The 113,514-nt window shown below is 71.0% G+C and carries 103 protein-coding genes and 5 tRNA genes (1 of these 108 running past the window's edge); 34 read left to right on the plus strand and 74 right to left on the minus strand.

Annotated features, from left to right (window positions below; translation table 11 throughout):
- The first annotated feature begins 47 nt into the window (after positions 1-47).
- Positions 48-806: a MerR family transcriptional regulator gene (locus OG230_RS11225; RefSeq protein WP_328910030.1), complete on the plus strand. Its 759-nt coding sequence runs from the start codon at positions 48-50 to the stop codon at positions 804-806.
- 123 nt (positions 807-929) lie between these two features.
- On the opposite strand, the gene OG230_RS11230 is transcribed toward OG230_RS11225, so the two are convergent.
- A complete protein-coding gene (locus OG230_RS11230) occupies positions 930-1,859 on the minus strand; it encodes a LysR substrate-binding domain-containing protein (RefSeq protein ID WP_328910031.1) in 930 nt (309 codons plus the stop codon).
- A 102-nt stretch (positions 1,860-1,961) separates the two neighbouring features.
- Between OG230_RS11230 and OG230_RS11235 the strand changes: the two genes are divergently transcribed.
- The 3 genes from OG230_RS11235 (at position 1,962) to OG230_RS11245 (ending at position 5,048) form a co-directional block, all read left to right on the plus strand.
- Positions 1,962-2,327 (plus strand): YybH family protein, encoded by a 366-nt coding sequence (locus tag OG230_RS11235; protein WP_328910032.1) that lies wholly within the window; start codon positions 1,962-1,964, stop codon positions 2,325-2,327.
- Positions 2,328-2,568: 241 nt separating this feature from the next.
- Positions 2,569-4,512, plus strand: coding sequence for an FAD/NAD(P)-binding protein (locus OG230_RS11240; RefSeq protein WP_328910033.1), 1,944 nt, complete (start codon positions 2,569-2,571; stop codon positions 4,510-4,512).
- Between the two features lie 170 nt (positions 4,513-4,682).
- Positions 4,683-5,048, plus strand: coding sequence for a cupin domain-containing protein (locus tag OG230_RS11245; protein ID WP_328910034.1), 366 nt, complete (start codon positions 4,683-4,685; stop codon positions 5,046-5,048).
- 16 nt (positions 5,049-5,064) lie between these two features.
- On the opposite strand, the gene OG230_RS11250 is transcribed toward OG230_RS11245, so the two are convergent.
- A complete protein-coding gene (locus OG230_RS11250) occupies positions 5,065-6,288 on the minus strand; it encodes a saccharopine dehydrogenase family protein (protein ID WP_328910035.1) in 1,224 nt (407 codons plus the stop codon).
- A 127-nt stretch (positions 6,289-6,415) separates the two neighbouring features.
- Between OG230_RS11250 and OG230_RS11255 the strand changes: the two genes are divergently transcribed.
- On the plus strand, positions 6,416-7,201 hold the full coding sequence (locus OG230_RS11255) for a TetR/AcrR family transcriptional regulator (RefSeq protein WP_328910036.1): 786 nt from the start codon (positions 6,416-6,418) through the stop codon (positions 7,199-7,201).
- A 53-nt stretch (positions 7,202-7,254) separates the two neighbouring features.
- Here the strand turns inward: OG230_RS11255 and OG230_RS11260 are convergent.
- From OG230_RS11260 to OG230_RS11270, 3 genes are all read right to left on the minus strand, one after another.
- Positions 7,255-7,328, minus strand: a tRNA-Ile gene (locus OG230_RS11260).
- 235 nt (positions 7,329-7,563) lie between these two features.
- Positions 7,564-7,636 (minus strand) — tRNA-Asn (locus OG230_RS11265).
- A 5-nt stretch (positions 7,637-7,641) separates the two neighbouring features.
- Positions 7,642-7,714 (minus strand) — tRNA-Asn (locus OG230_RS11270).
- 182 nt (positions 7,715-7,896) lie between these two features.
- Between OG230_RS11270 and OG230_RS11275 the strand changes: the two genes are divergently transcribed.
- The 4 genes from OG230_RS11275 to OG230_RS11290 all read left to right on the plus strand — a co-directional run bounded on the left by OG230_RS11275 (position 7,897) and on the right by OG230_RS11290 (position 13,596).
- Positions 7,897-8,211, plus strand: coding sequence for a YtxH domain-containing protein (locus OG230_RS11275; RefSeq protein ID WP_328911369.1), 315 nt, complete (start codon positions 7,897-7,899; stop codon positions 8,209-8,211).
- Positions 8,212-8,357: 146 nt separating this feature from the next.
- The gene (locus OG230_RS11280; RefSeq protein ID WP_328910037.1) at positions 8,358-9,803 is read left to right on the plus strand and encodes an FGGY family carbohydrate kinase; all 1,446 of its coding nucleotides are present in this window, start codon (positions 8,358-8,360) and stop codon (positions 9,801-9,803) included.
- A 125-nt stretch (positions 9,804-9,928) separates the two neighbouring features.
- Positions 9,929-11,662, plus strand: a complete 1,734-nt coding sequence (locus OG230_RS11285; RefSeq protein WP_328910038.1) for an ABC transporter ATP-binding protein — start codon at positions 9,929-9,931, stop codon at positions 11,660-11,662.
- Positions 11,662-13,596, plus strand: coding sequence for an ABC transporter ATP-binding protein (locus OG230_RS11290; protein WP_328910039.1), 1,935 nt, complete (start codon positions 11,662-11,664; stop codon positions 13,594-13,596). Before OG230_RS11285 ends, OG230_RS11290 begins: the two co-directional genes overlap by 1 nt.
- 59 nt (positions 13,597-13,655) lie before the next feature.
- On the opposite strand, the gene OG230_RS11295 is transcribed toward OG230_RS11290, so the two are convergent.
- From OG230_RS11295 to OG230_RS11305, 3 genes are all read right to left on the minus strand, one after another.
- Positions 13,656-14,747, minus strand: coding sequence for an RNA polymerase sigma factor (locus OG230_RS11295; protein WP_443051532.1), 1,092 nt, complete (start codon positions 14,745-14,747; stop codon positions 13,656-13,658).
- A gap of 220 nt (positions 14,748-14,967) precedes the next feature.
- A complete protein-coding gene (gene dnaG / locus OG230_RS11300) occupies positions 14,968-16,881 on the minus strand; it encodes a DNA primase (RefSeq protein ID WP_328910040.1) in 1,914 nt (637 codons plus the stop codon).
- A gap of 113 nt (positions 16,882-16,994) precedes the next feature.
- Positions 16,995-18,254 carry an NAD(P)/FAD-dependent oxidoreductase gene (locus OG230_RS11305; protein WP_328910041.1) on the minus strand — a complete coding sequence of 420 codons (1,260 nt, stop codon included), beginning with the start codon at positions 18,252-18,254 and terminating at the stop codon, positions 16,995-16,997.
- A 383-nt stretch (positions 18,255-18,637) separates the two neighbouring features.
- Here OG230_RS11305 and OG230_RS11310 point away from each other — a divergent pair, with 383 nt between their 5' ends.
- Positions 18,638-19,711 carry a winged helix-turn-helix domain-containing protein gene (locus tag OG230_RS11310; protein ID WP_328910042.1) on the plus strand — a complete coding sequence of 358 codons (1,074 nt, stop codon included), beginning with the start codon at positions 18,638-18,640 and terminating at the stop codon, positions 19,709-19,711.
- Here the strand turns inward: OG230_RS11310 and OG230_RS11315 are convergent.
- Both OG230_RS11315 and OG230_RS11320 read right to left on the minus strand, forming a co-directional pair.
- A complete protein-coding gene (locus tag OG230_RS11315; protein WP_328910043.1) occupies positions 19,692-21,002 on the minus strand; it encodes a deoxyguanosinetriphosphate triphosphohydrolase in 1,311 nt (436 codons plus the stop codon). The two genes, OG230_RS11310 and OG230_RS11315, sit on opposite strands and share 20 nt — an antisense overlap.
- Positions 21,003-21,039: 37 nt before the next feature.
- Positions 21,040-21,960, minus strand: a complete 921-nt coding sequence (locus OG230_RS11320; RefSeq protein WP_328910044.1) for a sirohydrochlorin chelatase — start codon at positions 21,958-21,960, stop codon at positions 21,040-21,042.
- A 198-nt stretch (positions 21,961-22,158) separates the two neighbouring features.
- On the opposite strand from OG230_RS11320, the gene OG230_RS11325 reads away from it, so the two are divergent.
- Both OG230_RS11325 and OG230_RS11330 read left to right on the plus strand, forming a co-directional pair.
- Entirely contained in the window at positions 22,159-22,899 is a 741-nt protein-coding gene (locus OG230_RS11325) for a SanA/YdcF family protein (RefSeq protein ID WP_443051533.1), read from the plus strand.
- A gap of 114 nt (positions 22,900-23,013) precedes the next feature.
- Positions 23,014-25,092 (plus strand): molybdopterin oxidoreductase family protein, encoded by a 2,079-nt coding sequence (locus OG230_RS11330; protein ID WP_328910045.1) that lies wholly within the window; start codon positions 23,014-23,016, stop codon positions 25,090-25,092.
- A gap of 28 nt (positions 25,093-25,120) precedes the next feature.
- Here OG230_RS11330 and OG230_RS11335 read toward each other — a convergent pair whose 3' ends face one another.
- The 3 genes from OG230_RS11335 to OG230_RS11345 all read right to left on the minus strand — a co-directional run bounded on the left by OG230_RS11335 (position 25,121) and on the right by OG230_RS11345 (position 26,567).
- The gene (locus OG230_RS11335) at positions 25,121-25,546 is read right to left on the minus strand and encodes a gamma-glutamylcyclotransferase family protein (RefSeq protein WP_328910046.1); all 426 of its coding nucleotides are present in this window, start codon (positions 25,544-25,546) and stop codon (positions 25,121-25,123) included.
- Positions 25,543-25,881, minus strand: coding sequence for a divalent-cation tolerance protein CutA (gene cutA, locus OG230_RS11340; RefSeq protein ID WP_328910047.1), 339 nt, complete (start codon positions 25,879-25,881; stop codon positions 25,543-25,545). Before cutA ends, OG230_RS11335 begins: the two co-directional genes overlap by 4 nt.
- Positions 25,882-25,943: 62 nt before the next feature.
- Positions 25,944-26,567: an NADPH-dependent FMN reductase gene (locus tag OG230_RS11345; RefSeq protein WP_328910048.1), complete on the minus strand. Its 624-nt coding sequence runs from the start codon at positions 26,565-26,567 to the stop codon at positions 25,944-25,946.
- Positions 26,568-26,805: 238 nt separating this feature from the next.
- Between OG230_RS11345 and OG230_RS11350 the strand changes: the two genes are divergently transcribed.
- The 4 genes from OG230_RS11350 to OG230_RS11365 all read left to right on the plus strand — a co-directional run bounded on the left by OG230_RS11350 (position 26,806) and on the right by OG230_RS11365 (position 29,818).
- Entirely contained in the window at positions 26,806-27,603 is a 798-nt protein-coding gene (locus OG230_RS11350; protein ID WP_328910049.1) for an aminotransferase class IV family protein, read from the plus strand.
- 14 nt (positions 27,604-27,617) lie between these two features.
- A complete protein-coding gene (locus OG230_RS11355) occupies positions 27,618-28,097 on the plus strand; it encodes a DUF5990 family protein (protein WP_328910050.1) in 480 nt (159 codons plus the stop codon).
- 416 nt (positions 28,098-28,513) lie between these two features.
- Positions 28,514-29,071 (plus strand): hypothetical protein, encoded by a 558-nt coding sequence (locus tag OG230_RS11360; RefSeq protein WP_328910051.1) that lies wholly within the window; start codon positions 28,514-28,516, stop codon positions 29,069-29,071.
- Positions 29,072-29,185: 114 nt separating this feature from the next.
- Positions 29,186-29,818: a class F sortase gene (locus OG230_RS11365; protein ID WP_328910052.1), complete on the plus strand. Its 633-nt coding sequence runs from the start codon at positions 29,186-29,188 to the stop codon at positions 29,816-29,818.
- 12 nt (positions 29,819-29,830) lie between these two features.
- On the opposite strand, the gene OG230_RS11370 is transcribed toward OG230_RS11365, so the two are convergent.
- Entirely contained in the window at positions 29,831-30,622 is a 792-nt protein-coding gene (locus OG230_RS11370; protein ID WP_328910053.1) for a sulfite exporter TauE/SafE family protein, read from the minus strand.
- Between the two features lie 139 nt (positions 30,623-30,761).
- Between OG230_RS11370 and OG230_RS11375 the strand changes: the two genes are divergently transcribed.
- From OG230_RS11375 to OG230_RS11390, 4 genes are all read left to right on the plus strand, one after another.
- Positions 30,762-32,009, plus strand: a complete 1,248-nt coding sequence (locus OG230_RS11375; RefSeq protein WP_328910054.1) for an NAD(P)/FAD-dependent oxidoreductase — start codon at positions 30,762-30,764, stop codon at positions 32,007-32,009.
- A gap of 1 nt (position 32,010) precedes the next feature.
- Positions 32,011-34,596 (plus strand): nitrite reductase large subunit NirB, encoded by a 2,586-nt coding sequence (nirB, locus tag OG230_RS11380; RefSeq protein WP_328910055.1) that lies wholly within the window; start codon positions 32,011-32,013, stop codon positions 34,594-34,596.
- Positions 34,596-34,964: a nitrite reductase small subunit NirD gene (gene nirD, locus OG230_RS11385; RefSeq protein WP_328910056.1), complete on the plus strand. Its 369-nt coding sequence runs from the start codon at positions 34,596-34,598 to the stop codon at positions 34,962-34,964. Before nirB ends, nirD begins: the two co-directional genes overlap by 1 nt.
- A gap of 120 nt (positions 34,965-35,084) precedes the next feature.
- Positions 35,085-36,251 carry an alkaline phosphatase PhoX gene (locus tag OG230_RS11390; RefSeq protein ID WP_328910057.1) on the plus strand — a complete coding sequence of 389 codons (1,167 nt, stop codon included), beginning with the start codon at positions 35,085-35,087 and terminating at the stop codon, positions 36,249-36,251.
- 25 nt (positions 36,252-36,276) lie between these two features.
- Here the strand turns inward: OG230_RS11390 and OG230_RS11395 are convergent, their stop codons facing one another.
- The 7 genes from OG230_RS11395 to OG230_RS11425 form a co-directional block, all read right to left on the minus strand.
- Positions 36,277-36,687: a VOC family protein gene (locus OG230_RS11395; RefSeq protein WP_328910058.1), complete on the minus strand. Its 411-nt coding sequence runs from the start codon at positions 36,685-36,687 to the stop codon at positions 36,277-36,279.
- Positions 36,688-36,848: 161 nt separating this feature from the next.
- Positions 36,849-37,853, minus strand: a complete 1,005-nt coding sequence (locus OG230_RS11400) for an ArsR/SmtB family transcription factor (RefSeq protein WP_328910059.1) — start codon at positions 37,851-37,853, stop codon at positions 36,849-36,851.
- 567 nt (positions 37,854-38,420) lie between these two features.
- Positions 38,421-41,141 (minus strand): pyruvate, phosphate dikinase, encoded by a 2,721-nt coding sequence (ppdK, locus tag OG230_RS11405; protein WP_328910060.1) that lies wholly within the window; start codon positions 41,139-41,141, stop codon positions 38,421-38,423.
- Positions 41,142-41,731: 590 nt separating this feature from the next.
- Positions 41,732-42,880 carry a tRNA dihydrouridine synthase DusB gene (gene dusB, locus OG230_RS11410; protein ID WP_328910061.1) on the minus strand — a complete coding sequence of 383 codons (1,149 nt, stop codon included), beginning with the start codon at positions 42,878-42,880 and terminating at the stop codon, positions 41,732-41,734.
- A gap of 126 nt (positions 42,881-43,006) precedes the next feature.
- On the minus strand, positions 43,007-43,222 hold the full coding sequence (locus OG230_RS11415) for a DUF6243 family protein (RefSeq protein ID WP_328910062.1): 216 nt from the start codon (positions 43,220-43,222) through the stop codon (positions 43,007-43,009).
- Positions 43,223-43,384: 162 nt separating this feature from the next.
- Positions 43,385-43,588: a hypothetical protein gene (locus OG230_RS11420; protein ID WP_328910063.1), complete on the minus strand. Its 204-nt coding sequence runs from the start codon at positions 43,586-43,588 to the stop codon at positions 43,385-43,387.
- Positions 43,589-43,683: 95 nt separating this feature from the next.
- Positions 43,684-45,066 carry a glycine--tRNA ligase gene (locus tag OG230_RS11425; protein WP_328910064.1) on the minus strand — a complete coding sequence of 461 codons (1,383 nt, stop codon included), beginning with the start codon at positions 45,064-45,066 and terminating at the stop codon, positions 43,684-43,686.
- A gap of 222 nt (positions 45,067-45,288) precedes the next feature.
- Between OG230_RS11425 and OG230_RS11430 the strand changes: the two genes are divergently transcribed.
- The 4 genes from OG230_RS11430 to OG230_RS11445 all read left to right on the plus strand — a co-directional run bounded on the left by OG230_RS11430 (position 45,289) and on the right by OG230_RS11445 (position 48,492).
- Positions 45,289-46,251, plus strand: coding sequence for a metal ABC transporter substrate-binding protein (locus OG230_RS11430; protein WP_328910065.1), 963 nt, complete (start codon positions 45,289-45,291; stop codon positions 46,249-46,251).
- A 44-nt stretch (positions 46,252-46,295) separates the two neighbouring features.
- Entirely contained in the window at positions 46,296-47,078 is a 783-nt protein-coding gene (locus OG230_RS11435; RefSeq protein ID WP_328910066.1) for a metal ABC transporter ATP-binding protein, read from the plus strand.
- The gene (locus tag OG230_RS11440) at positions 47,078-47,989 is read left to right on the plus strand and encodes a metal ABC transporter permease (RefSeq protein WP_328911372.1); all 912 of its coding nucleotides are present in this window, start codon (positions 47,078-47,080) and stop codon (positions 47,987-47,989) included. The genes OG230_RS11435 and OG230_RS11440 overlap by 1 nt, the downstream gene beginning before the upstream one ends.
- Positions 47,990-48,054: 65 nt before the next feature.
- Positions 48,055-48,492: a Fur family transcriptional regulator gene (locus OG230_RS11445; RefSeq protein WP_328910067.1), complete on the plus strand. Its 438-nt coding sequence runs from the start codon at positions 48,055-48,057 to the stop codon at positions 48,490-48,492.
- A gap of 19 nt (positions 48,493-48,511) precedes the next feature.
- Here the strand turns inward: OG230_RS11445 and OG230_RS11450 are convergent, their stop codons facing one another.
- The 8 genes from OG230_RS11450 to leuA form a co-directional block, all read right to left on the minus strand.
- Positions 48,512-48,907 (minus strand): hypothetical protein, encoded by a 396-nt coding sequence (locus tag OG230_RS11450; RefSeq protein ID WP_328910068.1) that lies wholly within the window; start codon positions 48,905-48,907, stop codon positions 48,512-48,514.
- Between the two features lie 23 nt (positions 48,908-48,930).
- The gene (locus tag OG230_RS11455; RefSeq protein WP_328910069.1) at positions 48,931-49,758 is read right to left on the minus strand and encodes an isoprenyl transferase; all 828 of its coding nucleotides are present in this window, start codon (positions 49,756-49,758) and stop codon (positions 48,931-48,933) included.
- A 21-nt stretch (positions 49,759-49,779) separates the two neighbouring features.
- On the minus strand, positions 49,780-50,526 hold the full coding sequence (recO, locus tag OG230_RS11460; RefSeq protein ID WP_328910070.1) for a DNA repair protein RecO: 747 nt from the start codon (positions 50,524-50,526) through the stop codon (positions 49,780-49,782).
- A 40-nt stretch (positions 50,527-50,566) separates the two neighbouring features.
- On the minus strand, positions 50,567-51,256 hold the full coding sequence (locus OG230_RS11465; protein ID WP_328910071.1) for a response regulator transcription factor: 690 nt from the start codon (positions 51,254-51,256) through the stop codon (positions 50,567-50,569).
- Positions 51,253-52,530: a sensor histidine kinase gene (locus OG230_RS11470; protein ID WP_328910072.1), complete on the minus strand. Its 1,278-nt coding sequence runs from the start codon at positions 52,528-52,530 to the stop codon at positions 51,253-51,255. The genes OG230_RS11465 and OG230_RS11470 overlap by 4 nt, the downstream gene beginning before the upstream one ends.
- A gap of 14 nt (positions 52,531-52,544) precedes the next feature.
- Entirely contained in the window at positions 52,545-54,650 is a 2,106-nt protein-coding gene (locus OG230_RS11475) for an MMPL family transporter (protein WP_328910073.1), read from the minus strand.
- Positions 54,651-54,789: 139 nt separating this feature from the next.
- Positions 54,790-55,494: a tellurite resistance TerB family protein gene (locus tag OG230_RS11480; protein WP_328910074.1), complete on the minus strand. Its 705-nt coding sequence runs from the start codon at positions 55,492-55,494 to the stop codon at positions 54,790-54,792.
- Positions 55,495-55,704: 210 nt separating this feature from the next.
- Complete coding sequence (gene leuA / locus OG230_RS11485; protein WP_328910075.1) at positions 55,705-57,480, minus strand: 2-isopropylmalate synthase; 1,776 nt, start codon at positions 57,478-57,480, stop codon at positions 55,705-55,707.
- A gap of 295 nt (positions 57,481-57,775) precedes the next feature.
- On the opposite strand from leuA, the gene OG230_RS11490 reads away from it, so the two are divergent.
- Complete coding sequence (locus OG230_RS11490; RefSeq protein WP_328910076.1) at positions 57,776-58,870, plus strand: M4 family metallopeptidase; 1,095 nt, start codon at positions 57,776-57,778, stop codon at positions 58,868-58,870.
- 98 nt (positions 58,871-58,968) lie between these two features.
- Positions 58,969-59,232, plus strand: coding sequence for a protealysin inhibitor emfourin (locus OG230_RS11495; protein ID WP_328910077.1), 264 nt, complete (start codon positions 58,969-58,971; stop codon positions 59,230-59,232).
- Positions 59,233-59,251: 19 nt separating this feature from the next.
- On the opposite strand, the gene era is transcribed toward OG230_RS11495, so the two are convergent.
- The 11 genes from era to OG230_RS11550 all read right to left on the minus strand — a co-directional run bounded on the left by era (position 59,252) and on the right by OG230_RS11550 (position 68,873).
- Positions 59,252-60,202, minus strand: a complete 951-nt coding sequence (gene era, locus OG230_RS11500) for a GTPase Era (RefSeq protein ID WP_443051534.1) — start codon at positions 60,200-60,202, stop codon at positions 59,252-59,254.
- Positions 60,203-60,263: 61 nt separating this feature from the next.
- A complete protein-coding gene (locus tag OG230_RS11505) occupies positions 60,264-61,208 on the minus strand; it encodes a WxL protein peptidoglycan domain-containing protein (protein WP_328910079.1) in 945 nt (314 codons plus the stop codon).
- 61 nt (positions 61,209-61,269) lie between these two features.
- Positions 61,270-62,622, minus strand: a complete 1,353-nt coding sequence (locus OG230_RS11510; protein WP_328910080.1) for a beta-xylosidase — start codon at positions 62,620-62,622, stop codon at positions 61,270-61,272.
- A 246-nt stretch (positions 62,623-62,868) separates the two neighbouring features.
- The gene (locus OG230_RS11515; protein WP_328910081.1) at positions 62,869-63,357 is read right to left on the minus strand and encodes a hypothetical protein; all 489 of its coding nucleotides are present in this window, start codon (positions 63,355-63,357) and stop codon (positions 62,869-62,871) included.
- 337 nt (positions 63,358-63,694) lie between these two features.
- Positions 63,695-64,087 carry a hypothetical protein gene (locus OG230_RS11520; RefSeq protein WP_328910082.1) on the minus strand — a complete coding sequence of 131 codons (393 nt, stop codon included), beginning with the start codon at positions 64,085-64,087 and terminating at the stop codon, positions 63,695-63,697.
- Positions 64,084-64,455: a cytidine deaminase gene (locus OG230_RS11525; protein ID WP_328910083.1), complete on the minus strand. Its 372-nt coding sequence runs from the start codon at positions 64,453-64,455 to the stop codon at positions 64,084-64,086. The genes OG230_RS11520 and OG230_RS11525 overlap by 4 nt, the downstream gene beginning before the upstream one ends.
- A gap of 41 nt (positions 64,456-64,496) precedes the next feature.
- On the minus strand, positions 64,497-64,850 hold the full coding sequence (locus OG230_RS11530; RefSeq protein WP_328910084.1) for an MmcQ/YjbR family DNA-binding protein: 354 nt from the start codon (positions 64,848-64,850) through the stop codon (positions 64,497-64,499).
- Positions 64,847-66,130: a hemolysin family protein gene (locus OG230_RS11535; RefSeq protein ID WP_328910085.1), complete on the minus strand. Its 1,284-nt coding sequence runs from the start codon at positions 66,128-66,130 to the stop codon at positions 64,847-64,849. Before OG230_RS11535 ends, OG230_RS11530 begins: the two co-directional genes overlap by 4 nt.
- Positions 66,127-66,624: an rRNA maturation RNase YbeY gene (ybeY, locus tag OG230_RS11540; protein ID WP_328910086.1), complete on the minus strand. Its 498-nt coding sequence runs from the start codon at positions 66,622-66,624 to the stop codon at positions 66,127-66,129. The genes OG230_RS11535 and ybeY overlap by 4 nt, the downstream gene beginning before the upstream one ends.
- Positions 66,625-66,636: 12 nt before the next feature.
- A complete protein-coding gene (locus OG230_RS11545; RefSeq protein WP_328910087.1) occupies positions 66,637-67,650 on the minus strand; it encodes a PhoH family protein in 1,014 nt (337 codons plus the stop codon).
- A 119-nt stretch (positions 67,651-67,769) separates the two neighbouring features.
- Entirely contained in the window at positions 67,770-68,873 is a 1,104-nt protein-coding gene (locus tag OG230_RS11550; RefSeq protein ID WP_328910088.1) for a carbohydrate kinase family protein, read from the minus strand.
- Between the two features lie 329 nt (positions 68,874-69,202).
- On the opposite strand from OG230_RS11550, the gene OG230_RS11555 reads away from it, so the two are divergent.
- Positions 69,203-70,561, plus strand: coding sequence for an MFS transporter (locus tag OG230_RS11555; RefSeq protein ID WP_328910089.1), 1,359 nt, complete (start codon positions 69,203-69,205; stop codon positions 70,559-70,561).
- Here the strand turns inward: OG230_RS11555 and OG230_RS11560 are convergent.
- The 7 genes from OG230_RS11560 to hrcA form a co-directional block, all read right to left on the minus strand.
- A complete protein-coding gene (locus OG230_RS11560) occupies positions 70,525-71,517 on the minus strand; it encodes an adenosine deaminase (protein WP_328910090.1) in 993 nt (330 codons plus the stop codon). The two genes, OG230_RS11555 and OG230_RS11560, sit on opposite strands and share 37 nt — an antisense overlap.
- A 35-nt stretch (positions 71,518-71,552) precedes the next feature.
- A complete protein-coding gene (locus OG230_RS11565; RefSeq protein ID WP_328910091.1) occupies positions 71,553-72,461 on the minus strand; it encodes a ribonuclease Z in 909 nt (302 codons plus the stop codon).
- A gap of 15 nt (positions 72,462-72,476) precedes the next feature.
- Complete coding sequence (locus OG230_RS11570; protein ID WP_328910092.1) at positions 72,477-72,836, minus strand: histidine triad nucleotide-binding protein; 360 nt, start codon at positions 72,834-72,836, stop codon at positions 72,477-72,479.
- 73 nt (positions 72,837-72,909) lie between these two features.
- Positions 72,910-73,656, minus strand: coding sequence for a 16S rRNA (uracil(1498)-N(3))-methyltransferase (locus OG230_RS11575; protein WP_328910093.1), 747 nt, complete (start codon positions 73,654-73,656; stop codon positions 72,910-72,912).
- A complete protein-coding gene (locus OG230_RS11580) occupies positions 73,653-74,726 on the minus strand; it encodes a nitronate monooxygenase (RefSeq protein ID WP_328910094.1) in 1,074 nt (357 codons plus the stop codon). Before OG230_RS11580 ends, OG230_RS11575 begins: the two co-directional genes overlap by 4 nt.
- Positions 74,727-74,868: 142 nt before the next feature.
- Positions 74,869-76,005, minus strand: a complete 1,137-nt coding sequence (dnaJ, locus tag OG230_RS11585; RefSeq protein WP_328910095.1) for a molecular chaperone DnaJ — start codon at positions 76,003-76,005, stop codon at positions 74,869-74,871.
- On the minus strand, positions 76,006-77,022 hold the full coding sequence (gene hrcA, locus OG230_RS11590) for a heat-inducible transcriptional repressor HrcA (RefSeq protein WP_328910096.1): 1,017 nt from the start codon (positions 77,020-77,022) through the stop codon (positions 76,006-76,008).
- 164 nt (positions 77,023-77,186) lie between these two features.
- Between hrcA and OG230_RS11595 the strand changes: the two genes are divergently transcribed.
- Both OG230_RS11595 and OG230_RS11600 read left to right on the plus strand, forming a co-directional pair.
- Positions 77,187-77,909 (plus strand): MBL fold metallo-hydrolase, encoded by a 723-nt coding sequence (locus tag OG230_RS11595; RefSeq protein WP_328910097.1) that lies wholly within the window; start codon positions 77,187-77,189, stop codon positions 77,907-77,909.
- Between the two features lie 25 nt (positions 77,910-77,934).
- Positions 77,935-78,741 carry a DUF3097 domain-containing protein gene (locus OG230_RS11600; RefSeq protein WP_328910098.1) on the plus strand — a complete coding sequence of 269 codons (807 nt, stop codon included), beginning with the start codon at positions 77,935-77,937 and terminating at the stop codon, positions 78,739-78,741.
- A 24-nt stretch (positions 78,742-78,765) separates the two neighbouring features.
- On the opposite strand, the gene hemW is transcribed toward OG230_RS11600, so the two are convergent.
- The 4 genes from hemW to lepA form a co-directional block, all read right to left on the minus strand.
- Positions 78,766-79,998, minus strand: coding sequence for a radical SAM family heme chaperone HemW (gene hemW, locus OG230_RS11605; RefSeq protein ID WP_328910099.1), 1,233 nt, complete (start codon positions 79,996-79,998; stop codon positions 78,766-78,768).
- A 47-nt stretch (positions 79,999-80,045) separates the two neighbouring features.
- Positions 80,046-82,016, minus strand: coding sequence for an ATP-binding SpoIIE family protein phosphatase (locus OG230_RS11610; protein WP_328910100.1), 1,971 nt, complete (start codon positions 82,014-82,016; stop codon positions 80,046-80,048).
- Between the two features lie 221 nt (positions 82,017-82,237).
- Positions 82,238-84,127: an AMP-dependent synthetase/ligase gene (locus OG230_RS11615; RefSeq protein ID WP_328910101.1), complete on the minus strand. Its 1,890-nt coding sequence runs from the start codon at positions 84,125-84,127 to the stop codon at positions 82,238-82,240.
- A gap of 265 nt (positions 84,128-84,392) precedes the next feature.
- Positions 84,393-86,267, minus strand: a complete 1,875-nt coding sequence (lepA, locus tag OG230_RS11620) for a translation elongation factor 4 (protein ID WP_328910102.1) — start codon at positions 86,265-86,267, stop codon at positions 84,393-84,395.
- Positions 86,268-86,482: 215 nt separating this feature from the next.
- Between lepA and rpsT the strand changes: the two genes are divergently transcribed.
- Positions 86,483-86,749 (plus strand): 30S ribosomal protein S20, encoded by a 267-nt coding sequence (gene rpsT / locus OG230_RS11625; protein ID WP_328910103.1) that lies wholly within the window; start codon positions 86,483-86,485, stop codon positions 86,747-86,749.
- A 317-nt stretch (positions 86,750-87,066) separates the two neighbouring features.
- Here rpsT and holA read toward each other — a convergent pair whose 3' ends face one another.
- Positions 87,067-88,053 (minus strand): DNA polymerase III subunit delta, encoded by a 987-nt coding sequence (gene holA / locus OG230_RS11630; RefSeq protein WP_328910104.1) that lies wholly within the window; start codon positions 88,051-88,053, stop codon positions 87,067-87,069.
- Positions 88,054-88,132: 79 nt separating this feature from the next.
- On the opposite strand from holA, the gene OG230_RS11635 reads away from it, so the two are divergent.
- The gene (locus OG230_RS11635; RefSeq protein ID WP_328910105.1) at positions 88,133-88,378 is read left to right on the plus strand and encodes a hypothetical protein; all 246 of its coding nucleotides are present in this window, start codon (positions 88,133-88,135) and stop codon (positions 88,376-88,378) included.
- Positions 88,379-88,402: 24 nt separating this feature from the next.
- Here the strand turns inward: OG230_RS11635 and OG230_RS11640 are convergent, their stop codons facing one another.
- The 7 genes from OG230_RS11640 to leuS form a co-directional block, all read right to left on the minus strand.
- Positions 88,403-89,296: a YceI family protein gene (locus OG230_RS11640; protein ID WP_328910106.1), complete on the minus strand. Its 894-nt coding sequence runs from the start codon at positions 89,294-89,296 to the stop codon at positions 88,403-88,405.
- Positions 89,297-89,485: 189 nt separating this feature from the next.
- On the minus strand, positions 89,486-90,337 hold the full coding sequence (locus OG230_RS11645; protein ID WP_443051535.1) for an arylamine N-acetyltransferase family protein: 852 nt from the start codon (positions 90,335-90,337) through the stop codon (positions 89,486-89,488).
- 72 nt (positions 90,338-90,409) lie between these two features.
- The gene (locus tag OG230_RS11650) at positions 90,410-92,989 is read right to left on the minus strand and encodes a ComEC/Rec2 family competence protein (protein WP_328910107.1); all 2,580 of its coding nucleotides are present in this window, start codon (positions 92,987-92,989) and stop codon (positions 90,410-90,412) included.
- Complete coding sequence (locus OG230_RS36390) at positions 92,986-93,684, minus strand: helix-hairpin-helix domain-containing protein (RefSeq protein ID WP_443051584.1); 699 nt, start codon at positions 93,682-93,684, stop codon at positions 92,986-92,988. The genes OG230_RS11650 and OG230_RS36390 overlap by 4 nt, the downstream gene beginning before the upstream one ends.
- A gap of 672 nt (positions 93,685-94,356) precedes the next feature.
- Positions 94,357-95,202 (minus strand): DegV family protein, encoded by an 846-nt coding sequence (locus tag OG230_RS11660; protein WP_328910108.1) that lies wholly within the window; start codon positions 95,200-95,202, stop codon positions 94,357-94,359.
- A gap of 156 nt (positions 95,203-95,358) precedes the next feature.
- Positions 95,359-96,126: a hypothetical protein gene (locus tag OG230_RS11665; RefSeq protein ID WP_328910109.1), complete on the minus strand. Its 768-nt coding sequence runs from the start codon at positions 96,124-96,126 to the stop codon at positions 95,359-95,361.
- A 124-nt stretch (positions 96,127-96,250) separates the two neighbouring features.
- Positions 96,251-99,124, minus strand: a complete 2,874-nt coding sequence (gene leuS / locus OG230_RS11670; protein WP_328910110.1) for a leucine--tRNA ligase — start codon at positions 99,122-99,124, stop codon at positions 96,251-96,253.
- Between the two features lie 430 nt (positions 99,125-99,554).
- On the opposite strand from leuS, the gene OG230_RS11675 reads away from it, so the two are divergent.
- Both OG230_RS11675 and OG230_RS11680 read left to right on the plus strand, forming a co-directional pair.
- Positions 99,555-100,922, plus strand: a complete 1,368-nt coding sequence (locus OG230_RS11675; RefSeq protein ID WP_328910111.1) for a hypothetical protein — start codon at positions 99,555-99,557, stop codon at positions 100,920-100,922.
- Positions 100,919-102,493 carry an NADH-ubiquinone oxidoreductase-F iron-sulfur binding region domain-containing protein gene (locus OG230_RS11680; protein ID WP_328910112.1) on the plus strand — a complete coding sequence of 525 codons (1,575 nt, stop codon included), beginning with the start codon at positions 100,919-100,921 and terminating at the stop codon, positions 102,491-102,493. The genes OG230_RS11675 and OG230_RS11680 overlap by 4 nt, the downstream gene beginning before the upstream one ends.
- A 53-nt stretch (positions 102,494-102,546) precedes the next feature.
- Here the strand turns inward: OG230_RS11680 and OG230_RS11685 are convergent.
- From OG230_RS11685 to OG230_RS11730, 10 genes are all read right to left on the minus strand, one after another.
- Positions 102,547-102,619: transfer RNA gene (locus tag OG230_RS11685), tRNA-Ala, on the minus strand.
- 109 nt (positions 102,620-102,728) lie between these two features.
- The gene (locus OG230_RS11690) at positions 102,729-102,962 is read right to left on the minus strand and encodes a hypothetical protein (protein ID WP_073216832.1); all 234 of its coding nucleotides are present in this window, start codon (positions 102,960-102,962) and stop codon (positions 102,729-102,731) included.
- A gap of 3 nt (positions 102,963-102,965) precedes the next feature.
- Positions 102,966-103,163 carry a hypothetical protein gene (locus OG230_RS11695; protein ID WP_328910113.1) on the minus strand — a complete coding sequence of 66 codons (198 nt, stop codon included), beginning with the start codon at positions 103,161-103,163 and terminating at the stop codon, positions 102,966-102,968.
- 141 nt (positions 103,164-103,304) lie between these two features.
- A tRNA-Ala gene (locus OG230_RS11700) sits at positions 103,305-103,377 on the minus strand.
- 115 nt (positions 103,378-103,492) lie between these two features.
- Positions 103,493-104,146: a histidine phosphatase family protein gene (locus OG230_RS11705; protein ID WP_328911375.1), complete on the minus strand. Its 654-nt coding sequence runs from the start codon at positions 104,144-104,146 to the stop codon at positions 103,493-103,495.
- Positions 104,143-104,574, minus strand: coding sequence for a ribosome silencing factor (gene rsfS, locus OG230_RS11710; protein WP_328910114.1), 432 nt, complete (start codon positions 104,572-104,574; stop codon positions 104,143-104,145). Before rsfS ends, OG230_RS11705 begins: the two co-directional genes overlap by 4 nt.
- A gap of 90 nt (positions 104,575-104,664) precedes the next feature.
- Positions 104,665-106,410 (minus strand): LCP family protein, encoded by a 1,746-nt coding sequence (locus OG230_RS11715; protein WP_328910115.1) that lies wholly within the window; start codon positions 106,408-106,410, stop codon positions 104,665-104,667.
- A gap of 19 nt (positions 106,411-106,429) precedes the next feature.
- Positions 106,430-107,047: a nicotinate-nucleotide adenylyltransferase gene (gene nadD, locus OG230_RS11720; protein WP_328910116.1), complete on the minus strand. Its 618-nt coding sequence runs from the start codon at positions 107,045-107,047 to the stop codon at positions 106,430-106,432.
- Between the two features lie 38 nt (positions 107,048-107,085).
- Positions 107,086-107,250, minus strand: coding sequence for a hypothetical protein (locus tag OG230_RS11725; protein ID WP_328910117.1), 165 nt, complete (start codon positions 107,248-107,250; stop codon positions 107,086-107,088).
- 84 nt (positions 107,251-107,334) lie between these two features.
- Complete coding sequence (locus OG230_RS11730; protein ID WP_328910118.1) at positions 107,335-107,487, minus strand: hypothetical protein; 153 nt, start codon at positions 107,485-107,487, stop codon at positions 107,335-107,337.
- Positions 107,488-107,598: 111 nt separating this feature from the next.
- Between OG230_RS11730 and OG230_RS11735 the strand changes: the two genes are divergently transcribed.
- Positions 107,599-108,711: a M48 family metallopeptidase gene (locus OG230_RS11735; RefSeq protein WP_328910119.1), complete on the plus strand. Its 1,113-nt coding sequence runs from the start codon at positions 107,599-107,601 to the stop codon at positions 108,709-108,711.
- Here the strand turns inward: OG230_RS11735 and OG230_RS11740 are convergent.
- The 5 genes from OG230_RS11740 to proB all read right to left on the minus strand — a co-directional run.
- Positions 108,647-109,762: an SCO2583 family membrane protein gene (locus OG230_RS11740; RefSeq protein ID WP_328910120.1), complete on the minus strand. Its 1,116-nt coding sequence runs from the start codon at positions 109,760-109,762 to the stop codon at positions 108,647-108,649. The two genes, OG230_RS11735 and OG230_RS11740, sit on opposite strands and share 65 nt — an antisense overlap.
- 231 nt (positions 109,763-109,993) lie before the next feature.
- The gene (locus tag OG230_RS11745) at positions 109,994-110,584 is read right to left on the minus strand and encodes an SCO2584 family spore wall biosynthesis protein (protein WP_328910121.1); all 591 of its coding nucleotides are present in this window, start codon (positions 110,582-110,584) and stop codon (positions 109,994-109,996) included.
- A gap of 64 nt (positions 110,585-110,648) precedes the next feature.
- A complete protein-coding gene (locus OG230_RS11750; protein WP_328910122.1) occupies positions 110,649-111,932 on the minus strand; it encodes a glutamate-5-semialdehyde dehydrogenase in 1,284 nt (427 codons plus the stop codon).
- 85 nt (positions 111,933-112,017) lie between these two features.
- Entirely contained in the window at positions 112,018-112,518 is a 501-nt protein-coding gene (locus OG230_RS11755) for a hypothetical protein (protein ID WP_328910123.1), read from the minus strand.
- Positions 112,519-112,639: 121 nt separating this feature from the next.
- Positions 112,640-113,514 carry the 3' portion of a glutamate 5-kinase gene (proB, locus tag OG230_RS11760; RefSeq protein ID WP_328911376.1) on the minus strand. It continues 253 nt past the right edge of the window, so the window shows 875 of its 1,128 coding nt (coding positions 254-1,128); the start codon falls outside the window, past its right edge; it ends in the stop codon at positions 112,640-112,642.

The following is a 113,514-nucleotide window of genomic DNA, read 5'->3' on the forward strand; positions in this document are numbered from 1 at the left end:
AACAGGGCCGGAACGACCGGCCCGGCGACACACGTGCGGGAGCAACGATGGACTGGCCGATCTCCGAAGTGGCCCGAATGTCGGGTGTCACCGCCCGGACACTGCGCCACTACGACGAGACCGGCCTGCTGCCACCGGCCCGTATCGGCGCCAACGGTCACCGCTACTACGAGGAGCAGCAGCTCCTGCTGCTGCAGCAGATCCTCGTGCTGCGGGCCCTGGGCGTCGGGCTGCCGGAGATCGGCCGCATCCTCTCCGATCAGGTCGACGAGGTGGATGCCCTGCGGGGCCACCACCGGCGGCTGCTCGCGGAGAGGGACCGCCTCGACGCCCTGGCCGGCACCGTCTCCCGCACGATCGCCGAACTGGAGCGATCCAGGAAGGATGGCCACCCCATGACCATCAACCGACCCGAGAACCTCTTCGAAGGCGTCCAGCCCACCCATTACGCGGACAACATGCGGGACTTCCCCGAACTCGCCGAGGAGGTCGGACGGCGGGCTGCCACGATGAGCCAGGCCGACGCGGACGCCGGGCACCGTGAGCGCACGGCGCAGATGATCCGGCTGGCCGAACTCATGGCCTCGGGCCACGCGGCCGACGCCGAGCCGGTGCAGGCCGAGATCGACGCCCAGTACCGGGCGCTGACCCAGCTGCGCAGCGTCTCCGCCGAGGAGTACCGGGCCATCGGACACTCCTGTGTGGAGAACGACGTCTGGCGCACCGCGTACGAGTCGATCGCCCCTGGTCTGGCCGCGTACCAGCGCGACGCCATCGACGCCTACGCCGCCACCCGGCTGAGCTGAACCGCTGCCGTCCTGGTGCTGATCCGGGCGGCCGGCTTCCGGGCCGCGGAGGGCTGACCGCGACCGCTCGGGACGCGTGCCGTCGGCTCCGGCCGGTGCCGACGGCATGCGCGCGCCCGGAGATCAGCCTCGGCCCGCGACGTCGTCCGCGGTCGGGACCGGCGCCGTGCGGGCGGCAGGAAGCCCGAAGGAATCCCGGCAGTGCACGAGCAGTTCGCGAAGGGCCGGGCTCTTGGCCGGCGCGGAGACGAGGGCCAGCACCGCAGCGATGTCGGCGTCGGTAATGGGCACGGTCCGCAACCGCGGGTGCTGGGCGAGCATGGATGCGGACAGAACCGCCACGCCCAGTCCCCGCTCGGCCAGATGCAGCACCGCGCCCGGCGCGCCGGCCTGGAGAGCCACGGTGGGTGTGAGGCCGCGTGCGGCCGAGGCCTGGTCCAGTACGGCCCGGATGCCGGTACCCCGGGGCAGGCAGATCACGGGATGGGCGCTCAACTCGGCGAGAGTGACGCCGTCCTCCTCGGCCAGCGGGTGTCCGTGCGGCACCGCCGCGACGATCGGCTCACTGAGCACCTGCTGTCCGTCCAGATCCTCCGGAGCCCGGTCGGCCGCCCCGATCAGCGCGAGGTCGACGGCTCCCTCACGGACGTACTCCACCAGTTGGGCGGACTCGCCCTCGACGAGACTGATCTCCACGCCCGGGTGGGCCCGATGGAAGCTCGCCAGGGCATCGAACAGCGGAGTGACCGTACACGCCGTCACCATGCCGACGACCAGACGGCCGCGTACCAGGCTGTTCATCTCGTCCACCGCGCGCCGCAGCGCCTCCACGGCGGCGAGAACAGCGCGCGCGTGGTCGGCGGCCACCTCCCCCACCGCGGTCAGTCCGGCGCTGCGGCCGGACCGGTCGATGAGGGTCGCGCCGAGGTCGTTCTCCAGTTGGCGGATCTGTGCACTGATCCCTGGCTGGCTGATGTGCACGCGCTCGGCGGCCCGGGTGAAGTTGGCTTCCTCCGCCACGGCCAGGAAGTACGTCAGCTGCCTGAGTTCCATAACTTTTGATTATAGAAGCGATCGAAAGGATTGCTTGGACTTATTTCGGACCGACGTTGGATCATGGCGATGCCCGAATTCGCCCTCCATGGAAGGAACGTCGTGCCCGAGAACGAGAAGGCATGGAAGCCCGAGGACCTCACCCGCCTCTTCGTGGAGCGCGCCAATGCCGGTGACGCCGCCGGCCTTGCCGCGCTGTACGAGGAGGGGGCGGTGATGGCCTACCCGCCCGGCAGCACCACGGTGGGCCGCGAAGCCATCCGCGAACTCTGGGAGACGGTGCTCGCCCGAGCTCCGCGCTTCGAGGCGGAGGAGCCGCTCCCGACTCTTGTCTGCGGCGACATCGCCCTGACCGCCACGCCACCGAAGGACGGCTCGGGCGCCCGCGCCCAGGTGGCCCGCCGTCAGGCCGACGGCAGCTGGCTGCGCATGATCGACCAGCCGGAGTTCCGTCCGCCGGCCGACTGATCCGCCTGAAGCGCCACCGGCCGGCCCGGGTCGACCGAGCGGGCCCGTCAGGCCCGCAGGCCGGGGCCGGCCTCCTGGGACGCCGCACGACCGATCTGACCACGTTCCATCGGATTGCGAATTCCGCATCAAAAATGCTTACACACAACGAAATTCGCACTGCATATATGACTCAACGACTGTATAGCATTCCGGCAGCACGCAACTGCTCCGAAAACCGAAGATCGATATGGGGTCTCGCATGCCCAGATTCAATGATCACGAGCTCGGAATGCACCGGAAGATCACGCGCCGCGACTTCCTCGACGGAGTGGCCGTCACCGCAGTCGGCGCGACCGCGGCGATCGCACTCCCCGGCCTGGCACATGCCGCCCCCGACGCGTCGGGTGGCCACGGACACACCCACGGGCACGGCAGGCCGACCGCGCCGTACCCGCCCACCGCGACCGGCTTGCGGGGCCAGCAGCCGGGCGCGTACGACGTGGCGCACGCGGTGCGTGACGGCGACTTCGCGCCGGGTCGCATATCGGATACCCGTGAGACCTACGACCTGGTCGTGGTCGGCGGCGGGCTGAGCGGACTGGCCGCGGCCTACCTCTACCGCAAGCACGCCGGCCCGAGGGCCCGTGTGCTCGTTCTCGACGCCCTCGACGACTTCGGCGGGCATGCCCGGCGCAACGAGTTCCAGGTCGGCCGCACACAGTTGCTGTCCAACGGCGGCACCGTCAACATCGATACCCCGAGCACCTGGTCGCGCGGGGCCCGCGACCTGCTCACCAAGGATCTCGGCGTCGACCTGAAGGCGCTGGAAGCCACGGTCAAGGGCGACGCGTACGCGCCGTACTCCCTCCGCAGCGGCACCCTCTTCAACTCCGAGCGCTGGGGCAAGGACCAGCTGGTCATCCGCGAATCCGGCGAGTCCTGGGCGTCGTACGCGACCAAGCTGCCGATGAGCGAGGCGAGCCGGGCCGCGCTGGTTCGCCTGTACACGACGACCGAGGACTTCTACCCCGGACTGACGGACACCCAGAAGAAGGAAATCCTCGCCCGCACCCCGTACGAGACCTATCTGCGCCAGAACCTCGGCCTGGACGACGACGCGCTGGAGGTCGTCAAGCGGGGAACCAACGGCCTCTGGGGCGTGAACGTCGACCACGTCGCCGCGGCCGACGCGTGGGCGACCGGACAGCCGGGCTTCGGCGGCCTGGGACTCGAACACACTCCGTGGCCGGGGGCCGGGCTGACCCCGCTGATGCACCTCGCCGAGACCGAGGAGGACGGCAACTTCTACTTCCCCGAGGGCAACGCGTCGCTGGCCCGCCTGCTGGTCAGCAAGCTCGTCCCACACGCCTTCGACGAGCGCAGGCCGGACTGGCGGGAGATCGTCACCGCGAAGGCGGACTACTCCCGCCTCGACGACCGGGACAGTCCCGTCCGCATCCGGCTGGCGAGCACGGCCTTCCAGGTCCGCAACGAAGGCCGGCACGGCGCGGTGGTCGACTACTCGAAGGGCGGCCTCAGCCATCGGGTCCGGGCCAAGGGCGTGGTCATGGCCTGCTGGAACTCCGTCTCCTCGTACGTCGTGCCCGAGTTGCCGCCGGAGCAGGTCACCGCGATGCGCTACGGCACGAAGGTGCCGTTGGTGTACGCGCGGGTGGCACTGCGCGACTGGCGGGCCTTCGCCGACGCCCGTGTCTCCCGGGTCAGCACGCCCTCGATGTTCTTCTCCAGCTTCGGCCTGCCGACGGTCACCGAGATCGGTGACTTCACGATGCCGCACCGCCCCGAACTGCCCACCGTGGTATCCCTTTCGGCGACCCCGAGCTCCCCCGGTCTGGTCTGTCGCGAGCAGCACAAGGCAGGCCGCCGCACACTGATCAGGATGTCGTTCGAGGACTTCGAGCGCGAGATCCGCGACTCGATGACCCGCTCCCTGGGCGACTACGGCTTCGACCCGGCCCGCGACATCTCGGCCATCACGGTCAACCGCTGGGCCCACGGGTACGCCTACGAGTACAACTCCCTCGACGATCCGTCCCTGTTCCAGCCCGAGTCGCAGCGCCCGTACGCCCAGGCCCGCCGCCCGGTCGGGCGGATCGCCATCGCGAACTCCGACGCGGAAGCGTTCGGTTACACGCACGCCGCCTTCGACGCGGCGATCCGCGCCGTGGCACACCTCCTGTGAGCCTGCGGTGACGTGAGGTCCCGTGCCGCCCACGGCACGGGACCTCTTGTTCACCCAGCCGGCCGGAGCGCGGTGCGGACCAGGAGCGCGACGAAGTGTCCGGACACCCCACCGAAAACGCCACACCATGTCACCCCCGGAGCACCGTGCGCACCGGTTAGCGTCGCCGCATGACTCACAGCCTTGTCGTCCACGTGCCCGACACCGACCTCGAACCCGAGCCGCTCGACCCCGCGCAGATCGTCTCCGGCTCGCCGGAGGTGACCGGCAAGGTCGTCTGGGAGTCGGAGGACGGCCGTCGGCTGCGCGGCGTCTGGCAGATCACTCCGGGAGTCGTCACCGACACCGAGGTGGACGAGATGTTCGTCGTACTCAGCGGCTCGGCCACCATCGAGGTGGAGGGCGGGCCGACGCTGACGGTCGGGCCGGGAGACCTCGCCGTGCTGCACGAGGGCGACCGCACCACCTGGACGGTGCACGAGACGCTGCGCAAGGCGTACGCGATCGACCTCGGGGAGGGCGGGACGTCGTCCTAGCCGTACGACCCTGCCGTCAGCTCCCCTCGCGCAGGCCCCACGGCGAGCCGTACTCGGTCAGCAGGTCGAGGAAGGGGCGGGGCGGCAGGGCTTCGGGGCCGAGGACGCCGCTCCCGGACCAGGCTCCGCTCGCGACGAGTTCGAGGGCGATGACCGGGTTGACGGCCGTCTGCCACACCACCGCCTGGGATCCGTACTCGCCCATCGACCACTGGTTGTCGACGACGTGGTAGAGGTAGACCTCGCGTGCCGACCCGTCCTTGGTGCCCTTGACCCACGTGCCCGCGCAGGTCTTGCCCGTCATACGGTCGCCCAGGGTGGCCGGGTCGGGCAGGCAGGCCGCGACCACGTCACGCGGGGACACCTCCACGGGCCCGTTCTCCGAGGGGACGGTGACCTTCTCGATGGCGTCCAGACCGAGCTCGTGCAGGGTCTTCAGTCTGGCGATGAAGTCGTCGCCGAGACCGTACTTGAACGTCACCCGGCGGGCGTCGATCCAGCGCGGGATGAGCAGGACCTCTTCGTGCTCGACGTTGACGCACTCCACCGGGCCGATGCCCTCGGGGAAGTCGAACACCTCCGGTTCACTGAAGGGAGCGGTGGTGAACCAGCCGCGGTCCTTCTCGTACACCACCGGGGGGTTGAGGCACTCCTCGATCGTCGTCCAGATGCTGAAGGACGGGGCGAAGTCGTAGCCCTCGACCGCCAGGTTGGCTCCGTCGCGGACGCCGATCTCCTCGATCTCGTCGAAGAGTTCGTCCGCCGCGTAGCGGGCGAAGACGTCCGAGAGTCCCGGTTCCACGCCCATACCGACCAGGGCCAGCCGTCCGGAACGCTCCCAGGTGCCGGCCTGTTCGAACTGCGCGTCGCCGAGCTTCACGCCGCACCGCTCGTGCGGGTGGGTGGCGTGCGGCGCGGACAGGGACATCGCCATGTCGAGATAGTGCGTGCCCGCCGCGCGCGCCGCGTTGAACAGCGGCATCACGAACCGTGGATCGGTCGCGTTGAGCAGGGCGTCACAGCTCTCCTCGGCGAGCACCTGACGCACCGCCTCCTCGTCGGAGGCGTCCAGGCGCCTCGCGCTGAACCGGTCGCCGTGCCCCTCGAGCGCGGCGACCGCCGCCTCCGCGCGTGCGAGGTCGTAGTCCGCGACGACCATGTGGGTCAGGAAGTCGCGGCGGGCCGCGATCCGGGTGACGGCCGTACCCACGCCGCCCGCTCCCACGAGAAGTACGCGCATCTCACACACCTTTCAGTTGCCGGAAACGGTTGTCTCCGGGCTGGGCACGATGCAACGGGACTCCGGGGGTTAAGGTCAACGCCGTTGGCATAAGGGTCTCGATGTGCGGTGAGCAGGGAGCGTCGACGTGGCGAAACACGTGGTGCCGGAGTCGGAACGACGCAGGCGCAGGCCGACGAGGCAGGGCACGGTGCTGTCCGAGAAGGTCATCGTGCAGACCGCGCTACGGATGCTGCGTGAACACGGAAGCACCGGACTGACGGCCCGCAGGCTGGGCGCGGCCCTGGGCGCCGACCCCAGCACCCTCTACCGGTACTTCGCCGGCCTGGACGATCTGACCCGGGCCATCGGTGAGGAGCTCATGGGGCGGGCCCTGGACACCTGGACGGCCACCGGAGAGTGGCGGTCCGACCTGCGTTCCCTCGGTCAGGCCATCCACGCGTCCTATCTCGCCCACCCCCAGGCCGCCGTGCTGACCGCCAGCCGGGTCACCGGGCGTCCGCGGGAGATCGCGGTGGACGAGACGATCCTCGGGATCCTGCGCGTCGCGGGCTTCCCGGACGCGGACGCGGTCGCCGTCTACCACGCGTTCATCGACCTCAGCCTGGCCTTCGCCGCTCTGGACGCCGGGTCCCTGGCACTGACCGACGAGGCCCTCGCAGCGGACGAGGAGATGTGGAATTCCACGTACGCCGAACTGTCCGCCGACACCCATCCGCACATTGCCGCCACCGCGCGGCTCCTGGCCGGGCGGATGACGCACAGCGCCTACCCCGTCGTCCTCGAAACGCTGCTGAACAGCGCGGCGGGGGAACTCACCCGGATACGCGCCCAGCGGCACTCCCGCCCCGCGGACGAACCGCGGCACGGACGACCTGAGGCAGCTCCGCGCCCCGGCGCGGGAGCAAAATGAACCCACAAAACGCGTTTCCCAAGCTCAGAACGATTCTGCTTGGGCTTCCTCGGTGGGGCGGGTGGGACTCGAACCCACGGCCGACGGATTATGAGTCCGCTGCTCTAACCGGCTGAGCTACCGCCCCGTTTCGGCGTGGCGCGTACACGTGTGCGCGCCGTCTGCCGCAGCATAGCCGGTCATACGATCTCTCGCTCCGGCATGCCCGTCTTCACGTGACCATGAGGACTGCGCTGGTGGCTGCCCGGTTCCGGTCGTCGCGAACTCCCCACGAAAGAGTCACGGCGGGAGTCCGCCCACGAGGCATGGACGGACGGAACGGGCACACGAAAAAGGACCCCGAGGGGTCCTCTTCCGTTCTGCTCCTCCGACTGGACTCGAACCAGTAACCTGCCGGTTAACAGCCGGCTGCTCTGCCAATTGAGCTACAGAGGATCGCGCTCCCCCGACTGGACTCGAACCAGTAACCTGCCGGTTAACAGCCGGCTGCTCTGCCAATTGAGCTACAGGGGATTGCTGCGTTGCCTCGAATCGTACCTACCTGGCGGCTGCCGGGCGGCGCGCGTTCGCTGCGACACATACATTAGCGCAAGCAGGGGGGTGCTCCGCCAATCGGTTCCACCCGGGGTGATCTCGGGTGCCCACGGGTAGGCGGGCAGGCAGATGTCGCACGGAGCGAAGGAAGGGTGGCAGCCATGCGGTACCGGCTCACGTTCATCGCCGGAGTGGCCCTCGGTTACGTGCTCGGCACGCGAGCCGGGCGCGAGCGTTACGAGCAACTGAAGAAGTCCGCGCAGCAGCTGGCCCAGAACCCGGCCGTCCGGAACGCCGCGGAGTCGGCGGCCCAGGGCAGCCGGGAGTTCGCCGGCAAGGCGTACCACTCGGTGAGCGAGAAGGTGGGCGACACGGTCGGTGACCACGTGCCCGCGTCCGTCGCCGACCGGGTGCGCTCGCTGCGCGAGCGCAGCGCGCAGAACGGCGGCGACGACTGGGGCACCACCAATACCTAGGCCGTGTCCGCAAAGTCTCGTCTGGCCGGCGGTGCTTTGCGGACACTCCCTAGGCGCTCTCCTTCGGCCGGCCCGAAGGGGCCCGCGCCGGACGTCCGACGGCGTCCGGTGCGGGAAAGCTCCGCCGGTGCGGCAGAATCTTGGGTATGGGCATAGTCGCCGGCTTGGACAGTTCTTCCGCCTTCACTCACATCGTCGTCTGTGACACGGACACGGGCGCCGTGCTGCGGCAGGGGTATGCCGCACACCCCATCGAGGCGAAGGCCACCGAGGCCGATCCGCAGGTATGGCTGCTCTCGCTCGGCGAGGCGGCCTCCGGCGGGCTGCTCGAAGGCGTGCAGGCCATCGGTGTCTCCGCCCAGCAGCACGGCCTCGTCCCCCTGGACCGCCAGGGCAATCTCGTACGTCCCGCGCTGCTCGGCAACGACCGCCGGGCGCAGGTGGCGGCGGCCGACCTGATCGACGGGCTCGGTGGCCGCAGGCCCTGGGCCGAGGCGGTCGGTGCCGTGCCGCAGGCCGCGCAGCCGGTGGCGAAGCTGCGCTGGCTGGCGCGCAACGAGCCGGAGAACGCCCAGCGCGTCGCCGCCGTCATGCAGCCGCACGACTGGCTGGTGTGGCAGCTGCTGGGCCGCCCCGCCCGGCGCACGACCGACCGCGGTGCCGCCTCCGGTACGGGGTACTGGTCGGCCGGCTCCGCCTCCTACCGTCCCGATCTGGTCGAGCTCGCGCTCGGTCACCAGGCGACGCTGCCCGAGGTGCTCGGCCCCTCGGAATCCGCCGGGACCACGCCCGAGGGTCTGCTGATCTCCGCGGGCACGGGCGAGACGATGGCCGCCGCCTTCGGGCTCGGGGTCGCGGTCGGCGACGCCGTGGTGTCGCTGGGGGCCTCCGGTTCCGTGATGGCCGTGCACCACGAGGCGCTGGCCGACCCGACCGGGATGATCACGTCGTTCGCCGACGCCACCGGGATGCATCTGCCGGTGGTCCACACGTCCAACGCCGTGCGGGTCCTGCGCGGCACCGCCGAGATGCTGGGGGTCGAGGGACTCGACGAACTCTCCGCGCTGGCGCTGAAGTCGACGCCGGGCGCCTCCGGGCTCGTCCTGCTGCCGTATCTGGAGGGTGAGCGCACTCCCCGGCTCCCGCACACCGCGGGGACGCTGAGCGGGATGCGGCGCGAGTCGATGAAGCCGGAGCACCTGGCGCGCGCGGCCTTCGAGGGGATGCTGTGCTCGCTGGCCGACGCGCTGGACGTGCTGCGCGGTCGCGGGGTCGAGGTGCGCCGGGTGTTCCTGCTGGGCGCGGCGGCCGAGCTGCCCGCGGTGCAGGCGCTGGCGCCCGCGGTGTTCGGTACGCAGGTCGTCGTGCCGCAGCCCGCCGAGTACGCGGCGCTGGGTGCGGCCCGGCAGGCGGCGTGGGCGCTCGGGGTCTCGGAGGGGACGCTCGACCCGCGTACTCCCCCGGCCTGGCAGGGCGCCGCGGCGCAGGTGCTGGAGCCCGGCGAGGAGCTCGCGGTCGGACGGGCCGTGCGCCAGCAGTACGGGGCAACGCGGGACCAGATCCACCCCGGGGCCTTCGACGATTCCGTCTGAGGCCGCGCCCCGGCCGGATGCCTGGCGGGTTTTGACCTGGGTTTGAGCAAAAGCGTTCGCGGTCGCGGTGTGCGGTACCGGAAAATGGGTCGGCCTCTGCCCAACGCCGACTCCGAGAGACACGCGTGCTCATAAAAATCCTGCGGACCCATCTCGGCCCGTACCGAAAACCCATTGCCCTGCTGGTCCTTCTCCAGCTGCTGCAGACCTGCGCCAGCCTCTACCTGCCCAGCCTCAACGCAGACATCATTGACAACGGTGTCGTGACGGGCGACACGGGCTACATCCTGGAGTTCGGCGGCATCATGATCGCCGTCAGCATCGTCCAGGTCGTGTGCAACGTCGGGGCGGTCTACTACGGCGCGCGCACCGCGTCCGCGCTCGGACGCGATGTCCGTGCCGCGGTCTTCGACCGGGTGCAGTCCTTCTCCGCGCGGGAACTCGGCCGCTTCGGCGCACCCTCGCTGATCACCCGGACGACCAATGACGTGCAGCAGGTCCAGATGCTGGTCCTGATGGCGTTCACCTTGATGGTCTCGGCGCCGATCATGTGCGTCGGCGGCATCGTCATGGCGCTCGGGCAGGACGTGCCGCTCTCCGCCGTGCTCCTCGCCGTGGTGCCGGTCCTCGGGATCTCGGTGAGCCTCATCGTGAAGAGGATGCGCCCGCTGTTCCGCACGATGCAGGAGCGGCTCGACACGGTGAACCGGGTGCTGCGCGAGCAGATCACCGGCAACCGCGTCATCCGCGCCTTCGTCCGGGACGCGTACGAGGAGAAGCGCTTCCGCGGGGCCAACACCGATCTGACGGACGTGTCCCTGTCCACCGGCCGGCTCATGGCGCTCATGTTCCCGACCGTGATGACCGTGGTGAACGTGTCGTCCATCGCGGTGGTCTGGTTCGGTGCGCACCGCATCGACAGCGGCGGCATGCAGATCGGCGCGCTGACCGCGTTCCTCGCCTATCTGATGCAGATCGTGATGGCGGTGATGATGGCCACCTTCATGTTCATGATGGTGCCGCGCGCCGAGGTCTGTGCCGAGCGCATCCAGGAGGTCCTGGAGACCGATTCGAGCGTGGTGCCGCCTCTGGCCCCCGTCACGGAGCTGCGCAGTCACGGCCATCTGGAGGTACGGGGAGCGGAGTTCCGCTACCCGGGCGCCGAGGAGCCCGTGCTGCGCGAGGTGGACCTGGTGGCGCGGCCCGGCGAGACGACCGCGATCATCGGGTCGACGGGCAGCGGGAAGTCGACGCTGCTCGGGCTCGTACCGCGGCTGTTCGACGCGACGGACGGCGCGGTGCTCGTCGACGGCGTCGACGTGCGCACGCTCGACCCGGTGCTGCTCGCGAAGACCGTGAGCCTGGTGCCGCAGAAGCCGTATCTGTTCTCCGGGACGGTCGCGACGAATCTGCGGTACGGGAATCCGGACGCGACCGACGAGGAGCTCTGGCACGCACTGGAGGTCGCTCAGGCCAAGGAGTTCGTGGAGGGGCTGGAGAACGGCCTGAACGCGCCGATCGCGCAGGGCGGCACCAATGTCTCCGGTGGTCAGCGGCAGCGTCTGGCGATCGCCAGGACGCTGGTGCAGCAGCCGGAGATCTACCTCTTCGACGACTCGTTCTCGGCGCTCGACTACGCCACGGACGCCGCGCTGCGCGGGGCGCTCGCGCGGGAGACGGCCGGGGCGACGGTGCTGATCGTGGCCCAGCGAGTGTCCACCATCCGTGACGCCGACCGGATTCTGGTGCTGGACGAGGGCCGGGTCGTCGGGACCGGCACCCATCACGAGCTGATGGACGGCAACGAAACCTACCGGGAGATCGTGCTCTCCCAGCTGACGGAAGCGGAGGCCGCGTAATGGCCGGGCCTGGCGGACGCATGATGGCGGGCGGCGCTCCGACCGAGCGGTCCATGGACTTCAAGGGGTCCGGGAAGCGGCTGCTGAAGAGGTTCAGCCAGGAGAAGTCCTCGCTGTACGCGATGCTCGTCGCCGTGGCGCTGAGCGTGGGGCTCTCGGTGGTCGGCCCGAAGATCCTCGGCAAGGCGACCGACCTGATCTTCGCGGGCGTGGTCGGCCGCGGGATGCCGGAGGGGAGCTCGAAGGCTGAGGCCATCGAGGGACTGCGGGAGAAGGGCAGCGACGGTCTGGCCGACATGCTCTCCGCCGTGGACTTCACCCCGGGCGAGGGCATCGACTTCGGTGCGGTGGGCAACGTCCTGCTGGTGGCGCTCGTGGTCTACCTGGGTGCCGGGCTGCTGATGCTGGTGTCGACCCGGCTGTCGATCCGGGTGATCAACCGGGTCGTGTTCCAGCTGCGCGAGGACCTCCAGACGAAGCTGGCGCGGCTGCCGCTGTCGTACTTCGACCGGCAGAAGCGCGGCGAGGTGCTGAGCCGCGCGACGAACGACATCGACAACATCTCGCAGACGATGCAGCAGACGATGGGGCAGCTCATCAACTCCCTGCTGACCATCGTCGGCGTACTGATCATGATGTTCTGGATCTCGCCGCTGCTGGCGCTGGTCGCCCTGGTGACGATCCCGCTCTCGGTGGTCGTCGCGGCCCGGGTGGGCAAGCGTTCGCAGCCGCAGTTCGTGCAGCAGTGGAAGGTGACGGGCCGGCTCAACGCCCACATCGAGGAGATGTACACCGGCCACACCCTGGTGAAGGTCTTCGGGCGGCAGGAGGAGTCCGCGAGGGACTTCGCCGAGCAGAACGACGCGCTGTACGAGGCGGGCTTCAAGGCCCAGTTCAACAGCGGGATCATGCAGCCGCTGATGATGTTCGTGTCGAACCTGAACTACGTGCTGGTCGCGGTCGTCGGCGGGCTCAGGGTCGCTTCCGGCGCCCTGTCCATCGGCGATGTGCAGGCGTTCATCCAGTACTCGCGGCAGTTCTCGATGCCGCTGACCCAGGTCGCCTCGATGGCGAACCTGGTGCAGTCGGGCGTCGCGTCGGCCGAGCGGATCTTCGAGCTGCTGGACGCCGACGAGCAGGAGCCCGACCCGGCCCCGGAGTCACGCACCCGCCCCGGCACGCCGCTGGGCAGCGTCTCGCTGGAGAAGGTGTCCTTCCGCTACGACCCGGAGAAGCCGCTCATCGAGAACCTGTCGCTGAGCGTGGAACCGGGCCACACCGTCGCGATCGTCGGCCCGACCGGGGCCGGCAAGACGACGCTCGTGAATCTGCTGATGCGCTTCTACGAGGTGACGGGCGGCCGGATCCTCCTCGACGGCACCGATGTGTCGACGATGTCGCGCGACGAACTCCGGTCCGGGATAGGCATGGTCCTCCAGGACACCTGGCTGTTCGGTGGGTCGATCGCGGACAACATCGCGTACGGCGCTTCGCGCGAGGTCACCCGGGAGGAGATCGAGGAGGCGGCCAGGGCGGCCCACGCCGACCGCTTCATCCGCACCCTGCCGGACGGTTACGACACGGTGATCGACGACGAGGGCTCCGGGGTCAGCGCGGGCGAGAAGCAACTGATCACCATCGCGCGGGCGTTCCTGTCCGACCCGGTGATCCTGGTGCTCGACGAGGCGACGAGCTCGGTGGACACCCGTACCGAGGTGCTGATCCAGAAGGCGATGGCACGGCTCGCGCACGGCCGGACCAGCTTCGTGATCGCACACCGGCTCTCCACGATCCGGGACGCGGACGTGATCCTGGTGATGGAGAACGGTTCCATCGTCGAACAGGGCACGCACGACGAGCTGTTGGCGGCCGGGGGCGCGTACGCCCGGTTGTACGCGGCACAGTTCGCCCAGGCGCTGGCCGAGGTGGACTAGGGTCTTTCGTTTGGATCAGGCCGGATCAGGGAGCGGGGTCCGGTGCGTACGGACCCCGTTCAGTCCAGATAGCCGCGGAGCTGGTCGGCGAAGGCGTGGTCCCGCAGCTTGTTGAGGGTCTTGGATTCGATCTGGCGGATGCGTTCGCGCGTCACGCCGAAGATCCGGCCGATCTCTTCGAGCGTGCGGGGCCGCCCGTCGGCCAGCCCGTAGCGCAGCTGGACCACCTTGCGCTCCCGCTCCCCGAGCGTGGAGAGCACCGCCTCCAGGTGTTCGCGCAGCAGCAGGAAGGCGGCCGACTCGACGGGGGACGCGGCGTCGCCGTCCTCGATGAGGTCGCCGAAGGCGACGTCGTCCTCCTCGCCGACCGGGGCGTGCAGGGAGACGGGCTCCTGGGCGAGGCGCAGCACCTCTCCGACCCGTTCGGGTGTCAGGTCGAGCTGGGCCGCGACCTCTTCGGCCGTCGGTTCGTAGCCCCGTTCCTGGAGCATGCGGCGCTGGACCCGTACGACGCGGTTGATCAGCTCGACGACGTGGACGGGGACCCGGATGGTCCGTGCCTGGTCGGCGAGCGCGCGGGACATGGCCTGGCGGATCCACCAGGTCGCGTACGTGGAGAACTTGTAGCCCCGGGCGTAGTCGAACTTCTCGACGGCCCTGATCAGTCCGAGGTTTCCCTCCTGGACGAGGTCGAGCATCGTCAGGCCGCGGCCCACGTACCGCTTGGCGACGGAGACGACGAGGCGGAGGTTGGCCTCGATGAGCCGGCGCTTGGCCATCCGTCCCATGACCACGAGACGGTCCAGGTCGACGGCGAGCCTGGTGTCGGGATCGGGGGTGCCGGCGAGCCGTTCCTCGGCGAAGAGGCCCGCTTCGACGCGTCGGGCGAGGTCCACCTCCTCGGCCGCGGTGAGCAGCGGAATCCTGCCGATCTCCCGCAGGTACTGGCGGAACAGGTCGGACGAGGTGCCGCCGGTGTCCGGGCGGCTCGGCCGCTCCGGGCGTTCGGGCACCTCCGGTGGCTCCTCCATCACGGTGTCCGCCGCCTCCCCGGGTGGAGCCGCTGTGGCCTCCGGATGGCGCACGGCCCGGTTCTGCACGGGGATCGCCGGGACATGCTCGGTCGGGCTCGTCACGGTCCGGGTCTGCACGGGGGCGACCTCCAGGTGATCGCGCTGCCGGACCGCGGCGGGTGTGGGGTCCGCCCTCGGTGGACCGACCGCGCTCCGATGACTCAGGCACCGCCACCCAGTGTGGGGTACGACACATCGCTGCCACGAGGGGCGTGCGGTGACTTTTTGAGTCCTGTGCGTGACCGGCCGGTTACCGGCCCCGGGGCGCCGCCGGTCCGCTCGGGGCGGCGCGGGCGCGTCAGAGCGCGTCGGCGCCGTTGCTGCGGAGGGACTGGGCGTACTGCTGGAGGACCCAGACCTCGTTCTGCGCGGCGGCCAGGTGCTCGGGGGCGACGTTGCTGCCGAGGCGGGCGAGACTGCCCTGCACATCGTTGATGCGGCGGTCGACGGCGCGCAGCCGGACCTGGACGAGTTGCATGCCCGCATACGTCTCGTCGATGGACTTGCCGTGGAAGACCTCGACGGCCAGCTCGGTGACGAGGTTGCGCACGGTGTCGTCGGGGGCGGCGTCCAGGACGTTGACGAGGTACTCGCGGGTCTCGGCCAGGCCCTGTTCGGCGCCGCCCGCCTCCGCGATGCACTGGCGCACCGCCGCGTACGGCGGGGCGGTGAACTCGTCGATCCCGTAGGCGTCGAAGGCCGGTGACACCAGGGCGGGCTTCTGGAGGGCGAGCTTGAGCAGCTCGCGCTCGGTTCGGTGGGCGGGGCTGCGGAGGTTGAGCGCGGGGCCCGAGGGGGCCGCCGGGGCGGCGGTGGCCGGTCCGGACTGGTGGTGGGAGCCGCCCCGGGACGGGCCCTGCGCGGGGCCGCGGTCGCCGCGGTCCCGGGCCCAGCGGGCGATCTGCGCCACCCGGCGCACGACGAACTCCTGGTCGAGGATGCCGACGAAGCCGGCGAGCTGGACGGCGACCTCGCGCTGCACACTGCTCGTCTTGATCTTCGCGACGACGGGTGCGGCCTCGTCGAGCGCGGCGGCGCGGCCCGCCGGGGTCTCCAGGTCGTACCGGCCGACGATCTGGCGCAGCGCGAACTCGAAGAGCGGGGTACGGGGTTCGACGAGGTCGCGGACGGCGTCGTCGCCCTTGGCCAGCCGCAGATCGCAGGGGTCCATGTTGTCCGGGGCGATCGCGATGTAGGTCTCGGCGGCGAACTTCTGGTCGTCCTCGAAGGCCCTCAGGGCGGCCTTCTGGCCCGCGGAGTCGCCGTCGAAGGTGAAGATCACCCGGGCGCTGCCGTTGTCCATCAGAAGGCGGCGCAGGAGCTTGATGTGGTCGTTGCCGAAGGCCGTGCCGCAGGTGGCGATGGCGGTGGTGACCCCGGCGAGGTGGCAGGCCATGACGTCGGTGTAGCCCTCGACGACGACGGCCCGGCTCGCCTTGGCGATGTCCTTCTTGGCCAGGTCGATGCCGTACAGCACCTGGGACTTCTTGTAGATCGACGTTTCCGGGGTGTTGAGGTACTTCGGGCCGTTGTCGTCGTCGCGCAGCTTGCGCGCGCCGAAGCCGACGATCTCGCCGGAGGTGTCGCTGATCGGCCACATCAGCCGGCCGCGGAAGCGGTCGATGGGGCCGCGGCGGCCGTCCTGGGAGAGACCGGAGGAGATGAGCTCCTTGTCGCTGAAGCCCTGGCCGCGCAGATAGCGGGTGAGGTGGTCCCAGCCCGCGGGGCTGTAGCCGACCCCGAAGTGGGCGGCGGCTGCCTGGTCGAAGCCGCGTCCCGCGAGGAAGGCACGGCCGATCTCGGCCTCGGGGCTGTCCAGCTGCTCGACGTAGAACCGGGCGGCGGCCTTGTGCGCCTCGACCAGCCGGATGCGTTCGCCACGCTGGTGGGAGGGGTTGTAGCCGCCCTCCTCGTACCGAAGGGTGATGCCCGCCTTGGCGGCGAGGCGTTCGACCGTCTCGGAGAAGGTGAGGTGGTCGATCTTCATCACGAAGGCGATCGTGTCGCCGCCCTCCTGGCAGCCGAAGCAGTGGAAGAGCCCCTTGCTGGGGCTGACCTGGAAGGAGGGGGACTTCTCGTCGTGGAAGGGGCAGAGTCCCTTGAGGTTTCCGCCGCCCGCGTTGCGCAGCTGGAGGTACTCGGAAACGACGGCGTCGATCGGGACCGCGTCCCGGACCGCCTTCACGTCGTCGTCATTGATCCTGCCTGCCACCCGTGAAGTCTACGGGTGGGCCACGACAGCCGGACCGCACGGCGGTGTGATCCGTGGAACGGGCGGGGCTGCCGGGAGGGCGGACGGCCCCTCCCGGCAGCCCCCTCGCTCGGTCAGAGCAGGGAATCCAGCGGCACCGACGGGTCGGCGAGCGCGTCGGGATCGATCTGCGCCCCGGCCCGGATCAGCTGCTGGATGTCCTCGGTGACGTCCCAGACGTTGACGTTCATCCCGGCCAGGACCTTGCGGTCCTTCAGCCAGAAGGCGATGAACTCGCGCTTTCCGGCGTCGCCGCGGATGACGACCTGGTCGTAGCTGCCGGGCGGCGCCCAGCCCGAGTATTCGAGGCCGAGGTCGTACTGGTCGGAGAAGAAGTACGGCACCCGGTCGTACGAAACCTCCTGGCCCAGCATGGCGCGGGCGGCGGCCGGGCCGCTGTTCAGGGCGTTCGCCCAGTGCTCCACCCGCAGCCGGGTGCCGAGCAGCGGGTGCTGCACGGCTGCCACGTCGCCCGCGGCGAAGATGTGCGGGTCGGAGGTGCGCAGCGCGGCGTCGACGGCGATGCCGCCGCCGTGGGCCCGGTCCGCGAGGTCGAGTCCGGCCGCTTCGGCGAGCGCGGAGCGCGGTGCGGCGCCGATCGCGGCGAGCACGTCGTGGGCCGGGTGCTCCTCGCCGTCGTCGGTGCGGGCGGCGAGGACGAGCCCGTCCTGGCCGATGATCTCGGTGAGGCGGGCACCGAAGTGGAAGCGGACGCCGTGCTCGCTGTGCAGATCGGTGAAGATCTGGCCGAGCTCGGGGCCGATCACCTGGTGCAGCGGGGTCTGCTCGGGTTCGACGACGGTGACCTCCGCGCCGTAACCGCGGGCCGCCGACGCGACCTCCAGGCCGATCCAGCCGGCTCCGGCGATGATCAGGTGGCCGTTGTCCCGGCCGAGGCCGGCCAGGACGTTGCGCAGCCGGTCGGCGTGGGCGAGGCGGCGCAGGTGGTGGACACCGACCAGGTCCGTACCGGGGATGTCGAGCCGGCGGGGTTCGGCGCCGGTGGCGAGGAGCAGCTTGTCGTAGTGGATGACGGTGTTGTCGCCGAGCTGCACGGAGCGGGCGGCGCGGTCGATGGCGGTGACGGGCTGGCCGAGGTGGAGTTCGATGTCGGCCCCGGCGTACCAGGCCGTCTCGTGAACGAAGACGCTGTCCCGTTCCTCCTTGCCGGCCAGATACCCCTTGGAGAGCGGAGGTCGTTCGTACGGATGGTCACGCTCATCGCCGATCAGGATCACCCGGCCGCTGAAGCCCTCGGCACGGAGTGTTTCCGCTGCCTTCGCTCCTGCCAGTCCTCCGCCGACGATGACGAACGTGCGATGTGCGTCGACCACTTGTGCCTCCTCGGTGCTGGTGCTGTGCTCCGCCGCCAGCTGCGAGCGTCCCGCACGCAGCGTGATGGCGAAAGAGGGTGTGCCCCGATCAGGTCACACCCAGTGGTCATGAGGTCAGTCTGCCGACTGTGACCGGCACCGTGCGGAGCGGGTCCCCCCGGCGCGGTCATGTGCCCCCAGCACACCACTTGTGGCACGGCCGACTGCCGTCGCCGCGCCCCGGGGCACCGGCCGGGTGGCGGCTCGCACCCCGAATTCCGCTGTGCGGCGTCCTTCTGACGGGCTTTTCGGTCTCACGGCAAAGGGATGAGGGGGTTCCGGGCACGGCACCGGAGAACTGGCTACGGTGGAAAGCGGGACGGCACGCGACGCGCGGGGGACGCATGTTACGTATCCAGTTCACCAGCAGGGATCTGAACCGATTACGGGTCTCGCCGGGGCCCGACCCCTTGTGGGAGGTGGCTCTGACCCTGCATCTGCTCCAGAACAGACAGGCGGCGCTGGTCTTCGACCCCTGGCGCAGGGAGGTGCGGACGGCGATCGCGCGGGCCGGTCTTGAGGAGACGGTGGCCTCGCTGATCCGGCTCTGTCCGTTCGCCGCGTACTTCCCCGACTTCCTCACGCCCGCGCCGGGCACCACGGACCTGGAGACCGGGATCGACCGGGTGCTCTCCACCCCGGCGCCCCGCATCGGACGGGAGGTCGCCCGGCTCTACGGGCCCGGCCGGATACCGGCGGGCGCGCGGCGGCTGGCGGCCGGGGACGCCGGGGCGCTCGGCCGTCTCGGCGAGGGGCTGCGCCGCTACTACGCGGTGGCGGTGGAGCCGTATCTCGCGGCGATCGGACCGGTGGTCGCGGCGGACCGCCCGCTGCGCGCCGAAGCGGCCCTGGCCGGGGGGCCGGACGGGCTGCTCGCCAGCTACCGGCCGGACCTCTCCTGGCGGGAGGAGGACCGGGTGCTGGAAGCCTCGTATCCGGTGCGGTGGGACCTTCCTCTCGGCGGGCGTCCGCTCACGATGGTCCCTGCGTTCTTCTGCGTACGCTTCCCCGTCGCCCTCGCCGATCCGCTGCTGCCGCCCGTGCTCGTGCACCCGGTGACCCCGCTGCCCGGCTGGCTGGAGCGGTTCAGGGCCGCGGAGCGGAACGCCGCGGCGGGCCCCGGGCCGGTGGCGCATCTCATCGGGCACACCCGGGCGGCGGTACTGGACGTGCTGGAGAGGCCGCTGACGACGACTCAGCTGGGTTCCGCGCTCCGCCTCGCACTGTCGACGGCGAGCCGGCACGCGACGGTGCTGCGGGAGGCGGGACTGATCAGCTCGGAGCGGCGCGGCCCGTCCGTGGTCCACCGGCGCACCCGGCTGGGCGACGCCCTCATGACCGGGGTGGCCGGCGGGAGGGCGGGGGTCTCCCACGGCGGGCGGAGCGGGGCGGTCGCGCTCAGGAGCGCCGCATCGTGAGGGTCGTGTGCAGGGACAGGGCCGAGGCGTCGGTGAGCGCGGCGATCTGGTCGACGAGGACCCGCTTGCGCGCCCGGTCGTCCGGCGCCCCCTCGTACTGGGCGCGGAACTGCGGCTCCAGCCCTTCCGGCGCGCGGGCGGTCAGTGCGGCGGCCAGCTCCGCGATGACGATGCGCTGTTCGGCGCGGATGACCTCCTGCTCGGCGCGCTGCATGACGTAGCGGTCGGCGACGGCCTTCAGCACGGCGCACTCGTTGCGCGCCTCGCGGGGCACGACGAGCTCCGCGCCGTACCGGCTGAGGCGTCCGGGACCGTGCCGCTCGTACGTGGCGACCTCGGCGGCCTGGCAGAAGCGGCCGATGAGCTGGCTCGTCGCGTCCTTCAGCCGGGCCTGGGCGACGGCCGAGCCGTCGTAGCCGTGCGGCCACCAGTCCTGGTCCATGAGCCGGTCGAGGGCCTCGGCGAGCTCCTGCGGTTCGGTGTCGGCCGGTACGTACCGGCCGACGGCGACGGCGAAGATCTCGCGCCGCTCCGGCTCGGCGAAGAGGCAGTTCGGGTCGATGTGCCCGGCGTGCAGTCCGTCCTCGAAGTCGTGCACGGAGTAGGCGACGTCGTCGGACCAGTCCATGACCTGGGCCTCGAAGCAGGTGCGGTCCCGCGGGGCGTCCTGGCGGACCCAGTCGAAGACCGGCAGGTCGTCCTCGTACACCCCGAACTTCGGGGAGGCGGGGTCGGTGGGATGGCCGCCGCGGGGCCACGGGTACTTCGTCGCGGCGTCCAGGGCGGCGCGGGTCAGATTGAGCCCGACGCTGACGAGCTCGCCGCTGCGGGTGTCGCGCACGAACCGCTTCGGTTCGAGCCGGGTCAGCAGACGCAGCGACTGGGCGTTGCCCTCGAAGCCTCCGCAGTCCGACGCGAAGTCGTTGAGCGCCTGCTCCCCGTTGTGCCCGAACGGCGGGTGGCCCATGTCGTGCGAGAGGCAGGCCGTCTCGACCAGATCCGGGTCGCAGCCGAGCGCGGCCCCCAGCTCACGGCCGACCTGTGCGCATTCCAGGGAGTGCGTGAGCCGGGTCCGGGGGCTGGCGTCCCAGGCGGGACTTCGGGTGCCGGGGGTGACCACCTGGGTCTTCCCCGCGAGGCGGCGCAGGGCCGCCGAGTGCAGCACGCGGGCGCGGTCGCGCTGGAACGCGGTGCGGCCCGGCCGTTTGTCGGGCTCGGTGTCCCAGCGCTCGGTGTCCCTGGCCCCGTATGCGGCCGTGTGCGTGTCGTGGCTGCCCTGCGTACCGTCCATGGTCCCGACAGTAACGACCCGGACCGACAAACCGGGGTCAGGCGGACGCCAGGAGCCGCTCGTTCACCGGGGATTCGTATCCGAGCGCCGCGTCGTACCGGTGCAGGACGAGCCGGGCCATCGCCGGGTGGGCTCCGAGCGGGGCCGCGGCGACTCCCGGTGCGGCGGCGGCTGCCGCGGTGGCGAAGCGGCCGGGTGCGGTGAAGTACGAGGCGATGGCGACCCGGTGGCGGCCCCGGGCGGCGAGGGCGCGCACGGCGGCCGGGACGGTGGGTCCGGCGGCGGAGGCGTAGGCGGGCACGACGGGTATGCCGCCGAGCCGTTCGCTGAGCATCCGGGCCGTGCGGCGGGTGTCGGCCGCGGAGTCGGGGTCGCGCGAACCGGCGGCGGCGAGCACGACGGCGGCGCTGCGGCTCCTGGCGCCGGCGTCCCAGCCGGCCTCGACGAGGCGTCCGTGGAGCGCCTCGACGAGCAGTGGATGCGGGCCGAGCGGTGCGGCGGTGCGGCTCCGCAGGGCGGGCGCGCCGGCAGCGGCGGCGGGCAGGTCGTGCTTGACGTGGTGGCCGCGGCCGAGGAGCAGCGGTACGAGTACGGCGTCGCCGGCTCCCACGGCGGCCAGCGTCTGGGGCAGAAGGGGTTCGTTGAGCTCGATGTGACCGAGGCGGACGTCGAGGCCGGGGCGGAGTTCCCTGACCCGGTCGAGGAGTTCCAGGACCGTGCGCAGGGCGTGCGGGTCCCGGCTGCCGTGCGCGACGGCGACCAGCGTGGGGGCGGGTGCGCCGCCGGCCGCGGGGGCGGTCCGGACGGGCTGCCGGGTGCGGTACATGGGCCTGCGGGTTCCGTTCCGGGAGACGAGACTGAGCTGGGTGCCGAGTTGGTTGGTGATGCGGGTCAGGAGTTGGGCGGTGCTGTCGAGGGACAGGGGCTCACGGGGGTGTTCCGATGCCGGCGCCGTCATGGACCGATGGTGCCGGGTGGAGGTTGCCGTGCCGTTGCGCGAGGGTGACGGGTGTTTGCCGTGGCCTCACGGTGGATGTCGCGGAGGAGTGAACTGTTTCGGCCCGCCGTTCGTCCCGTCATAGGAGACGGCAGAACGTGACGACGGCGGACGGACAGGGGGGCTTGCGTGCCACGGGTACGACTGAGACGGCCGAGGATGCCCGGATGGGCGGGGCGGCTGGGACGGCCGAGGTGGCCCGCACGGTTGAGGCCGTCGCTGGCACGGCTGCCCTCGCTGCCGCGCCTGCCGCGGACCCGCCGTGCACAGCGGCTGCTCGTGCAGGGGCTCATGGCGGCCTGTGTGGTGGGGCTCGCGCCCGCCACCTGGATGTACGCCACGGCCGACGCGCGGGTACGGACGACCGCCGACGCACCCGCACGGCAGGTCGCGGTCGTGTTCGGGGCCGGGCTGTGGCAGGGAAGGCCCTCGCCGTACCTCGCGCACCGGCTCGACGCCGCCGCCGAGCTGTACCGGACCGGCACGGTGAAGGTCGTGCTGGTCACCGGGGACAACAGCCGGGTGGAGTACGACGAGCCGGACGCGATGCGGACGTATCTCACCGAGCGCGGGGTACCGGACGGGCGGATCGTCAGCGACTACGCCGGATTCGACACCTGGGACTCCTGTGTACGGGCCAAGAAGATCTTCGGCGTCGACCGGGCGGTGCTGGTGAGCCAGGGCTTCCACATCCGGCGGGCGATCGCGCTGTGCCGCACCGCAGGGATCGACGCGTACGGGGTCGGGGTCGACGACGTACACGACGCGACCTGGTACTACGGCGGCGTGCGGGAGATGATCGCCTCGGGGAAGGCGGCGCTGGACGTCGTGTTCCGGCCCGATCCGCAGTTCCTCGGGCCGCGGGAACCGGGCGTCACGGAAGCCCTCGCGGCGGACTGAGGGCGACGCGGGGGGCCGACCTCACCGCCGGGTCCGGGGCGGGCTGAGGTGGGTGTACCCGGTGCGTAACCGGAAGCACCGGTCCTCGTAATACCCGGCTCGCACGCTGGGCATATGGCCCGCACCGAGACGTCCACCCACTGCCCGTACTGCGCCCTGCAGTGCGGGATGAATCTGCGACCGGTCACCGATGGCACGGTGGTCGAGGTCGTGGAGCGTACCGACTTCCCCGTCAACCGGGGAGCCCTGTGCGGCAAGGGCCGGACCGCGCCCGCCGTGCTCTCCTCGGCGGTCCGGCTGACCGAGCCGCTCGTACGGAACGCCGCGAGCGGTGAGCTGGAACCGGCCGGCTGGGACGAGGCCCTGGAACGGATCGCGGACGGGCTGCGCGGGACGCGGGCGGCGCACGGGGCGGATGCCGTGGGCGTGTTCGGCGGGGGCGGACTGACCAACGAGAAGGCGTACACGCTCGGGAAGTTCGCCCGGGTGGTGCTCGCCACCTCGCAGATCGACTACAACGGCCGCTTCTGCATGTCGTCGGCGGCTGCCGCGCACCAGCGGGCCTTCGGCCTCGACCGCGGGCTGCCTTTCCCCCTGGAGGACATCCCCCGCACCGGGTGCGTGATCCTCGTCGGCTCGAATCCCGCCGAGACGATGCCGCCCGCGCTGCGCTATCTGACCGAGCTGCGCGAGAACGGCGGCAAGCTGATCGTGATCGATCCGCGCCGCACCAGGACCGCCGAGCAGGCGGACCTCCATCTTGCCCCGAGGCCCGGCACCGATCTGGCGCTCGCGCTCGGCATGCTGCATCTGGTGGTGGCCGACGGCCGGGTGGACGAGGAGTTCATCGGCTCCCGTACGAGCGGCTGGGACGAGGCCAGGGCCGGGGTGATGGCGCACTGGCCCGAGCTGGTCGAACGCATCACCGGGGTGCCGGTGCCGCAGCTGCGCGAAGCCGTGGAGATGTTCTGCGGGGCGGAGACCGGCATGGTGCTGACCGCCCGCGGCCCCGAGCAGCAGGCGAAGGGCACCGACACCGTGGGGGCCTGGATCAACCTCTGTCTGGCCACCGGCCGGGCCGGACGCCCACTGTCCGGCTACGGCTGTCTGACGGGCCAGGGCAACGGACAGGGGGGCCGCGAGCACGGCCAGAAGGCCGACCAGCTGCCCGGCTACCGCAAGCTCACCGATCCGGCGGCGCGCCGCCATGTGGCCGGGGTGTGGGGCGTGGACCCCGACTCGCTGCCGGGGCCGGGCCGCAGCGCGTACGAGCTGCTCGACGCGCTGGGCCGGGACGTGAAGGCGCTGCTGGTGATGGGGTCCAATCCCGTCGTCTCCGCACCGCGCGCCGGGCACGTCGAGGAGCGGCTGCGGTCGCTGGACTTCCTGGCGGTCGCGGACGTGGTGCTGTCGGAGACGGCGGCCCTGGCCGACGTGGTGCTGCCCGTGACGCAGTGGGCGGAGGAGAGCGGGACCACGACCAATCTGGAGGGCCGGGTCCTGCTGCGGCAGCGGGCGGTGACCGCTCCGCAGGGCGTACGCAGCGATCTGGAGGTGCTGCACGGCCTGGCCGCGCTCCTCGGGCACGGCAAGGGCTTCCCGGTCGAACCGATGGAGGTCTTCGACGAGCTGCGGCGGGCCTCGGCCGGCGGTCCCGCCGACTACGCGGGCATCACCTACGACCGGATCCTGGCCGAGGACGGCGTGTTCTGGCCCTGCCCGGACGAGGAGCACGCCGGTACGCCGCGGCTGTTCCTGGACCGGTTCGCCACGGACGACGGGCGGGCCAGGTTCGTCGCCGTGACGCACCGCCCGGCCGCGGAGGAGACGGACGAGGAGTACCCGGTGGTGCTGACGACCGGGCGGGTCGTCTCCCAGTACCAGTCGGGGGCGCAGACCCGGCGGGTGGCCGAGCTGAACGCGGCGGCGCCCGGTCCGTTCGTGGAGCTGCATCCCCGGCTCGCGGAGCGGATCGGGGTCGCCGAGGGCGAGCCGGTCGCGGTCACCTCCCGGCGGGGGCGGGCGGTGGCGCCTGCCCGGATCACCGTGGCGATCAGGCAGGACACCGTGTTCATGCCGTTCCACTGGGCGGGCGAGGGCCGGGCCAACACACTGACGAACCCGGCTCTCGACCCGGTGTCGCGGATGCCCGAGTTCAAGGTGTGCGCGGTGCGGGTGGAACCCGCCGGGTGAGAGCCCGGCGTGATCCGGACGAACGACCTCAGGAGCCGCCGGCCGGTCCGGGCCAGCGCCCGCCGGGGATCGGAGTGCCGCCCGCTCCCAGGGAGCGGGTGACGGCGGCTCCGGCGAGGTAGACCCAGGCGGAGGCCGTGGCCGCTTCCACCCGGACGTCCCTGGCCACCCGCTCGTACAGATTGCGCGGGTGGCCGGGGCCGAGGTACTGCTCCAGATCGTCGAGCAGTCCGAGCAGTTCCCCGTACGCACCGGGCGCGGGGGTGATGAGCGCGCCGTGGACCGTGCCGCGGCCCTCGACGGCGTACGGGTAGCCGGGGCCTTCGTAGAGGAGCGCGTCCGGCAGCAGGGCCGGCTGCTCCGCCGCCGTACGGCCCCGGAGGAACCGGTCGTGGTTGCGCCGGCCCGGCAGCAGCGTGCCGTAGACGAAGAACGGCAGTTCGCCGGTGGTCACAGCGCTACGACGGGTGCGGTCTGTGCCGTCACCCAGGCGAGGTAGCGGGCACTTCCGCGCACCACGGGTGTCGCGATGATCTCCGGGGTGTCGTAGTCGTGCACGGCCTCGATGTGCTCCTCCAGCTCCTCGTACCGCTCGGCCGTGGTCTTGAGCAGCACCTGCCACTCCTCGGTGGACTCGATGGCGTTGTGCCACCGGTAGACGGAGGTGACGGGTGCGGAGACCTGCGCGCAGGCGGCCAGCCGGGCCTCCACCGCGCTCCGGGCCAGGGACCGGGCCTTCTCCTCACTGTCCGTCGTGGTCAGTACGGTCAGCCATGCCGGCTCGGTCATGTGCGGGCTCCTCGGGAGTGCGTACGAAAAGCGGTCTCCCTGGATTGTCGGCCGGGACGGGTTCAGGCGCTGTACGGACGGCGCACCTTGGCCTCGCGCAGTGCGTGCGCCCACCAGACCAGCTGGTCGAGCATCGCCTTGGCCGCCGCGTCGGGGGCCGCCGGGTCCTTGTGACGGCCCTCGTCGTCGAAATGGGCACCGGCGTTGTGGAAGGAGACCGTGTCCCGGACCGAGACGGCGTGCAGTTCGGCGAAGACCTGCCGGAGCTGTTCGACGGCCCGGAGACCGCCGGAGATCCCGCCGTACGAGACGAAGGCGACGGGCTTGGCCTGCCATTCGTCGCGGTACCAGTCGATGAGGTTCTTGAGCGGGGCCGGGAAGGAGTGGTTGTACTCGGGGGTCAGGACGACGAAGGCGTCGGCCTCGGCCAACCTCGGCATGACCCGCGCGAGTTGGGCCTGCTCGGTCGGGCCGGGGCGGAAGGAGAGGGCGATCGGCAGGTCCAGCTCGCCGACATCGATCAGTTCGGTCTCGATGTCGGGGTGGCGGGCCGCCCTGGAGAGGAACCAGTCGGCGACGACCGGGCCGAAGCGCCCTTCGCGGTTGCTGCCGAGGATGACGGCCACCTTGAGCGGTGCGGAGGCGAGGGCGGCGGTGGATGCGGGTGCGGAAGTGGTGAGGTCCATGCCCAGAGGCTCGCGCCTCAAGCATGGTTGAGGTCAAGCCCACCGCGCCCCTAGGGTCTTTCGTTTGGATCAGGCCGGATCAGGGAGCGGGGTCTGGTGTGGGCAGCTGCAAGGCGGAGGAGGGAGTCGACGCGGAGCGTCGGCGACCGACGACAACGCCGCAGATGCGCGCGCCAGGGCACGCGAGCCCGGCATGGTCCAAACGAAAGGCCCTAGTTCCGCGGCATACGGTGGAGGCATGACAACTCCCGCGCAGACGCCGTACGTCGAGGTCAACGGGCACCCGGCCACCGAGGAGGACCTTCGGGTGGCCGCCTTCTTCGCCTACGGGCACTTCACGGCCATGCAGATCAGGGACGGAAAGGTGCGCGGCCTGGATCTGCACCTGGGCCGGCTCGACGCCGCGAACCGGGAGCTCTTCGGCCTTCCGCTGGACGGCGGGCAGGTGCGCGAGCTGATCGGGCACGCACTCGACGGCGCCGGGGCCGCGGACGGCTCCGTGCGGGTGCACGGCCTCCTGCCGCCGGGCGACACGGCGACGACGCTGATGGTGACGGTGCGGGAACCCGCGTGGGCGGCCACCGCCCCGAGGAGCCTGATGTCCGTCCCGTACGCCCGCGTGGTGCCGCACATCAAGCGCCCCGGCGAGTTCGGCCAGACCTACTACGGACAGCTCGCGGTACGGTCCGGCTTCGACGACGCGCTGCTGACCGCGCCCGGCGGAGTGATCACCGAGGGCGCCGTCACCAACATCGGCTTCTGGGACGGCACATCGGTGGTCTGGCCGGACGCACCGGCCCTGACCGGCATCACCATGGCGCTCCTGGAGCGGGGGCTCGGCGCGACCGGCTCGGTGCGGCGGCCGGTGACGCTGGAGGACCTGGGGGCGTACCGGGCGGCGTTCCTCACCAACTCGCAGGGGATCTCCCCCGTCCACCGGATCGACGACGTCTCCTTCGAGGTCGACGAGGAGCTGATGGGCCGGATCGGGAAGGTGTACGAGGACGCCCCCTGGGACACGGTCCGCGTCCGGTGACGCAGCATGGCCCCATGCAGATCCACATCGAAGCCTCCGCACTCCCCGGCCTCGCCTGCGGACCGGACAGCGACTTTCCCGGCTACGAGAACATCCATGTCGGTGTCCAGCGCAAGGACAGGCCGGGCGAGCTGCTCGGACTGCACCCCGGCGACGCCCCCTCCGCCGGCTGGACGCTGGACTGCGTCGCCGCGCCCGGGGAGGAGGGCGTGGAGGTGTCGGGGCCGTACGTGCAGAACCGGCTCGGCGGGCGCTTCGTCTATCTGTCCTGGGGCACGGTCGACGGGGCCGGGCTCTTCTCCATGTTCCGGCGGGCCAAGCTGATGTTCGCCGACATCGATCCGGCGGTCCTCGACGCGGCCGTGCGGACCGGGCACCTCACCGCGCGGCTCGCGCTGACCGACGGGAAGGGACAGCCCCTGTGCGGCCGGATCCGCCCGCCGTCCATCGAGTGGACCGCCACGGACGGCGCCCAGGGAGCCTCCGCGACGTAACGCCGCCGGAGGAGGAGACGTCGCGGACACCATCTCGGAGGTATCCGTACACGACACCGCCCCCACGGGCCCGGGGGGGGCGGGGCCGTGGGGGCGGTAGCCGTGGGGCGACGGCGGGGGGATGCCGTGTCCCGTGGGGGGTGAGATGCGTGTGCCCGCACCCCCGGGAGCCATTCCTGTGATGCCCGTCACATCTCACTGGTGGGCTCGTCACTCGATCGGCGCGGGCCCTCCCCCAGCCGACCGAACAGCCCAGTCACACCGCCACGACCTGCACCGACGTCCTGGGGCAAGGGTGCCGCGCCGGTCCGTACGGGTGAAAGCTGACCGGGCGTCAGCAGGCGTACGCCGCGGACCGCCCGTTATCTCGGAGGCAGGACACACCCGCTCGCGCCGTCTGCCCGGAGGAACCCCCCATGCGCAGTCCTGCCCGCCTCGTGACCGGTACCGCCGCCGCGGCGCTCACCGTCGCCGCGCTCGGCCTCACCCTCGCCACCCCGTCCGCGTACGCGGGAGACCTCGGCCGGCTGGAGATCACCCCGGCGACCGCGGCCCCCGGCTCCACGGTCACCGTGAACACCACCGCGTGCGGACCCGACGGATCGGGCATCGGCGACGCGAACTCCCTGGACGCCGGTGACTTCGAGCTGAGCACCGGTACCCACAAGGAGGTCGTGGTCGGCCGGTTCACCGTGCCGCACGACACCAAGCCCGGAACGTACGGCATCGGTGTCTCGTGCGACAACGGCAAGGAGGCCGGTGGAGACCTCGAGGTGATCGGGGGCAGCCGCCCCACGCCCGACCCCCTCAGGCCCGACCACAACCGGCCCGCCGGGCACGTCAGGACGGGCGTCGGCGGCAGCGTCGGGCCCGACACCACCCAGATCGCGGCGGGCGCCGGCGTCATCGCCGCGGCAGCCGTCGGCGGGGTGCTGCTGATGCGGCGCCGGGCGAACGGCACGCACGGCGACTGACCGGACGGACGGACACCCGCCCCGGCGGCCCCGTGCCGCCGGGGCGGCTGCTCCCCGTGCTCCGACCGCCCCTCCCGCCCGCTTCCCGCCCGCTCACTCCGCAAGGACGACGACGTGTCCCAGACGACACAGAAGGCCAAGGGCTGGCTGATAGGCATCGCCGTCCTGTGCGGTGTCTGGCTGATCCAGAACGGGTCCGACACCCTGCTGGTGCCACCCCAGCCGTCCACGGCCGAGTCCTTCGCCGCCGGCCCCCAGCTCCAGCCGGGCTCCCCCGTCGCCGAGCCGATGCGGCCGTCCGAACCGGTCCGCATCCGCATCCCCGCCATCGAGGTGGACGCGCCGATGATGCGGCTGGGACTGGGCAAGGACGGCAGCCTCGACGTACCGCCCGACGGGAACCGCAACATGGCCGGCTGGTTCAAGAACGGGACACCGCCCGGGGCCAAAGGCACCGCGATCGTCGCCGGTCATGTCGACAACGCGCAGGGCCCGTCCGTCTTCTACGCCCTCGGGGCGCTGAAGCGGGGGACGCGGGTCGAGATCGACCGCAAGGACGGTCGCACGGCCGTCTTCTCGATCGACGCGATCGAGGTGTACGAGAACGAGGACTTCCCCGACCAGCGGGTCTACGGCGCGTCGCCGCACGCCTCGCTGCGGCTGATCACCTGCGGCGGCGGATTCTCGGAGAAGACGGGCTACCAGGGCAACGTCGTGGCGTACGCGCACCTCACCGAGGTGCGCTGAGCGACTGCCCGGTCAGGCCGTCCACTGATCGAATCCGAGCTTGGCGACCAGCGAGAACACCACGACCAGCAGCACCCCGCGGACGAACTCGCTGCCCTTCCTGAGCGCCATCCGCGCCCCGAACATGCCGCCCGCCAGATTGAATACGGCCATCAGGGCGGCCAGCTGCCAGAGCACCGTGCCGTGGTAGGCGAACATCGCCAGCGCCCCGGCGTTCGTACAGACGTTGACGATCTTGGCGTTGGCGGAGGCGGTCACCAGGTCGAGGTGGAGCACGGCGGTCAGCGCGAGCACCAGGAAGGTGCCGGTGCCCGGCCCGAACAGCCCGTCGTAGAAGCCGATACCGCCGCCGACCAGGACGATCGCCGTGACGGTACGGGCCCGGGTAACCGTCCGGCCCGTGCCGTCCCCCGCCACCGCCGTACCGAACGAAGGACGCAGCAGCACGAAGGCCGCGACCCCGAGCAGCACCACCATGATCACCGGGCGGAGGACCTCGCTGCTGATCCCGGCGGCGAAGAACGCCCCGCCCATCGAGCCGGCCAGCGCCATGAGCCCGATCCGCACGGCCGTCTTCACCTGGACCGGTGCCTTGCGCAGATACGTCACGGCGGCGCCCGACGTGCCGACGATCGCGACCGCCTTGTTGGTGCCCAGGATGTGCGCGGCGGGCACCTGGGGCAGGCCCAGCAGCATCGCGGGCAGGAGCAGAAGCCCTCCCCCGCCCACCACCGCGTCGATCCAGCCGGCCGCCGCTGCGGCCAGGCAGAGGAGAACGAGGGTGGTCATGGTTATCTCGGGCATGATCCCGACCCTAAGCTCCGCCCGCGGGCCGGCCCGCACGCCCCCTCACACACTCCCCGGTACCGCGCTGAGCGCAAGGTTCCTCCCGGGAAACAGCGGGGATGCGGTCGGGTAACACCCGCCCCGCAGTCTCGACGTCATGAGGACACAGACGGAGAACGCGGCACGTGTGGTGGTGATCGGCGCCGGGATGGCGGGCGCGCGGCTCGCCGCCCGGGTCCCCGGTGTCACCGTCATCGGCGAGGAGGAGCACGCCCCGTACAACCGGGTGCTGCTGGCCGAGGTGCTGGCCGGACGGTACGCACCGGACGTGATCGCCCTGCCGCCCGCCGAGGTGCGGCGCGGGGTGCGGGTGGTGCGTATCGATCCGGCCGACCGGCTGGTGCACTGCGACGACGGCAGCGTCGTCCGGTACGGGCGCCTGGTGCTGGCCACCGGTTCCAACCCGGTCCTGCCGCCGTTGCGCGGTCTCGGGAACACGCTGCCCGACGGGGTCCACCCGTTCCGCACGCTGGACGACTGCCTGGCCCTGCGCGCGGCGGTACGTCCCGGCACGCGCGCCGTCGTCATCGGCGGCGGCCTCCTCGGGGTCTCCGCCGCCCGTGCGCTCGCCGAGTGCGGCGCCCAGGTGGTGCTGGCCCAGCAGGGCGAGCACCTCATGGAGCGGCAGCTGGACGCCGAGTCGGCCGGGCTGCTGCGGCGCCACCTCGAAGCCCTCGGGGTCGAGGTGCACACCGAGTGCCGCGTCCGCGGTCTGCGCTGCACCGACTCCGCGGTACGCGCCGTGGAGCTCGCCGACGGCTACGAGCTGGAGGCCGAGATCACGGTGCTGGCCTGCGGGGTCCGCCCCCGTACGGGGCTGGCGCTCGCCGCCGGTCTCGACGTCCGCAAGGGCATCGTCGTGGACGACGAGATGCGTACCTCCGACCCGTACATCCACGCGGTCGGCGACTGCGCCGAGCACGACTCGACCGTCTACGGGCTGGCGGGCGCCGCGCTGGAACAGGCGGACGTGGTGGCCGAGGTACTGGCCGGCCGGCCGGCCCGCTACACCGGCACCCGGGCCCTGACCCGGCTGACCCTGCGCTCCCCCGCTCCGGCGCTCGCCGCCGCGGTCCCTGCCGCCCCCGCCCCCGTCACCGGGGCGCTCGACCTGGCCGCGTTCGGCGACTCCCGTCCGCTGCCCGGCGACGACGTGATCCGGCTGGCCGACGCCACCAAGGGCGCCTACCGCTCGGTCGTCGTCCGCGGCGACCGGCTGGCGGGCGGGGTGCTGTTCGGCGATCTGGGTGCGGTCGGCACCCTCGCCCGCACCTGGCAGAACGACGAACCGCTTCCCGCCGACATGTCCCTGCTCCACCTGCTCACCAACGACGGAGGTCTCTGAGATGCCGGTGCCCACTTCCCCGAACACTCCCGCCGCAGGAGTGCCGACGATCGTGGTCGTCGGGCACGGCATGGTCGGCCAGCGGTTCCTGGAGGCACTCGCCGACCGCGGACTGACCGCCGCCGCGGGCACCGCCCGGGTCGTCGTGCTCTGCGAGGAGCCGCGCCCGGCGTACGACAGGGTCCAGCTCACCTCGTACTTCTCCGGGAAGACCCCGGACGACCTGTCGCTCGTCGAGCCGGACTTCATGGAGCGGCACGGCATCGAGCTGTACCTCGGCGACCCGGCCGAGACCGTCGACCGCGAGGCGCGCCGGGTGGTCTCCCGCTCCGGGCTGACGTTCGCGTACGACACGCTGGTCCTGGCCACCGGCTCGTACCCCTTCGTGCCGCCGGTCCCCGGCAAGGACGCCGAAGGCTGCTTCGTCTACCGCACCATCGAGGACCTCCTCGCGATCGAGGAGTACGCGAAGACGGCCACGACGGGCGCGGTGGTCGGCGGCGGGCTGCTGGGCCTGGAGGCTGCCGGAGCACTGAAGGGACTCGGACTCGACACGCACGTCGTGGAGTTCGCACCCCGGCTGATGCCGGTCCAGGTCGACGCGGGCGGCGGCGCCGCCCTGCTGCGCACCATCGAGAACATGGGCCTCACCGTCCACACGGGCGTCGGAACGCAGGAGGTCACCGCGGGCGAGAGCGGTGCCGTGAACGGCATGTCCCTCTCCGACGGCTCCTCCCTCGCCACGGACCTCGTGGTCTTCTCGGCGGGGGTACGGCCCCGGGACCAGCTGGCCCGCGACTGCGGCCTGGCGGTCGGCCAGCGCGGCGGCATCATCGTCGACGAGGAGTGCCGTACGTCCGACAGCGACGTGTTCGCGATCGGCGAGTGCGCCCTGGCCTCCGACGGCCGGGTGTACGGGCTGGTGGCGCCGGGCTACGAGATGGCGCAGACGGTCGCCGGGGTGATCGCGGGCGAGACGGCCTCGTTCACCGGCGCCGACCTGTCGACCAAGCTGAAGCTGCTCGGTGTGGACGTGGCCTCGTTCGGCGACGCGCACGGCGCGGCCGAGGGCTGCCTCGACGTCGTCTACTCGGACTCCCGCTCGGGCGTCTACAAGAAGCTGGTGATCGGCCAGGACGGCACGCTGCTGGGCGGGGTGCTCGTCGGGGACGCCGACCAGTACGGCACGCTGCGGCCGATGACCGGCACGGTCCTGCCCGTGGCGCCGGAGCAGCTGGTGCTGCCCGCGGGCGCGGGCGGTCCGGTCACGCTGGGCCCGTCCTCGCTGCCGGACGACGCGGTGATCTGCTCCTGCCACAACGTCACCAAGGGCGCGATCTGCGAGCACACCACCCTGCCCGAGGTGAAGAAGTGCACCAAGGCGGGTACCGGCTGCGGGAGTTGCGTCAAGGTCATCGGCCAGCTGCTCCCGCAGAGCGCCGACAAGGGCCTGTGCGGCTGCTTCTCGTACACCCGCAGCGAGCTGTACGAGATCGTGCGGACGCTGGGCACCACCTCGTACGCGGACCTCCTCGACTCGCACGGCCGGCCGGCGGCGCGCGGCGGGGACGGCTGCGAGATCTGCAAGCCGACGGTCGGTTCGATCATCGCCTCGCTGGCGCCCACGCTCGGCGCGAGCGGCTATGTGCTGGACGGCGAGCAGGCGGCCCTCCAGGACACCAACGACCACTTCCTGGCCAACCTCCAGCGCAACGGCTCGTACTCGATCGTGCCGCGCATCCCGGGCGGCGAGATCACCCCCGAGAAGCTCATCGTCATCGGCGAGGTGGCCCGGGACTTCGGGCTCTACACGAAGATCACCGGCGGACAGCGCATCGACATGTTCGGCGCCCGGGTCGACCAGCTGCCGCTGATCTGGACCCGGCTCGTGGACGCGGGCTTCGAGTCGGGACACGCGTACGGGAAGTCGCTGCGGACGGTCAAGTCCTGTGTGGGGCAGACCTGGTGCCGCTACGGCGTGCAGGACTCCGTGAAGATGGCCATCGATCTGGAGCTGCGCTACCGGGGCCTGCGCTCCCCGCACAAGCTGAAGTCCGCGGTCTCGGGCTGCGCCCGCGAGTGCGCCGAGGCGCGCGGCAAGGACTTCGGGATCATCGCCACGGCCAACGGATGGAACCTGTACGTCGGCGGCAACGGCGGCGCCGAACCGCGCCACGCGGACCTGCTGGCCCAGGACCTCTCGGACGCCGAACTGGTGCGCCTCATCGACCGGTTCCTGATGTTCTACATCCGTACGGCGGAGCGGCTGGAGCGCACCTCGACCTGGCTGGACCGGATCGAGGGCGGCCTCGACCACGTCCGGGACGTCGTGGTCCACGACTCGCTGGGCATCTGCGCGGAGCTGGAACGGCTGATGAGCGACCACGTCGCCGGCTACCGCGACGAGTGGGCCGAGACCATCAACGACCCCGAGCGGCTGCGCCGCTTCGTCACCTTCGTCAACGCACCCGACGCACCCGACCCCTCGGTGAGGTTCGTCCCCGAACGGGATCAGGTCAAGCCCGACCTGGACATCCTCGCGGGGCCCGTGCTCGCCATCCGCACGCTTGAAGGGACCGCCTCCTGATGACCGTACAGACGGCACTGACGACCGAGCAGGCGCAGGACACCCGGGTGATCCGACTCGCCCACGGGGAGGACTGGTTCACGGTCTGCGAGCGCTCGCTGCTGACCCCGGGCCGCGGCGTCGCGGCCCTCCTCCCGGACGGCCGTCAGGTCGCCCTCTTCATGGACCGGTCGGGTCAGGCGTACGCGATCGACAACCGCGATCCGTTCACCGGTGCGTACGTCCTCTCGCGGGGCCTGGTCGGCTCCGCGGCCGGCCGGCCGTTCGTCGCCTCGCCCCTGCTGAAGCAGCGCTTCGATCTGGCGACGGGGGCCTGCCTGGACGACGACGAGGTCTCCGTGCCGGTCTTCGGGGTACGGGCGGACTGACCGCATGCGCGGGCCGTTCACTCTTTGTTGTGCTCCCGTCAATTGCATGGCTCTACTGTCCTGACGCGCGACCCGCCGCCCGACCGGACGGCGGGCCCTCACGTCACCTGTGGAGTGATCGTGGAACGTCGGACCTTTCTGCGCACAGCGGTGATCGGCACCTCGGCGGCAGCCTTCGGCGGCACCCTGTGGAGGGGCGCCGCCTTCGCCGCCCCGGCCCAGCCCGGCCCCGGCCCGTACGGCGCGCTGCAGCCGGCCAACGCCAACGGCATCCTGCTACCCAGCGGCTTCACCAGCAGAATCATCGCCCGCTCGGGTCAGACCGTCGCCGGAACCTCGTACACCTGGCACAGCGCACCGGACGGCGGCGCCACCTTCGCCGACGGCAGCGGCTGGATCTACGTCTCCAACGCCGAGGTCTCCTCGGGCAGCGGCGGCGGCGCGAGTGCCGTCCGCTTCAACTCCGCGGGCACCGTCACCTCCGCCTCCCGCATCCTGTCCGGCACGAACAACAACTGCGCCGGCGGCCGTACCCCGTGGGACACCTGGCTGTCCTGCGAGGAGGTCAGCCGCGGATTCGTCTACGAGACCGACCCGTGGGGCGTCGACGCGGCCGTGCAGCGTCCCGCGCTGGGCCGCTTCAAGCACGAGGCGGCTGCCGCCGACGCGGACCACGGCTACATCTACCTCACCGAGGACGAGACGGACGGCCGCTTCTACCGCTTCCGTCCCACCACCTGGGGCAACCTGTCGAGCGGCACCCTGCAGGTGCTCGTGGCGGGTACCGGCACCTCGGGCCCGGTGACCTGGAGCAACGTCCCCGACCCGGACGGCTCGCCCACTCAGACCCGCTACCAGGTCTCCGGCGCCAAGGTCTTCAACGGCGGCGAGGGCTGCTTCTACGCGGCGGGCACGTGCTGGTTCACCACCAAGGGCGACAACCGGGTGTGGGCGTACGACGCCAACGCCTCCTCCCTGTCCCTCGCCTACGACGACTCGCTCGTCACCAGCGGCACGGCTCCCCTCACGGGCGTCGACAACGTCACCCGCTCGGGCTCCGGCGACCTCTACGTCGCGGAGGACGGCGGCAACATGGAGATCTGCCTGATCACGCCCGCCGGCACCATCGCCCCGTTCCTGCGGATCAGCGGACAGTCCGGCTCGGAGATCACCGGCCCGGCCTTCTCCCCCGACGGCACACGCCTCTACTTCTCCTCGCAGCGTGGCACGAGCGGGAGTTCGTCCGGTGGCATCACCTACGAGGTGACCGGGCCGTTCCGCAGCTAGCGTTCTCTCCGGTGGTGGTGGCAGGTCAGGACTGGCCTTCCACCGCCGCCGGGTCCATCCACATGACCTCCCAGACGTGGTGGTCGGGGTCCTGGAAGGAACGGCCGTACATGGTGCCGTAGTCCATGGGCTCGTTGGCGGGGAAGCCACCGGCGGCGAGCGCGGCGTCGGCGAGCTCGTCGACCTTCTCGCGGCTCTCCGCGCTCAGGCAGAGGATGACCTCCGTCGACTTCTCGGAGTCGGCGATCTCCTTTTTGGTGAACTCCTTGAACTTCGGCTCGGTGAGCAGCATGACGAAGATCGTGTCGCTGATGACCAGACAGGCGCTCGTCTCGTCACTGAACTGCGGGTTGGTGCTGTAACCGAGCTTCCCGAAGAAGCCCTTCGTCGTCTCCAGGTCCTTGACCGGCAGGTTCACGAAGATCATCTGAGGCATGACGTCCCACTCTTCCGTCTCGGCATTTTGTGGCGGTTCGTGGCGCCTTGTGCAGGCGCTTTCGAAGGTTAGACGAACGGGCCGCACGGAACTCATCGCTCTGCGGACAGGAAGTTTCCCCAAGAGGTCCTCCCGTCGAGGCCCGGGAGAGCGGCCGACCCTCAGGACAGGGCGAGCGGGGCGCCGCCCCTGAGCAGCGAGCCGCCCAGCGGTGTGAGCGTGTGCAGGACCGAGCTGCCGTGGCGCAGGGTGCGGACCAGGCCCGCTTCGCGCAGCACGCAGGCGTGCTGGCTCGCCGAGGCCATGGACACCCCGGCCCGGCGAGCGAGTTCGCTGGTCGTGCAGCCGTTGCCGATGGACCCGAGAACGGCCGAGCGGGTGTGCCCGAGGAGCCGGCCGAGCCAGGGGCCCGGTTCGGCGAAGGCGGGGGCGCCGGGGTGGGTGACCGGATAGACGAGGACGGGCATGAGCTGCGGGTCGCGGTAGACGACCGGGGTGCCGCGGCAGAAGAAGGAGGGCTGGAGCAGCAGCCCCCGGCCGTCCAGGCGCAGTTCGCGGTCGACCGGGTAGTCGGCCTCCAGGACGGGTGCCCGCCAGCGGATCATGGGCGGCAGGCCGGCGAGGAGTTCGTCGGCGCCCCCGTCGAGCAGGGCCCGGCCCCGGACGGCCCGGTCGGCCTCCACACTCGCCTGGACGTGCGGCCAGTACGGTTCGACGGCGGCGCGGTGGTAGCCGCGCAGGGCGGCGATGAGCCGGCCGAGCGGTTCGGCACGCCCTTCGGAGAGCGCGTCCAGCAGCGCCTCCGGCGACCGGCCGCCGTCCTGCCGCCCCCGCCCGGCCGCCAGTCGGGTCAGGTCACCGTGCAGCCGGCCGACGGGGGTGTCGCGCAGGGCCTCCATCCCGACGTCCAGCGAGAAGGGCTCGGAGCCCTGCTGGGAAGGCGTGAGAAAGTCCGGGAAATAGCCACGCGGCGGAACCACCGCGGCCAGCAGACGTGTTTCACCATTCAACCGGGTTCTGGATTCCGTACGCCATTTCCCGAACACCGTGGAACCACGCCGGTCCCGGAGCCGGTGAAAACTGAGAACGGTTTCCCATAATGCGTCCGGCCGCGTGGCCATCCGCACCTTGGAAAGGTCCGTTCCGGACACATGGATGCGCAGCACCGATCCCCCACCTGTTGCAACCGCAATCGCCCCGATCGAAGGGTATGCATACCGTCACACGACGTCACCACGGGGTTTCGGCCAGAGTTGAAACGTCTCGCTTGCATCCGCTTCACCCGAAAAGCTGTACGACGTCGGGCACGAAACCGGAGCCGCCGAAAGAACGAACGAAGGCCGTGGGGGGCTTTGTCCGTTCGGCGGCGGTCGGCTCCGGTTACGGCTCCGTGTCCGGCGGGGGTAAGCCGGGTGCGGTCCATGGGTGGGGATCCATGGACCGCACCCCGGTCCTCTTACGGCCCGGAATTTGCGCAGTGAACGAGAAAAGGAACGCCGCTCAACCATCCGAAATTCAACGGAATCCACCACGTCCCGCCATTCCGTGGAAGTCCGGATGCACAGCCGCCGTCTTCCAGGTGACCGCCACCCCTGTCCGTAAGGAACACGACGAAGCGGCGGCACCCCCGCACAGGGTGCCGCCGCTTCTGCGGAGCTCCGGGGCCGCCGCTGGTCCGGCGAGGGTCGGTACGGCCCGACGGCGGCCCCGGAGTCAGGCAGTCACTGCCGCCGTCAGCGGCTGTCGCTCCCCTTGTCCGTCGAGCTCACGGCCGCGGCCCGGCCCGCCTCAAGACGCGCCACCGGGATACGGAACGGCGAGCAGGACACGTAGTCCAGGCCCACCTCGTGGAAGAAGTGCACCGACTCCGGGTCACCGCCGTGCTCGCCGCAGACGCCGAGCTTGAGGTCGGGACGGGTGGCCCGGCCGGCCTCGACGGCGCTGCGCACGAGCGCGCCGACGCCGTCCTTGTCGATCGTCTCGAACGGCGAGACCCCGAAGATGCCCTTCTCCAGGTACGCGGTGAAGAACGAGGCCTCCACGTCGTCACGGGAGAAGCCCCACACCGTCTGGGTCAGGTCGTTGGTGCCGAAGGAGAAGAACTGCGCGGCCTCGGCGATCTGACCGGCGGTCAGCGCGGCCCGCGGCAGCTCGATCATCGTGCCGATGGTCAGCTTCAGGTTCGTGCCGGTGGCCGCCTCGACCTCGGCGATGACCTGGTCGGCCTCGTCGCGGACGATCTCCAGCTCCTGGACCGTGCCGACGAGCGGAATCATGATCTCGGGACGCGGGTCGCCCTTGGCGTTCTTGCGCTGCGCCGCCGCTTCCGCGATGGCACGGACCTGCATCGCGAAGAGCCCGGGGATGACCAGACCGAGGCGCACCCCGCGCAGACCCAGCATCGGGTTCTGCTCGTGCAGCTTGTGCACGGCCTGGAGGAGGCGCAGGTCGTTCTCGTTGGCGTCCTTGCGGGACTCGGCGAGGGCGACCCGTACCGACAGCTCGGTGATGTCGGGCAGGAACTCGTGCAGCGGCGGGTCGAGCAGCCGTACGGTGACGGGCAGCCCGTCCATCGACTCGAACAGCTCGATGAAGTCGGCCTTCTGGAGCGGCAGCAGCTCGGCGAGCGCGGTCTCGCGCTCGGAGTCGGTGTCCGCCAGGATCAGCTTCTCGACCATCTCGCGGCGCTCACCGAGGAACATGTGCTCGGTGCGGCACAGGCCGATGCCCTGGGCTCCGAAGCGGCGCGCCCGGTTGGCGTCCTCGGCGTTGTCCGCGTTGGCCCGTACGCGCAGCCGCCGTACGCGGTCCGCGTACGCCATGATCCGGTGCACGGCGGCGACGAGCTCGTCGGCGTCGTCGGCGCCCGCGTGCATCCGGCCCTCGAAGTACTCGACGACCGGGGACGGCACGACGGGGACCTCACCGAGGTAGACCTTGCCGGTCGAACCGTCGATGGAGACGGTGTCGCCCTCCTCGATCACCCGGCCGCCGACAGTCATCCGGCGGCGCTTGGTGTCGACCTCCAGGTCCTCCGCTCCGCAGACACAGGTCTTGCCCATGCCGCGGGCCACGACGGCCGCGTGCGAGGTCTTGCCGCCGCGCGAGGTCAGGATGCCCTCGGCGGCGATCATGCCGTCGAGGTCGTCGGGGTTGGTCTCGCGGCGGATGAGAATGACCTTCTCGCCGGACCGGGACCACTTGACGGCGGTGTACGAGTCGAAGACGGCCTTGCCGACCGCCGCGCCCGGGGAGGCGGCGATGCCGCGGCCGAGCAGCTCGGTCTTCGCCTGGTCGTCGAAGCGGGGGAACATCAGCTGCGCGAGCTGCGCCCCGTTGACGCGCTGGAGCGCCTCGGCCTCGTCGATGAGGCCCTGGTCGACGAGCTGGGTGGCGATCCGGAAGGCGGCACCGGCGGTGCGCTTGCCGACGCGGGTCTGCAGCATCCAGAGCTGACCGCGCTCGATGGTGAACTCGATGTCGCAGAGATCCTTGTAGTGGGTCTCCAGCGTCTCCATGATCTTCATCAGCTGGTCGTACGACTTCTTGTCGATCGACTCCAGATCCGCGAGCGCCACGGTGTTGCGGATACCCGCGACGACGTCCTCGCCCTGCGCGTTCTCCAGGTAGTCGCCGTAGACGCCCTGGTGGCCGCTGGCCGGGTCACGCGTGAAGGCGACACCGGTACCGGAGCCCGCGCCGAGGTTGCCGAAGACCATCGAACAGACATTGACGGCCGTGCCGAGGTCGCCGGGGATGCGCTCCTGGCGGCGGTAGAGCTTGGCCCGGTCGGTGTTCCACGAGTCGAAGACCGCGTTTATGGCGAGGTCCATCTGCTCACGCGGGTCCTGCGGGAAGTCGCGTCCGGCCTCCTGCTTGACGATCTTCTTGAAGCTCTTGACCAGCTTCTTCAGATCGTCGGCGCCGAGGTCGGTGTCGACGGTGACCTTCTTGGCGTGCTTGGCGGCCTCCAGGGCCTCCTCGAAGAGGTCCCCCTCGACCCCGAGGACCGTCTTGCCGAACATCTGGATGAGGCGGCGGTAGGAGTCCCACGCGAAGCGCTCCTCGCCGGCCTGGTTGGCGAGACCCACGACGGACTCGTCGGAGAGGCCGATGTTGAGGACCGTGTCCATCATCCCGGGCATCGAGAACTTGGCACCGGAGCGGACGGAGACCAGCAGAGGGTCGTCGGCCTGGCCGAGCTTCTTGCCCATCTTCTGCTCGAGAGCGTCGAGGTGGGCGCTCACCTCCTCCCGCAGCGCGGCCGGCGCGTCACCACTGTCGAGGTAGACCTTGCACGCCTCGGTGGTGATGGTGAAGCCGGGAGGAACGGGCAGCCCGAGATTGGTCATCTCGGCGAGGTTGGCACCCTTGCCGCCCAGGAGATCTTTCAGATCCTTGTTGCCCTCGGTGAAGTCGTAGACGAACTTCTGGGGATCTTTGTTTTCCGACACGGGTCTCGACTCCTCGAGGACGCGGTGGCTGCCCTGACGGCGAGGAACATACCCAGATCGAAGGTGTCTGGGTACGTCCACTTGCGCGTCATGCGGCCTCAACCACCCGTCCGCCAGCAGATCGAAAGTGGCACGGCACCCGGACGGGCGGGCGAGATTGATTCACTTCTTGAACGCATAACTACAACACGTGATCAATATCGGGCACATTCGACACAGTGCGTAGGGGAAGCGTCGATCGATCAAAGTAAAGTCGCCTGGCACCCAGTGCCATCATTTGAGAAGTACACCGTCCAAATTACTGCTCATCTGAGCAATGCGCTCCTCAGGGGTGGCGAGAATCACGCCCCCGAGGCCGCTCAGATGTCACCATCCGGACGTCATATGGGCACCGACCGGTCACCCAAAGCCGAGAACACCGGTGCGGAGCGTGAGACCGACAGGGAAATCTCGTCGTATCTCTTCGAAACAGCCGCTCAGATGAGCAATCGGATACGGGGCACTCGGTGCCCGGCCCTCCGACATGCGAAACGGGTCCCGCGGAAGCGCCGAGGCACTCCCGCGGAACCCGCTCCGGGGGCCGGGAACGCTCAGCCGCCCGAGGTGTCCAGCTCCGCGTCCGCGCTCACACCGGCGCAGTCGTAGGGGTCCTTCAGCCAGCCGTCCGGGAGCACCACCCGGTTGTTGCCCGAGGTGCGCCCGCGCGGCCCGTCCGCGCCGTCCGGCCACGGCTGGTCCAGGTCCAGTTCGTGCAGCTGGCCGCCGAGCTCCTCCAGCGAAGAGGTGACGGCGAGCTTCTTGCGCATCTCGGAGCCCACCGCGAACCCCTTGAGGTACCAGGCCACGTGCTTACGGAAGTCGATCACGCCACGGGTCTCGTCGCCGATCCACTCCCCCAGCAGCGTCGCGTGCCGCAGCATCACGTCCGCGACCTCCCGGAGGCCGGGCGCCCGGCGCGTCTCCGTGCCCTCGAAGGCGCTCACGAGGTCGCCGAAGAGCCAGGGGCGGCCCAGGCAGCCCCGGCCGACCACGACGCCGTCACAGCCGGTCTCACGCATCATCCGCAGGGCGTCGTCCGCGCACCAGATGTCGCCGTTGCCGAGGACGGGGATCTCCGGGACGTGCTCCTTGAGGCGCGCGATGGCCTCCCAGTCGGCCGTGCCGCCGTAGTGCTGGGCCGCGGTCCTGCCGTGCAGGGCGACGGCCGTCACGCCCTCCTCGACGGCGATCCGGCCCGCGTCCAGGAACGTGATGTGGTCGTCGTCGATGCCCTTGCGCATCTTGATGGTGACCGGGAGGTCGCCGGCATTGGACACGGCCTGGTTGAGGATCGCCCGCAGCAGGGGCCGCTTGTACGGGAGCGCGGAGCCGCCGCCCTTGCGGGTGACCTTGGGCACCGGGCAGCCGAAGTTCAGGTCGATGTGGTCGGCGAGGTTCTCGTCGACGATCATCCGGACCGCCTTGCCGACGGTGACCGGGTCCACTCCGTACAGCTGGATGGAGCGCGGGGTCTCGCTCGCGTCGAAGTGGATCAGCTGCATGGTCTTCTCGTTGCGCTCGACCAGTGCCCGCGTGGTGATCATCTCGCTGACGAACAGCCCCTTGCCCCCGGAGAACTCCCGGCACAGGGTGCGGAAGGGGGCGTTGGTGATGCCGGCCATGGGGGCGAGCACCACCGGCGGCTGCACGGTGTGCGGGCCGATCCGGAGCAGCGGGGGCGCGGGGGCGAGCGTGGTCATTCACCCATTGTCGCGTACCGCGAAAGTACCACCGGCGGCCGGGACGACGGGCCGGGCCCGGATACGGGTGCGGGCCCGGATCACCAGGTGATCCGGGCCCGCGGTCGTACGGGTGGGGAGGAGGCGTCAGCTCTGGGCCGGCGCGTCCTGGTCCGCGGAGTCGTCCGAGGAGGCGGCGGCGGACTGGGCGCGCTCACGCATCTTGCGCACCAGCTCCTGCTTCTTCTCCTCGGCGGTCTGACGGTCGGCGTTGCGCGAGGGGCCAGCGCCCTGCTGTTCGGCGCGGGACAGCTTCTTGCGCTGTCCGCCCACACCGAGAAGGTTGTTCCGGCTCTTTGCCACGGGGTTCTCCCATTCGTGGTGAGAAGTGAGGTCTGCAGTGATCAGGGATCGATCCGATGGGCGGCGGGGGGTCAGTCCCGCCGCGCTCTCACTCGTAGATCTGGAAGAACGAAGACATGCCGGAAACGGTACCCCGGCTCCGATGGCCACGGCACCCACTTTTCAGGCGGTCGGGTCCACGGTCGCCTGGTGGGCCTCGGCAAGGTGCTCCTGGGCCTTCAGCCACGGCAGGAACTGCGCGCCCTTGCGCCAGCCGCAGGTCTCGCAGCTCAGCTGGCGCTGCATGCCCGACTTGCTGACGTGGACGACGTGTTCACGGCCGTGGCCGTCCCACCTGCTGACCTTGCTCGTGGTCATGGACGGCATCCTGGCCTCCTGTGGACGGGTGCGCCCAGTGTGCAACGAAGCCCCCGGTCCCGTACGGGGAACCGGGGGCTTCGCCCGTTCAGGCGTGCGAAATGTCAGCAGCCGAGCAGTCGCGCACCCAGGTACGCCTGGATCTGGTCCAGGGAGACGCGCTCCTGCTTCATGGTGTCGCGCTCGCGCACGGTCACCGCGTTGTCGTCGAGGGTGTCGAAGTCGACGGTGACGCAGAACGGCGTACCGATCTCGTCCTGGCGGCGGTAACGGCGGCCGATGGCGCCCGCGTCGTCGAACTCGATGTTCCAGTTCTGCCGCAGGTCGGTGGCGAGGCCCTTGGCCTTCGGCGACAGCTGCGGGTTCCGGGACAGCGGCAGGACCGCGACCTTGACCGGCGCCAGGCGCGGGTCGAGGCGCATCACGGTGCGCTTCTCCATGACGCCCTTGGCGTTCGGCGCCTCGTCCTCGATGTAGGCGTCGAGCATGAAGGCGAGCATGGCGCGGTTGACGCCGGCCGCCGGCTCGATGACGTACGGGGTCCAGCGCTCACCGGCCTCCTGGTCGAAGAAGGTGAGGTCGTGACCCGACGCCTTGGAGTGCGCCTTGAGGTCGTAGTCGGTGCGGTTGGCCACGCCTTCGAGCTCGGAGAACTCGTTGCCGCCGAAGTTGAAGCGGTACTCGATGTCCGCGGTGCGCTTCGAGTAGTGCGACAGCTTGTCCTTGGGGTGGTCGAACCAGCGCATGTTCTCCTCGCGCAGGCCCAGACCGGTGTACCAGCTCCAGCGCTGGTCCATCCAGTACTGCTGCCACTCCTCGTCCTCGCCCGGCTTGACGAAGAACTCCATCTCCATCTGCTCGAACTCGCGGGTGCGGAAGATGAAGTTGCCCGGAGTGATCTCGTTCCGGAAGGACTTGCCGATCTGCGCGATACCGAACGGCGGCTTCTTGCGCGAAGTCACCTGCACCTGGGCGAAGTTGGTGAAGATGCCCTGGGCGGTCTCGGGACGCAGGTACGCGGCGGAGCCGGCGTCCTGGGTCGGGCCGAGGTGGGTCTGCAGCATGCCGGAGAACTGCTTGGGCTCGGTGAACTGGCCCTTGTTGCCGCAGTTCGGGCAGTTGATGTCGGCGAGACCGTTGGCGGGCAGGCGGCCGTGCTTGGCCTCGTACGCCTCTTCCAGGTGGTCCGCGCGGTAACGCTTGTGGCAGGAAGTGCACTCGGTCAGCGGGTCCGAGAAGGTCGCCAGGTGACCGGACGCCTCCCAGACCTCGGACGCCAGGATCACCGAGGAGTCGAGACCGACGATGTCCTCGCGCGCGGTGACCATGGAGCGCCACCACTGACGCTTGATGTTCTCCTTGAGTTCGACACCCAGCGGCCCGTAGTCCCAGGCGGCCTTGGAGCCACCGTAGATCTCACTGCAGGGGTAGACGAAGCCACGGCGCTTGCTCAGGCTGACGATGGTGTCGATCTTGTCGGCGGCCACGGTGCTCTCTTCATTACGACGGCGAAATTGGACAGGAGCGGCGCGAAGCGCGCCTCGGTGGGGGGTGGAGCTCAGGAGACGGGCGGGCTAATGCTCCAGATTACCGGCGGGCGCACCCCCCGGATCAAATCGGTGGGCGGTACCGGCGGTCCGCGCCCTACGTGGCGAGCATCTCATCCGGCTTGTTGACAATCGTTTCCATGATTGTTGAAAATGACTGTCATGAACGTACGTCGCCTCATACCCACCGCAGCCGTCGCCGGAGCAGTCGCCCTCGGCCTCACCGCCCTCTCCGCCTGCTCCACGTCCGACGCCGCGGACAGCAAGAACGGCGACAAGCTGAACGTGGTCACGTCCTTCTACCCGATGCAGTTCCTGGCCGAGGAGATAGGCGGGGACCACGTCTCCGTCGAGAGCCTCACCAAGCCCGGTGTCGAGCCCCACGACCTGGAGCTCACCCCGCGCCAGATCGGCGGCCTCGGCGACGCGGACTACATCCTCTACCTCAAGGGCATCCAGCCCGCCGTCGACGACGCCGTCACCCAGGCAGGCGTCCAAAACACCGTCGACGCGGCGACGCTGACCTCGCTGGAGGACCACGGGGCGGAGGTCGGGGGCGACGAGCACGGCCACGAGGACGAGCACGGCCACGAGCACGAGGCCGGCGCCGACCCGCACATCTGGCTGGACCCGGTGAAGTACGCCGAGGTCGCCAAGGGTGTCGGGAAGTCCCTGGAGAAGGCCGACCCGGACCACGCCACGGACTACGCGAAGAACACCGACGCCCTGGTCGACAAGCTGGGCGCGCTGAACACGTCCTTCGAGACGGGTCTGAAGGACACGTCGACCAAGACGTTCATCACCACCCACTCCGCCTTCGGATACCTCGCCGAGCGCTACGGCCTGACCCAGGAGGGCATCGCCGGCATCGACCCCGAGGCCGAGCCCAGCCCGGCCCGGATCAAGGAGATCCACACCGTGGCGAAGGAGAACAAGGCCACCACCGTGTTCTTCGAGACGCTCGCCAGCGACAAGACCGCGAAGACCGTCGCCCAGGACACCGGCCTGAAGACGGACGTCCTGGATCCGCTGGAGGGAATCACGGAGCAGTCCAAGGGCGCTGACTACATCGAGGTCATGAAGTCCAACCTGGCCGCGCTCCAGAAGGCCCTCGGCGCGAAGTGACCGACGTAACACCCGTACCGTCCTCAGCAGCACCGGAGGCGTTCATGCCGCAGCCCGAGAGCACCACACCCGATCCCGTGATCCGCCTGCGCGGCGCCACGGCCACGCTCGGCTCGCGCCCCGTGCTGCGGGGCGTCGACCTCACCGTGCACCGCGGTGAGGTCGTGGCCCTGCTCGGCGCCAACGGTTCGGGCAAGTCCACGGCCGTGCGCTCCGCGATCGGGCAGGTCCCGCTCACCGGTGGCACCGTCGAGCTCTTCGGCACCGAGCTGCGCCGCTTCCGCCAGTGGGCCCGCATCGGCTACGTACCGCAGCGCACGACGGCGGCCGGCGGCGTCCCCGCCACCGTCCGCGAAGTCGTCGCCTCCGGGCGCCTGTCCCGTACGAAGCTGAGGCTGCCCCGCAAGGCGGACCGGGAGGCCGTCGACCGGGCCATCGAGCTCGTCGGCCTCGCCGACCGGGCCAAGGACTCGGTGAGCGCGCTCTCGGGCGGGCAGCACCAGCGGGTGCTGATCGCGCGGGCGCTGGCCGCCGAACCCGAGCTGCTGATCATGGACGAGCCGATGGCCGGAGTGGACCTGGCCAGCCAGGAGATCCTGGCCGGGACGCTGCGCAGGCAGGTCGCCGTCGGCGCCTCCGTCCTGCTCGTCCTGCACGAGCTCGGCCCCCTGGAGCCGCTGATCGACCGCGCGATCGTCCTGCGCGACGGCTGCGTGATGCACGACGGGCCGCCCCCCGAGGCCCTGGGCCAGCACGCGCTGCCCGGCCACGACCACGTACACCCCCACGCGGCTTCCGAGCCCGTCCGGACGGGACTGCTGAGCTGATCATGCTGGAATTCCTCGAACCCGCCTTCATGCAGCGCGCCCTCATCGCCGCCGTGCTCGTCGGCATCACCGCCCCGGCCATCGGCATCTTCCTGGTGCAGCGGCGTCAGGCCCTGATGGGCGACGGCATCGGACACATCGCGATGACCGGTGTCGGTCTCGGCTTCCTGCTCTCCACGAGCCCCGTGTGGATGGCCACCGCCGTCGCCGTCGCCGGCGCGATCGTCATGGAACTGATCCGCTGGTACGGACACACGCGCGGCGACATCGCGCTGGCCATGCTCTTCTACGGCGGTATGGCGGGCGGTGTCCTGCTGATCAACCTCTCCGACACCGGGTCCAACGCCAACCTCACCTCGTACCTCTTCGGCTCGCTGTCGACGGTCTCCGAGGAGGACGTGACCGCCATCTGCGTACTGGCCGCCTTCGTGGTGCTGGTGACCGTGGGGCTGCGGCGGCAGCTGTTCGCGGTCAGCCAGGACGAGGAGTTCGCCCGGGTCACCGGGCTGCCGGTACGGGCGCTGAACCTCCTGGTCGCGGTGACGGCGGCCGTCACGGTCACCGTCGCCATGCGGGTCGTCGGGCTGCTGCTCGTCAGCGCGCTCATGGTGGTGCCGGTCGCGGCGGCCCAGCAGATCTCGAAGTCCTTCAAGGTGACCTTCGTCCTGGCGGTGGTCACCGGTACGGCGGTCACCCTGGCCGGAACCGTGACCTCGTACTACCAGGACGTCCCGCCCGGCGCGACGATCGTGCTGCTGGCCATCGCCGTGTTCGTCGTGCTCACCGCGCTCGCCGCACCGCTGGCACGGCGCCGGGCCCGGGCCACCGAGGCGAGCAGGGCGGAGTGCACCCTTGAGGTGAGGGCCGCCGCTCCGGCCGTCCCCGAGGAGCCGGACGACGTCCGGGTGTGACCGTGGACCCGGGGCGGGCTGGCACAATGGCCCGACACATGTACGGGCGACACGAGGAGGCAGCTGTGACGGCGCCGATCAGTGGCACGAACGCAGCGCCGGTACGCGGCCGGTCGACCCGGCAGCGGGCGGCGGTCGCGGCGGCGCTCGACGAGGTGGACGAGTTCCGCAGCGCCCAGGAGCTGCACGACGTACTCAAGCACCGCGGTGACTCGGTCGGGCTGACCACGGTCTACCGCACCCTGCAGTCCCTCGCCGACGCGGGCGAGGTCGACGTACTGCGCACCACCGAGGGCGAGGCGGTCTACCGCCGGTGCTCGACGGGCGACCACCACCATCACCTGGTGTGCCGGATGTGCGGCAAGGCCGTCGAGGTCGAGGGCCCCGCCGTGGAGCAGTGGGCGGAGACGATCGCCGCCCAGCACGGCTATGTGAACGTGGCCCACACCGTGGAGATCTTCGGGACCTGCGCGGAGTGCGCGGCGACCGCCGCGAAGAGCTGACCCGGCACGGGCGGGCCCGTCAGCCGGCCGGTCCGTCCGGCAGCATGTCCCCGCGGTCGACGCAGCGGTACGAGCCGTCGTCCTCGCGCGCCACACTGTCGTAGGACCAGCAGTGCAGCATCGGCGCGAGGCAGCTCAGGCGCCAGACGAGCAGCCCGCCGACGCAGACGGCCACGACCAGCCCCGCCCGCGCCCGCCGGCCGCCGACGGCCGCTCCGGCGACGAGCAGCAGGGCGGCGATGGCGCAGAGCAAGGCCACCACGGGAGCGCGGTTCTGGTGCAGCCCCGGGAACGTCTCCATCTCGATGGTGCCGCCGAAGCTCAGCACGGCGAGTCCCAGCGCCCCCACCTGCAGCACCGCCCCGGCGCACCCGCGGCCCCGTGTCCGCGCGTCCCGTCCCACCCCATGTGTCATGGGGTGGGAGCGTAACGCCAGGGTCAGACGGCCGGGCCCTCGGCGGTTCCCGCCTCCACCGCACCGCCGAAGCGCCGGTCGCGCTGCGCGTACTCCAGGCAGGCCCGCCACAGGTCGCGGCGGTCGAAGTCCGGCCACAGGACGTCCTGGAAGACCATCTCCGCGTACGCGCTCTGCCAGATCAGGTAGTTGGACGTGCGCTGCTCGCCGCTGGGCCGCACGAAGAGGTCCACGTCCGGCATGTCCGGGTAGTAGATGTACTTCGCGAACGTCTTCTCGTTGACCTTCGACGGGTCGAGCTTCCCGGCCGCCACGTCCTGCGCGATGCGCTGCGCGGCGTCGGCGATCTCGGCCCGGCCGCCGTAGTTGACGCAGAAGTACAGCGTCATCTTGTCGTTGTCCTTCGTCTGCTCCTGGGCGACCTGGAGCTCCTGGACGACGGACTTCCACAGCTTCGGCATGCGGCCCACCCAGCGGATGCGGATGCCCAGCTCGTCCATCTCGTCGCGGCGGCGGCGGATGACGTCCCGGTTGAAGTTCATCAGGAACTTCACTTCGTCGGGCGAGCGCTTCCAGTTCTCGGTGGAGAACGCGTACAGCGAGAGGTTCTTGACGCCCATCTCGATACAGCCCTTGAGGACGTCCATGACGACGCCCTCGCCGACCTTGTGGCCCTCGGTGCGCGGGAGGCCGCGTTCCTTGGCCCAGCGGCCGTTGCCGTCCATCACGACGGCGACGTGCTTGGGCACCAGCTCCCCGGGGATCTTCGGGGGTGTGGCGCCGGAGGGGTGCGGCTCGGGGGTCTTGAATGTGCGCCGGTTACGACCGCCGAGGATCCCGCGTACTGCCATGAGCTTCTTCGTCTCCCTGTGTCACTTCTCTACGTACCGCAGCGAGCGCAGTCCCCGCTCCAGATGCCAGTGCAGATAGGCGGACACCAGTCCGCTCCCCTCCCTGACATGACGCGCCTCGCACGCGTCCGCCGTCTCCCAGTCACCGGTGAGCAGCGCGCTCAGTAGTGCGACGGCCTCAGCTGAGGGTACGACGCTGCCGGGCACCCGGCAGTCGCCGCATATGACGCCGCCCGCCGCGACGGAGAAGAACCGGTTCGGACCGGGCATTCCGCACTTCGCGCAGTCCTCGAAGCTGGGTGCGTAGCCGTTGACCGCGAGGGAACGCAGCAGGAACGCGTCGAGGATGAGGTTGGGTGCGTGCTCCGCCCGGGAGAGGGTGCGCAGCCCGCCCACGAGGAGCAGGTACTGCTGGACCGCGGGCTCGCCCTCGTGGTCGGTGAACCGTTCGGCCGTCTCCAGCATCGCGGTGCCCGCCGTGTAGCGGGCGTAGTCGGCGACGATGCCGCCGCCGTACGGAGCGATCGTCTCGCTCTGGGTGCACAGGGGAAGGCCGCGGCCGACCAGTTCGCTGCCGCGCGCGAAGAACTGCACGTCCACATGGGAGAAGGGTTCGAGCCTCGCCCCGAATTTGGACTTGGTGCGCCGCACGCCCCGTGCGACGGCACGGACCCGGCCGTGGCCGCGGGTCAGGATCGTGATGATCCGGTCGGCCTCGCCCAGTTTCTGCGTACGCAGCACGACGCCGTCGTCCCGGAACAAGCTCATGCGTCCATTGTCGCCCACCCGGGGTCCCGGCCGGCCTCGGTCATCGTTCTCCGCCGCCTTCGGCGCCCGAGGCCGGGACGACGAGCCCGGACTCGTACGCCACGATGACCAGCTGGGCGCGGTCCCGGGCGCCCAGTTTGCCCATGATCCGGCTGACGTGGGTCTTCGCGGTGAGCGGGCTGAGCCCCAGGCTCTCGGCGATCTCGGTGTTGTTGAGGCCGCGGGCGACGAGGCCGAGCACCTGGCGTTCCCGGTCCGTGAGGCAGTCCGGGCCGCCTCCGCCGCCCGCGGCGGGCGCGGTGGGGGCGCTCAGCACGCGGGCGATCAGCCGGGCCGTCGGGCCGGGCGAGAGGAGGGCCTCGCCCGCGGCCACCGTGGTGATGGCGGCGAGGAGCTCGGCCGGCCTGGTGTCCTTGACCAGGAAGCCCGAAGCGCCCGCGCGGAGCGCCTCGACGATGTGCTCGTCGGTGTCGTACGTCGTCAGGACCAGCACCTTCACCCCCGCGAGGTCCTCGTCCGCGACGATGCGGCGGGTGGCCTCGATGCCGTCGAGGTCGGGCATCCGGATGTCCATGACGACGAGGTCGGCCCGTTCGCTGCGGGCCATGTCGACCGCCTCGATGCCGTTGGCCGCCTGGCCGACGACCGTCATGCCGGGGTCGGAGCCGACGAGCATGGCGAAGGCGGCCCTGACGAGCGTCTGGTCGTCGGCGAGCAGGACCCGGATCACGGCGCCACCCCGCGTACCGCCAGGTCCTCGTCGGCCGCCGCGGCGGCGTCCTGGAACGGGAGCACCGCCGCGACCTCGAACCCGCCGCCGGGGCGCGGCCCCGCCGTCAGCGTGCCGCCGGTGCTGCGGGCCCGCTCGCGCATCCCCACGATGCCGAACCCCGGCCCCTGACCGCTCTCCTGGGGGCCCGCGCCGTCGTCGGTGACCGTCACCCGCAGGGCGGGGCCCCGGGGCTCGGGGGCGACGGCGACCGTGATCCGTACGCCGGGTCCCGCGTGCCGTACGGCGTTGGTGAGGGACTCCTGCACGATCCGGTAGGCCGCAGCCCCCGTCGCGGGGGCGAGCCGGCCCTCCGGGGTCCGTACCGAGAGATCCACCTGCGCCCCGGCCGCCTCGGCGGCCCTGACGAGTCCCGGCAGTGCGGCCAGGTCCGGCAGCGGCCCGTCGCTCTCGTCCGAGCCCGCGCGCAGGACCTGGAGCGTGGTGCGCAGTTCGGCGCGGGCCTCCCGGCAGGTCCCGGCGATGTCGTCGAGGGACCTGGCGACCGCCTCCCGGTCCAGCCGCTCCGGGTCGACGGTCAGGATGTGCGAGGCCACCGCGGTCTGCACCCCGATCACGGTGATGCTGTGGGCCAGCAGATCGTGCAGATCACGGGCGATCCGCAGCCGCTCCTCGGCGACCCGGCGGCCGGCCTCCTCCTCGCGGGTGCGTTCGGCCCGTTCGGCGCGCTCGACCATCGAGGCGACGTACTGGCGGTAGATCCGCACGTCGACACCGCAGAACAGCACGGCGGCGATCCAGCCGGAGATCCGCAGCAGTTCGAGTCCCTGATGGGTGTCGATGCTGCTGACCACGGACACCATGGCGCCGAGCGCGACCGCGCCGGTCAGCAGGGTGCGCAGGGGCCTGCCGGTCACCGCCACGGTGTAGAGCGCGATGAAGGTCTGCGGCATCGGCCCCGAGTGCGCGTTGTCGAGCCCGTGGTACGTCATGAGGACCGGGATCATCGCCAGCAGGACGAGGACCGGGCTCTTGCGCCGCCACACCAGCAGGGCGGCGCTGGTCAGCAGCAGGGCCCAGCCGAGCGCGTCGGGTGCCCGCCCGTCGTCGGTGACGAGGGCGAGCACGACGGAGAGCGCACCGGCGCCCCCGGCAACGAGGGCGTCGGTGCGCAGCTTGTGCGGAGCGGCCATGGGGTCGCGGTTGACGACGGCCAGGACGCGCTCGCTGCGGCGTGCGGTTCGGGGTGCGGACACGCCGCCATCCTCCGGCATGGGTACGGGCCCCGTCAGTGGGTCGCCACGAGTTCCGGTTCCCGGGGTGCCTCCGGCCCGGCGGCCGGGGGTTTCCGGCTGAGCGCGCCGGGCCACCACACCCTGCGCCCCAGGGCCACGCTCGCCGAGGTGACCAGGTACGTACGGACCAGGAAGGTGTCGAGCAGCACGCCGACCGCGATGACGAAGCCCAGTTCGGCCAGCGCCACCATCGGCATGCTCATCAGCACTCCGAAGGTCGCCGCGAGCACCAGTCCCGCCGAGGCGATCACCGCACCCGTGGTCCGCAGCGCGGTGAGCGCCGCGTCCGTCGGCCCGGCCCCGGAGAGGGCCTCCTCCCGCATGCGGTGCATCAGGAAGATGCCGTAGTCGACACCGAGGGCCACCAGGAAGACGAAGGAGAGCAGCGGGAGTCCCGGATCGGTGCCCTCGAACCCGAGGAGCGGTTCGAAGACGAGTCCGGCGATGCCGAGCGAGGCTCCCCAGACGGCGACGACCGCGGCGACGAGCATCAGCGGGGCGATCAGGCTGCGCAGCAGCACGACGAGGATCAGCAGCACGGAGAGGATGACGAGCGGCACGACGATCTTCAGGTCGCGGGCGTTGGTCTCCTCCAGGTCCAGCTGCTGGGCGCTGGGCCCGCCGACGTGGCTGCCGTCCAGAGCGCCGCGCAGGGCCTCGATGGTGGCCCGCTCCCCCGGCGACTCGGGCCGGTCCCGGGGGACGACGGACAGTTCGGTCCAGCCGCCGCCGCTGCGCCCCCGTTCGGCGGAGACGACGCCTTCGGTGCCGCGGGCCTCCGCCAGGGTCTCGTCGGCCCGGTCGGTGGGCGCGATCACGGTGAGCGGCTGGGTTCCGCTGTCGGGGTAGGCGGCGCCGAGCGTCTCCATGGCCGCGATCGAGTCCGGCTTGCTGGTGAAGAAGTCCTCCTGCTTGAGGTCACCGGGCAGGGCGAAGGCGCCCAGGGACAGCGCGCCCAGCAGGACGCCTCCGGAGACGAGCACCGCGACGGGCCTGCGCCCGGCGGAGCCGCCCATCGCGGCGAACAGCGAACGGCGCCCCTTGGGCACGCTCCCGTACGCGGGCACGACCGGCCAGAAGACGCGGCGGCCCAGCAGCACCAGGAGGGCGGGCAGCAGGGTCGTCATCGCGAGCAGGGCGCAGAGCACGCCGACGGCCGCGATGGGGCCCATGCCGCGGCTGCTGTTGAGGTCGGCGGCCATCAGGCAGAGCAGCCCCGCGGCGACGGTCCCGGACGAGGCGACGACGGCCGGGCCGCAGCCGCGTAGGGCGGCGGCCATGGCGTCGTACGGCCGGGCGAAGCGGCCCAGTTCCTCGCGGTACCGGGCGACGAGGAGCAGTGCGTAGTCGGTGCCCGCGCCGAAGACCAGGATCGTCATCACGCCGGAGCTCTGGCCGCTGACCGTGACGTCGAAGCCCCGGTTGAGTCCGTACGCGACGGCCATCGACAGGAAGTCGGCCATGCCCGCGACGACGAGGGGCACCAGCCAGAGGAACGGGCTGCGGTAGATCAGGATCAGCAGGATCGCGACGACGGCGACGGTCGTGTAGAGCAGCGGCCCGCCGAGCGAGCCGTAGACCTCCTGGGCGTCCGAGATCAGCGCCCCGGGGCCGCCGACCTCCACGTCCAGTCCGCCGCCGCCGTGGGCGGTCCCGCGGATCTCGGCGACGAAGGCCGTCCTGGCCTCCTCGTCCTGTCCGGGCTCGGTCGAGGAGACCGCGTACATCAGCGTCGTGCCGTCCTCGGACGGAACGCCCCGGGGCGTGGCGCCGAGCACGTGGCTGCCGGCGATCTCGGCGGTCTGCTCCTCCGCCGTGGCGCGGTCGGCGGGCGTCAGCCCGCTGTCGCGGTGGTAGACGAGGACGAGGTCGGTGGACTCGCCGCCGGGCAGCGTGTCCTGGATCTTCGCCACCTGGGTGGAGTCGGCGTTCGCCGGCAGGTAGTCGACGGCCCGGTCCCGCTGTACGTCCCCGAGCTTGCCCGCGAACGGTCCGGCGACCGCGATCAGCGCCACCCAGAACGCGACGACCACCCAGGGCAGCGCCCGCCTCACCCCCGGGCGTGCTCTCGTCCCACTCACTTCCGTATCGGCCCCCATGACGTGGGCCCTCCCCTCTGGACGGTGAACTGCTCACGTCCAGGCTCCCGGCCGGGAGGGGCCGATTCGTCACACGAGGGGCCTGCTTCGCGGGTACTGCCGGGGGTGTCGTACGGCCCGGACTACTCCCCGGGGAGTACTAGGAGGGTGTGCGGGCCGCAGCCGCCAGCAGCCTCGCCGTGTCCTGCGCGCACAACGACAGCGCGCTGCCCACGGTCGTCAGCACTTCCCGCTCCGCCGGGCTGTACGGCCCGTCGGCGAGCGCGATCCTGGCCCCCTGGAGGAGCACCGACTCCCGCCCCGCCGTGGCCAGATGGGGCGCGAGCGGCTTCAGCACCTCGTGCAGCTCGATGGCGAGGGTCGCCCCGCACGCCTCGGCCGCGGGGTCGGAGCCCGGCCCGTGCCCGGTGTCGGCGGCGAGCACCTCGACGATGATGGAGAGCTGTTCCGCGGTGCAGTCCTCGAGGCCGGCGTCGCGCACGGTGGCGACCGCGGTGTCCAGGACCGTACGGGAACCGGTGCCGCCGGCCGCGAGGACGCCCAGGGTGACGGTGTGCACGGCGTCCCTGAGCATCGCGGAGAACCGGGTGGTCGTGGGGTGGTCGAGGGCGTCGGTCGGGAAGTGCGCCCGGCAGACGGCGCATTCGACGACGGGCCCGGCACTGCCGCGCCGCAGCAGCGGCACCCCGAGGACGGCGAAACGGCGACGTCCGCTGAGGCGCCGGTAGTTGCGGTCGCCTCCGCAGCCGGGGCAGAAGAACTCGCCGTCACCGACGGTGTCCCAAACGGTGCGGATGCCGTAGATGCGCAGTCTTATGGCGCGTTGTCCTTTGGCTGACCGCACGTCGCACACCTCCGTAACGCTCCGGCAACATTGCCGTGTTGGACGTGATGTTAGCCACACCCGTGATGTGACGTCAGCATCTCGGATGTCACAACCCTCGGAGATGGCCGAACCCCGCCCACCCTGAGCAGGTGAACGGGGTTCGGGAACCACGGTGATACGGGGCTTATCGCACGTTCGTCCGCAGGGGACCGGAACGGCGGCCGAGGGTCATCGCGTCGCGCGGTTGACCGCGGAGACGACCGCCTTGAGCGAGGCGCGCGTGGTGTTGGCGTCGATACCGATGCCCCACAGCACCTTGCCGTCGATCGCGCACTCGATGTACGAGGCGGCCTGGGCGCTCGCACCCTCGCTCATCGTGTGCTCGGTGTAGTCCAGCAGACGGGCGTCGATACCGATGGCCTGCAGCGCTTCGAAGAAGGCGGAGATCGGGCCGTTCCCGGTGCCGGTCAGCACGGTGTCCGTACCGTCGACGGTCGCCTCGACGGTGAGCGTGTCCTTGCCGTCGGTGTCGGTCGTGGTCTGGCCGGAGCGGATCTGTACGCGTCCCCAGGCGTTGTCGGGGTTGGGCAGGTACTCGTCCTGGAACGTCGACCAGATCTGCGTCGGTGTGACCTCGCCGCCCTCGGCATCGGTCTTGGCCTGAATGATCCGGGAGAATTCGATCTGCATCCGGCGCGGCAGGTCCAGCTTGTGGTCGTTCTTCAGGACGTAGGCGATTCCGCCCTTGCCCGACTGCGAGTTGACCCGGATGACGGCCTCGTACGAGCGGCCGACGTCCTTCGGGTCGATCGGCAGGTACGGCACGGCCCACTCGATGTCGTCGACGGTCCTGCCCAGCGCCGCCGCGTCGGCCTCCATCGCGTCGAAGCCCTTCTTGATGGCGTCCTGGTGGGAGCCGGAGAAGGCGGTGTAGACCAGGTCGCCCGCGTAGGGGTGGCGCGGGTGGACCTCCATCTGGTTGCAGTACTCGGACGTGCGGCGGATCTCGTCGATCTGCGAGAAGTCGATCTGCGGGTCGACGCCCTGCGAGAACAGGTTCATGCCCAGCGTGACCAGGTCGACGTTGCCGGTGCGCTCACCCTGTCCGAACAGGCAGCCCTCGATGCGGTCCGCGCCCGCCATGATCGCCAGTTCGGCGGCGGCGACGGCGGTGCCGCGGTCGTTGTGCGGGTGGACCGACAGGCAGACGTGCTCACGACGGGTCAGGTGGCGCGACATCCACTCGAACCGGTCCGCGTGCGTGGACGGCGTCGAGCGCTCCACGGTGGCGGGCAGGTTCAGGATGATCTCCCGGCCCTCCTCCGGCTGCCAGACGTCGCAGACGGCCTCGCAGACCTCCAGGGCGAAGTCCAGCTCGGTGTCGGTGAAGATCTCCGGGCTGTACTGGTAGCCGAAGATCGTCTCCGGGCCGAGGATCTTCTCGGCGTACTCCATCACCAGGCGGGTGCCGTCCACGGCGATCTGCTTGATGTCGTCCTTGGAGCCTCGGAAGACGACTCGGCGGAAGGTCGGCGCCGTGGCGTTGTACAGGTGCACGGTGGCCCGGTGGGCGCCGCGCAGGGACTCCACGGTGCGCTCGATCAGGTCCTCGCGGGCCTGCGTCAGGACGGAGATCGTCACGTCCTCGGGGATCGCGCCCTCTTCGATGATCGAGCGTACGAAGTTGAAGTCGGTGTCACCGGAGGACGGGAAGCCGACCTCGATCTCCTTGTAGCCCATGCGTACGAGCAGATCGAACATCTCGCGCTTGCGTGGCGGGGACATCGGGTCGATCAGGGCCTGGTTGCCGTCGCGCAGGTCGGTGGACAGCCAGCGGGGCGCCCGGGTGATCCGCTTCTCCGGCCACGTGCGGTCGGGGATGTCCACGGCCTCGTACTGGCCGTACTTGTGGACGGGCATCCCGGAGGGCTTCTGGAGCTGCGTGGCGTTGGTGACGGGAGTGGGGCGGCCGACTGCGTTCTCGACGGGGTTCACGGCGGTCATGGCGTAGGGCTCCTCGGGGTCCGGCATGGGGACGGCCGACTGTGTCGCTGCAACACCAGACTCCGCGGGGAGGGGGTCGGCCTACGACTACAGGCCCTCGCCGCGGCAGCTAAGAAGGAGCAGCCCGAAACGCATGATGCGGCGAGACTACCCGAGGGACGCCCGGGATGTCGGTGCCGTATCAGTATGCGGGACCGCGCCGCAGGTAACGGGTGAACAGTGACCTATCACTCCATTTCGTCAATCGTCATCGCAATCGGCGACAGCGGCGTCACGGAGTGCCACAGTTTTCGTCATGCAGCCTCGACCGAACCACGGACCCAGCCCCGTCTTCTGCACCATCGTGCCGCCCCAGATCCTCGACAGGCTGGCGCAGTCGGACGACCCCCTTCTCGCCGTTCCCGCGCGCCGGACCCTGGAGACCGACGGAGCCGGCCGGGCCCGCCGCCGGCTGGCCGCCCTGGCCGCCGTCCCCGGCGGCCGGGCCACCGCGGGCCCCGCCCCCACCAAGCCGCACCGCACCCTCTACGACTGCCGCCACGACACCGGCCTGCCGGGCCACAAGGTCCGCGACGAGGGCGAGGAGCCGACCGGGGACGCGAGCGTCAACCGTGCGTACGCGGGACTCGGCGCCACCTTCGACCTGCTGCACACGGTGTACGGCCGCAGCTCGATCGACGGCAACGGACTGCCGCTGATCGGCTCCGTGCACTACGACGAGCAGTACAACAACGCGTTCTTCGACGGCGAGCAGATGGTCTTCGGGGACGGGGACGGGGAGATCTTCCTCGACTTCACCGTCGCCATCGACGTGATCGCCCACGAGCTGGCGCACGGGCTGACCCAGCACACCGCCAACCTCGTGTACGAGGGCCAGCCGGGCGCGCTCAACGAATCCGTCTCGGACGTCTTCGGCGCGCTGGTGAAGCAGTACTCGCTGGGGCAGAGCGCGCAGGAGGGCGACTGGCTGATCGGTGCGGGCCTGCTGGCCCCCCGGGTCGGCGGGGTCGCCCTGCGCTCGATGAAGGCTCCGGGCACGGCGTACGACGACGACGTACTCGGCAAGGACCCGCAGCCCGCGACGATGGACGACTACATCGAGACGGAGGAGGACAACGGAGGCGTCCACCTCAACTCGGGCATCCCCAACCGCGCGTTCTACCTGCTCGCCACCGCGCTCGGCGGCAACGCGTGGGAGCGTGCGGGCCGGATCTGGTTCGACGTGCTGACCGGCGGGGAGCTGGCACCGGACGCGGACTTCGCGGCCTTCGCCGGGCTGACCGTGGCAGCGGCGCGGAGCCGCTTCGGAGCGGGCGACGAGGCGGAGGCGGTCGTCAAGGCGTGGTCGGAGGTGGGCGTACCCACGGCTGCGGGCCCGTCCGGCGCCTGAGGACGCCCTCGGCGGCCGAGGGCACCTTTCCCCTCCGTCCGGCGTTCGAGGACAGAGCACGGTCCCACGTCGCGCACCACCGAACCAGGCAGGAGCCCATGCGGATTCAGGTGAGCCGGACCGGCGGATTCGCCGGCATCGCACGCCACCGCGAGGTGGACACCTCGGGGAGGCCCGACGCGGCGGAGTGGGAGGCCCTGGCGGAATCGGCGCTCGCCGCGGACCGCGGCGAGCCCGCGGGGGTCCCGGACGGCTTCCGCTACCGGATCACCGTCGGGGACCGGACCGTCCAGTGCGCGGATCCCCAGCTGACCGAGGCTCAGCGCACGCTGATCTCACGCATCCTCAAGGAGGGTGCGTGAGACACGCGTACCGCAGGCCCTAGAACCCGAGCTTCCGCAGCTGCTTCGGGTCGCGCTGCCAGTCCTTCGCGACCTTGACGTGCAGGTCGAGATAGACCGGAGTGCCGAGCAGCGCCTCGATGTGCTTGCGCGACTTCGTGCCGACTTCCTTGAGCCGCTTGCCCTGCGGGCCGATGATGATGCCCTTCTGGCTGGGCCGCTCGATGTAGACGTTCGCGTGGATGTCCAGCAGCGGCTTGTCCGCCGGCCGGTCCTCGCGCGGCAGCATCTCCTCGACCACCACCGCGATCGAGTGCGGCAGCTCGTCACGTACGCCTTCCAGCGCGGCCTCGCGGATCAGTTCCGCGACCATGACCATCTCGGGCTCGTCGGTGAGGTCGCCCTCCGGGTAGAGCGGGGGGCTCTCCGGCAGCAGCGGCGCGATCAGATCGGCCAGCAGCTCGACCTGGTCGCCCTTGACCGCGGAGACCGGGATGATCTCGGCCCACTCGAAGCCGAGCTCCTCGCCGAGGCGGGAGACGGCCAGCAGCTGCTCGGCGAGCGCCTTGGAGTCGACGAGGTCGGTCTTGGTGATGATCGCGATCTTCGGGGTCTTCCTGATGCCCGCGAGTTCCTTGATGATGAACTTGTCGCCGGGGCCCAGCTTCTGGTCGGCGGGCAGGCAGAAGCCGATGACGTCGACCTCGGCCCAGGTGGTCCGCACGACGTCGTTCAGCCGCTCTCCGAGCAGCGTGCGCGGCTTGTGGAGGCCGGGGGTGTCGACCAGGATCAGCTGCGCGTCCTCACGGTGCACGATGCCGCGCACCGTGTGCCGGGTGGTCTGGGGGCGGTTCGAGGTGATCGCCACCTTCTGACCGACCAGAGCGTTCGTGAGGGTGGACTTGCCCGCGTTGGGGCGGCCCACGAAGCAGGCGAAGCCGGCCCGGTGGGGGGCGTTGTTCTCAAGGGTACGAGCGCTCATGGCGCCCATTCTCCCCGATCGCGGCGGCTGCGGCGTACAACGGGCCGCCGCGGACCTTGTCGCGGACGCCTCATGAGGGGCGCGGACGGCGTCTGCGTGCCCGTATCCACAGGCCCGAACCCGCGCCGACGATCAGCAGCAGGGCCGCCGCGAACAGCCACGGCAGGGCGACGTACGAGACCGCCGCGGTCTCGCGGGTGTCCCGGGCGCTGGCGGTGAGCCGCACCTGACCCCATTCCAGCTGGGGCGCGCCGGCCCAGAATTCCGTCAGCCGGACCTTCTGCCGGGGCAGCAGTTCGCCGGGGATCTTCTTCAGCTCACGGTCGAGGAGGGTCCGGCCGAAGAGCCCCTCGGCCTTCAGGGCGACCCGGGGGTTGAGCGTGACGTTCCCCCGGTTGTGGAGGGTGTACGAGATGACGGCCCGGCTCTTCCCGGTGCCGGGGACCAGGGGCCGGGTCTGCTCGACCGAGAGGTCGTCGACGGTGAGGGCCGGCATGGCGGGTCCGTTCACCCGCAGGTAGACGCGGGCGCCGACCGCCTTCCGGACGCCGACGGCGACGGCGCCCCGTCCGGCGCGTGCGACGCGCTCGTCGAGTGCGACGAGGGCGCCCGGGTGGTCGCCGGGCTCGGCGGTCTCGGGGACGGTGAGGGTGTACGGGACCGTGACGGAGGAGTGCGCGGGGACGGTGACCCGGTCGCGGGCCGGTTTCACCCAGGCGCCGACGCCGCGCCGGGGCTCGTCCTGGGTGCGGACGGCGAAGCCGCCGTCCCGTTCCGTGTTGTAGGCGTCGGCGGCGTAGAGCCGGAAGGTCATCGGGCGGGCGGTCTTGTTGGTGACGGTGACCCGGTCGGTGAGGGTGGTGCCGGGACCGGTGGAGAGGTAGAAGTACGGGCGGCCGGTCCCGGACGAGGCGGGCTCGACGGACCACTCGCCGTTGTCGGCGGCGTGGGCGGTGCCCGGTGCGGCGTACAGGAGCGCGCTCGCGGCCAGGAGCAGTGCGGACAGTCTGCGCACGGTGCGGAACCCCCGGGTTCGGGGCGGGCCGGACGGGTGCGCGTCCGGCCTGCCGTGGGTGTCAGGTGAGAGTGAGGGTCAGGACACCGGAGTAGGCGCCGGGGGCCGTGAACTCCGGTACGTCGAGGGACAGCCCCGCGTCGACGGTGAACTCACCGCCGGTGAACGCGGCGTTCGGCGTGGATGCCAGGGTCGCCCCCGCGTTGCCGACCGTGCCCTGGGAACCGGCGGCACAGGTGCTCGGGCTGCCGGCCTTGGTCGCGCAGGCCGGGGTCCAGCTCAGCTCCCCGGCGCCGATCGTCGCCCCGCCGGGGCCGGTGAAGTCGGTGACTCTGCCGGTGAGGGACCAGCCCGCGGGTCCGCCGCGGAAGTCCTTGACCGTCACCGTGTTCAGCGCTCCGGTGGAGGCACCGCCCACGCCGAAGTCGACGGCGCTCAGCTGGACGGCGTCGCCGGCCTGGGTCATGGACAGCGTGCCGCCCTTCACCAGGGAGTCGATCCGCTGACTGAGCGGGGGCACGTCTCCGACGAGGGTGTACGCGGCAGGTCCCGCGCCCTTCGCCGGATCCCAGCTCGCGCCCTCGAACGCCACGATGCCGACGGTCGACGGATCGGTGATCTTCGGCCGGAAGGTGAAGCCGCCCGAGGCGGCGGCCTTGGAGGTGATCTTGTCGGCGGTCGGCGCGGAGCCGTTCCAGCCGGCGACGGTCACATCCGCGTTCGGGGTGAACGCGGTGCCGGTGACGGTCACCCGGTCTCCGGGCTTCCCGGAGGCCGTGCCGAGGGTGATGGCGCGTTCGTTGACGGGACCGCCGCCGCCCGTGGCGATGATCGTCTCGGAGACGGGAGCGGGCGGGCTCTTCACGGTGCAGGGGGTGTCCAGCTCCATGAGGTAGCTGGTGTGGATGTTGTAGTCGCCGGGCGACAGCGTGATCTCGCCCGGTGCGGTGACCACGAAGGTGCCGGTCATCTCGAAGGCCGGGAACTCTCCCAGGCCGGGCACCGGTGCGTTCCGCTTCGGCCCGGTCACGGTGACGGAGCCGGTCTGGGCTCCGGCCAGGGTGAGCTTCCCGGTGGGCGTCATGATGTCGGCGGGCAGCGGCAGGTCCACGGGGTTGCTGGCCGCGGGCTTGACGACCTTGTAGGTCACCGTGACCGTGTCGCCCACCGCGGGAGCGGCGTTGTCGACGGTGATCTGCGCCGTGGTCGTCCCCTCGATCGGCGGGATTCCCGCGATGGGGGGCGGCACGCAGCGGGTGACGAAGTCCACCGCCACCGAGGCCGTCGCCGCGGCACCGGCTGCCGGTGCCATCACCCCTCCCCCGGTGACCGCGAGAGCGGCCACCCCCACAACTGCCGCCCAGCGGCGCCTTCGCCCGGCGGATCTTCGGCTCGGCGGACCCAGAGTTGCCATGGTGTGCCCCCTCCTCAGGGTGTGGGCGCAGCGGCTCTGCGGTACTTCTGCGCCTACGGGCGGCCATTGACGACCGGCCGGACAAAGAAGTCAAGGGACTCGAAATGTCTCAACTGATGGACCATCAGATACTGTCAACTTCCCTGCGGACAGGGGAGGATCGGTACTCACCGGATGACAGAAACGCCGGTGGGCCGCTGCCGCCGATTGGTGCGGCGGCAGCGGCCGTCATGCGCCCCGGTCCGGTCAGTCGACGACGAACGGACCCGGTGCCTGCGAGGTGACCGCGTCGCACGAGACGGTCGTCCCGAAGATCTGGAGCGTGAGCGCGGTACCGCCGAAGTACGAGTCGAGCGTGTCACCTGCCGCGAAGGCGGTGGCGCTCGTCAGCGGCCCGCTGACGAATGCTCCGAACGCCGGGATGGAGGGGTTGCTGCTGCCCGAGAAGGTGGCCGTCGCCGGCCCACCGTTGCGGGCCAGCTTGAGCGTGGTCGTCGCGGCACCCGCCCCGATGGGGAGCGGCGTGACGACCGAGGTGCTGACGGTGATGGTGATGCTGCTGCCCGACTGCACGGCACGGAGGTTGGCGTCGCCACCGCCGAAGCTCCCGCAGTCGTAGTCCGCCGCGGCATTCGCGGGCGTCACCGCCGTCGCGGCCGGCGCGAGGGCCAGTCCGCTCACGGCGAGAGCACCCGCGGCGAGCGCCGCACCGATACAGAATCTGCTGCGTCTCATTCGGTTCCCCTTCCCTTGTCAGGGAGTTGTCGTCTGCCGCACGAGGGCGCACCGGTCCGCACAGTGGAGTCCCACCGGGCCCGCGGTCCGGTCGTACGGCATGCGGGCACGGCGCTGCAGGGCTGTGTGGAGGGCGTGCGCGGACCGTCCGCGGGCGGGGGGCGCGCCGCACGGAAGGCTGGACGACCGAAGGCGGTACGGGGCTGCGGCTCGCGCCCCGGACCCGGCCGTCGCTGAATCTGACGGTCCGTCGGATGAACTGCTGTTCATTGATGCGCAGCGCGGCAGCGATTGCAAGAGGAAGTCCCTTGATCCTTCGGGGACTTGGCGGGGATTTCTACGGGTGCGTCAGCGGATGGGCGCTGTTCGTGCGGCTCTCGCGCCAGGCCGCGATCCCGGCGAACGCGAGGGCCGCACCCAGGACGCCGACGGCCAGGCCGAGCCAGTCGGTGCCATCTCCGTGCGTCAGCTCCCAGAGCGCGGAGCCGCCCGCCCAGAGGGCCATCACGGCGATCAGCACACTGCCGGTGACAGCGGCGGCCCGGGCGGCACGCCTCCTGCCGCGCTGCTTCAGCAGTTCACGGGCGACGAACGCGGCCATCACGAACGGACCGAGATCGTGGTACTCGGGGAGACTGCCGGTCGCCGCCCGCTCGATCACCGTACCGACGGCGATGACGCCGGACAGGACCAGCACCACCCAGGCGAGCGAGGACCGGCGCCGGCTCATGAACCGGCAGGGACGCTGAGCCGCAGCACACCGTCGGGGCCCGCCAGCAGGACCGGGGTGTCGGGTCCGCCCAGGTCGCTCACCGCCGCGCGGTCGGCCTCCGAAGCGGTCTCGGCCTCGGTGACCACCGCGGCGGCCTCCAGCGACTTCGCACCGCTCGCCACCGCCATCGCGACCGCGGTCTGCAGGGCGCTGAGCTTCAGCGAGCGGAGGTCGACGGTGCCCGCGACGTACGTACGCCCTGTCTCGTCGCGCACGGCGGCGCCCTCGGGCACGCCGTTGCGCGCCCTCGTGGAGCGGGCCAGCGTGATGATCTTGCGGTCCTCGGCGGCGAGTCCGGTGCTCTGGGGGTCGGTGCTCTCGGTCATGGCCCGAGCATAGGCCAGGGCCGGAACGGCGGACCGGCCGGTCAGGGCCGGTCGAGCCGGAGCCGCTCCGCCTTCGGCAGGCCCGCCACCACGAGGTCGTAGGAGTCCTCGATCAGCTCGCGGACCATCCGGTCGGGGAGACCGGAGACCGTCACGGTGTTCCAGTGGCGCTTGTTCATGTGCCAGCCGGGCACGATCGCGGGGTACTCCTCACGGAGCCGGATCGCCTCGTCCGGATCGCACTTCAGATTCGCCGTCAGCGGGCGGGCGTCCAGGACACTGAGCGCGAACATCTTGCCGAGCACCTTGAACACCGATGCCTCCGGCCCGAACGGGAACTCCTCCACGCTCGCGTTGAACTCCAGGCAGAACGCCCTCAGCTCCTGCGGCGTCACCCCGCCTCAGCCCCCTCCGGCTCCGCGAGCACCGTGACGATCTTGTTCCGGCGGCCCGCCGGGGATTCCGCGGTGAGCCGGAGCCTGCGGCCGTCGGGCAGGTCCACCACCGACGAGGCGCCCGCGATCGGGACCCGCCCGAGCGCCTTGGCGAGGAGGCCGCCGACCGTCTCGACGTCCTCGTCGTCGTACTCGTCGAGGCCGAACAGCTCCCCGAGGTCGCCGATGTCGAGCCTGGCCGTGACCCGGAAGCTGCCGTTGCCCAGTTCCTGGACGGGCGGCAGTTCGCGGTCGTACTCGTCGGTGATCTCGCCGACGATCTCCTCGAGGATGTCCTCGATGGTGACGATGCCCGCCGTGCCGCCGTACTCGTCGATGACGACCGCGACGTGGCTGCGGTCCTGCTGCATCTCGCGCAGCAGGTCACCGGCGTTCTTCGTGTCCGGCACGAACGCGGCCGGCCGCATCGCCGTGGAGACCGGATCGGCCTCCGACTCCCGGTTGATGTGCGTCTTGCGGACCAGGTCCTTCAGGTACACGATGCCGACGATGTCGTCCTCGTTCTCCCCGGTCACCGGGATGCGCGAGAAGCCCGAGCGCAGGGCCAGCGTCAGTGCCTGACGGATCGTCTTGTAGCGCTCGATGCAGACCAGGTCCGTGCGCGGCACCATCACCTCGCGCACGAGGGTGTCGCCGAGCTCGAAGACCGAGTGCACCATGCGGCGTTCGTCGTCCTCGATCAGCGATTCCTGCTCGGCCAGGTCGACCATGGCGCGCAGCTCGGCCTCACTGGCGAACGGTCCCTTACGGAAGCCCTTGCCGGGCGTCAGCGCGTTGCCGAGGAGGATCAGCAGCTGAGGGATCGGGCCCATGATCCTGGCCAGCGGCAGCAGGACGTACGCCGCCGCGGTCGCCGTGTTCAGCGGGTGCTGGCGTCCGATGGTGCGCGGGGAGACCCCGATGGCGACGTACGAGACGAGGACCATGACGCCCATCGCCACGGCCAGCGCCTCCCAGGTCTCCGGGAACTCCTGAAGGCAGGCGTAGGTGACCAGCACCCCGGCCGACATCTCGCAGGCGACCCGCACCAGCAGGGCGACGTTGAGGTAGCGGGTCGGGTCGGCCGCGACCTGTTCCAGCTTGGCGCTGCCGCGCCGCCCGGCCCGGACGGCTTCGGCCGCCCGGAAGCTCGACGTACGGGCGATGCCCGCCTCGGCACAGGCCGCGAGCCAGCCGACGACGACCAGCAGGACGGCGCCGGTGACGAGGGGGACGCTCACGAGACGGTGGGGGCCGGGGAGGGGCCCGTCAGCCCGCGCTCACCGCGCCAGCCGTCGACGATCGCCGCCTGGAGGCCGAACATCTCGGCCTTCTCGTTCGGCTCCTCGTGGTCGTAACCAAGGAGGTGCAGCACCCCGTGGACGGTGAGGAGCTGGAGCTCCTCGTCCATGGAGTGCCCGGTCTCCGCCTCCTCGCCCTGCCGCTTCGCGACCTCCGGGCACAGGACGATGTCACCGAGGAGCCCCTGCGGGGGCTCCTCGTCGTCCTTGACCGGCGGACGCAGTTCGTCCATCGGGAAGGACATGACATCCGTCGGACCCGGGAGATCCATCCACTGGATGTGGAGCTGCTCCATGGCGTCGCTGTCCACCACGATCACCGAGAGCTCGGAGAGCGCGTGGATCCGCATCCGTGCCAGTGCGTAGCGGGCGATGTCGAGGATCGCCTGCTCGTCGACCTCGGTTCCGGACTCATTGTTGACGTCGATCGACATGGTGCGCTGTGACTACTTCCCGTTGGGGCTTTCTCGGCTGTCGTACTTCTCGTACGCGTCGACGATACGGCCGACCAGCTTGTGCCGGACCACATCCTCGGACGTGAGCCGGGAGAAGTGGACGTCCTTGATGCCCTCCAGGATGTCCTGGACCTGCCGCAGACCGCTCTTGGTGCCGCTCGGCAGGTCGACCTGGGTGACGTCGCCGGTGACGACGATCTTCGAGTCGAAGCCGAGCCGGGTGAGGAACATCTTCATCTGCTCGGCGCTGGTGTTTTGCGCCTCGTCGAGAATGATGAAGGCGTCGTTCAACGTCCTTCCACGCATGTATGCCAGGGGCGCCACCTCGATCGTGCCCGCCGCCATCAGCCGCGGGATCGAGTCGGGGTCGAGCATGTCGTGCAGTGCGTCGTAGAGCGGGCGCAGATACGGGTCGATCTTGTCGAAGAGCGTGCCGGGCAGGAAGCCGAGCCGCTCCCCCGCCTCGACGGCGGGCCGGGTCAGGATGATCCGGCTGACCTGCTTGGACTGCAGCGCCTGGACCGCCTTCGCCATGGCGAGATAGGTCTTGCCGGTGCCCGCGGGTCCGATGCCGAAAACGATCGTGTGCTTGTCGATCGCGTCGACGTAGCGCTTCTGGTTGAGGGTCTTGGGGCGGATGGTGCGACCACGGCTGGAGAGGATGTTCTGGGTGAGTACGTCAGCGGGGGTCTCGGAGCCGTCCCCGTCGCCGTTCTCGCTCGCCCTGAGCATGGCGATCGAGCGTTCCACTGCGTCCTCCGTCATCGGCAGACCGGTGCGGAGCACCAGCACCATCTCGTCGAACAGTCGCTGGATCAGGGCGACTTCCGTCGCATCCCCCACAGCGCTGATTTCGTTGCCCCGGACGTGGATGTCGACTGCCGGGAATGCCGTTTCGATCACGCGCAGCAGCGAGTCGCCCGATCCCAGGAGCATCACCATGGGGTGTGCGGCCGGAATCCTGAACTGGGCACGCGCCTGCGGCTGTGTGGGTGTCTGAGTCATGGGCCGGCCCTCGGGCCTGCACATACCTCCCGTTGCAGGGTTCTCGCTGCTCGACAACCTCTGGATCACCAAGCCTACGACTTGGCACTGCCAACACCGAAGGATTTTCGCAGCCCGGCCTACTGCCGGAAACCGATCGTCGGCACCGCCCGGCGCAGCGGCCACGAGCGGGTCGCGGCCGGCAGCAGTCCCTCCAGGAACGCATACCGCTCCAGGGCCGTCGGATCCTGGTCGGCGAAGGTGCGCACCTGCTGCCACCAGGCGGCGATCTCCGACCAGCCGGGGGCGGACAGCGAGCCGCCGAACTCCTGCACGGAGAGGGCGGCGGTCAGCCCGGCGAAGGCCAGCCGGTCGGCCAGCGGCCATCCGGCCAGGGTGCCGGTGACGAAGCCCGCGACGAAGACGTCGCCCGCCCCGGTCGGATCGAGGGCCTCCACCTCGATGGCGGGCACCTCGGCGGTGGTTCCGGTCGTCCCGTCGACGGCGTAGGCGCCTTCCGCCCCGAGGGTGACCACGGCGAGCGGGACCCGTTCGGCCAGGGCGTGGGCCGCCGCGCGCGGGCAGTCGGTCCGGGTGTAGCGCATCGCTTCCTCCGCGTTGGGCAGGAAGGCGGCGCAGTGCGCGAGGTCGGGCAGGGCGTCCAGGTCCCAGCGGCCGGTCTCGTCCCAGCCCACGTCGGCGAAGATCAGGGCGCCGTTGCGTGCGGCGGTGGCCACCCAGGGCTCGCTGCGGCCGGGGACGAGGGAGGCGACGGCGGCGCGGGCGCGCGGTGGGCAGTGCGGGAAGGTCCGGCCGGGGACCGTGTCCGTCGCGGGGGCGGGCGCCTCGTGGCCGTGCGAGACCATGGTCCGCTCGCCCTCGTACGCCATGGAGACGGTGACGGGCGAGTGCCAGCCGGGCACGGTGTACGACATCGACAGGTCGATGCCCTCGCCCTGTTCGAGGGCGTCCCGGCAGTACTCCCCGTAGTGGTCGTCGCCGAACGCCGCGGCCATGGAGGTCCGCAGACCGAGCCGGGCGAGCGCGGTGGCCATGTTGGCGACCCCGCCGGGGCTGGAGCCCATTCCGCGGGCCCAGGACTCCGTACCGCGCACGGGGGCGCTGTCCAGGCCGGTGAAGACGATGTCGAGGAAGACCGTGCCCGTCAGGAAGACGTCGCACGCCGGGTCCTGCGGGACCCGCAGCCCCACGAGCGGGTCGATGCCTGTGTTGCCTGTGCTCACCGTGCGCTCCCGGTCGTGCCAGATCTGAACAGTGCGAGATCCGGCCAGTGTGCCCGATCCGCCTCCGCATCCGGGTAGTCCGCGCCGCAGATACGTACCGTGACCTGCGCAAACATGCGCTGCTACCCGACCCTCACGACAGTAAACGCAAAGGTGACCCAGATCACACCTTGGCGACTTTCGGTCGGGTCTTCGCACTTGATACAAATTGGCCCGCGAGCACCGTTGGGGACAGTTACCGACGAGTGCCCCGACTCCCCCTTATTTCTCGCCTTACCCTCCCCTGCCTTCTTTCTTCTGCCTCTTCTGGCATGTCTTCAGGAACGCCCATGTCCCCGCGCCCGCGCGCCGCGTGGCCCTTGGTCGCCGTGTTCACCGCCGGTTACCTCGCCGCCTATCTGCTCCCCACCATCGTCGGCCGGCTCAGCACCTATCTGGGCCTCGGTTCGGCCCAGGCCGGCCTGGTCGGAAGTGCCCTCCTGCTGAGCTCGGCCTCCGCCGGCTTCGCTCTGGCGGGCCGCGTCGAGCGGTACGGGGCACGGAGACCGGCGCGCGTCGGACTGCTCCTGGCCGTCGTGGGATACGGCTGCGCGGCGTCCGCGGGTTCCGTACCGCTGGTGGTCCTGGGCGCGGTCGTCGGCGGCTTCGGCTCCGGTACGGCGACCGCCGTCGCCGCTTCGGGCATCGCCGCCCAGCACGATCCGCACCGGACCTCGTCCCTGGGACTGCTCAGCGTGTCCGCGACCGCGGGCGCCCTCTACCTGACGATCCCGCACCTCGGCGGCGGCCACCGGCTGCCGTTCGCCGCGATCGCGCTGGTCGCGCTGCTCGTCTGGCCGGCCACGTCGCGGCTCGGCGCCCCCGGGCCCGTGGAGTCCGCCGTCCCGGCCTCCGGACGGCTTCCGCACCGGCGTTCCGGGCTGGTCCTGGCGGGCGGCATGCTCGTCTGGTCCATGGCGCAGAACGCGCTGTGGGGCGTGAGCAGCCGGATCGGTGTCGTGCAGGTGGGCCTCTCGGAGGTCACCATCGGCGCGGTGTTCGCCGCCGCGCTGGGAGCGGGACTGCTCGGCGTGATGGGCGCCGGACTGCTCGGCGCCCGGCTCGGCCGGGCCGTGCCGATCGGCCTCGGGACGATGATCATCGCGGGCAGCATCGTGCTCAGCTCCTCGGCCGGCAGCCTCGGTTCCTTCGCGACCGGGGAGATCATGTGGAACGCCTTCTACCCGGTGGTCCTGTCGTACCTGATCGGCCTGGCCGCGTCCCTCGACGTACGGGGCCGCTGGGCGGTCCTGGCGGGCTCCGCCTCCTCGGTCGGCGTGGCCTGCGGGCCGGTGCTCGGCAGCGTGCTGTCCGAGGCGGCGGGCTACGCGGTGATGGGCCTGATCCTGGGGGCCGCCACGCTCCTGGTCGCGGCGCCCGTGACCGCGGTCGCCCTGCACACCGGTGGCCGCCCGCTGGTCCCCGGATCGGTCCGCCGCAGAGGTGGCGCCCCGGCCGCCCTGCTCGCCGCCACCACCGGTTCCCTCCCGGGCGCCGTGCCCAAGCTCGGCTCCCCGGAGCAGGCCGTCACGGAGATCACCGTTCCCGCTCTGCGCCGCAGGCGCCTGGGCAGGAACGCGTTCCGGACGGCCGGTCCGGCGGGCGGGTCCGGTCAGTCGAACGCGTACGCCTCGACCTCGGAGAGGTAACGCGCCCTGCGCTCCTCGTCGTGGTCGAGGAAGGCCGCCTCGAAGGAGTTGCGGGCCAGCGTGCGCAGCTGCTCGTTGTCCAGGCCGAGCGCCTCGTGGACGGCGTGGAAGGTGTCTCCGACGTATCCGCCGAAGTAGGCCGGGTCGTCGGAGTTCACCGTGCAGAGCAGCCCGGCGTCCATCATGGCCCGCAGGGGGTGCTCCTCCAGGACGTCGATGGCGCGCAGCCGTACGTTGGACAGTGGGCAGAGCGTGAGCGGCACCCGGTCCGCGACCAGCCTCTTCACCAGGTCCGCGTCCTCCATGCAGCGCAGCCCGTGGTCGATGCGCTCGACACCGAGGACGTCCAGGGCCTCCCGGATGTACGCGGGCGGGCCCTCCTCGCCCGCGTGGGCGACCTTGCGCAGCCCCAGCGCGCCGGCCGCCTCGTACACCTCGCGGAACTTCGCCGGCGGGTGGCCGACCTCGGCGGAGTCGAGGCCGACGGCGCTGATCCGGTGCAGATACGGCTTCGCCGCCTCCAGGGTCTCCAGCGCCGACTCGGCCGACTGGTCGCGCAGGAAGCACATGATCAGCTGGGTGGAGATGCCGTGCTTCTCCTCGCTGCGGTCCAGGGCCCGGCCGAGCCCTTCGACGACCGTGCCGATCGGGACGCCGCGGGCGGTGTGCGCCTGCGGGTCGAAGAAGATCTCCGCGTGGCGGACGCCCTGGGCCGCGGCGCGGGTGAGGTAGGCGTCGGCGAGGTCCTCGAAGTCCTCCTCGGTACGCAGCACGGCCATCAGCGCGTAGTAGAGGTCGAGGAAGGTCTGCAGATCGTCGAAGAGGTAGGCGGTGCGCAGCTCTTCGGTGTCGGCGAAGGGCAGCGTCACCCCGTTGCGTCCGGCGAGAGCGAAGGCCAGCTCGGGTTCGAGGGTGCCTTCGATGTGGAGGTGGAGTTCTGCCTTGGGGAGGTGCACGTTGTCTCGCTCACGAATGGTGGTGCTGATGTGTGTCAGAGGTGCCTGGTGGGCACGGGGATCCGCGTCAGGTCCTGGGCGACGGTCAGTTCGCCCTCGAACCCCGCGGCGCGGGCCTGGGTCCCGAACACGTCCGGGTCGTCGTACCGCTGCGAGAAGTGGGTCAGCACGAGGTGCCGTACGCCCGCTTCCGCCGCCACCCGGGCGGCCTGCCCGGCGGTCAGATGGCCGTGGTCCTTCGCCAGTCGTTCGTCCTCGTCGAGGAAGGTCGACTCGATGACCAGCATGTCGCAGCCCTCGGCGAGCGCGTGCACGCCGTCGCACAGTCTCGTGTCCATGACGAACGCGAACCGCTGTCCCCGTCTGCGCTCGGAGACGGCGTCGAGCGGGACCCCGCCGAGGGAGCCCTCGCGCTGGATGCGGCCGACGTCCGGTCCCGTGATCCCGTGCTCGGCGAGTTTCGCGGGCAGCATGCGCCGCCCGTCGGGCTCGGTCAGCCGGTAGCCGTAGGACTCGACGGGGTGCGAGAGCCGGTGGCTGTCCAGTGTGTACGCGTCCGTGACGGCGAGGGGGCCGTCGGCGGAGACGGGCGCCTCGGTCAGCTGTACGGACTCGCGGTAGGCCGTCGCGTACCGCAGCCGCTCGAAGAAGTGCTGTCCGCTCGCCGGGTAGTGCGCGGTGACCGGGTGGGGCACCTGGTCGAGGTTGATGCGCTGGATCACCCCGGCCAGTCCCAGCGAGTGGTCGCCGTGGAAGTGCGTGACGCAGATCCGGTCGATGTCGTGCGCGGCGACGCCGGCCCGCAGCATCTGGCGCTGTGTGCCCTCGCCGGGGTCGAAGAGGATGCCCTCGCCGTCCCAGCGCAGCAGGTAGCCGTTGTGGTTACGGTGCCGGGTGGGGACCTGGCTGGCTGTGCCGAGGACGACCAGTTCGCGTACGGACATCGGTGGGTCTGCCCGCTATCCGGGGGGCCACTGGAGTCCGCGTCCGCCCAGGACGTGGGCGTGCGCGTGGAACACGGTCTGGCCCGCGCCCGAACCGGTGTTGAGGACGATGCGGTACCCGCTGTCGGTGACCTTCTCGTCGGCCGCGACCAGACCGGCCTCGCGCAGCACGTCGGCGGCGATCTGCGGCTCGGCGGCGGCGAGCGAGGCCGCGTCCCCGTAGTGCACCTTGGGGATGACCAGGACGTGCGTCGGAGCCTGCGGGTTGATGTCCCGGAAGGCGACGGTGGTGTCGCTCTCGCGGACGATGGTCGCCGGGATGTCTCCCGTGACGATCTTGCAGAACAGGCAGTCGGGCTGCGGCTCTCCCGCCATGGCACGGCCTCCTCGGTCGCTGGTGATCAGTACGTGGGCATGCTATCCGGGACGCGTTGCCCGGGAGGTGTCCTCAGCCCCAGCGGCCCGTGCGGCCCAGCAGGAGCGCCGTCGCGGCGGTACCGGCCGTGGAGGTGCGCAGCACGCTGCGGCCGAGCCGGTAGGGCCGGGCGCCGGCCTGCGCGAAGGCCGCGAGCTCGTCCGGGGAGACCCCGCCCTCCGGTCCGACGACCAGCACGATCTCGCCCTCGGCGGGCAGTTCGGCGGTGGCGAGCGCCTCGCTGTCGTGCGCGCGGTCCTCGTGCAGCACACCCGCGAAGTCCGCGGCGGCCAGCAGCGCGGCCACCTGCTTGGTCGTCATCACCCCGGACACCTCGGGGAAGCGCACCCGGCGGGACTGCTTCCCCGCTTCCCGGGCCGTACTGCGCCACTTGGCCAGCGACTTGAGACCGCGGTCGCCCTTCCACTGCGTGATGCAGCGCGACGCCTGCCACGGCACGATCGCGTCGACGCCCGTCTCCGTCATCGTCTCGACGGCCACCTCGCCGCGGTCGCCCTTGGGCAGGGCCTGGACGACGGTGATACGGGGGCTGGGCACCGGTTCCTCGTACACCGATTCCAGGTCCATGACGAGGAGCCGGTCCTTCCCCTCGGTGGCCCGGACGACTCCTTCCGCCCAGTGGCCCCGCCCGTCGGTGAGGACGACGTCCTCGCCCGCGTTCAGCCGCTTCACGGAGACGGCGTGCCGTCCCTCGGAGCCGTCGAGGACGAACTCGGGCCCGCCGGGCAGCTGTTCGACGACGAAGACCGGTGCCGTCACTGGGCACTCCTCACACTCAGGGCCGCACGCGCGGCTTCCAGTTCGGCGGCGAGCAGTTCTATCAGTTCCCCGGCGGGCAGCTCGCGTGCCATCCGGTGTCCCTGGCCGGCCCACAGCGCCATGCCCTGCGCGTCCCCGGCCTTGGCGGCGGCCTTGCGCAGGCCGCTCGTCAGATGGTGCACCTGCGGGTAGGCGGCCGGGGCGTACGGGCCGTGTTCGGTCACGAAGCGGTTGACCAGTCCGCGCGCGGGCCGCCCGGAGAACGCCCGGGTCAGGGCGGTCCGTACGAACAGCGGGTTGGTCAGTGCCTGCTTGTGCAGCAGGTGGGCCCCGGACTCGGGGGTGGCCAGGAAGGCGGTGCCGAGCTGCGCCGCGTCGGCGCCCGCCGCGAGCGCGGCGGCGATCTGGGAGCCGCGCATCAGCCCGCCGGTCGCGATGAGCGGCAGCTGCACGCTCTCGCGCACCTGGGCGAGGAGGGACAGCAGTCCGATGCCGGTGTTGTCGGCCTGCGGGTCGTCGCGGTGCGTGGACCGGTGGCCGCCGGCCTCCACTCCCTGGGCGCAGACGGCGTCGGCGCCCGCCCACTGCGCGGCCTGCGCCTCCTCGACGGAGGTGACCGTCACGACGGTGTACGTGCCCGCCTGGGCGAACGCGTCGAGGGTCTCGCGGGAGGGGCAGCCGAAGGTGAAGGAGACGACCGGCACCGGGTCCTCCAGGAGGATCGCGATCTTGGCCTCGTAGCCGTCGTCCCCGCAGGAGTCCACCTCCCCGAGGGGGGTGTCGTACCAGACGGCCTCACCGGCGAGCTGGTGCCGGTACACCTCGACCTCGCTCGGATCGGCGTGTCCGGTCTGCGGCATGAAGAGGTTCACGCCGAAGGGCTGGCCGGTCAGTCCGCGCACCTGTTTGATCTCGTTGTACATGCCGTCCGCCGTCTTGTACCCGGCGGCGAGGAATCCGAGCCCACCGGCTTCGGAGACGGCGCCGGCGAGCTGCGGGCCGGACGCGCCGCCCGCCATGGGGGCCTGCACGATCGGATACCGGCAGAGATCGGTCAACGCGGAGGACATGACCGCATCGTGCCATGTCCGGTGCACCGGGCCGAATCAGCCATGAGACGGGGCGAACGGTATACCGCTGCACGCCGCACCGCCCGCCGGTACGAGACCGACGGGCGGTGCGGATCAGGCAGAAAGGCTGCGGAAACCGAGGTCAGCGACCGTTGAAGGCGTCCTTCAGCCGGGAGAAGAGTCCCTGCTGTCCTGGCTGGAACTGCCCGGTGGGCCGCTCCTCGCCGCGCAGCTGCGCGAGCTCGCGCAGGACCCGCTCCTGCTCCGCGTCCAGCTTCGACGGGGTCATCACCTCGACGTGCACGATCAGGTCGCCGCGCCCGCCGCCCCGCAGATGCGTGACACCGCGCCCGTGCAGCGGAACCGACTGACCGGACTGCGTGCCCGGCCTGATGTCGATCTCCTCCAGGCCGTCCAGCGTCTCCAGCGGCACCTGGGTACCGAGGGCCGCCGCCGTCATGGGGATGGTGACCGTGCAGTGCAGGTCGTCGCCGCGCCGCTGGAACACCGCGTGCGGCAGCTCGTGGATCTCGACGTACAGATCGCCGGCCGGGCCGCCGCCGGGGCCGACCTCGCCCTCGCCCGCGAGCTGGATCCGGGTGCCGTTGTCGACGCCCGCCGGGATCTTCACCGTGAGCGTGCGCCGCGAGCGGATGCGGCCGTCTCCGGCGCACTCCGGGCAGGGGGTCGGCACGACCGTGCCGAAGCCCTGGCACTGCGGGCAGGGACGCGAGGTCATGACCTGGCCGAGGAAGGACCGGGTGACCTGGGAGACCTCGCCACGGCCGCGGCACATGTCACAGGTCTGCGCGGAGGTGCCGGGTGCGGCGCCCTCACCGCTGCAGGTCGTACAGACGACCGCCGTGTCGACCTGGATGTCCTTGGTCGTACCGAAGGCCGCCTCGGAGAGGTCGATCTCCAGCCGGATCATGGCGTCCTGGCCGCGCCGGGTCCGCGAACGGGGTCCGCGCTGGGACGCCGTACCGAAGAACGCGTCCATGATGTCGGAGAAGTTGCCGAAGCCGCCCTGTCCGAATCCGCCGGCGCCACCGCCGCCGGAGGCGGAGAGCGGGTCGCCGCCGAGGTCGTAGACCTGCTTCTTCTGCGGGTCCGACAACACCTCGTAAGCGGCGTTGATCTCCTTGAACCGCTCCTGGGTCTTCGGGTCCGGGTTGACATCCGGGTGCAGCTCGCGGGCGAGCCTGCGGAATGCCTTCTTGATCTCGTCCTGAGATGCGTCGCGGCGCACGCCGAGAACGGCGTAGTAGTCCGTGGCCACTTACGACTCCGCCAGGATCTGTCCGACGTAACGTGCCACTGCGCGTACCGCTCCCATCGTTCCGGGGTAGTCCATGCGGGTCGGTCCGACCACGCCGAGTTTGGCGACTGCCTCGTCGCCAGAACCGTAGCCGACCGCGACCACGGACGTGGAGTTGAGGCCCTCGTGGGCGTTCTCGTGACCGATACGTACGGTCATGCCCGAGTCCTTGGCCTCACCGAGCAGCTTCAGCAGCACGACCTGCTCCTCCAATGCCTCCAGCACCGGCCGGATCATCACAGGGAAGTCGTGCCCGAAGCGGGTGAGGTTGGAGGTGCCGCCGATCATCAGCCGCTCCTCCGTCTCCTCCACCAGAGTTTCGAGAAGGATCGAGAGCACCGTGGAAACGGTTCCTCTGTCCTCGCCCTCGAAGGACTCCGGCAAGTCCTGCACCAGTTGCGGGACATCCGCGAAGCGGCGTCCCACGACACGGCTGTTGAGCCGCGCCCGGAGATCCGCCAGGGATGTCTCGCCGAACGGCGCAGGACAGTCGATCATACGCTGTTCGACCCGGCCGGTATCCGTGATCAGCACGAGCATCAGCCGGGCCGGAGCCAGGAGAAGCAGCTCCACGTGCCGCACCGTCGAACGGGTCAGCGAGGGGTACTGCACGACGGCGACCTGCCGGGTCAGCTGCGCGAGCAGCCGCACGGTCCGGCCCACGACGTCGTCGAGGTCCACCGCGCCGTCGAGGAAGTTCTGAATGGCCCTGCGCTCCGGCGACGACAGCGGCTTGACGCCCGCGAGCCGGTCGACGAAGAGCCGGTAGCCCTTGTCCGTCGGGATGCGCCCGGCGCTGGTGTGGGGCTGGGCGATGAAGCCCTCGTCCTCCAGCACGGCCATGTCGTTGCGGATCGTGGCCGGGGAGACCCCGAGCTTGTGCCGCTCGGTCAGCGCCTTGGAGCCGACCGGCTCCTCGGTGCCGACATAGTCCTGGACGATGGCGCGCAGCACTTCGAGTCTGCGTTCGCTGAGCATCGCGCACACCTCCAGCTGTGGTTCTCGGTCTCTGCCTGGCACTCTGTGCGTTCGAGTGCCAGCATTCCCCCCGGTCAGTGTACGGGGGCGGGGTGGTCCCTGGGCAAGGGCGACCGGCCACGCTACCGCGAGACTGCGCAGGTCGTTGCCGATAGCGTCGTTGTATGGACGTCTCTTGGGAAGAGCTGGGCTGGGAGCGGTTGGGCAACGGTGTGGGCCGTCGACGGCTTCCCGTGTGGGACGCGACGGTCGCACTGGTGGCCGGAGCGGACCGTGTCCTGCTCTACGACACCGGATCGTCGCTCCGCGAGGGCGCGGAGCTGCGCTCCCAGGCGCAGCGTCTGCTCGGCCGGAGGGTGACGCATATCGCACTGAGCCACCCGCACTTCGATCATGTTCTGGGCACCGCGGCGTTCGCCGGGGCCGAGGTGTTCGGGGCGGTGGGCATCGCCGGTCTGCTCCGGAACGGGGCGGACGAGCTGCACAGCTCGGCCGTGCACCACGGGGTCGCCGAGCACGATGCCGCGGAAGCCGTGGACGTCCTGGTCGCCCCGCACCACGAGGTGTGCGGGGAGTGGACCCTCGATCTCGGCGGCGGGCTCCAGGTCCTCCTGGCCAATGTCGGGCCGGGTCACAGCGGCCACGACCTGGCCGTACTGGTGCCGGGCTCGCCCGCCGTGGTGTTCTGTGGCGATCTGGTCGAGCAGTCCGGAGATCCGCAGGCCGGCGACGACGCCATTCCCTCCCGCTGGCCCGCCGCCCTGGACCGGCTGCTGGCGCTGGGCGGCGAGGACGCGGTGTACGTACCAGGGCACGGGGCGGTGGTGGACGCGGCGTTCGTACGGATGCAGCGTGATCAACTGGCGGCGCGCTTCGGCGTGTCGTGAGCGTCCGCCGCCGTATCGTCGTCCGATGCGCAGCTACCAGCCGGACCTGACCCCGCCGTGGCCGGCCCCCGAGGTCCCCGCCGAGCCCGATCTGGTCGTCGAGGAGGCCGCCACCGGCTTCTGCGGTGCGGTGATCCGCTGCGAGAAGACGGCCCAGGGCCCGACGGTCACCCTGGAGGACCGCTTCGGCAAGCACCGGGTGTTCCCCATGGAGCCGCGCGGCTTCCTGCTGGAGGGCCGGGTGGTCACCCTGGTCCGCCCCTCCGCCGCGGCCCCCGCCCGCCCCGCCCGGACGGCCTCCGGTTCACTGGCGGTCCCCGGGGCGCGCGCACGGGTGGCCCGGGCGGGCCGGATCTACGTGGAGGGCCGCCACGACGCGGAGCTGGTGGAGCGCGTCTGGGGCGACGACCTCCGTATCGAGGGTGTGGTCGTGGAGTACCTGGAGGGCATCGACGACCTCCCGGCGATCGTCCGCGACTTCTCCCCCGGTCCGGACGCGAGGCTGGGCGTCCTGGTCGACCACCTGGTCCCCGGCTCGAAGGAGTCCCGCATCGCCGCCCAGGTCTCGGACAGCAACGTGCTGGTGGTGGGCCACCCGTACATCGACGTCTGGGAAGCGGTGAAACCGTCCTCCGTGGGCATCACGGCGTGGCCGCGGGTCCCGCGCGGCCAGGACTGGAAGACGGGCGTGTGCCGGGCCCTGTCCTGGCCGGAGAACACGGGCGCGGCCTGGCAGCGCATCCTCTCCGCGGTGCACTCCTACCGCGACCTGGAACCGGAGCTGCTGGGCCGGGTGGAAGAGCTGATCGACTTCGTCACGGCTCCCGAGTAGCCCGGGAACGGCCGCCGCGGTCGGTCAGTCCACCAGGTCCCGGACCACCGCGTCGGCCAGCAGCCGTCCCCGCAGCGTCAGCACGGCCCGCCCGGAGGCGAACGCTCCCGCCTCCAGCAGCCCGTCCTCCACGGCCCGTCCGGCCGCCGCCAGCCCCGCCGGAGCCAGCAGCGTCAGCGGGCAGCCGTCGACCAGCCGCAGCTCCAGCAGAATCCGTTCCACCCGCCGGTCCTCCGCCGACAGGACCTCGCGCCCGGCACCCGGCGACCGCCCCTCGGCCAGGGCCTGCGCGTACGCTCCCGGATGCTTGACGTTCCACCACCGCACACCGCCCACGTGGCTGTGCGCCCCGGGCCCCGCGCCCCACCAGTCGGCCCCGCGCCAGTACAGCTCGTTGTGCAGGCAGCGGCCCTCCGGGGTCCGCGACCAGTTGGACACCTCGTACCAGGAGAAGCCCGCCGCGGCCATCGCCTCGTCCGCGATCAGATAGCGGTCCGCGTGCGCGTCGTCGTCGGTCATCGGGATCTCCCCGCGCCGGATGCGCCGGGCCAGCTGGGTGCCCTCCTCGACGATCAGCGCGTACGCCGACACATGGTCCGGCCCGGCACCGATCGCCGCGTCCAGCGAGGCCCGCCAGTCGTCGTCCGACTCCCCGGGCGTGCCGTAGATCAGGTCGAGGTTGACGTGTTCGAAGCCCGCTTCCCGCGCCTCGGCGACGCACGCCTCGGGCCGGCCGGGCGTATGCGTCCGGTCGAGGATCTTCAGCACGTGCTGCCGTGCGCTCTGCATCCCGAAGGAGACCCGGTTGAAGCCGCCTTCCCGGAGCGCCGCCAGATACGCCGGATCGACCGACTCCGGATTCGCCTCCGTCGTCACCTCCGCGTCGTCCGCGAGCCCGAACTCGTCACGGATCGCCCCCAGCATCCGTACGAGGTCGGCGGCGGGCAGCAGCGTCGGCGTGCCGCCCCCGACGAAGACGGTGCGGACCGGCCGCGGATCGTCGCCGAGCACCTTGCGGGCCTGGCGGACCTCTTCGATCAGGTGCGCCGCGTAGTTGTCCCGCGAGGCCAGCGCACCGCCGGAGCCGCGCAGCTCGGTGGCGGTGTAGGTGTTGAAGTCGCAGTACCCGCAGCGCGTCGCGCAGTACGGAACGTGCAGGTAGAAGCCGAGCGGTCGGTCGGCGGCACCGTCCAGGGCGTGGCTTGGCAGCGCCCCGTCGTCGGGCACGGGCTCACCATCGGGCAGTACGGAAGGCATACCGTCCATTGTCACTCGCCGCCGGAGCTGTCCCGCACACCCGCCTCTCAGTCGGCCCGGAGCACCAGAAGCGCGAGATCGTCGTCGGGCGGGCGCTCGGCGAAGTCGTGGACGGCCCGCTTGATCCGGTCCGCGATCCCCTCGGCGGACAGCCCCGCGCAGCCGGCCAGGGCGCGCGCCAGCCCGTCCCCGTCGTCGAACATGGCCGGCCCGGAACGCCGCTCGGTCACTCCGTCGGTGACGCAGAGCAGGCTCTCGCCGGGCGCCAGGTCGAAGCTCTGGCTCTCGTACGCGACGTCCTCGACGACCCCGAGCAGCACCTGCGGCTCCGCGGCGGGACGTACGGAACCGTCCGGGCTCAGCAGCAGGGGCAGCGGGTGTCCTGCGCTGGCGACCGTGCAGCGCACCCCGCCGCCGGGGAGCGGCACCATCTCCCCGTACAGGAGGGAGAGGAACCGGGACTGCGAGCCGTCCAGGATCTGCTGGCCGCCCGCGGCGGCGACCATCAGCGCGGCGGCCTCCGCCGCTTCCATCGCGTCGTCGAGGAGCAGCCGGTTGAGCCGGTCCAGGACCTTGCCGACGCCGAAGCCCTCCCGGGACAGCAGCCGCAGCCAGGGGCGTGCGAGACCGGTGACGACGGCGGCCTCGGGGCCGCTGCCCTGGACGTCGCCGAGGACGAAGCACCAGCGGTCGCCGGGGCAGGGGAAAATGTCGTAGAAGTCACCGCCGACGACGCCGTCGTCCCCGGGTTCGTAGACCAGGGCGCTGGTCACCCCGGGAATCTCGGCGACCTTGCTGGGCAGCAGCCCGCGCTGGAGGATGCGGCTGATGGTGGCCTGCCGGGTGTAGGCGCGGGCGGCGCCGACGGCGAGACCGACGCGGCGCACGAAGTCCTCGATCAGCGAGGCCACGTCGTCGGGTACCCGGGGGACGCCCTCGCGGCCGACGAGCACGGTGCCGAGCGGGCGACCGCCCGCGGTGATGCGGTACGCGAGCGCGGCCCCGTCACGGCCTCCGGGCAGCGGGCCCGCACCGTCCCCGCGCACCCGCACCGCCTCCGGCCCGGTGCCGCCCGGGCCGTCCCCGGTGTCGTCACCGGGCCACGGCACGGGTACCGGCCCCGTGCCGGCGCCGCCGGGCAGCCGGAGCGGTTCCTTCTCCAGGACCGTACGCAGGTGCTCGGTCCCGGTCTCGTCGCTGTGCCAGACACGGGCCAGCCGCGGCTCCGCCCCGGGTCCCGCTCCCTCGCTCTCCAGCCAGATCGCGCACCAGTCGGCGAGTCTCGGCACGAGCAGCTGTCCCGCTATGGCCGCCACCAGGTCCTCGTCGAGCTGGCCGGCCAGCAGATCGGACGCTTCGGCGAGGAAAGAGAGCGCGGCCCGGCTGTCCCAGTCCGCGTCGTCGCGCTCGATGCGCCGGGAGGCGGGGGCGAGGATCTCCGCGGCGCGCAACCCGTGCCGGACCGCCGCCTCCGCGGAGGGGCCGGGCGCCCCGCTCCAGTCGTCGACGGAGAGGCGGGCCCAGACGGTCTTGAGACCGGTGCGGTAGGTGATGCCCCAGGACTCGGCGAGGGTCGCGACGAGCTGTAACCCGCGGCCGTACTCCGCGGGGTCCGGGAGGGGCGCCGCACCGCTCCCGGACGCGGTCCCCTCGCCGCGCACCGCGCGGGCGGGGTGGTGGTCGGTGACCTCCATCACCAGGGCCGCCGGTTCGCTCTCGGAGGCGTCCTCCAGGCGCAGGAGCAGTTCGACCGTCGTCCCGGCGTGCACGACCGCGTTGGTGACCAGTTCGTTGGCGACGGTCACGGCGTCGTCGGCGAGCCGGTCGCTGAAGCCCACGGCGGCGGGCACGCCGAGCCCGGTCCAGTCGGCGAGCGCGGCACGGACGAACCCGCGGGCCGCCGACGGCGTCAGCGGGATTCCGGGCAGGCTCGTACGGGCCACCGGACGCGGATCGTTGCGGTGCCCGGCGGCGGCGGGACGGTGAACGTTGTCCCGCTGCAAGGGAATTGGCCCCACGGTGCGGCTCCTACCGGGTCTCACGAGATGCGGCCGACGACACACGACAGAGTGACAGACCGGCCGCGCGCATAAGCACCGAGTTACCGAAGTGGGAGAGAAGCAGGCGGAGACGAACAGGAAATGAGCTGATGGCAAAGCGGACGGGGCCGGTGGGTGATCAGCACCCCACCGGCCCCGCCCCCGCGTGCGTCCCGCTCACACACGGCCCTGCCCGTACGTCACGCCTCGCGGGATCCCGCGTACATCTCCTCGATGAGCTGCTTGTACTCGCGCTCGACGACCGGCCGCTTCAGCTTCAGGCTCGGGGTCAGCTCGCCGTGCTCGATGTCGAGGTCGCGCGGCAGCAGCCGGAACTTCTTGATGGTCTGCCAGCGCTGGAGGCCCTCGTTGAGCCGCGTCACATAGCCCTCGATGAGCTCCACGGTCTGCGGCGCCGCCACCACCTCCGCGTACGACTTGCCGCTCAGGCCGTTCTCGCCGGCCCAGCCGAGGAGGGTCGGCTCGTCGAGCGCGATCAGGGCGGTGCAGAAGTTACGGTCCGCGCCGTGCACCAGGATGTTGGAGACGAACGGGCACACCGCCTTGAACTGGCCCTCGACCTCCGCCGGGGCGATGTACTTGCCGCCCGAGGTCTTGATCAGGTCCTTCTTGCGGTCGGTGATCCGCAGGTATCCGTCCACGGAGAGCTCGCCGATGTCGCCGGTGTGGAACCAGCCGTCGGACTCCAGCACCTCGGCGGTCTTCTCGGGCAGCCGGTGGTAGCCCTCCATCAGGCCGGGGCCGCGGAGGAGGATCTCGCCGTCGTCCGCGATCCGGATCTCGGTGCCGGGGAGCGGCTTGCCGACCGTGCCCGTGCGGTATGCCTCGCCCGGATTCACGAAGGAGGCGGCGCTGGTCTCGGTGAGGCCGTAGCCCTCCAGGATGTGGATGCCCGCGCCCGCGAAGAAGAAGCCGATGTCGGGGGCGAGCGCCGCGGAGCCGGAGACGCAGGCGCGGAGCCGGCCGCCGAACGCCTCGCGGATCTTGGCGAAGACGAGGGCGTCGGCGACCTTGTGCTTGGCGCCGAGCGCGAACGGCACGGAGGCCGTGCCGGTGCGGCGGAAGTTGTCCTGCGACACCTTCGCGTACTCCCGGGCGACCCCGGCCGCCCACTGGAAGATCTTGTACTTGGCGCCGCCACCGGCCCGCGCCTTGGAGGCGACCCCGTTGTAGACCTTCTCGAAGATCCGGGGAACGGCTGCCATGTACGTCGGCTGGACCACCGGGAGGTTCTCGATGATCTTGTCGACACGGCCGTCGACGGCGGTGACGTGACCGACCTCGATCTGGCCGGAGGTGAGGACCTTGCCGAAGACGTGCGCCAGCGGCAGCCACAGGTACTGGACGTCGTCCGTGGAGAGCTCGACGGCGGTGACGGTGGCCTTGGCCATGTACGACCAGTTGTCGTGCGGCAGGCGTACGCCCTTGGGGCGGCCCGTGGTGCCCGAGGTGTAGATCAGGGTCGCCAGCTGGTCGGCGGTGATCGCCGACACCCGCTCGGTGATCGCGTCCGGGTTCTTCTCCAGGTACTCGGCGCCCTTGGCCTCCAGATCGGCCAGCGACAGAATCCAGCCCTCGGGATCGTCCTCGGCGGCCTCGACGCCGGCCGGGTCGATGACGACGACATGGGCCAGGTCCGTCAGCTCGGCCCGGCGCTCCCGCGCCTTCGCCAGCTGGGCGGCGTCCTCGGCGATGAGGAAGCGGCTCTCGGAGTCGGTCAGGATGAAGGCCGACTCCTCCGCGTTCGTGGACGGGTAGATCGTGGTGGTGGCCGCCCCCGCGCACATCACGCCGAGGTCGGCGAGGATCCACTCGACACGGGTGGAGGACGCGAGCGCGACCCGCTCCTCCGGCCGGATGCCCAGCGCGATCAGGCCGGCCGCGATGGCGTAGACCCGTTCGGCGGCCTGCGCCCAGCTCAGCGACTTCCAGTCGTCGGGGCCCTGGCCGGAGGCGGCAGGCACCGGGTAGCGGTACGCCTCGCCGTCCGGCGTGGCGGCCACGCGGTCGATGAAGAGATTCGCCACGGAGGGCGGTCGGCTATCGATCAAGGTCTTTGTGTCGCTCACGACGTCCTCCGGGCCTGCGGCATTGCTACGACCGGCTGCTTGATGCTGCTTCAGATGCCTGCTTCTGTCCTGCTCTGTTCTTGCTGCGTTCCTGCTCGGTCCCGCTTGTTTAACTGGCGAGTAACCAACGAGCCGTGATCAGGGTAAAGCGCGCACGTCCGCCGCGTAAGGGGCAACAGGCCGCGGCTTTCATAACGAACGGGCCCCTGTGTCACAGCGTGCTGCGACACAGGGGCCCGTGAACCTACTCCTCGGTACGGCGGGGCTACTTCTTGGCCTTGCCCTCGCCGGCCGACTCGTCGGTCGACAGCACGGAGATGAAGGCGTCCTGCGGAACCTCCACGTTGCCGACCATCTTCATCCGCTTCTTGCCTTCCTTCTGCTTCTCCAGCAGCTTCCGCTTACGGGAGATGTCACCGCCGTAGCACTTGGCGAGGACGTCCTTGCGGATGGCGCGGACGGTCTCACGGGCGATGACCCGGGAGCCGATGGCCGCCTGGATCGGCACCTCGAAGTTCTGCCGCGGGATGAGCTTCTGCAGCTTGGCGACGAGCCGGACGCCGTACGCGTACGCCTTGTCCTTGTGCGTGACCGCGGAGAACGCGTCGACCTTGTCGCCGTGCAGCAGGATGTCGACCTTGACGAGCTGGGCGGACTGCTCACCGGTGGGCTCGTAGTCGAGGGACGCGTAACCGCGGGTCTTGGACTTCAGCTGGTCGAAGAAGTCGAAGACGATCTCGGCGAGCGGCAGGGTGTAGCGGATCTCGACCCGGTCCTCGGAGAGGTAGTCCATGCCGAGCAGGGTTCCGCGGCGCTGCTGGCAGAGCTCCATGATCGCGCCGATGAACTCGCTGGGCGCCAGGACCGTGGCGCGCACGACGGGCTCGTGCACCGCGTCGATCTTGCCCTCGGGGAACTCGCTCGGGTTGGTGACGATGTGCTCGGTGCCGTCCTCCATCTCGACGCGGTAGACCACGTTCGGGGCGGTGGCGATGAGCTCCAGGCCGAATTCGCGCTCCAGGCGCTCACGGACCACGTCGAGGTGGAGCAGCCCGAGGAAGCCGACACGGAAGCCGAAGCCGAGTGCCGCGGAGGTCTCCGGCTCGTACACCAGGGCGGCGTCGTTGAGCTGGAGCTTGTCGAGTGCCTCGCGCAGGTCGGGGTAGTCCGAGCCGTCCAGCGGATAGAGACCGGAGAACACCATCGGCTTGGGGTCCTTGTAGCCGCCCAGCGCCTCGGTCGCCCCGTTGTGCAGGGAGGTGATCGTGTCACCGACCTTGGACTGCCGGACGTCCTTCACACCGGTGATGATGTAGCCGACCTCGCCCACGCCGATGCCGTCGGCCGGGGTCATCTCCGGGGAGGAGACACCGATCTCCAGCAGCTCGTGGGTCGCGCCCGTGGACATCATCCGGATGCGCTCGCGCTTGTTGAGCTGACCGTCGATGACACGGACGTAGGTCACGACACCGCGGTAGGGGTCGTAGACGGAGTCGAAGATCATCGCGCGGGCGGCCTCGTCCGCCTGGCCGACGGGGGCCGGGACGTCCCGGACCACCCGGTCGAGCAGCGCGTCCACGCCGACACCCGTCTTCGCGGACACCCTGAGGACGTCCTCCGGCTGGCAGCCGATGAGATTGGCCAGCTCCTCGGAGAACTTCTCGGGCTGCGCGGCCGGCAGGTCGATCTTGTTGAGCACCGGGACGATGGTGAGGTCGTTCTCCATCGCGAGGTAGAGGTTCGCCAGCGTCTGGGCTTCGATGCCCTGCGCCGCGTCGACCAGCAGGACCGTGCCCTCGCAGGCCGCGAGCGAACGGGAGACCTCGTACGTGAAGTCGACGTGGCCCGGGGTGTCGATCATGTTGAGGACGTGGGTGGTGCCCTTGTCCTCACCCACAGTGGGCGCCCACGGCAGACGTACTGCCTGGGACTTGATGGTGATGCCGCGCTCGCGCTCGATGTCCATCCGGTCGAGGTACTGAGCACGCATCTGCCGCACGTCGACCACGCCGGTCAGCTGAAGCATCCGGTCGGCAAGCGTCGACTTGCCGTGGTCGATGTGGGCGATGATGCAGAAGTTGCGGATCAGCGCCGGGTCGGTACGGCTCGGCTCGGGCACGTTGGTAGGAGTCGCGGGCACGCAGGGTCCTGATTCTTGAGACGCCGAACGCCGTGTCTCGGGTCGATGTCGGGTCGGTCGGATCGATACGTAAGCTCTATCGTCCCACGCCTGCGGGGCAGGGACCGGTTTGGGCCGGTCGGAGGGTGACTGGTACCGTGGGCAGCTGTGCCTCGTGGCCCTCAGAAGCGGCGTGGCGCACATAGAAGATCCAACGAACCTGAAAAGGCTCTTTCGTGGCGAACATCAAGTCCCAGATCAAGCGGAACAAGACGAACGAGAAGGCGCGCCTGCGCAACAAGGCCGTCAAGTCCGCTCTCAAGACCTCGATCCGCAAGGCCCGTGAGGCTGCCGCTGCCGGTGACGTCGAGAAGGCCACTGTGGCCGTCCGTGAAGCGTCGCGCCAGCTCGACAAGGCTGTCTCGAAGAACGTCATCCACAAGAACGCTGCCGCCAACAAGAAGTCGGCGCTCGCGCTCAAGGTTGCCGCCCTTCAGGGCTGAGCTACTGATGTGAACGCCGGAACGGACTCAGCGGGCCCTCTCTCCCGCTCCTGACCGGCACCCCGCGCCGCACACCGAACCTGCGTTCGCCACGCGGGTGCGGCGCACCACAGCATGAACCGAAAGCCCCGGCACCGCCCTCCCCAGGGCGTGGACCGGGGCTTTCGGTATGTCCAGGGGCGGCCTGGGGCGCTTCCGCGGCCCGTCTTCACGCGCCGTTTCCGTGGGGCGTTTCCGCGAGCCGTTCCGCGGGCCTGGGCCACTGAGGGCGCAAGGCCGTTAGGTGTCCCGTCCGCCGTGCGCCGCGACGCCGCGGACTACCGGCCCGCCCGCGCCGCCCGCGCAACAGCCACGACGGCCTTCTCCAGGGCGTACTCCGGGTCGTCCCCGCCGCCCTTCACCCCCGCGTCCGCGGCCGCGACCGCACGGAGCGCGGCCGACACCCCGTCCGGCGTCCAGCCACGCATCTGCTGACGCACCCGGTCGATCTTCCAGGGCGGCATCCCGAGCTCACGGGCGAGGTCCGCGGGCCGGCCGCCCCGGGCCGAGGAGAGCTTGCCGATCGCCCGGACGCCCTGCGCGAGAGCACTCGTGATCAGGACGGGGGCGACCCCGGTCGACAGCGACCAGCGCAGGGCCTCCAGGGCCTCCGCGGCCCGGCCCTCGACCGCGCGGTCGGCGACGGCAAAGGAAGAGGCTTCCGCGCGCCCCGTGTAGTAGCGCCCGACGACCGCTTCGTCGATGGTGCCCTCGACGTCGGCCACCAGCTGGGAGACCGCGCTCGCCAGCTCCCGCAGGTCGCTGCCGATGGAATCCACCAGCGCCTGGCACGCCTCGGGGGTCGCCGAACGCCCCAGGGCCCGGAACTCCGACCGTACGAAGGAGAGCCGCTCGGCCGGCTTGGTGGTCTTGGGGCAGGCGACCTCGCGGGCACCGGCCTTCCGGACCGCGTCCAGCAGCCCCTTGCCCTTGGCCCCGCCCGCGTGCAGCAGGACGAGGGTGATCTCCTCGGCCGGAGCACTCGCGTACGCCTTGACGTCCTTGATCGTGTCGGCGGAGAGATCGTGGGCGTTCCGCACGATCACCACCTTGCGCTCGGCGAAGAGCGAGGGGCTGGTCAGCTCGGCGAGTGTGCCCGGCTGCAGCTGGTCGGAGGTGAGATCGCGGACGTCGGTGTCGGCATCGGACGCGCGCGCAGCCGCCACCACCTGCTGCACGGCACGGTCGAGGAGGAGGTCCTCCTGGCCCACGGCGAGCGTGATGGGAGCGAGCAGGTCGTCGGTGGAATTACTTCTGGTGGCCATCGCGCTCCAGCATCCCACGGCCCACTGACAGCAGGCCCTGTGGTCGGGCCCGCCCCCGCACGTACCCGAGAATGGGCCGGTGAGCGATGTGAGACATGTACTGGTGCTGCCCGACCGCGACACGGCGGAGGAGGTGGCCGTGGAGCTCGCCGACCGGTTCGGCGTCTCCGAGGAGCCCCAGCTCGTACGGGACGCACTGGCCGGCGAGGACGACGCCGAGGACGCCCAGTGGCTGGTCGTCGTGGAGGACCCTGCCGGGCGGTTCGACTCCGCGGCACTCGATGCGTTCGCCGCGGAGTACGAGGGGTGGCTGGAGAAGCCCTAGGACCTCTCGTTTGCCCGACGGGAGTCAGCCCTTGGGGACGATCTGGATGTCCATGTCGATGGAGATGCTGGGTCCCACGACCGCGATCCCGCGGGCCAGCATCGTCTGCCAGGTGAGGGTGAAGTCCTCACGGTGCAGCTCGGTCGTCGCACGGCAGGCGGCGCGGGTCTCGCCCTCGATCCCATTGCCCTGGCCCAGGTACTGCGTGTCCAGCGTCACCGAACGGCTCACGCCGTGCAGGGTGAGCGCCCCGTGCACACTCCACCGGCTGCCGCCGCGGTGCACGAAACGGTCACTGTAGAACTCCAGCGTGGGATAGCGCCCCACGTCGAGGAAGTCGGCGGAGCGCAGGTGGTCGTCGCGCATCTGGACGTTGGTGTCGATCGACGCGGCGTCGATGATCACGTGCATGGCGGAGTCCTCCATGCGATCGGCGATCCGGACCGCGCCGGCGAAGGTGTTGAACCTGCCGTGGATGCGGGCCAGCCCGATGTGACGTGCGGTGAAGGCGATCTGCGTGTGGTTCGGCTCGATCTCCCAGTCGCCCGGGTCGGGCAGCTGCGGCGGGGCCGCCACCTGGAGGATCACGTCGCCCATGCCCGCGTGACCGCTCTCGGACACCACGGCCGAACCGTGGAAGGGCGTGAAGCCCTCGGCGGTGACGCCGAGCCGGTAGTCGCCGGCCGGGACAGTGGCGAGGACGCGCCCGTACGGGTCGGTCTCACCGCCGAAGACCTTGCGGCCGGAGCTGTCGGTGACGACGAACTCCGCCTGCCGCACCGGTTCGCTGACGGGGTCCAGGACACGGCAGCTCAGCACGCCCGCGTGGGGCGGCACCGCGAGCCCGGCGAAGGCCCCGCCGCGCGCGGTACCGGACATTCCCTTGCTGCCTATGCTGCCTAGCCAACGGCCGAACATACGTACGTACCCCCATGGGCCCATCTCACCTCGGGAGCACTGCCGGCTGAACGTCGTTGTCTGAGCAGCATCCCTCCGACGATCATGCATTCGATCACTGATGCGCCGTTCGAGGCAAACGGTGAAGCTCGGAAGGGCTTGCGTGGAGGTGTTACCGAAGGTCCGAATTGGCCGTTCCGCTTGTGGGTGTCACTCGCCCCGGACCTGGAGAGCACCCCGCACCTCCGGAAGCCGTTCGAGCAGCAGCCCGAAGTGCTCCCGGTAGGCGGCCAGCACCTCGGCATCGGTGGCCAGCGGTGTCTCGCGCCGTACGCCCCGCACGGTCGTGACCAGCTTCCGGCCGCTGAGCGTGACCCGGCCCTCCTCGGTGAGCCGTGAGCAGACGAGGGACTTGCCGAAGTGCGAGTCGGGCGAGGTCCGGTGGTACCAGGCCCCCACCCGGAACTCGGCCAACGACCTCGGCCGCTGATCGAGGCGGAACTCCCGCGAGCCGTCGCGCAGCAGATCCACATCGCCCTGCGGAGCATCCCGGAACCGGAACACCCCGCGCGGATCCTTCTGTTCGGTCCGGTCGTCGAGCGCGAGCGGCCGGTGGGCGTGGTCACCGAAGCCGACATCGGCCAGCCACGGGCCCGTGCCGTCATCGGTCTCGACGCGCAGGGCCATGTGGTCGTACGGGATGCCGAGCCGCCCGCCGTCGCCGAAGACCCGCGCCTGGAGGGGCGTGACGCGGAAGCCGAGGGCGCGCAGCAGAAAGGCGAAGGCCCCGTTCAGTTCGTAGCAGAACCCGCCGCGGCGGGCCCCCACCACCTTGTCCACGAGGGCACCCTCCTCCAGGACGATGTCCTCGCCCAGGTGGATCGAGAGGTTCTCGAAGGGCACCGCGGTCATGTGCCGGAGCTGCAGCTCGCGCAGGGCCGCCGCGTCGGCACGCGCGGGACGGGCGGCGCCGATGCGCTCCAGGTAAGCCACGACCCGGGCGTCCGCGGCAGTTGCGCCGTCCGAAGGAGCGTCGGTCATCTGTGGGACGTCGGGATTCATGGCGCGAGTCTGCCCCGCCTGCCCGCTCCCGCGCCAGCGACCTTGGTCCTACGACCACCGGACGCCACGCGCTCATGAACTGCCGACCGCGGTCAGTGCCGCGCCCGCCCCCGTGACGGCGATCGCACCGTCCCTGTCCGTACGCAGCACTCTCGCTCCCCCTCGGGTCAGCGCCTCGACCGTCCGGGCCGACGGATGCCCGTACGGGTTGTCCGCACCGCAGGAGATGAGGGCGAACCTCGGCCGCGCGCCACGCAGCAACGCCGCGTCCTGGTAGGCGGAGCCGTGGTGCGCCACCTTGAGGACGTCCACCCCGGGCAGCGCCGGGTGGCCGCGCAACAGCCCACGCTGGGCGGGAGGTTCGAGATCCCCGAGGAGCAGCAGCGTCAACTCTCCCGACCTGACGAGGAGGGTGACACTGGAGTCGTTCGGCTCCTCCGTCACGAAACCGGGCCCGGCGCCCCGCCCCTCGCCCTGCGGCCACAGGACCCGCCAGTCGAGCGGGCCGATCCTGCGGCGCTCCCCCGGCACCGTGCGCACCAGGGGCACCTCGGCCTCGGACGCCGTCCTACGGACGAACTCCGCCTGTTCGGGCGGCTCGTCGAGGCTCGTCGTCTGGATCGCCCCCACCGCCCGGCCACGCAGCACCCCGGGGAGACCCCTGACGTGGTCGGCGTGGAAATGGGTGAGGAGCAGCAACGGCACCCGCGTGACGCCGAGATCCCGCAGACAGCTGTCGACGAGCCGGGGTTCGGGCCCCGTGTCGACGACCACTCCCGAACCGTCACCCGCCGCGAGGACCATGGCGTCGCCCTGCCCCACATCGCACAGGGCGAACGCCCAGTGGGGCGGCGGCCATCCGGTCATGATCCGGGTGAGCGGCGCCGGCCGCAGGACGGCGAGGACCAGGAGCAGTGCGGCGGCCGAACAGACCCAGGGCCGCCGGGCCAACCGGCGGGCGAGGAGCAGGAGCAGAACGGTGAGGGCGGCCAGCAGCGCCGCACCCCGCCAGCCACCGGGCCAGTCGGCCTCCGCCCCGGGAAGCGCCGCCCCGGTCCGGGCCACGGAAGCGATCCACCCGACCGGCCATCCCGCCACCCGAGCCAGCAGCTCGGCCACGGGCAGCGCGACCGGGGCGACGGCGAGCGCCGCGAACCCGAGCACCGTCGCGGGCGCCACCGCGAACTCGGCGAGCAGATTGCAGGGAATCGCCACCAGACTCACCCGCGAGGCGAGGACGACCACGACGGGCGCACACACAGCCTGGGCGGCAGCCGCCGCGGCGACCACTTCGGCGATCCGTGGCGGAACCCGGCGCCTGCGCAGAGCGGCGCTCCACCGGGGCGCGAGAGTGAGGAGCGCTCCGGTGGCCAGGACGGAGAGCAGGAACCCGTAACTGCGGGCCAGCCACGGGTCGTAGAGCACCAGCAGCAGCACGGCGGCGGCCAGCGCCGGAATCAGTGTTCTGCGGCGGCCCGTTCCGATGGCGAGCAGGGTGATGAGCCCGCAGGCCGCCGCGCGCAGAACACTCGGTTCGGGACGGCAGACCACGACGAAGGCGAGCGTCAGCCCACCGCCGATGAGCGCGGTCGTCCGCAAGGAGATCCCCAACCGAGGCGCCAGCCCACGGCGTTCGGTGCGCAGGGCCATGCCCGGTGGGCCGATGAGCAGAAAGAGGATCACCGACAGATTCGCACCTGAGACAGAGAGCAGGTGCGTGAGGTCGGTGGCCTTGAAGGCGTCCTCAAGCTCGGGAGTGACCCGCGAGGTGTCGCCGACGACCAGCCCCGGCAGCAGCGCCCGCGCATCCGCGTCCAGTCCGTCGGTCGCTTCCCGCAGACCGGACCGCAGCCTCCCCGCCGTGCGTTGGAGGAGGGTCGGCCCGCCGGTGATCCGTGGCGGCTCGTCGGCGTCGGTGCGCAGGACGGCGGCGATGCGCTCCGTGTCACGTTGCGGAGGTGCGAGCCCGCCGTTCAGTCGGATGCGGGTGGAGGGCAGCAGCCGTCGCCAGTGCGCCTGCGCGTCACCGGGCGCGACCATGACGAGCACCGGCGTACGGAGCCGCGTCACGGCTCCGTCGGCCGCGGTCAGGCGCTCGACCTCCGCCTCCAGGAGAAGGGAGGCCGGTGTGCTGTGATCGCCCCGGACGCGTGGCCGCGACGGCCGGGGGTCCGAGGTGACCGTGGCCTCCACCACGACCCGGGTGTAGGTGTCCGCCAGCCCCGGAAGCGGCCCGTTCCCGGCTTCGGCGCCATGCAGTCCGGCCACCGACGCACCTGCCGCCGCGGACAGCAGCACGGCGGCGACCGCGGTGGCCCGCACCTGCCGTCCCGTGGATGCGGACCGCCCCCGGTTGCCGGCCGCCGCTGCCCGCGCCGAGGCCAGAAATCCCACAGCCGCACAGACACAGGCCACCACGCCCACAGCCACCCACCGCCCCGGTGCCCCCAGCGCGAGTGCCGCGGCGGCCCACACCGCCAGGGCGGGAGGGACCAGTCGCAGATCGGCAGGCCCTTCCTGCCGCGGGTCGGAGGCGCCCAGCCTCCCGCCGGCTGCCGTGTGGACGTCGGGGGCGTCCGGGGCGCTGAGTGCGTTGGGTGCGTTGGGTGCGTTGGGTGCGACGGGGACGTCGGGGACGTCGGGGACGTTCATGGCCGGACCAGTGGCTGAAGGTCCTCGAACCGGCGGTCGCCGATCCCGTCGACTTCGCGCAGTTCGTCCACGGACCGGTAACCACCGTGCTCGGCGCGGTAGTCGACGATGTGCTGGGCGAGCACCGGCCCGACACCGGGCAGAGTCTCGAGCTGGTCGACCGTCGCCGTGCTGAGGCTCAGCGGCGCCGCAGGACCTACCGGCCCCGTCGCCCCCGCTCCCGGACCACCACCTCCCGCGCCACCGACGGGCCACGGACCGCCGGGTGCACCGACGACGACCTGCTCCCCGTCCGCCAGGACCCTCGCCCGGTTGAGCCCCGTGACATCCGTACCGTCGCGCACCCCACCGGCGGCCCGCAGCGCGTCCGCCACCCTCGACCCGGGCGGCAGACGCCGGATTCCGGGCCGCCGCACCTTGCCGCTCACATCGACGACGATCTGCCCGCCCGGTGCGACGGCGGGCGGCAGGCCGGGGGACGGCTCCGGCCGCAGCGGCGCCCCGGAATCCTCGGACCCCGGGTCCCCCGGTACCCCTGACGCGGTTGCACCCTCCTTCACCGGTTCGGGAGCGCTGACGGCCTGCGGCCGGCCCGACCAGAAGTGCACCCCCGCCAGAACCGCGGCCACGACCATCACCGCACCGAGCGCCGCGAGGGGCCTCGGTTCCAGGCCGCAGCGCAGCTGAAGCCACAGCGGCAGCCGGTCCCGCAGTGCGGGAATCACCCGGTCCAGCCGACCTGGCCGCTGCGGCTCGGCCTCCCCCGCCGGTAGTGGCAGTTCGGCAGGTGCCGGTTCGGCTCCCACAGCCGGCACGAGCGTCGAGGGGAATGCGAAGTCAGAAGCGGAAAGGGAGGACCGCTCGCCGGTACGGCCGCCGTACGCCCCCGCCATCAGCTCGTCCGCCCGGTGCCGGGACGCTGCCGCGACAGCCGCCGACCGCCCACGCGACGACCGCCGTTGCCCGCGGCGAGCACGGTGGCGGGCGCCGGGCCCGAGGCCCGCCCCGGCCGCACCGCGACCGGGCCCACGGCCGGCCCCACCGACCGCGCGAGGCCCCGGACGACCACGCGACGATCCCGGACCCGGAGCCGAGCCGGGACGTACATCCGCAGCCGCATCCGCACGCGCGGCCACGGGCATGTCCACGGACGCGTCCGCAGGCGCGTCCCCTGGCGGGGACAAGGACGGGGAAGGGCCCGAAGGCGGGTCCTGAGACGGAGACAAGGAGACGGAACGGGCTGCGTGAAGCGATCGGAGGGCCATGCCTCATGACGTTAGGCATATCTGCCCGAACCTGCCGAGCGCCCTCAATTCCGGTGGAAAACCATGCAGTTGTGGATAACTCCCTCACTCGCCGGAGTGAGTTCAGCGCGGTGAGATCACCGCTCCGAGCAGCCCCGGCCCGGTGTGCGCCCCGATCACCGCGCCCACCTCGCTGACATGCAGATCCACCAGTCCGGGCACCCGCTCACGCAGCCGCTCGGCCAGCCGCTCCGCCCGGTCGGGAGCGGTCAGGTGGTGCACGGCGATGTCCACGGCCCCCGCACCGGCCCGCTCCACGACCAGCTCCTCCAGCCGGGCGATCGCCTTCGAGGCCGTCCGTACCTTCTCCAGCAGCTCGATCCGGCCGCCTTCCAGCTGAAGCAGCGGCTTCACGGCGAGCGCGGAACCCAGCAGCGCCTGCGCGGCGCCGATGCGACCGCCCCGGCGCAGGTAGTCGAGTGTGTCGACATAGAAATAGGCGGAGGTGGCGGCGGCCCGCTTCTCGGCGGCGACCACCGCGTCGTCCAGACTGCCCCCCGCCTCGGCGGTCTCCGCCGCCGCCAGGGCACAGAACCCCAGCGCCATGGCGACCATGCCGGTGTCCACCACACGTACCGGCACCGGCGCGTCCTTGGACGCGAGCAGCGCGGAGTCGTACGTCCCCGAGATCTCGGCCGACAGATGCAGGGAAACGATGGCCGTCGCCCCGGCATCGGCCGCCGCCCGGTACGCGGCGGCGAAGACCTCGGGGTTGGGCCGGGACGTCGTCACGGAGCGGCGCTTCTGCAGGGCGGAGGCCAGCGAGCGGGCCGAGATCTCCGTGCCCTCCTCCAGAGCCTGATCACCCAGGACGACGGTCAGCGGCACCGTGGTGATGCCGTGCCGTTCCATCGTCTCGGGCGGCAGGTAGGCCGTTGAATCGGTGACGATCGCGACATGGCGGGACATGAGCCGGAGGTTACCTTCCGGGGCGGGGGCACAGCAGCCCGGCCCCGATCGGCTGATCGATTCCGGTCGCTTCGGATCGGATACTGCCACGTCCGGCCACAGTGCTTCACACCGCCCGGTCTCCCCGGGCAGTGCGGCTGAACTGGGCCGACCCGTTCAGTTGGTCGTTTCCGGTCTTGCCGACTTCTGCCACGGGTAGCCGGCGGCGCGCCTCGGGTCAGCGGCCGTGATCGCCTGCGGCGTGTCGGTGTCGGCCTGCCCCGACGCGTCGGGCCGGGTGCCGTCACGATCACCCCGCCCCGCGTCCCCCTGCGACTGCTGCTGCGGCTCGTCCTGCCCCTGCGACCAGTCGTGCGTCCGCGTGGACGCCTGCGGCTCCTCCACCGTCCAGTGGCGCAGCGCCCCGGCCTCCACGTCGATCTGTGCGTTCAGCGCGTCCAGGTCGTCGTCGGCGAACTGACGGGCCCGGTCGCGTGCCGCCCAGCGCAGCGACTCCGCCGAGTGCGTGATGCGCTGGGTGCGTTCCTTCAGGCCCGGCAGCAGCGAAGCCACGGTCGCCCGGTCCGGCTCGCGCTCCAGCCGCTTCAGCTCGTCGTCGAGTTCACGGCCGTGCACGCTCAGCCGCTCGAACAGCCCCAGCGACTCCGAGAGGGACGCGTCCTCCGCCAGTCCGGCGTGCAGCGCGTCCTGGGTGGCCCGCATCGACGTACGCAGGGTGAGCCGCAGCTGTGCCAGTTCGCCCGGCACACCCGGCTGCCCGTAGCTCTTCGCCCGGAGCGTGGTCTCCTCGACGGTCCGGCGCGCCTGCGTGATCGTACGGTCCACGCCGCGCCTCGCCGCGCCGACGACCTTGACGCCCGCGTACACGCCCAACGCCACGAACGCGACGAACAGCAGCGCCAGAATCGTGATCACGACTTCCATGAGCGCCCCTCGGTTTCCGGTTCGGCTGCCGGTGTGCCGGTCGCCACTTCTACCGTAAACGGAACAGGCAGGCCAGGGGTTCCAACGGAACCCCCAACCTGCCCGTAGGGGAAAGCCCCGACCGTCACGCAGGGACGATGTTGACCAGCTTCGGCGCGCGCACGATCACCTTGCGGATGCCCGCACCGCCCAGCGCGGCGACGACGCCCGTGTCGGCCAGCGCCAGTGCTTCCAGGTCCGCGTCCGTGATCGACGGCGAGACCTCCAGGCGTGCCCTGACCTTGCCCTTGATCTGCACCACGCAGGTCACCGTCTCGTCGACGACGTACGCCGGGTCGGCGACCGGGAAGTCCTGGTGGACGACGGACTCCGTGTGGCCCAGTCGGCGCCACAGCTCCTCCGCCACGTGCGGCGCCAGGGGCGCCACCAGCAGCACCAGCGACTCGGCGACGGAACGCGACAGCGGGCCGCCGGCCTTGGTCAGGTGGTTGTTCAGCTCGGTGACCTTGGCGATGGCGGTGTTGAACCGCATGCCCGCCATGTCCTGGCCGACCCCGTCGATGGCCTTGTGCAGGGCGCGCAGCGTGTCCTCGCCGGGCTCCGTGCCGACGACGGTGACCTCGCCGGTCTCCTCGTCCACGATGTTGCGCCACAGCCGCTGCAGCAGGCGGAACTGGCCGACCACGGCGCGCGTGTCCCACGGCCGCGAGACGTCCAGGGGGCCCATCGCCATCTCGTACAGACGCAGCGTGTCCGCCCCGTACTCGCCGCAGATCTCGTCGGGCGTCACGGCGTTCTTCAGGGACTTGCCCATCTTGCCCAGGACGCGGCTGACCTTCTCGTCCTGGTAGTAGTACGCCCCGTCACGCTCCTCGACCTCGGCGGCCGGGACCGCGATGCCGCGGCTGTCGCGGTAGACGAACGCCTGGATCATGCCCTGGTTGTACAGCTTGTGGAACGGCTCGGCGGACGAGATGTGTCCCAGGTCGTGCAGCACCTTGGACCAGAAGCGGGCGTACAGCAGGTGCAGCACGGCGTGCTCGGCACCGCCGACGTACAGGTCGACGCCGCCGGTCGGCTGTCCCTCGCGCGGGCCCATCCAGTACTGCTCGATGGCGGGGTCGACCAGCTTCTGGCCGTTGTTCGGGTCCAGGTAGCGCAGCTCGTACCAGCAGGAGCCCGCCCAGTTGGGCATGGTGTTGGTCTCGCGACGGTACTTCCGCGGGCCGTTGCCGTCGCCCAGGTCCAGGGTGACGTTCACCCAGTCGGCGTTGCGGGACAGCGGGGTCTCGGGCTGGGTGTTGGCGTCCTCGGGGTCGAAGGTGCGCGGCGAGTAGTCCTCGACCTCCGGCAGCTCCAGGGGCAGCATCGACTCGGGCAGCGGGTGGGCGATGCCCTCCTCGTCGTACACGATCGGGAACGGCTCGCCCCAGTAGCGCTGGCGGCTGAACAGCCAGTCGCGCAGCCGGAAGTTCACGGTGCCCTCGCCGACGCCGTGCTCCTTCAGCCACTCCGTGATCTTCGCCTTGGCGTCGACCACTCCCAGGCCGTCCAGCGAGATCTCGTCGTTCGCCGAGTTGACCAGCTTCGCCTCGTACGAGGAGAAGGCGTCGTCCCAGGCCGAGGTGTCCGTGCCGCGGTCGTCCGAGGGCTCCACGACACAGCGCATCGGCAGCTCGAAGGCGCGCGCGAAGGCGAAGTCGCGGGCGTCGTGCGCCGGAACGGCCATGATCGCGCCGGTGCCGTAGCCCATCAGGACGTAGTCGGCGATGAAGACGGGCACCTTGTCGCCGCTGACCGGGTTGGTCGCGTACGCGCCGGTGAAGACGCCGGTCTTGTCCTTGGCCTCGGCCTGCCGCTCCACGTCGGACTTGGCCGCGGCCTGCTTGCGGTACGCGGTGACGGCCTCGGCCGGGCTCGCGTGGCCGCCGGTCCACACCGGCTGCGTGCCCTCGGGCCACGCGGCCGGGATGATCCGCTCGACCAGTTCGTGCTCGGGCGCCAGCACCATGTAGGTGGCGCCGAACAGGGTGTCCTGGCGGGTGGTGAACACGGTCACGGCGCCGGCGCCGTCGACCGGGAAGTCCACCCGGGCACCCTCCGAGCGGCCGATCCAGTTGCGCTGCTGCAGCTTGATGGCCTCGGGCCAGTCCAGCCCGTCCAGGTCGTCCAGCAGCCGGTCGGCGTAGGCGGTGATGCGCATGTTCCACTGGCGCAGCTTGGCCTTGAAGACCGGGAAGTTGCCGCGCTCGGAGCGGCCGTCGGCCGTCACCTCTTCGTTGGCCAGCACGGTGCCCAGGCCCGGGGACCAGTTGACGGGTGCGTCCGAGGCGTACGCCAGGCGGTACTCGCCCAGGACGTCGGCGCGCTCGGCGGCGCTCAGCTCACTCCAGTCACGGCCGTCCGGGGTGGCACGCGAGCCGCCCTCGAACTGCGCGACCAGCTCCGTGATCGGACGGGCCCGGCCGGCCTCGGTGTCGTACCAGGAGTTGAAGATCTGCAGGAAGATCCACTGCGTCCACTTGTAGTACTCCGCCTCGATCGTCGCGAACGAACGGCGGTTGTCGTGGCCCAGGCCCAGCCGGCGCAGCTGGACCTTCATGTTCTCCATGTTGGCCTCGGTGGAGGCCCGCGGGTGCGTGCCGGTCTGCACGGCGTACTGCTCCGCGGGCAGGCCGAAGGCGTCGAAGCCCAGGGTGTGCAGGACGTTGTGCCCGGTCATGCGCTGGTGGCGGGCGTACACGTCGGTGGCGATGTATCCCAGCGGGTGGCCTACGTGCAGACCCGCACCCGAGGGGTACGGGAACATGTCCATGATGAACTTCTTGGGCTTGGCGACCAGTTCCGGATCGCCCGCCAGGTCACCGGTCGGGTTGGGGGCCTCGTACGTCCCCTCGGCGTCCCAGAAGTCCTGCCAGCGTGCCTCGATGTCGGCGGCCATCGCCGCCGTGTAGCGGTGCGGCGCAGCCGTCTCGGCTGCGGTATTCGTCTCGCTCATGATCCTCAAAGCTCCATCGATCGTCATCTGCCGGCGCCCACGTCTACGGACACACGTCTACGGAAACGAAAAATCCCCTCGCACAGGAGGGGACGCCGCGCCGATTCCGACCAGGCATTCTCACCGGTCGGGAGTGATCAGCGCGGCTCGCTAAGCAGAAGGCGTACGGCACGCATGGCGTCAGGGTACCGCACGGGGCCGGAGCCCGGCCGGGGGCCGCCGGTCCGTGGACGGGCGGCCGGGACGGAACGTCCGGGAAGCGGGGGTTACTCCGCGTACCTACCTCTATCGGGGCAACCATTCAATCCCCGTACTGGCCGGTATGGAGCGACTTAGCATGCCGCAACGGGACCGCATTGCCGAACCATTCGGAGTCGCCCCAATGAACCCTCATCGCAAGAACCGCTCATCCCCCACAATGAGCCCCGGAATGAGCCGTCCCATGCAAGGCGGACTGACCGTCGCCCTGCTGGTTCTCATCCCGCTGCTCGCCGTCGCAGGGAGCGACGACTTGCGCGCCGCGCTCGACTTCACCACCGGCGTTCTTTCCCTGGTGTCGCTCACCGCGACCGTCGCCTGGGGCCTGCTGGCCACTGACCGGCTGTTCCTGTCCACGCGTCAGCGGCTGCTCGCCCAGGGCATCCACCGGGCCACCGCCGTGGCCTCGCTCGGCTTTCTCCTGCTCCACGTCACCGTGAAGGTCGCCCTCGGGCATGTGGCGCTCGTCGGCGCCCTCGTACCCTTCGGTCTCGGAGTACGCGGCACGGCCGGTCTCATCGGTTTCGGCTCGCTGGCCGGACTGCTGATGATCGTCACCGCCGCGACCGGCGCCCTGCGGAGCGCCTTCGTCCATCCGTCCCCTTCCACCACCCTGCTGGGGAGCTCGCTGCGCTCCCCCCTGAAGGCGGGCCGGTTCGCGGGCCGCTGGCGCGCCCTGCACGGGCTGGCCTACCCGGCCTGGTGCTCGGCACTGATCCACGGCCTGTACGCGGGCCGGGCCGCCGCGACCTGGGTCGTCGTGATGTACGGCCTGTGCTTGCTCGCGGTGGCGGCGGCACTGTGCCTGCGGCTCCTCCCGCAGCCCGAGAAGCGCCGGATCGCCGCCCTGATCACCTCGCTGATCAGCCCCGACACGCTGCCCGCCGAGCCGGACCCGGACGCCCGCGCCGCCCCGCCGGCCGGCCCCGGGAGCGCACCGGACCACGACGCTCCCGGACGGTTCGATCGGGGGTGGCGCGAGCCCGACCGTGAGGTCCGGGGCACTCCCATCCGCCCCAGGACCCTCGCGGCCCCCTCCCCTCCCCTGTACGAGGCCCCGCCGCGCAGCTCCGAGCGGCTCGGCGGGGACCCTGGTCCGGCCGCCGGGGCGCCGCTCAAGGGCCCGGGGATCGCTGCCGCCTACCGGGCCGTCTCCCTCTCCCCCGACCCGCCGCCCGCCCAGCCGGACAGCCGCTGGCCCACCCCGTCGCCCGCTCCGCCCGCACAGGCGGTCAGGCCGCCGCAGGACCCCGGGCACGCCTACGCCGCCGAGCAGGAAGGGCCGTACAACGCGTCGCCGCACACCGCGTACGACGCCACCCCGCACGCCGCACCGCCGTACGGCGCCACCCCGCCGCACACGACCCCCTATCCGACCGCCTCGTACCCGGCCTCCCCGTACGTCCCCGGCTCCGAGGCGCCGACCGGTCCGCTCCCCGCCGTCGGCGAGACGGCGTACGACACCGGGCCACGGCCCGGACCGCTCTATCCACCACCCGCCGGTGAACCCTGGCACGCACCCGCTGGAGACCGACCGTGAACGTCCCCCTCCCCGATGTCCCCGAAGTGCGCGTCGTCGGCCTGCCACAGCTGACCAGCGGCTTCGACCTGGTGGAGCGACTCGACCTCGGCATGCACCTGAAGGTGCACGGACCGCTCGAACCGATGACCGGCGAGCGCCTCGCCGAGCTGGCCGAAGCCATCTCCCTGTGCGGCCGGGGCGGTGCCGGATTCCCGTTCGGGAGGAAGCTGCGCGCGGTGGCCAAGGCGTCCATCCGCCGCGGTGTCCGGCCCGTCGTCGTGATCAACGGAAGCGAGGGCGAGCCCGCCTGCCGCAAGGACACCGTGCTGCTCAACCGCGCCCCGCACCTCATCCTGGACGGCGCCCTGCTGGCCGCCGAGGCCCTCGGCGCGCGCACCCTGATCGTCGCGGTCACACGTAACTCCACGGAGATATCCGTCCGGGCGGCCCTGGCCGAGCGCGGCCTGTCCGACAGGCGGGGGCAGCAGTTGCGGGCCCGGGTGGTGCGCACCCCGGAACGGATGGTCTCGGGCGAGGCTTCGGCGGTCATCCGGGCGGCGAGCGGCGGTCCCGCGCTGCCGCCCGGCCGCCGGGAACGGGCCGCCGAGGCAGGCGTCGGCGGTGCCCCGACGCTGCTGTCGAACGCGGAGACCTACGCCCAGCTCGCCGTCGCCGCCCGGATCGGACCCCGGCGCTACGGCCACACCGGGCTGCCCGACGAGCCCGGCACGGTCCTGCTCACCGTCTCCGGCTCCGTATCGCGCCCGATGGTCATCGAGGTGCCGACCGGGGTGCCGCTGCGGTACGTGCTCCAGCTGGCCGGTGCGCCTCCGCTCCCCCAGGGCGTGCTGACCGGCGGATATCACGGCAACTGGATCGACTCGGTCGCCGCGCACGACGCCGTCGTCTCCGTCAGGTCCCTGGCCGCGGTGGGCGGCGCACTCGGGGCCGGCGCCATCCTGCCGATCGCGCCCGGAACCTGTCCGCTCGGTGAGTCGCTGCGCATCGCGAACTGGCTGGCCGCGGAGACGGCGGGCCAGTGCGGGCCGTGCAAGCTCGGGCTCCCGGCCGCCGCCGGCGGCCTCTCCGATGTCCTGAACGGTGGCGGACCGGCAGCGCTGGAAGCCTTGCGCGAGGTGACCCAGGCGGTGAAGGGCCGGGGCGCGTGCAAGCACCCCGACGGCTCCGCGCGCTTCCTGGCCTCGACCCTGTCCGCGTTCACCGACGACCTCGCCGCGCACGTCCTGGACGGCGGCTGCGGCCGGGACACCCTCGGAGTGCTGCCGCTGCCCGGACCGGGCTACCAGGATCTGGAGGAGTCCATTCCGAGCGGCGGGAAGCTGGCGGTCGACTGGACGCTCTGTCAGGGCCACGGGCTGTGCGCCGACATCGTCCCCGAGCTCATCCGGCTGGGCCCCGACGGGTATCCGGCACTCGCGGACGCCTCGGTTCCGATGCATCTGCGCGGGCGGGCCCAGCGGGCCGTACGGCGCTGCCCGGAACTCGCGCTCCGCATCGAGCAGGCACCGGCCGAGCGCCCCGCCCTGCCGAGCACCAACCGCAAGGCCCTGGGCAGCGGACGCAGTTGAACCTGAACGACGAAGAGCGGGTCATCCGATCCGGATGACCCGCTCTTTCACTGTGGAGCTAAGGAGAATTGAACTCCTGACCTCCTGCATGCCATGCAGGCGCTCTACCAACTGAGCTATAGCCCCTCGCTGCTTGCCGCCCGGTTTCCCTTGGCGACATCGAGAACATTACACGGTCCCCCCGGTCCTCCACCAAATCGTTTCCCGTCTGGGCCGTTTTGCCCGATTTCGGGGGTCAGGCGGTGGCGAAGGAGTAGAACCGCTTGAGGGTGCAGTGCTCCTCCAGGAGCCTCCCGTAGATCGGCTCCCCCTCCAGCTCCCGGTAGGTCTCGATGGGGTCGCCTTTTATGATCAGCGCCCGCGCGCACTCCTCGCACCAGTACTGGTACTCCGGGTTGACCGGATCCATGTCCCGGACGATGGGCGTACCACTGCCGCACCAGTCGCATTTACGCCTGTGTGCACCCATCAGTCAGCTCCAGCTGTGGCCGCAGGCCGTGCACCCGTAGGAAACCCCGCCGTTGTCACCCAGGACCTGGGCCACTTGGGACGAACTGCAGGACGGACAGCCGAGCACAGAGAAGGGGGCAAGGGGCGGAGTGGGACGCGAGGGGCGGGAGGCGGCGGGTGTGACGGGCAGGTCCGGGACCTGTTCGCGACTCGCAGGCATCGCGCTCCCTCCCGATCGGTCCTTCGCCCCCTCCGGCGCTCCGATTCTGCCATGGCCCCGCAAGGGGGTCAGCCCGCCGAGGAGCCGGCCTTCCGGGTAACGAAAAGATCCCGCCCCCAACCGGGGACGGGATCTTGATTGTGGAGCTAAGGAGAATTGAACTCCTGACCTCCTGCATGCCATGCAGGCGCTCTACCAACTGAGCTATAGCCCCGCTGTTCGCTTTCTTTCCCGCGTTTCCGCGCTGCGAACAAGAAGAACTTTAGCCTGCGACCAGCCAGAAAGTGAAATCCGGCCGACGTCGCCCGGAGACGGCCTCCGGGCAGCGGTCAATCGTCGTCGCCCAGCACCGGTTCCGGCAGTGTCCCGGCGTTGTGTTCGAGCAGACGCCAGCCGCGCGCGCCCTCACCGAGGACGGACCAGCAGCAGTTGGACAGACCGCCGAGCCCTTCCCAGTGGTGGGCGTCCAGGCCGAGCAGACGGCCGATGGTCGTCCGGATCGTGCCTCCGTGGCTGACCACGACGAGCGTGCCGCCGTCGGTCAGCTTGTCGGCGTGCTGCAGCACCACCGGGGCGGCCCGGTCGGCGACCTCGGTCTCCAGCTCGCCCCCGCCGCGGCGCACGGGCTCGCCGCGCTTCCAGGCGGCGTACTGCCCGGCGTACTGCTCGACGATCTCGTCGTGCGTGAGCCCTTGCCAGGCGCCCGCGTACGTCTCGCGCAGGGCGGAGTCGTGCGCCACCGGGAGACCGGTGACCGCGGCGAGCTCAGCCGCTGTGGCCGATGCCCTCCGCAGGTCCGAGGCGACGATCGCATCGGGCTTCAACGAGGCGAGCAGCCGGGCGGCCCGACGGGCCTGCCCGATGCCGGCTTCGGTGAGCTCGATGTCCGTGGAGCCCTGAAAACGGCGCTCCAGATTCCACGCCGTCTGACCATGACGCCAGAGGACGATCCTGCGGCCCCTGCCGCTGCTGCTGCCGTTCAGTGCTGCTCACCTTCCGGGATGCCGTTGAGCTGTGCGTGCTCCTCGGCCTTGCCGCGGGTCTTGAGCGCGTCCTCGGGGAGGCCGATCTCGGGGCAGTCCTTCCACAGGCGCTCGAGCGCGTAGAACACGCGCTCCTCGCTGTGCTGGACGTGGATCACGATGTCGACGTAGTCGAGGAGGATCCAGCGGGCGTCGCGGTCACCCTCGCGGCGCACCGGCTTGGCGCCGAGCTCCTTCTGGAGCCGCTCCTCGATCTCGTCGACGATCGACTTGACCTGGCGGTCATTGGGGGCCGAGGCCAGCAGGAAGGCGTCGGTGATCGACAGCACGTCGCTGACGTCGTAGGCGATGATGTCGTGCGCGAGCCGGTCGGCGGCCGCCTGAGCGGCGGCGTTGATGAGCTCGATGGAGCGGTCCGTGGCGGTCACATGCAGGCTTTCGTCGGCGGTCAGATCAACCTCTAGGGTCTCACGGACCGCCGACAGCCCCTACGACGATCGTTCGATCGCGCCGTTTCGCTATTTGATCTTGTAGTTCTGGCCGAGTACGACGGACACGTCGGCGTTGGCGGCGGGCTTGCCCTTCTGTACCGAGCTCGTCGGCAGTCCCAGCGTCTTGGCCACCTCGGTGGCCTTCGCCTTGTCCTCGGCCGTCCTGTAGAAGACCGCGGACGACGTCGCGGGGTCGCCCTTCCCCCCGTCCACGAAGGTGTAGCCGCCGTTGAGCAGCTGCACCCGGGCCCTTTCGGGGGCGTCCGTGTTCCCGGTGGCGTTCTTGATGCCCACCCGGACGGCCGCGTCCTTCTCCGGAGCCTTGACCGCCCCGCCGAGCACGTCCTTGACCACGCTGTCCGCGGCCTTCTCGGTGAGCGTGCCGTCGGCCTGGACCGGCAGCAGTGCCGTCTTGTAGCTGCCGACCTTGGCGTGTCCGGCGAGCTTCGCGAGGGACGCTCCGAGGTCCTGCTCGGGCAAGGACGGGTCGAGGATCTGTCCGAGCGTCTGCACGGTGACCGTCGCGGCCTTCGGGTCCTCCGACAGCTTGCGCAGGACGCCCCGCATGACCTGGCCGAACCGCAGCAGCTGCTTCGCCTCGGGCTCGTCGGGCCCGCGGTAGGTGGCGTACGCGACGGCCATCTGGCCGCTCAGCGTCTGCGCCTCCCCCTTGTTGACCAGCGGCGAGGCGCCCTTCTTGGCATCGGGCACATCGGTGTCGGTGTCGACCTCGATGTTGCCGACCAGCTCGACCAGGTTCTCCAGGTACGGAGTGTCGAGCCGCCAGGTGCCGCTGATGCTCGTGCCCAGGAGGGTGTCGATCGACTCGCTCGTGGCGCTGGACCCGTCGTCGTCGACGGACTTGCCGAGCGTGGTGGTCGAGCCGTCGTCGTTGGCGACGGCGAGCGAGTTGGGCAGGAGGACGGTGGTGCCCTGTTCGGTCGTGACGTTGTCGACGAGCAGCGCCGTGGAGGTGCCGCCCTTCTTGGTGTTGTGGAGGTGGACGACGATGACGTCCCGCTGCTGCGGGCCGGCCTGGGTGGCCTCCTGGCCGTCCGATCCGGAGAGACCGGGAATCTTGTCGGCGCTCCAGAGGTAGCCCACGCCGCCGACCACCACGAGCGCCGCGACGACGATCAGGGCGACGATCCGCTTGCGGCCCCGGCGCCGCGCCTCCTCGCGCCGCTCGCTGCGGCTCTCGGTGAACTTCAGCCAGTCGATGACGTCTTCGGAGTCCTCGTCGGGCTCCTCGATGAACGAGAACTGCTCGGTGCGGTAGTCGGGAGCGGCCCGGCGCTGCCCGGGTACGGCGGGCTCCGGGTCGCTCTCGTACGGGCGCTCGGGCTCAGGCGGCGCCACGGCCGGCGCGGCGCCCTGCGGCGGCATGCTCCACTGCTGGGTGGCGTCGGCCGCTGCGGGCTGCTGCTGCCTGCCCTGGTCGTAGCCGTAGTCCCCGTAGCCACTGTCGTAGCCGTGCCCCTGGGGCTGCTGCGAGGGCTGGCCGGGATGGTGCTGCGGCGCGGCCTGCGGCTGCTGGGGAGCGTAGGGGTCGTACTGCTGGGGCTGCTGCGGCGGCTGGGCGTACGGGTCGTATCCGTAGCCCTGGTCGCCACCCTGACCCTGCTGGGGCTGCTGGCCCTGCTGGGGCTGCGCGGCGTACGGGTCGTACGGCTGCTGGCCCGGCTGCTGGTACACCGGCTGCCCGTACTCGTCGTAGCCGATGACCTGAGGCTGCTGGAAGTACGGGTCGTACGGGTTCTGTCGGTCGTTCACCGGTGCCCCTCTCCGTGGCTCATTCGCCGCGGTACAGCTGGCGCTTGTCGATGTACCGGACCACTCCGTCCGGCACCAAATACCAGACCGGATCCCCCTGCGCGACTCTCGCACGGCAGTCCGTGGACGAGATGGCCAGCGCCGGAACCTCCACGAGGGAGACACCGCCCTCGGGCAGTCCGTCGTCCGTGAGCACGTGCCCCGGGCGGGTCACCCCGATGAAGTGGGAGAGCGAGAACAGCTCCTCCGCGTCCCGCCAGGTGAGGATCTGGGACAGCGCGTCCGCGCCGGTGATGAAGAAGAGGTCCGCGTCACCGTGGATCGCACGCAGGTCCCGCAGCGTATCGATGGTGTACGTCGGTCCGCCACGGTCGATCTCGAGGCGGCTCACGGAGAACTGCGGGTTCGAGGCGGTGGCGATGACCGTCATCAGATAGCGGTCCTCGGCCGGCGAGACCTGCTTGTGGCTCTTCTGCCACGGCTGCCCGGTCGGGACGAAGATGACCTCGTCGAGGTGGAACTGGGCGGCCACTTCACTGGCCGCCACCAGGTGTCCATGATGGATCGGGTCAAATGTCCCGCCCATCACGCCGAGTCGGCGTTTGCCGCGGCCGGTAGGCACTTCCTGCTCTCCCATGCGTGCAGACCCTACTGGTACGGCCGTACGCCTCTGCCTCAGCGGTCGCGGTTGAAGCGGGTGGTGATCCACAGCAGGAGCAGCAGCGCGACGAACGCACCACCGCCGGTGAGGTACGGGTTGAGGCTTTCGTGGTTACCACCGGACTCGCCGCCTTCGGAGGCGAGAGTGACCAGCTGGTGCGCGGTGCTCGTGAGGCTCATCTTCGGCGGGACCTTTTCGTCGGGAGTCGGAAGGAAGACGTCGCCGACATCGTATGCGTGCGCCTCGGGCACGCTCACGCCGACTCAGTCGTTGTTGTCGTCGTTGCCGTATCCGCGCAACAGGAACCATGCGAGCAGGGCGGCTCCGACGATCGAGACGAGCAGCACGATCCGAAGCGTGTCACCCATTCCCTGGTCCTCGGACGCGGCAGCGAGCAGTGCGGCGGTGTACGGCATTTCGGGCGCTCCTCAAAGTTATCCACAGCCCCCCGCACACCGTAGCGCCAGCACATACGCTGGGATTTGTCAGGGGGACGAGCGACGTCTCGTACGAACAGGGGGCCTTCCATGACCGACAGCCACGAGAACGTGCCGAGCAGGCAGCGCAGGCGATTTCCGGGTATTTCCTCCCGGGCGTACGAGCACCCGGCGGACCGCTCGGCCCTGGTGGCACTGCGCAAGCTGACCGGCTTCGACACCGTCTTCAAGGCGCTCAGCGGGCTTCTTCCCGAGCGCAGTCTGCGACTGCTCTTCCTCTCCGACTCCGTCCGGGTGAGCGACGCCCAGTTCGCCCACCTCAACGCCATGCTGAGGGACGCCTGTTACATCCTGGACCTGGAGAAGGTCCCTCCGATGTACGTCGCCCAGAACCCGCAGCCGAACGCGATGTGCATCGGTCTCGACGAGCCGATCATCGTGGTGACGACGGGCCTGGTCGAGCTGCTGGACGAGGAGGAGATGCGGGCCGTCGTGGGCCACGAGGTGGGTCACGCGCTCTCCGGCCACTCGGTGTACCGCACGATATTGCTCTTCCTCACCAATCTGGCCGTCAAGGTGGCCTGGATCCCGCTCGGCAATGTCGCGATCATGGCGATAGTGACGGCGCTGCGCGAGTGGTTCCGCAAGTCGGAGCTGTCCGCGGACCGGGCGGGACTGCTGGTGGGCCAGGACCTCCAGGCGTCGATGCGCGGTCTGATGAAGATCGCCGGTGGCAACCACCTGCACGAGATGAACGTGGACGCGTTCCTCGCCCAGGCGGACGAGTACGAGAAGGCCGGCGACCTGCGCGACTCCGTGCTGAAGATCCTCAATGTGCTGCCGCGGACGCATCCGTTCACCGCGGTGCGGGCCGCCGAGCTGAAGAAGTGGTCGGAGACCCGCGACTACCAGCGGATCATGGACGGCCACTACCCCCGGCGCGACGAGGACAAGGACACCTCGGTGACGGACTCCTTCCGGGAGTCGGCCTCGCACTACGCGGACACCGTGCGCACCAGCAAGGACCCGCTGATGAAGCTCGTGGGCGACATCGCCGGCGGTGCGGGCGATCTGGGCGGCAAGCTCCGGGACAGATTCACGGGCGGGGGCAGCGGCACCGGGTCCACGGACGGCGGGTCTACGGACGGCGGGAGCCGTCGTCCGCAGGACCCGGAGGAGGGTTCTGGGCCGACGGGGAGCTGACCGCCAGCGTCCCGCACAGCGCCACCGTGCGCCGGCCCGTGGCGTACGGGTCGGTGCCGGCCGGTCCCTTGGTGTCCGACCGCTCCCCCGCGAGCAGCGGCACGAGCGCACCGGCGGTGTCCGCCGAGCACGTCTGGGGTCCGGCCTGGACCTGGGCGGTCCTGACCTCCAGCCGGTGGAGCCGCAGGTCCTCCCGGTCGAACTGGAAGTGCAGCTCCCGCCGCACGGTGAACAGCGAGGCACCGTCCGCCTTCTGCGGGCCGGAGACGACCGGGCGCAGCGCGTATGTGAACGTGTGGTCGGACACCACTTCCAGGGTGTCCGCTCCCGCCTCGGTGTACGCCAGCGTGCCCTGGACCCTGACCTTCGGGTCGGCGAGCTCCACGTCGTCCGGATCGAACCGCACCAGCCAGCCGGTGGCGGAGTGCTGTCCGTCGTTGGCCGGTGAACTCATGCTCCGGTCGAACTGGGCCGTCTGGTCGGGATCGAGCAGCCGCCCGACCGGCCGGGTGGACGTTCCGGTGAGCACGTCGGGGTCGAGCGAGGACTCCACCAGGTAGTCCTTGGCCGTGGTCAGGGCAGCCATCACCTGGCTGTCGGAGAAGCTGTGCGTGCGCCGGACCACGGGCAGGGTGATGCCTTCGGCGCCGGACCGGAATTCCGCTGCCGGGCTCTCCGCGTACAGCGCGGCGGGGGTGCCGCCCGGCACGACCCCCTGGGGGGTGAGGGGCACCACGGTCGTCCTGAGCGGCTCGGCCCGCCTGACGGTGGGGGCCGGGTAGGGGTGACGGAAGCCGATGTACACGGCGGTGGCGAAGGCCAGGGCGATGAGCACGACGAGGGCGATGGCCGCCTTGGAGCCGTTGCGGGCGGCGCGGCCGGGCAGCGAGCGGACCGCGAGGGCGTGGTCGCCCATCCGTTCCTTCGCGGAGAACTCCTGAAGCCGGGCAGCGCGCACAAACGATTCGTCGAAGACGAGTGAGCGGTACTCGTCCTCGCCACCCGCCGGGTTCTCGGGTGGGCCTTCTGGCGGTTCTCCACGGCCAGTCATGACTTCTCCCGATCTCCACGCCACCGGCCGGGAGCCGGGAGCGCGACGGTCTGCTTCGGCCGGAAGGCGTCGGGCAGGTCCTGTCCGGCATCTGCGCGGTCCACGGCCGGACAAGTGAGAAGCCCCCTCCGGAAGAGAAGAGGGGTCACATCTTCAGGGTAGGTCGATTACCGGGAAGGTAAACGCGGGGGACGCCAGAAGAAGGAGGGCATCCGCAGGGACGGCCCTCCGTCAGGGGGTGCGGGGGACGGCGGAGACCGCCGGCCGTGACCGCTCCGCGGAGCCCGAGGGGTCCGCGCCGGGCTTGTCGACGCCGCTCGTCACCGGCTGCGGGATCTGGTCCTGACGGTTTCCGGCGGCGCCCCGGTACACGGCGGAGAAGGCCAGGGCGACCATGCCGATGCCCATGAGGAGGGCGAGCAGCCAGGCCACCGGCCGGTGCCACCGCGCCGTGCCGCGGTAGGGGCGCAGGGCGCCGCCGTGACGCCCGTACGGGCCGCTGTAGTCGTCCTCGTCCCCGTCGAGGTCGTCGGAGTCCCCGAAGGACCGCCTGCGGCCGTACAGGCCGTCCGCGCCGTAGCCCTCGTCGTAGAGGTCGTCGTCGAGGGGGCCGCCGCCGGAGCGCGCGCGGGCCGCTTCGGCCTCGGCGCGCGCCTGCGCTGCGGAGAGCAGTCGCTCCACCGCGGTGGGTTCATGGACCTCTGCGGCCCGTACGAAGTCCTCGTCGAACACCACGGAGGCGAAGTCCTCGTCCGCGCCCCCGCGGTCGTCGTCGGGCTCCCAGCCGTCCTGGAACGGCCTGCCTCCCACGTCGTCCGGCACGGTTTCAGCGTAGCCGCGCCGGGGCGTTTTGGGCAGAGAGCGCACAAACTCGCCCCACCCGCGGCTACCGGATGTGGCCGTCGCCGGTCACGATGTACTTCGTGGACGTCAGCTCCGGAAGCCCCATGGGGCCCCTGGCGTGCAGCTTCTGCGTGGAGATGCCGATCTCGGCGCCGAACCCGAACTGGCCGCCGTCCGTGAAGCGCGTGGAGGCGTTCACCGCGACCGTCGTGGAATCGACCAGCTGGGTGAAACGGCGCGCCGCCGCCTGCGACGTGGTCACGATCGCCTCGGTGTGGCCCGAGGACCAGAGCCGGATGTGCGCGACCGCGGCGTCCAGCGATTCGACGACGGCGGCCGCGATGTCGTACGAGAGGTACTCCGTCTCCCAGTCCTCCGGTGTCGCCTCCACCACGGTGGCCTTCGACCCCTCGGCGTACTCCACGACCCGTTCGTCCCCGTGGACCGTCACCCCGGCCTCGGCCAGGGCGTCCAGGGCCCTGGGGAGGAACTCCGCGGCGATGTCCTTGTGGACGAGCAGGGTCTCGGCGGCGTTGCACACGCTGGGGCGCTGCGCCTTCGAGTTGATCAGGATGCCGACGGCCATGTCGAGGTCGGTCTGCGCGTCCACGTAGACGTGGCAGTTGCCGGTGCCGGTCTCGATCACGGGCACCGTGGACTCCTCCACGACGGTGCGGATCAGCGAGGCGCCGCCGCGCGGGATCAGTACGTCGACCAGGCCGCGGGCCCGCATCAGCTCCCGTACCGAATCGCGGCTCTCCCCCGGCACCAGCTGCACCGCGTCGGCAGGGAGCCCGGAGCCTCCGACGGCGTCGCGCAGCACCCGTACCAGGGCCACGTTCGAGGCGTAGGCGGACGAGGAGCCCCGCAGGAGTACGGCGTTGCCCGACTTCAGGCAGAGGGCCGCGGCGTCCACCGTCACGTTGGGCCTGGCCTCGTAGATGATCCCGACCACGCCGAGCGGCACCCGGACCTGGCGCAGGTCGATGCCGTTGGGGAGGGTCGACCCGCGCACCACTTCGCCGACCGGGTCGGGCAGGGCCGCCACGTCGCGCACATCGGCGGCGATGGCACGGATGCGCTCGGGGGTCAGGGTGAGCCGGTCGACGATCGACTCGCTGGTGCCGGCCTCGCGGGCCCGGGCGACGTCCTCGGCGTTCGCCGCGACGATCTCGCCGGTACGCACTTCGAGCGCGTCCGCGATCGCCAGCAGCGCGTCGTCCTTCGCCGCGCGCGGCAGTGGCGCGATGTCGGCGGCGGCTGCGCGTGCCCGGTAGGCGGCCTGGGCGACCGGGGACATGTTGTCGTACGGCGAAAGCGTGGTCATGCCCGCAGAGTAGTGCGCACGCTGCGGGCATCTCTCACGCATCCCGTGATACGAGACGGCCGTCCCGAAAGGACTGCCGGCCCGCTCAGTACGGGTGCACCCCGACCGGGGCCGCGGGCGGTGGCCCGTACCCCTCGGCGATGCGCAGGTGGTACGTCTCCCTGTCGATGACCTCCAGGCCGACGATCTCCCAGGGCGGGAGCTTGGCGCTGGAGCGGTGCTCTCCCCAGAGCCGCAGCGCGACCGCCGCGGCGTCGTGGAGGTCGCGGGCCTCTTCCCAGTAGCGGATCTCCGCGTGGTCGTTGGCGTAGCGGCTGGTGAGCAGGAACGGGTGGTCGTGCGCCAGCTGTTCGAGGCCGCGTCTGACCTCCTTCAGCGGGATCTCCGTACCGGAGACGCTGAGGGTGATGTGCCAGAGCTTCGACTGGGTCCGTTCCTCGCGGGCCGCCATCGGTTCCTGGTCGGTCGCGCGGTCCGTGGTGCGGTCTGCGGGCAGCCCTGCGCCGAAGTCGGAGCCCGCTCCGACGCTGGTCAGGGCGCGGCTTCCCGTCCCTCGGGGCGGCGCCCCCGGGCGCGCTCGTCTCACCGGCGGCCTCCTGTGAATGCGTTGCTGTGCTGTACGCCTTGTGTCCCCGCTACAAAGTTGACCAGTCCGAGGGCGGGCGTGGGGCGCTTTTGGTGAAGGTCTCCGCCGAATGTCCGGACTTTCAGCCGATTCGGGGGGTGAGTCCGGGCGCCAGGATGACCAGATCGTCCCTGTGTACGACCTCGCGTTCGTAGGCGGGGCCGAGCTCCCGTGCCAGGTCGCGGGTGGACCGGCCGAGCAGCTGCGGGATCTCCTTGGCATCGAAGTTGACCAGGCCGCGGGCCACGGCCCGGCCGGAGAGGTCGCGCAGCTCCACCGGGTCGCCCGCGGTGAACTCCCCCTCGACCGCGGAGATTCCGGCGGGCAGGAGCGAGGTGCGACGGTCCACCACGGCCCGTACGGCGCCGTCGTCGAGGGTCAGGGCGCCCTGCGGGGTCGACGCGTGGGCGAGCCAGAGCAGCCGGTCCGCGGAGCGTCGTCCGGTCGGTTGGAAGTACGTGCCGGTGTCCCGGCCCGCGAGGGCGTCGGCGGCCCGGCTCGCGGAGGTCAGGACGACGGGGATTCCGGCCGCGCTGGCGATCCGGGCGGCTTCGACCTTGGTGACCATGCCGCCGGTCCCGACGCCCGCCTTCCCGGCGCTGCCGATCGTGACACCTTCCAGGTCCTCGGGCCCGTTGACCTCCGCGACCCGCGAGGCGCCCGGGGTCCGGGGGTCTCCGTCGTACAGGCCGTCGACGTCGGAGAGGAGGACCAGGAGATCGGCGTGGACGAGGTGGGCGACGAGCGCGGCGAGCCGGTCGTTGTCGCCGAACCGGATCTCGTCGGTGGCCACGGTGTCGTTCTCGTTGACGACGGGCAGCGCGCCCATGTCGAGGAGCTGGTCGAGCGTGCGGTACGCGTTGCGGTAGTGGGCGCGTCGGCTGGTGTCGTCGGAGGTGAGGAGCACCTGTCCGACGCGTACGCCGTAGCGCGCGAACGAGGCCGTGTAGCGGGCGA

This window comes from Streptomyces sp. NBC_00234 (genome assembly GCF_036195325.1).
Lineage (GTDB): Bacteria > Actinomycetota > Actinomycetes > Streptomycetales > Streptomycetaceae > Streptomyces.

Excerpts from the sequence above, each read along its gene's own strand:
- OG230_RS11225 (WP_328910030.1), top strand. The coding sequence starts at position 48 with ATGGACTGGCCGATCTCCGAAGTGGCCCGAATGTCGGGTGTCACCGCC.
- OG230_RS11230 (WP_328910031.1), bottom strand. The coding sequence starts at position 1,859 with ATGGAACTCAGGCAGCTGACGTACTTCCTGGCCGTGGCGGAGGAAGCC.
- OG230_RS11240 (WP_328910033.1), top strand. The coding sequence starts at position 2,569 with ATGCCCAGATTCAATGATCACGAGCTCGGAATGCACCGGAAGATCACG.
- OG230_RS11245 (WP_328910034.1), top strand. The coding sequence starts at position 4,683 with ATGACTCACAGCCTTGTCGTCCACGTGCCCGACACCGACCTCGAACCC.
- OG230_RS11250 (WP_328910035.1), bottom strand. The coding sequence starts at position 6,288 with ATGCGCGTACTTCTCGTGGGAGCGGGCGGCGTGGGTACGGCCGTCACC.
- OG230_RS11275 (WP_328911369.1), top strand. The coding sequence starts at position 7,897 with ATGCGGTACCGGCTCACGTTCATCGCCGGAGTGGCCCTCGGTTACGTG.
- OG230_RS11280 (WP_328910037.1), top strand. The coding sequence starts at position 8,358 with ATGGGCATAGTCGCCGGCTTGGACAGTTCTTCCGCCTTCACTCACATC.
- OG230_RS11290 (WP_328910039.1), top strand. The coding sequence starts at position 11,662 with ATGGCCGGGCCTGGCGGACGCATGATGGCGGGCGGCGCTCCGACCGAG.
- OG230_RS11310 (WP_328910042.1), top strand. The coding sequence starts at position 18,638 with ATGTTACGTATCCAGTTCACCAGCAGGGATCTGAACCGATTACGGGTC.
- OG230_RS11315 (WP_328910043.1), bottom strand. The coding sequence starts at position 21,002 with ATGGACGGTACGCAGGGCAGCCACGACACGCACACGGCCGCATACGGG.
- OG230_RS11320 (WP_328910044.1), bottom strand. The coding sequence starts at position 21,960 with ATGACGGCGCCGGCATCGGAACACCCCCGTGAGCCCCTGTCCCTCGAC.
- OG230_RS11325 (WP_443051533.1), top strand. The coding sequence starts at position 22,159 with ATGCCCGGATGGGCGGGGCGGCTGGGACGGCCGAGGTGGCCCGCACGG.
- OG230_RS11330 (WP_328910045.1), top strand. The coding sequence starts at position 23,014 with ATGGCCCGCACCGAGACGTCCACCCACTGCCCGTACTGCGCCCTGCAG.
- cutA (WP_328910047.1), bottom strand. The coding sequence starts at position 25,881 with ATGACCGAGCCGGCATGGCTGACCGTACTGACCACGACGGACAGTGAG.
- OG230_RS11345 (WP_328910048.1), bottom strand. The coding sequence starts at position 26,567 with ATGGACCTCACCACTTCCGCACCCGCATCCACCGCCGCCCTCGCCTCC.
- OG230_RS11350 (WP_328910049.1), top strand. The coding sequence starts at position 26,806 with ATGACAACTCCCGCGCAGACGCCGTACGTCGAGGTCAACGGGCACCCG.
- OG230_RS11355 (WP_328910050.1), top strand. The coding sequence starts at position 27,618 with ATGCAGATCCACATCGAAGCCTCCGCACTCCCCGGCCTCGCCTGCGGA.
- OG230_RS11360 (WP_328910051.1), top strand. The coding sequence starts at position 28,514 with ATGCGCAGTCCTGCCCGCCTCGTGACCGGTACCGCCGCCGCGGCGCTC.
- OG230_RS11370 (WP_328910053.1), bottom strand. The coding sequence starts at position 30,622 with ATGCCCGAGATAACCATGACCACCCTCGTTCTCCTCTGCCTGGCCGCA.
- OG230_RS11375 (WP_328910054.1), top strand. The coding sequence starts at position 30,762 with ATGAGGACACAGACGGAGAACGCGGCACGTGTGGTGGTGATCGGCGCC.
- nirB (WP_328910055.1), top strand. The coding sequence starts at position 32,011 with ATGCCGGTGCCCACTTCCCCGAACACTCCCGCCGCAGGAGTGCCGACG.
- nirD (WP_328910056.1), top strand. The coding sequence starts at position 34,596 with ATGACCGTACAGACGGCACTGACGACCGAGCAGGCGCAGGACACCCGG.
- OG230_RS11395 (WP_328910058.1), bottom strand. The coding sequence starts at position 36,687 with ATGCCTCAGATGATCTTCGTGAACCTGCCGGTCAAGGACCTGGAGACG.
- dusB (WP_328910061.1), bottom strand. The coding sequence starts at position 42,880 with ATGACCACGCTCGCCCCCGCGCCCCCGCTGCTCCGGATCGGCCCGCAC.
- OG230_RS11420 (WP_328910063.1), bottom strand. The coding sequence starts at position 43,588 with ATGCCGTCCATGACCACGAGCAAGGTCAGCAGGTGGGACGGCCACGGC.
- OG230_RS11430 (WP_328910065.1), top strand. The coding sequence starts at position 45,289 with ATGAACGTACGTCGCCTCATACCCACCGCAGCCGTCGCCGGAGCAGTC.
- OG230_RS11435 (WP_328910066.1), top strand. The coding sequence starts at position 46,296 with ATGCCGCAGCCCGAGAGCACCACACCCGATCCCGTGATCCGCCTGCGC.
- OG230_RS11450 (WP_328910068.1), bottom strand. The coding sequence starts at position 48,907 with ATGACACATGGGGTGGGACGGGACGCGCGGACACGGGGCCGCGGGTGC.
- OG230_RS11455 (WP_328910069.1), bottom strand. The coding sequence starts at position 49,758 with ATGGCAGTACGCGGGATCCTCGGCGGTCGTAACCGGCGCACATTCAAG.
- recO (WP_328910070.1), bottom strand. The coding sequence starts at position 50,526 with ATGAGCTTGTTCCGGGACGACGGCGTCGTGCTGCGTACGCAGAAACTG.
- OG230_RS11470 (WP_328910072.1), bottom strand. The coding sequence starts at position 52,530 with ATGCCGGAGGATGGCGGCGTGTCCGCACCCCGAACCGCACGCCGCAGC.
- OG230_RS11475 (WP_328910073.1), bottom strand. The coding sequence starts at position 54,650 with ATGGGGGCCGATACGGAAGTGAGTGGGACGAGAGCACGCCCGGGGGTG.
- leuA (WP_328910075.1), bottom strand. The coding sequence starts at position 57,480 with ATGACCGCCGTGAACCCCGTCGAGAACGCAGTCGGCCGCCCCACTCCC.
- OG230_RS11490 (WP_328910076.1), top strand. The coding sequence starts at position 57,776 with ATGCAGCCTCGACCGAACCACGGACCCAGCCCCGTCTTCTGCACCATC.
- OG230_RS11495 (WP_328910077.1), top strand. The coding sequence starts at position 58,969 with ATGCGGATTCAGGTGAGCCGGACCGGCGGATTCGCCGGCATCGCACGC.
- era (WP_443051534.1), bottom strand. The coding sequence starts at position 60,202 with ATGGGCGCCATGAGCGCTCGTACCCTTGAGAACAACGCCCCCCACCGG.
- OG230_RS11510 (WP_328910080.1), bottom strand. The coding sequence starts at position 62,622 with ATGGCAACTCTGGGTCCGCCGAGCCGAAGATCCGCCGGGCGAAGGCGC.
- OG230_RS11515 (WP_328910081.1), bottom strand. The coding sequence starts at position 63,357 with ATGAGACGCAGCAGATTCTGTATCGGTGCGGCGCTCGCCGCGGGTGCT.
- OG230_RS11520 (WP_328910082.1), bottom strand. The coding sequence starts at position 64,087 with ATGAGCCGGCGCCGGTCCTCGCTCGCCTGGGTGGTGCTGGTCCTGTCC.
- OG230_RS11525 (WP_328910083.1), bottom strand. The coding sequence starts at position 64,455 with ATGACCGAGAGCACCGACCCCCAGAGCACCGGACTCGCCGCCGAGGAC.
- ybeY (WP_328910086.1), bottom strand. The coding sequence starts at position 66,624 with ATGTCGATCGACGTCAACAATGAGTCCGGAACCGAGGTCGACGAGCAG.
- OG230_RS11545 (WP_328910087.1), bottom strand. The coding sequence starts at position 67,650 with ATGACTCAGACACCCACACAGCCGCAGGCGCGTGCCCAGTTCAGGATT.
- OG230_RS11555 (WP_328910089.1), top strand. The coding sequence starts at position 69,203 with ATGTCCCCGCGCCCGCGCGCCGCGTGGCCCTTGGTCGCCGTGTTCACC.
- OG230_RS11565 (WP_328910091.1), bottom strand. The coding sequence starts at position 72,461 with ATGTCCGTACGCGAACTGGTCGTCCTCGGCACAGCCAGCCAGGTCCCC.
- OG230_RS11570 (WP_328910092.1), bottom strand. The coding sequence starts at position 72,836 with ATGGCGGGAGAGCCGCAGCCCGACTGCCTGTTCTGCAAGATCGTCACG.
- OG230_RS11580 (WP_328910094.1), bottom strand. The coding sequence starts at position 74,726 with ATGTCCTCCGCGTTGACCGATCTCTGCCGGTATCCGATCGTGCAGGCC.
- hrcA (WP_328910096.1), bottom strand. The coding sequence starts at position 77,022 with ATGCTCAGCGAACGCAGACTCGAAGTGCTGCGCGCCATCGTCCAGGAC.
- OG230_RS11595 (WP_328910097.1), top strand. The coding sequence starts at position 77,187 with ATGGACGTCTCTTGGGAAGAGCTGGGCTGGGAGCGGTTGGGCAACGGT.
- OG230_RS11600 (WP_328910098.1), top strand. The coding sequence starts at position 77,935 with ATGCGCAGCTACCAGCCGGACCTGACCCCGCCGTGGCCGGCCCCCGAG.
- hemW (WP_328910099.1), bottom strand. The coding sequence starts at position 79,998 with ATGCCTTCCGTACTGCCCGATGGTGAGCCCGTGCCCGACGACGGGGCG.
- holA (WP_328910104.1), bottom strand. The coding sequence starts at position 88,053 with ATGGCCACCAGAAGTAATTCCACCGACGACCTGCTCGCTCCCATCACG.
- OG230_RS11640 (WP_328910106.1), bottom strand. The coding sequence starts at position 89,296 with ATGTTCGGCCGTTGGCTAGGCAGCATAGGCAGCAAGGGAATGTCCGGT.
- OG230_RS11645 (WP_443051535.1), bottom strand. The coding sequence starts at position 90,337 with ATGAATCCCGACGTCCCACAGATGACCGACGCTCCTTCGGACGGCGCA.
- OG230_RS11650 (WP_328910107.1), bottom strand. The coding sequence starts at position 92,989 with ATGAACGTCCCCGACGTCCCCGACGTCCCCGTCGCACCCAACGCACCC.
- OG230_RS11660 (WP_328910108.1), bottom strand. The coding sequence starts at position 95,202 with ATGTCCCGCCATGTCGCGATCGTCACCGATTCAACGGCCTACCTGCCG.
- OG230_RS11665 (WP_328910109.1), bottom strand. The coding sequence starts at position 96,126 with ATGGAAGTCGTGATCACGATTCTGGCGCTGCTGTTCGTCGCGTTCGTG.
- leuS (WP_328910110.1), bottom strand. The coding sequence starts at position 99,124 with ATGAGCGAGACGAATACCGCAGCCGAGACGGCTGCGCCGCACCGCTAC.
- OG230_RS11675 (WP_328910111.1), top strand. The coding sequence starts at position 99,555 with ATGAGCCGTCCCATGCAAGGCGGACTGACCGTCGCCCTGCTGGTTCTC.
- OG230_RS11690 (WP_073216832.1), bottom strand. The coding sequence starts at position 102,962 with ATGGGTGCACACAGGCGTAAATGCGACTGGTGCGGCAGTGGTACGCCC.
- OG230_RS11695 (WP_328910113.1), bottom strand. The coding sequence starts at position 103,163 with ATGCCTGCGAGTCGCGAACAGGTCCCGGACCTGCCCGTCACACCCGCC.
- nadD (WP_328910116.1), bottom strand. The coding sequence starts at position 107,047 with ATGGGAGAGCAGGAAGTGCCTACCGGCCGCGGCAAACGCCGACTCGGC.
- OG230_RS11725 (WP_328910117.1), bottom strand. The coding sequence starts at position 107,250 with ATGAGCCTCACGAGCACCGCGCACCAGCTGGTCACTCTCGCCTCCGAA.
- OG230_RS11730 (WP_328910118.1), bottom strand. The coding sequence starts at position 107,487 with ATGCCGTACACCGCCGCACTGCTCGCTGCCGCGTCCGAGGACCAGGGA.
- OG230_RS11735 (WP_328910119.1), top strand. The coding sequence starts at position 107,599 with ATGACCGACAGCCACGAGAACGTGCCGAGCAGGCAGCGCAGGCGATTT.
- OG230_RS11740 (WP_328910120.1), bottom strand. The coding sequence starts at position 109,762 with ATGACTGGCCGTGGAGAACCGCCAGAAGGCCCACCCGAGAACCCGGCG.
- OG230_RS11750 (WP_328910122.1), bottom strand. The coding sequence starts at position 111,932 with ATGACCACGCTTTCGCCGTACGACAACATGTCCCCGGTCGCCCAGGCC.